The 112,495-nt window shown below is 63.7% G+C and carries 108 protein-coding genes (2 of these 108 cut by a window edge); 50 read left to right on the top strand and 58 right to left on the bottom strand.

Translation table 11 applies throughout. The annotated features are described in order from the left end of the window. On the bottom strand, positions 1-387 hold the beginning of the coding sequence (locus IT775_RS06660; RefSeq protein ID WP_212700307.1) for a LysR family transcriptional regulator. Its footprint begins 498 nt before the window's first position; the window shows 387 of its 885 coding nt (coding positions 1-387); the start codon lies at positions 385-387; the stop codon falls past the left edge of the window. Between the two features lie 93 nt (positions 388-480). Here IT775_RS06660 and IT775_RS06655 point away from each other — a divergent pair, with 93 nt between their 5' ends. Next, on the top strand, positions 481-1,551 hold the full coding sequence (locus IT775_RS06655) for a sodium-dependent bicarbonate transport family permease (protein WP_212700306.1): 1,071 nt from the start codon (positions 481-483) through the stop codon (positions 1,549-1,551). A gap of 141 nt (positions 1,552-1,692) precedes the next feature. On the opposite strand, the gene IT775_RS06650 is transcribed toward IT775_RS06655, so the two are convergent. The 8 genes from IT775_RS06650 to IT775_RS06615 form a co-directional block, all read right to left on the bottom strand. Next, the gene (locus tag IT775_RS06650) at positions 1,693-2,985 is read right to left on the bottom strand and encodes a flavin-dependent oxidoreductase (RefSeq protein WP_212700305.1); all 1,293 of its coding nucleotides are present in this window, start codon (positions 2,983-2,985) and stop codon (positions 1,693-1,695) included. A gap of 75 nt (positions 2,986-3,060) precedes the next feature. Then, positions 3,061-4,461: an FAD-binding oxidoreductase gene (locus IT775_RS06645; RefSeq protein WP_212700304.1), complete on the bottom strand. Its 1,401-nt coding sequence runs from the start codon at positions 4,459-4,461 to the stop codon at positions 3,061-3,063. Positions 4,462-4,522: 61 nt separating this feature from the next. Further along, positions 4,523-5,323: a 2-oxo-hept-4-ene-1,7-dioate hydratase gene (gene hpaH / locus IT775_RS06640; protein WP_212700303.1), complete on the bottom strand. Its 801-nt coding sequence runs from the start codon at positions 5,321-5,323 to the stop codon at positions 4,523-4,525. Continuing rightward, positions 5,320-6,177, bottom strand: a complete 858-nt coding sequence (locus IT775_RS06635) for a fumarylacetoacetate hydrolase family protein (protein ID WP_212700302.1) — start codon at positions 6,175-6,177, stop codon at positions 5,320-5,322. The genes hpaH and IT775_RS06635 overlap by 4 nt, the downstream gene beginning before the upstream one ends. Before the next feature lie 68 nt (positions 6,178-6,245). Next, the gene (gene hpaD, locus IT775_RS06630) at positions 6,246-7,226 is read right to left on the bottom strand and encodes a 3,4-dihydroxyphenylacetate 2,3-dioxygenase (RefSeq protein ID WP_212700301.1); all 981 of its coding nucleotides are present in this window, start codon (positions 7,224-7,226) and stop codon (positions 6,246-6,248) included. A gap of 22 nt (positions 7,227-7,248) precedes the next feature. After that, complete coding sequence (gene hpaD / locus IT775_RS06625; RefSeq protein ID WP_212700300.1) at positions 7,249-8,103, bottom strand: 3,4-dihydroxyphenylacetate 2,3-dioxygenase; 855 nt, start codon at positions 8,101-8,103, stop codon at positions 7,249-7,251. A 52-nt stretch (positions 8,104-8,155) separates the two neighbouring features. Then, positions 8,156-9,667, bottom strand: coding sequence for a 5-carboxymethyl-2-hydroxymuconate semialdehyde dehydrogenase (gene hpaE, locus IT775_RS06620; RefSeq protein WP_212700299.1), 1,512 nt, complete (start codon positions 9,665-9,667; stop codon positions 8,156-8,158). Between the two features lie 3 nt (positions 9,668-9,670). Further along, the gene (locus IT775_RS06615; protein WP_212700298.1) at positions 9,671-10,054 is read right to left on the bottom strand and encodes a 5-carboxymethyl-2-hydroxymuconate Delta-isomerase; all 384 of its coding nucleotides are present in this window, start codon (positions 10,052-10,054) and stop codon (positions 9,671-9,673) included. 98 nt (positions 10,055-10,152) lie between these two features. Between IT775_RS06615 and hpaR the strand changes: the two genes are divergently transcribed. Beyond that, complete coding sequence (hpaR, locus tag IT775_RS06610; RefSeq protein ID WP_212700297.1) at positions 10,153-10,608, top strand: homoprotocatechuate degradation operon regulator HpaR; 456 nt, start codon at positions 10,153-10,155, stop codon at positions 10,606-10,608. Positions 10,609-10,614: 6 nt separating this feature from the next. Here the strand turns inward: hpaR and IT775_RS06605 are convergent, their stop codons facing one another. The 5 genes from IT775_RS06605 to IT775_RS06585 all read right to left on the bottom strand — a co-directional run bounded on the left by IT775_RS06605 (position 10,615) and on the right by IT775_RS06585 (position 16,418). Next, positions 10,615-11,859, bottom strand: coding sequence for a Tm-1-like ATP-binding domain-containing protein (locus IT775_RS06605; protein WP_212700296.1), 1,245 nt, complete (start codon positions 11,857-11,859; stop codon positions 10,615-10,617). Positions 11,860-11,871: 12 nt separating this feature from the next. Then, on the bottom strand, positions 11,872-13,239 hold the full coding sequence (locus IT775_RS06600; protein ID WP_343231115.1) for an aldehyde dehydrogenase: 1,368 nt from the start codon (positions 13,237-13,239) through the stop codon (positions 11,872-11,874). After that, the gene (locus tag IT775_RS06595; RefSeq protein WP_212700295.1) at positions 13,221-14,867 is read right to left on the bottom strand and encodes a tripartite tricarboxylate transporter permease; all 1,647 of its coding nucleotides are present in this window, start codon (positions 14,865-14,867) and stop codon (positions 13,221-13,223) included. Before IT775_RS06595 ends, IT775_RS06600 begins: the two co-directional genes overlap by 19 nt. Before the next feature lie 7 nt (positions 14,868-14,874). Beyond that, complete coding sequence (locus IT775_RS06590; RefSeq protein WP_212700294.1) at positions 14,875-15,405, bottom strand: tripartite tricarboxylate transporter TctB family protein; 531 nt, start codon at positions 15,403-15,405, stop codon at positions 14,875-14,877. A gap of 71 nt (positions 15,406-15,476) precedes the next feature. Continuing rightward, positions 15,477-16,418 carry a tripartite tricarboxylate transporter substrate-binding protein gene (locus IT775_RS06585; protein WP_212700293.1) on the bottom strand — a complete coding sequence of 314 codons (942 nt, stop codon included), beginning with the start codon at positions 16,416-16,418 and terminating at the stop codon, positions 15,477-15,479. 157 nt (positions 16,419-16,575) lie between these two features. On the opposite strand from IT775_RS06585, the gene IT775_RS06580 reads away from it, so the two are divergent. Next, a complete protein-coding gene (locus IT775_RS06580; protein WP_212700292.1) occupies positions 16,576-17,355 on the top strand; it encodes an IclR family transcriptional regulator in 780 nt (259 codons plus the stop codon). A gap of 59 nt (positions 17,356-17,414) precedes the next feature. Then, positions 17,415-18,767, top strand: a complete 1,353-nt coding sequence (locus tag IT775_RS06575) for an aspartate aminotransferase family protein (RefSeq protein WP_212700291.1) — start codon at positions 17,415-17,417, stop codon at positions 18,765-18,767. A 191-nt stretch (positions 18,768-18,958) separates the two neighbouring features. Here the strand turns inward: IT775_RS06575 and IT775_RS06570 are convergent, their stop codons facing one another. The 3 genes from IT775_RS06570 to ubiA form a co-directional block, all read right to left on the bottom strand. Continuing rightward, positions 18,959-19,285, bottom strand: a complete 327-nt coding sequence (locus tag IT775_RS06570) for a hypothetical protein (RefSeq protein ID WP_212700290.1) — start codon at positions 19,283-19,285, stop codon at positions 18,959-18,961. Then, complete coding sequence (locus tag IT775_RS06565; RefSeq protein ID WP_212700289.1) at positions 19,282-21,336, bottom strand: OmpA family protein; 2,055 nt, start codon at positions 21,334-21,336, stop codon at positions 19,282-19,284. Before IT775_RS06565 ends, IT775_RS06570 begins: the two co-directional genes overlap by 4 nt. A gap of 61 nt (positions 21,337-21,397) precedes the next feature. After that, complete coding sequence (ubiA, locus tag IT775_RS06560; RefSeq protein ID WP_246525377.1) at positions 21,398-22,369, bottom strand: 4-hydroxybenzoate octaprenyltransferase; 972 nt, start codon at positions 22,367-22,369, stop codon at positions 21,398-21,400. A gap of 12 nt (positions 22,370-22,381) precedes the next feature. On the opposite strand from ubiA, the gene IT775_RS06555 reads away from it, so the two are divergent. The 4 genes from IT775_RS06555 (at position 22,382) to IT775_RS06540 (ending at position 25,905) form a co-directional block, all read left to right on the top strand. Continuing rightward, positions 22,382-23,104 carry a 16S rRNA (uracil(1498)-N(3))-methyltransferase gene (locus tag IT775_RS06555; RefSeq protein WP_212700287.1) on the top strand — a complete coding sequence of 241 codons (723 nt, stop codon included), beginning with the start codon at positions 22,382-22,384 and terminating at the stop codon, positions 23,102-23,104. Further along, entirely contained in the window at positions 23,101-23,958 is an 858-nt protein-coding gene (locus tag IT775_RS06550) for a GNAT family N-acetyltransferase (RefSeq protein ID WP_212700286.1), read from the top strand. Before IT775_RS06555 ends, IT775_RS06550 begins: the two co-directional genes overlap by 4 nt. Continuing rightward, positions 23,955-24,470: a hypothetical protein gene (locus IT775_RS06545; RefSeq protein WP_212700285.1), complete on the top strand. Its 516-nt coding sequence runs from the start codon at positions 23,955-23,957 to the stop codon at positions 24,468-24,470. Before IT775_RS06550 ends, IT775_RS06545 begins: the two co-directional genes overlap by 4 nt. A gap of 61 nt (positions 24,471-24,531) precedes the next feature. Then, positions 24,532-25,905: a glutamate--cysteine ligase gene (locus tag IT775_RS06540; RefSeq protein WP_212700284.1), complete on the top strand. Its 1,374-nt coding sequence runs from the start codon at positions 24,532-24,534 to the stop codon at positions 25,903-25,905. Positions 25,906-26,016: 111 nt separating this feature from the next. Here the strand turns inward: IT775_RS06540 and IT775_RS06535 are convergent, their stop codons facing one another. The 8 genes from IT775_RS06535 to IT775_RS06500 form a co-directional block, all read right to left on the bottom strand. Further along, positions 26,017-27,573 carry a PhoX family protein gene (locus IT775_RS06535; protein WP_212700283.1) on the bottom strand — a complete coding sequence of 519 codons (1,557 nt, stop codon included), beginning with the start codon at positions 27,571-27,573 and terminating at the stop codon, positions 26,017-26,019. 219 nt (positions 27,574-27,792) lie between these two features. Next, positions 27,793-28,266 (bottom strand): YHS domain-containing (seleno)protein, encoded by a 474-nt coding sequence (locus IT775_RS06530; protein WP_212700282.1) that lies wholly within the window; start codon positions 28,264-28,266, stop codon positions 27,793-27,795. Between the two features lie 364 nt (positions 28,267-28,630). Further along, positions 28,631-29,236, bottom strand: a complete 606-nt coding sequence (plsY, locus tag IT775_RS06525) for a glycerol-3-phosphate 1-O-acyltransferase PlsY (protein WP_212700281.1) — start codon at positions 29,234-29,236, stop codon at positions 28,631-28,633. Further along, positions 29,236-30,516: a dihydroorotase gene (gene pyrC, locus IT775_RS06520; protein ID WP_212700280.1), complete on the bottom strand. Its 1,281-nt coding sequence runs from the start codon at positions 30,514-30,516 to the stop codon at positions 29,236-29,238. The genes plsY and pyrC overlap by 1 nt, the downstream gene beginning before the upstream one ends. A 64-nt stretch (positions 30,517-30,580) precedes the next feature. Next, positions 30,581-31,042 carry an aspartate carbamoyltransferase catalytic subunit gene (locus tag IT775_RS06515; RefSeq protein ID WP_343231114.1) on the bottom strand — a complete coding sequence of 154 codons (462 nt, stop codon included), beginning with the start codon at positions 31,040-31,042 and terminating at the stop codon, positions 30,581-30,583. Positions 31,043-31,106: 64 nt separating this feature from the next. Beyond that, entirely contained in the window at positions 31,107-31,547 is a 441-nt protein-coding gene (locus tag IT775_RS06510) for a hypothetical protein (RefSeq protein WP_212700279.1), read from the bottom strand. Beyond that, positions 31,544-32,116 carry a hypothetical protein gene (locus IT775_RS06505; RefSeq protein ID WP_212700278.1) on the bottom strand — a complete coding sequence of 191 codons (573 nt, stop codon included), beginning with the start codon at positions 32,114-32,116 and terminating at the stop codon, positions 31,544-31,546. The genes IT775_RS06510 and IT775_RS06505 overlap by 4 nt, the downstream gene beginning before the upstream one ends. Further along, positions 32,113-33,069, bottom strand: coding sequence for an aspartate carbamoyltransferase catalytic subunit (locus tag IT775_RS06500; protein WP_212700277.1), 957 nt, complete (start codon positions 33,067-33,069; stop codon positions 32,113-32,115). Before IT775_RS06500 ends, IT775_RS06505 begins: the two co-directional genes overlap by 4 nt. A 166-nt stretch (positions 33,070-33,235) precedes the next feature. Here IT775_RS06500 and IT775_RS06495 point away from each other — a divergent pair, with 166 nt between their 5' ends. The 5 genes from IT775_RS06495 to IT775_RS06475 all read left to right on the top strand — a co-directional run bounded on the left by IT775_RS06495 (position 33,236) and on the right by IT775_RS06475 (position 40,142). Beyond that, positions 33,236-34,021, top strand: coding sequence for a uracil-DNA glycosylase (locus tag IT775_RS06495; protein ID WP_212700276.1), 786 nt, complete (start codon positions 33,236-33,238; stop codon positions 34,019-34,021). Next, a complete protein-coding gene (locus IT775_RS06490) occupies positions 34,021-34,641 on the top strand; it encodes a LysE family translocator (protein ID WP_212700375.1) in 621 nt (206 codons plus the stop codon). The genes IT775_RS06495 and IT775_RS06490 overlap by 1 nt, the downstream gene beginning before the upstream one ends. 5 nt (positions 34,642-34,646) lie before the next feature. Further along, on the top strand, positions 34,647-35,189 hold the full coding sequence (moaB, locus tag IT775_RS06485) for a molybdenum cofactor biosynthesis protein B (RefSeq protein WP_212700275.1): 543 nt from the start codon (positions 34,647-34,649) through the stop codon (positions 35,187-35,189). 96 nt (positions 35,190-35,285) lie between these two features. Next, positions 35,286-36,743 carry an efflux RND transporter periplasmic adaptor subunit gene (locus IT775_RS06480; RefSeq protein WP_212700274.1) on the top strand — a complete coding sequence of 486 codons (1,458 nt, stop codon included), beginning with the start codon at positions 35,286-35,288 and terminating at the stop codon, positions 36,741-36,743. Between the two features lie 3 nt (positions 36,744-36,746). Then, positions 36,747-40,142, top strand: a complete 3,396-nt coding sequence (locus tag IT775_RS06475; protein WP_212700273.1) for an efflux RND transporter permease subunit — start codon at positions 36,747-36,749, stop codon at positions 40,140-40,142. Between the two features lie 10 nt (positions 40,143-40,152). Here the strand turns inward: IT775_RS06475 and IT775_RS06470 are convergent, their stop codons facing one another. Further along, on the bottom strand, positions 40,153-40,962 hold the full coding sequence (locus tag IT775_RS06470; RefSeq protein ID WP_212700272.1) for a protein-disulfide reductase DsbD domain-containing protein: 810 nt from the start codon (positions 40,960-40,962) through the stop codon (positions 40,153-40,155). A gap of 83 nt (positions 40,963-41,045) precedes the next feature. Here IT775_RS06470 and IT775_RS06465 point away from each other — a divergent pair, with 83 nt between their 5' ends. Next, positions 41,046-41,681: a YqgE/AlgH family protein gene (locus IT775_RS06465; RefSeq protein ID WP_212700271.1), complete on the top strand. Its 636-nt coding sequence runs from the start codon at positions 41,046-41,048 to the stop codon at positions 41,679-41,681. 167 nt (positions 41,682-41,848) lie between these two features. Here IT775_RS06465 and IT775_RS06460 read toward each other — a convergent pair whose 3' ends face one another. Beyond that, positions 41,849-42,796 (bottom strand): L-threonylcarbamoyladenylate synthase, encoded by a 948-nt coding sequence (locus IT775_RS06460; RefSeq protein ID WP_212700270.1) that lies wholly within the window; start codon positions 42,794-42,796, stop codon positions 41,849-41,851. A 120-nt stretch (positions 42,797-42,916) separates the two neighbouring features. On the opposite strand from IT775_RS06460, the gene IT775_RS06455 reads away from it, so the two are divergent. From IT775_RS06455 to IT775_RS06435, 5 genes are all read left to right on the top strand, one after another. Next, the gene (locus tag IT775_RS06455) at positions 42,917-44,611 is read left to right on the top strand and encodes an acyl-CoA dehydrogenase (RefSeq protein WP_212700269.1); all 1,695 of its coding nucleotides are present in this window, start codon (positions 42,917-42,919) and stop codon (positions 44,609-44,611) included. Next, positions 44,608-45,663: an MBL fold metallo-hydrolase gene (locus IT775_RS06450; RefSeq protein WP_212700268.1), complete on the top strand. Its 1,056-nt coding sequence runs from the start codon at positions 44,608-44,610 to the stop codon at positions 45,661-45,663. The genes IT775_RS06455 and IT775_RS06450 overlap by 4 nt, the downstream gene beginning before the upstream one ends. After that, positions 45,656-46,108, top strand: coding sequence for a DUF6173 family protein (locus IT775_RS06445; protein WP_212700267.1), 453 nt, complete (start codon positions 45,656-45,658; stop codon positions 46,106-46,108). The genes IT775_RS06450 and IT775_RS06445 overlap by 8 nt, the downstream gene beginning before the upstream one ends. Positions 46,109-46,201: 93 nt before the next feature. Then, the gene (locus IT775_RS06440; protein ID WP_212700266.1) at positions 46,202-46,336 is read left to right on the top strand and encodes an aa3-type cytochrome c oxidase subunit IV; all 135 of its coding nucleotides are present in this window, start codon (positions 46,202-46,204) and stop codon (positions 46,334-46,336) included. A 41-nt stretch (positions 46,337-46,377) separates the two neighbouring features. Beyond that, the gene (locus IT775_RS06435; protein ID WP_212700265.1) at positions 46,378-47,010 is read left to right on the top strand and encodes a hypothetical protein; all 633 of its coding nucleotides are present in this window, start codon (positions 46,378-46,380) and stop codon (positions 47,008-47,010) included. A gap of 3 nt (positions 47,011-47,013) precedes the next feature. Here IT775_RS06435 and IT775_RS06430 read toward each other — a convergent pair whose 3' ends face one another. The 5 genes from IT775_RS06430 to IT775_RS06410 all read right to left on the bottom strand — a co-directional run bounded on the left by IT775_RS06430 (position 47,014) and on the right by IT775_RS06410 (position 50,217). Next, entirely contained in the window at positions 47,014-47,346 is a 333-nt protein-coding gene (locus IT775_RS06430) for an AzlD domain-containing protein (protein WP_212700264.1), read from the bottom strand. Next, positions 47,346-48,062: an AzlC family ABC transporter permease gene (locus IT775_RS06425; RefSeq protein ID WP_212700263.1), complete on the bottom strand. Its 717-nt coding sequence runs from the start codon at positions 48,060-48,062 to the stop codon at positions 47,346-47,348. Before IT775_RS06425 ends, IT775_RS06430 begins: the two co-directional genes overlap by 1 nt. A gap of 87 nt (positions 48,063-48,149) precedes the next feature. Beyond that, a complete protein-coding gene (locus IT775_RS06420; RefSeq protein ID WP_212700262.1) occupies positions 48,150-49,172 on the bottom strand; it encodes a hypothetical protein in 1,023 nt (340 codons plus the stop codon). Between the two features lie 32 nt (positions 49,173-49,204). Further along, a complete protein-coding gene (greA, locus tag IT775_RS06415; protein WP_212700261.1) occupies positions 49,205-49,675 on the bottom strand; it encodes a transcription elongation factor GreA in 471 nt (156 codons plus the stop codon). Positions 49,676-49,833: 158 nt separating this feature from the next. Continuing rightward, positions 49,834-50,217: a VOC family protein gene (locus tag IT775_RS06410; RefSeq protein WP_212700260.1), complete on the bottom strand. Its 384-nt coding sequence runs from the start codon at positions 50,215-50,217 to the stop codon at positions 49,834-49,836. Positions 50,218-50,295: 78 nt separating this feature from the next. Here IT775_RS06410 and soxR point away from each other — a divergent pair, with 78 nt between their 5' ends. The 3 genes from soxR to IT775_RS06395 all read left to right on the top strand — a co-directional run bounded on the left by soxR (position 50,296) and on the right by IT775_RS06395 (position 53,507). Beyond that, on the top strand, positions 50,296-50,781 hold the full coding sequence (gene soxR, locus IT775_RS06405) for a redox-sensitive transcriptional activator SoxR (RefSeq protein WP_212700259.1): 486 nt from the start codon (positions 50,296-50,298) through the stop codon (positions 50,779-50,781). 103 nt (positions 50,782-50,884) lie between these two features. Beyond that, on the top strand, positions 50,885-52,531 hold the full coding sequence (locus IT775_RS06400) for an electron transfer flavoprotein-ubiquinone oxidoreductase (protein ID WP_212700258.1): 1,647 nt from the start codon (positions 50,885-50,887) through the stop codon (positions 52,529-52,531). Positions 52,532-52,694: 163 nt separating this feature from the next. After that, positions 52,695-53,507 (top strand): abortive infection family protein, encoded by an 813-nt coding sequence (locus tag IT775_RS06395; RefSeq protein ID WP_212700257.1) that lies wholly within the window; start codon positions 52,695-52,697, stop codon positions 53,505-53,507. Between the two features lie 10 nt (positions 53,508-53,517). On the opposite strand, the gene IT775_RS06390 is transcribed toward IT775_RS06395, so the two are convergent. After that, positions 53,518-55,197: an IS1 family transposase gene (locus IT775_RS06390; RefSeq protein ID WP_212700256.1), complete on the bottom strand. Its 1,680-nt coding sequence runs from the start codon at positions 55,195-55,197 to the stop codon at positions 53,518-53,520. A 300-nt stretch (positions 55,198-55,497) separates the two neighbouring features. Between IT775_RS06390 and IT775_RS06385 the strand changes: the two genes are divergently transcribed. Next, positions 55,498-57,213, top strand: coding sequence for a tetratricopeptide repeat protein (locus IT775_RS06385; RefSeq protein ID WP_212700255.1), 1,716 nt, complete (start codon positions 55,498-55,500; stop codon positions 57,211-57,213). Further along, on the top strand, positions 57,200-58,018 hold the full coding sequence (locus tag IT775_RS06380) for a 4-(cytidine 5'-diphospho)-2-C-methyl-D-erythritol kinase (RefSeq protein ID WP_212700254.1): 819 nt from the start codon (positions 57,200-57,202) through the stop codon (positions 58,016-58,018). The genes IT775_RS06385 and IT775_RS06380 overlap by 14 nt, the downstream gene beginning before the upstream one ends. On the opposite strand, the gene IT775_RS06375 is transcribed toward IT775_RS06380, so the two are convergent. After that, complete coding sequence (locus IT775_RS06375) at positions 58,011-59,012, bottom strand: polyprenyl synthetase family protein (RefSeq protein ID WP_212700253.1); 1,002 nt, start codon at positions 59,010-59,012, stop codon at positions 58,011-58,013. The two genes, IT775_RS06380 and IT775_RS06375, sit on opposite strands and share 8 nt — an antisense overlap. Before the next feature lie 54 nt (positions 59,013-59,066). On the opposite strand from IT775_RS06375, the gene IT775_RS06370 reads away from it, so the two are divergent. The 3 genes from IT775_RS06370 (at position 59,067) to IT775_RS06360 (ending at position 60,310) form a co-directional block, all read left to right on the top strand. Next, on the top strand, positions 59,067-59,282 hold the full coding sequence (locus IT775_RS06370) for a putative signal transducing protein (RefSeq protein ID WP_212700252.1): 216 nt from the start codon (positions 59,067-59,069) through the stop codon (positions 59,280-59,282). After that, positions 59,275-60,027 (top strand): tRNA1(Val) (adenine(37)-N6)-methyltransferase, encoded by a 753-nt coding sequence (locus IT775_RS06365; RefSeq protein ID WP_212700251.1) that lies wholly within the window; start codon positions 59,275-59,277, stop codon positions 60,025-60,027. The genes IT775_RS06370 and IT775_RS06365 overlap by 8 nt, the downstream gene beginning before the upstream one ends. 109 nt (positions 60,028-60,136) lie before the next feature. Beyond that, positions 60,137-60,310 (top strand): YdcH family protein, encoded by a 174-nt coding sequence (locus IT775_RS06360; protein ID WP_212700250.1) that lies wholly within the window; start codon positions 60,137-60,139, stop codon positions 60,308-60,310. Here IT775_RS06360 and yddG read toward each other — a convergent pair whose 3' ends face one another. Continuing rightward, positions 60,311-61,174, bottom strand: coding sequence for an aromatic amino acid exporter YddG (yddG, locus tag IT775_RS06355; RefSeq protein ID WP_212700249.1), 864 nt, complete (start codon positions 61,172-61,174; stop codon positions 60,311-60,313). Then, positions 61,171-62,118, bottom strand: coding sequence for a transcriptional regulator GcvA (locus IT775_RS06350; RefSeq protein WP_212700248.1), 948 nt, complete (start codon positions 62,116-62,118; stop codon positions 61,171-61,173). Before IT775_RS06350 ends, yddG begins: the two co-directional genes overlap by 4 nt. Positions 62,119-62,226: 108 nt before the next feature. Between IT775_RS06350 and IT775_RS06345 the strand changes: the two genes are divergently transcribed. After that, positions 62,227-62,379 carry a hypothetical protein gene (locus IT775_RS06345; protein WP_212700247.1) on the top strand — a complete coding sequence of 51 codons (153 nt, stop codon included), beginning with the start codon at positions 62,227-62,229 and terminating at the stop codon, positions 62,377-62,379. 73 nt (positions 62,380-62,452) lie between these two features. Here IT775_RS06345 and phbB read toward each other — a convergent pair whose 3' ends face one another. The 4 genes from phbB to IT775_RS06325 form a co-directional block, all read right to left on the bottom strand. Beyond that, entirely contained in the window at positions 62,453-63,175 is a 723-nt protein-coding gene (gene phbB / locus IT775_RS06340; RefSeq protein WP_212700246.1) for an acetoacetyl-CoA reductase, read from the bottom strand. A gap of 208 nt (positions 63,176-63,383) precedes the next feature. After that, entirely contained in the window at positions 63,384-64,559 is a 1,176-nt protein-coding gene (locus tag IT775_RS06335; protein ID WP_212700245.1) for an acetyl-CoA C-acetyltransferase, read from the bottom strand. Positions 64,560-64,732: 173 nt separating this feature from the next. Then, positions 64,733-65,569 carry an EAL domain-containing protein gene (locus tag IT775_RS06330; RefSeq protein WP_212700244.1) on the bottom strand — a complete coding sequence of 279 codons (837 nt, stop codon included), beginning with the start codon at positions 65,567-65,569 and terminating at the stop codon, positions 64,733-64,735. Positions 65,570-65,652: 83 nt separating this feature from the next. Further along, positions 65,653-66,177 (bottom strand): TlpA disulfide reductase family protein, encoded by a 525-nt coding sequence (locus IT775_RS06325; RefSeq protein ID WP_246525373.1) that lies wholly within the window; start codon positions 66,175-66,177, stop codon positions 65,653-65,655. A 60-nt stretch (positions 66,178-66,237) separates the two neighbouring features. Here IT775_RS06325 and argH point away from each other — a divergent pair, with 60 nt between their 5' ends. The 4 genes from argH to IT775_RS06305 all read left to right on the top strand — a co-directional run bounded on the left by argH (position 66,238) and on the right by IT775_RS06305 (position 71,828). Beyond that, positions 66,238-67,629 carry an argininosuccinate lyase gene (gene argH / locus IT775_RS06320; protein WP_212700242.1) on the top strand — a complete coding sequence of 464 codons (1,392 nt, stop codon included), beginning with the start codon at positions 66,238-66,240 and terminating at the stop codon, positions 67,627-67,629. Next, a complete protein-coding gene (locus IT775_RS06315) occupies positions 67,626-67,766 on the top strand; it encodes an argininosuccinate lyase (protein ID WP_212700241.1) in 141 nt (46 codons plus the stop codon). Before argH ends, IT775_RS06315 begins: the two co-directional genes overlap by 4 nt. A 207-nt stretch (positions 67,767-67,973) precedes the next feature. Then, positions 67,974-69,239, top strand: coding sequence for a diaminopimelate decarboxylase (gene lysA / locus IT775_RS06310; RefSeq protein WP_212700240.1), 1,266 nt, complete (start codon positions 67,974-67,976; stop codon positions 69,237-69,239). 33 nt (positions 69,240-69,272) lie between these two features. After that, positions 69,273-71,828, top strand: coding sequence for a TIGR02302 family protein (locus IT775_RS06305; protein ID WP_212700239.1), 2,556 nt, complete (start codon positions 69,273-69,275; stop codon positions 71,826-71,828). Between the two features lie 55 nt (positions 71,829-71,883). Here IT775_RS06305 and IT775_RS06300 read toward each other — a convergent pair whose 3' ends face one another. Together IT775_RS06300 and IT775_RS06295 are read right to left on the bottom strand one after the other, a co-directional pair. Further along, entirely contained in the window at positions 71,884-73,182 is a 1,299-nt protein-coding gene (locus IT775_RS06300; RefSeq protein ID WP_212700238.1) for a sensor histidine kinase, read from the bottom strand. Between the two features lie 197 nt (positions 73,183-73,379). Then, the gene (locus IT775_RS06295) at positions 73,380-74,957 is read right to left on the bottom strand and encodes a 2-isopropylmalate synthase (RefSeq protein ID WP_212700237.1); all 1,578 of its coding nucleotides are present in this window, start codon (positions 74,955-74,957) and stop codon (positions 73,380-73,382) included. A 333-nt stretch (positions 74,958-75,290) separates the two neighbouring features. Here IT775_RS06295 and kynA point away from each other — a divergent pair, with 333 nt between their 5' ends. The 17 genes from kynA to IT775_RS06210 all read left to right on the top strand — a co-directional run bounded on the left by kynA (position 75,291) and on the right by IT775_RS06210 (position 95,255). Next, entirely contained in the window at positions 75,291-76,130 is an 840-nt protein-coding gene (gene kynA / locus IT775_RS06290) for a tryptophan 2,3-dioxygenase (protein ID WP_212700236.1), read from the top strand. Between the two features lie 2 nt (positions 76,131-76,132). Further along, the gene (gene kynU / locus IT775_RS06285) at positions 76,133-77,326 is read left to right on the top strand and encodes a kynureninase (RefSeq protein WP_212700235.1); all 1,194 of its coding nucleotides are present in this window, start codon (positions 76,133-76,135) and stop codon (positions 77,324-77,326) included. A 156-nt stretch (positions 77,327-77,482) separates the two neighbouring features. Then, entirely contained in the window at positions 77,483-78,622 is a 1,140-nt protein-coding gene (locus tag IT775_RS06280; RefSeq protein ID WP_212700234.1) for an ABC transporter substrate-binding protein, read from the top strand. Between the two features lie 56 nt (positions 78,623-78,678). Beyond that, positions 78,679-79,596: a branched-chain amino acid ABC transporter permease gene (locus tag IT775_RS06275; protein ID WP_212700233.1), complete on the top strand. Its 918-nt coding sequence runs from the start codon at positions 78,679-78,681 to the stop codon at positions 79,594-79,596. 1 nt (position 79,597) lies between these two features. Beyond that, entirely contained in the window at positions 79,598-80,581 is a 984-nt protein-coding gene (locus tag IT775_RS06270; protein ID WP_212700232.1) for a branched-chain amino acid ABC transporter permease, read from the top strand. Then, on the top strand, positions 80,574-81,323 hold the full coding sequence (locus IT775_RS06265) for an ABC transporter ATP-binding protein (RefSeq protein ID WP_212700231.1): 750 nt from the start codon (positions 80,574-80,576) through the stop codon (positions 81,321-81,323). Before IT775_RS06270 ends, IT775_RS06265 begins: the two co-directional genes overlap by 8 nt. Next, positions 81,320-82,009: an ABC transporter ATP-binding protein gene (locus IT775_RS06260; RefSeq protein WP_212700230.1), complete on the top strand. Its 690-nt coding sequence runs from the start codon at positions 81,320-81,322 to the stop codon at positions 82,007-82,009. Before IT775_RS06265 ends, IT775_RS06260 begins: the two co-directional genes overlap by 4 nt. A gap of 138 nt (positions 82,010-82,147) precedes the next feature. After that, positions 82,148-84,772, top strand: coding sequence for a cation-translocating P-type ATPase (locus IT775_RS06255; protein ID WP_212700229.1), 2,625 nt, complete (start codon positions 82,148-82,150; stop codon positions 84,770-84,772). Between the two features lie 54 nt (positions 84,773-84,826). Beyond that, on the top strand, positions 84,827-86,575 hold the full coding sequence (acsA, locus tag IT775_RS06250) for an acetate--CoA ligase (RefSeq protein ID WP_212700228.1): 1,749 nt from the start codon (positions 84,827-84,829) through the stop codon (positions 86,573-86,575). Then, positions 86,572-88,569 (top strand): pyruvate dehydrogenase (acetyl-transferring) E1 component subunit alpha, encoded by a 1,998-nt coding sequence (gene pdhA, locus IT775_RS06245; RefSeq protein WP_212700227.1) that lies wholly within the window; start codon positions 86,572-86,574, stop codon positions 88,567-88,569. The genes acsA and pdhA overlap by 4 nt, the downstream gene beginning before the upstream one ends. 3 nt (positions 88,570-88,572) lie before the next feature. Beyond that, positions 88,573-89,730 (top strand): dihydrolipoamide acetyltransferase family protein, encoded by a 1,158-nt coding sequence (locus tag IT775_RS06240; RefSeq protein WP_212700226.1) that lies wholly within the window; start codon positions 88,573-88,575, stop codon positions 89,728-89,730. Beyond that, on the top strand, positions 89,727-89,972 hold the full coding sequence (locus IT775_RS06235) for an acyl carrier protein (RefSeq protein WP_212700225.1): 246 nt from the start codon (positions 89,727-89,729) through the stop codon (positions 89,970-89,972). The genes IT775_RS06240 and IT775_RS06235 overlap by 4 nt, the downstream gene beginning before the upstream one ends. 130 nt (positions 89,973-90,102) lie before the next feature. Further along, the gene (locus IT775_RS06230; protein ID WP_212700224.1) at positions 90,103-91,953 is read left to right on the top strand and encodes an NAD(P)H-dependent oxidoreductase subunit E; all 1,851 of its coding nucleotides are present in this window, start codon (positions 90,103-90,105) and stop codon (positions 91,951-91,953) included. Continuing rightward, positions 91,950-92,663 carry a 2Fe-2S iron-sulfur cluster-binding protein gene (locus IT775_RS06225; RefSeq protein ID WP_212700223.1) on the top strand — a complete coding sequence of 238 codons (714 nt, stop codon included), beginning with the start codon at positions 91,950-91,952 and terminating at the stop codon, positions 92,661-92,663. Before IT775_RS06230 ends, IT775_RS06225 begins: the two co-directional genes overlap by 4 nt. After that, on the top strand, positions 92,656-93,225 hold the full coding sequence (locus IT775_RS06220) for an NADH-quinone oxidoreductase subunit B family protein (RefSeq protein ID WP_343231113.1): 570 nt from the start codon (positions 92,656-92,658) through the stop codon (positions 93,223-93,225). Before IT775_RS06225 ends, IT775_RS06220 begins: the two co-directional genes overlap by 8 nt. Positions 93,226-93,378: 153 nt before the next feature. Then, complete coding sequence (locus tag IT775_RS06215; RefSeq protein WP_212700222.1) at positions 93,379-94,815, top strand: Ni/Fe hydrogenase subunit alpha; 1,437 nt, start codon at positions 93,379-93,381, stop codon at positions 94,813-94,815. Next, positions 94,815-95,255 carry a hydrogenase maturation protease gene (locus tag IT775_RS06210; protein WP_212700221.1) on the top strand — a complete coding sequence of 147 codons (441 nt, stop codon included), beginning with the start codon at positions 94,815-94,817 and terminating at the stop codon, positions 95,253-95,255. Before IT775_RS06215 ends, IT775_RS06210 begins: the two co-directional genes overlap by 1 nt. An 18-nt stretch (positions 95,256-95,273) precedes the next feature. Here IT775_RS06210 and IT775_RS06205 read toward each other — a convergent pair whose 3' ends face one another. From IT775_RS06205 to phnC, 6 genes are all read right to left on the bottom strand, one after another. Continuing rightward, the gene (locus tag IT775_RS06205; RefSeq protein ID WP_212700220.1) at positions 95,274-95,759 is read right to left on the bottom strand and encodes a hypothetical protein; all 486 of its coding nucleotides are present in this window, start codon (positions 95,757-95,759) and stop codon (positions 95,274-95,276) included. Further along, positions 95,756-96,310, bottom strand: a complete 555-nt coding sequence (locus IT775_RS06200; RefSeq protein WP_212700219.1) for a hypothetical protein — start codon at positions 96,308-96,310, stop codon at positions 95,756-95,758. Before IT775_RS06200 ends, IT775_RS06205 begins: the two co-directional genes overlap by 4 nt. Before the next feature lie 283 nt (positions 96,311-96,593). Further along, complete coding sequence (gene phnE / locus IT775_RS06195; protein ID WP_246525387.1) at positions 96,594-97,322, bottom strand: phosphonate ABC transporter, permease protein PhnE; 729 nt, start codon at positions 97,320-97,322, stop codon at positions 96,594-96,596. Between the two features lie 120 nt (positions 97,323-97,442). Further along, positions 97,443-98,387 (bottom strand): phosphonate ABC transporter, permease protein PhnE, encoded by a 945-nt coding sequence (phnE, locus tag IT775_RS06190; RefSeq protein ID WP_212700218.1) that lies wholly within the window; start codon positions 98,385-98,387, stop codon positions 97,443-97,445. Positions 98,388-98,450: 63 nt separating this feature from the next. Further along, positions 98,451-99,371 carry a phosphate/phosphite/phosphonate ABC transporter substrate-binding protein gene (phnD, locus tag IT775_RS06185; RefSeq protein WP_212700217.1) on the bottom strand — a complete coding sequence of 307 codons (921 nt, stop codon included), beginning with the start codon at positions 99,369-99,371 and terminating at the stop codon, positions 98,451-98,453. A 34-nt stretch (positions 99,372-99,405) separates the two neighbouring features. Next, positions 99,406-100,224 (bottom strand): phosphonate ABC transporter ATP-binding protein, encoded by an 819-nt coding sequence (gene phnC, locus IT775_RS06180; protein WP_212700216.1) that lies wholly within the window; start codon positions 100,222-100,224, stop codon positions 99,406-99,408. Between the two features lie 235 nt (positions 100,225-100,459). On the opposite strand from phnC, the gene IT775_RS06175 reads away from it, so the two are divergent. Further along, entirely contained in the window at positions 100,460-101,641 is a 1,182-nt protein-coding gene (locus IT775_RS06175) for an amidohydrolase (protein WP_212700215.1), read from the top strand. 93 nt (positions 101,642-101,734) lie between these two features. Here the strand turns inward: IT775_RS06175 and IT775_RS21255 are convergent, their stop codons facing one another. The 10 genes from IT775_RS21255 to IT775_RS06130 form a co-directional block, all read right to left on the bottom strand. Further along, positions 101,735-102,028 carry an amidohydrolase family protein gene (locus IT775_RS21255; RefSeq protein ID WP_246525371.1) on the bottom strand — a complete coding sequence of 98 codons (294 nt, stop codon included), beginning with the start codon at positions 102,026-102,028 and terminating at the stop codon, positions 101,735-101,737. An 18-nt stretch (positions 102,029-102,046) separates the two neighbouring features. Beyond that, positions 102,047-102,916: an alpha-D-ribose 1-methylphosphonate 5-triphosphate diphosphatase gene (locus IT775_RS06170; RefSeq protein WP_246525369.1), complete on the bottom strand. Its 870-nt coding sequence runs from the start codon at positions 102,914-102,916 to the stop codon at positions 102,047-102,049. Continuing rightward, entirely contained in the window at positions 102,903-103,049 is a 147-nt protein-coding gene (locus tag IT775_RS06165; RefSeq protein WP_212700214.1) for a hypothetical protein, read from the bottom strand. Before IT775_RS06165 ends, IT775_RS06170 begins: the two co-directional genes overlap by 14 nt. Beyond that, the gene (gene phnF / locus IT775_RS06160) at positions 103,049-103,756 is read right to left on the bottom strand and encodes a phosphonate metabolism transcriptional regulator PhnF (protein WP_212700213.1); all 708 of its coding nucleotides are present in this window, start codon (positions 103,754-103,756) and stop codon (positions 103,049-103,051) included. The genes IT775_RS06165 and phnF overlap by 1 nt, the downstream gene beginning before the upstream one ends. Before the next feature lie 189 nt (positions 103,757-103,945). After that, positions 103,946-104,452, bottom strand: coding sequence for an aminomethyltransferase family protein (locus IT775_RS06155; RefSeq protein WP_212700212.1), 507 nt, complete (start codon positions 104,450-104,452; stop codon positions 103,946-103,948). Further along, positions 104,445-107,243, bottom strand: coding sequence for a 2Fe-2S iron-sulfur cluster-binding protein (locus IT775_RS06150; RefSeq protein ID WP_212700211.1), 2,799 nt, complete (start codon positions 107,241-107,243; stop codon positions 104,445-104,447). The genes IT775_RS06155 and IT775_RS06150 overlap by 8 nt, the downstream gene beginning before the upstream one ends. After that, positions 107,240-107,506, bottom strand: a complete 267-nt coding sequence (locus IT775_RS06145) for a sarcosine oxidase subunit delta (RefSeq protein ID WP_212700210.1) — start codon at positions 107,504-107,506, stop codon at positions 107,240-107,242. Before IT775_RS06145 ends, IT775_RS06150 begins: the two co-directional genes overlap by 4 nt. 8 nt (positions 107,507-107,514) lie before the next feature. Further along, the gene (locus IT775_RS06140; protein ID WP_212700209.1) at positions 107,515-108,768 is read right to left on the bottom strand and encodes a sarcosine oxidase subunit beta family protein; all 1,254 of its coding nucleotides are present in this window, start codon (positions 108,766-108,768) and stop codon (positions 107,515-107,517) included. Between the two features lies 1 nt (position 108,769). Next, the gene (locus tag IT775_RS06135) at positions 108,770-110,314 is read right to left on the bottom strand and encodes a trimethylamine methyltransferase family protein (RefSeq protein WP_212700208.1); all 1,545 of its coding nucleotides are present in this window, start codon (positions 110,312-110,314) and stop codon (positions 108,770-108,772) included. After that, positions 110,314-112,495: the 3' portion of a GcvT family protein gene (locus IT775_RS06130; protein WP_212700207.1), read on the bottom strand. 224 nt of this gene lie beyond the right edge of the window; the window shows 2,182 of its 2,406 coding nt (coding positions 225-2,406); its start codon lies off the right edge, out of view; the stop codon is at positions 110,314-110,316. Before IT775_RS06130 ends, IT775_RS06135 begins: the two co-directional genes overlap by 1 nt.

The raw sequence follows: 112,495 nt of genomic DNA, 5'->3' as shown, positions 1-112,495 counted from the left end.
TCCGGACTTCAGCCAGAAGCTGCAACCGCCTTCCAGGAGAAGCGGGCGTAAAAACTGAAGCTGAAAATTGCGCGAAAGGGTCGAAAGCGCACCGATGCGCAGCGGGGGTTCGACGGTGCTGCTTTGTTGCAGCGTTGCCAGCAATTCATCCCCTGCACTGAATATGCGGTCGGCGTGATCCAGCGCTATCCGCCCGGCTTCAGTCAAGACAAGCTTGCGCGCAACGCGATCAAACAGGTTAAACCCGAGACTGTCTTCCAGTTGCTTGATCTGAACAGACAGGGCCGACTGCGCCACATTCAGACGTTCAGCTGCGCGACCCAGATGGCCCTCGGTCGCGACTTCGCGAAAATAGCGCAGATGGTGATAGTTGAGACGAGAATGCATTCTTATTTATAGAACGAAATTTCCTTAAAGATATATTTTTATTTCAAACCCGCGTCCCGTAGATCGTCATGCACATCCAAACGGAGCCGCACTATGGATATTATTCTGACAATCGCCAGCACTGTCCTGGAGCAGTTGCAAAAGCCAACCCTCGCCTTCCTGATCGCCGGCATGATGCTGGCCGCACTGGGCAGCAGGTTTGAGGTCCCGGAACCCGTCTACAAGTTCATCGTGATCCTGCTGCTGCTCAAAGTCGGCATGAGCTCTGGCATTTCCATCAGCAATTCAGAGTTCATTTCACTGCTTGTGCCTGCTGTCGGGGCCGCAATCGTGGGTATCGCCATTGTCCTGCTTGGCAATCGCACACTTGCGCGTTGGCGCGGTGTTTCCGAGGTAGATGGTCTGGCCACGGCTGGCCTGTTTGGCGCGGTCTCGGCATCCACCCTTGCCGCAGGCATGGCGATCCTGGACGACACTGGCGTGCCTTACGAAGGGTTTATCGGCGCGCTTTATCCGTTTATGGACATATCCGCCCTGGTTACCGCGATTGCGATGGCGAAGGTAAGCGCCGCCCGGCGGGCCACGTCGACCGTGATCCTAAGCGGCAATGGAACACTTGCGGCCGGAGCCCCACGCACGGCAGACGCAGTGCCAGATGATGTGGGCGGCTCCGATCTTGTGCGTGGGATCCTGGTCGACACATTCCGGAGCCCAGCTATCTCTGCCCTGGTCGCTGGGCTGGCGCTCGGCGTCCTGTCGGAACCCGACACGGTCTACAAGAGCTTCTATGAACCGCTTTTCCGGGGCCTGTTGTCGATCCTGATGCTCATTATGGGAATGGAGGCCTGGACGCGGTTCGCAGAGCTTCGCAATGTGGCGCATGCCTATGTTCTTTACGGCGTTACCGCGCCGATCATTCATGGCCTCATGGGGTTCGGCGTTGGACTGATTGCACACGAACTGACCGGCTTCTCCGCTGGCGGTGTCATTCTGCTGGCGGTAATGGCCGCATCCAGTTCCGACATCTCGGGGCCACCCACGATACGTGGCGCGCTTCCCGAAGCGAATTCCTCGGCCTATGTCGGCACCTCCACCGGGCTTGGGACGCCAGTTGCCATTTTGAGCATACCCTTCTTCGTCGCTTTGGCCGACATGCTGATCTGACGATGGGGCCGGGGCAGGGCTCGGGGTGCTCTCACGAATTTTGAAAATCAAAACCGGACCTTCAGGAAAAATGTATGAAGGTCCGGTTTATCCACATGGAAGGCGAACGAAGCCATCCATTGCGGGTCCGAACAGCATATTTCAGGCGCCGCTTTCCACCTTTGCCCCTTCCGGGATCGTCCGGTCGGCCTTGTTCAGCTTCTCGATGGCGAAGCCGGCGGCGGCCTTGTACTTGGCCATGAACTCGGCGCGTTCCTCGGCCGGGATCACCTCGTCGATGTCGTCGAATGCGCCGCCGCAACGGTCGTTGACCATGTTCAGCAATCCGAACGGCCCGGCGCCACGGTTGCGCAGGATCAGTTCCGACACCGGGCCGCAGAGCTTGTCGTTGAAGGCTTCCAGCGCCGTTGCATTCACCCCGTGGGTCAACATCGCCGCGCCCAGTTCGCGCGCGTCGATCACCGCCTGGCTGGCGCCGTTCGACCCGGTGGGGTACATCGCGTGCGCCGCGTCCCCCATCAGCGCCACCGCGCCGTCGCGCCAGGTCGGCACCGGGTCGCGGTCGATCATCGGGTTTTCGTAAACCACCTCGGCCCCGCGCAAGAGTTCCGGCACGTTCAGCCAGTCATATTCCCAGCCGTCGAAATGATGCGCGAAATCCGACAGCTCCACCTGCCGGAACCAGCCGGTGGTTTCATGTGCGGAAGGGTCGTCATAGGTGACTTCGGCGATCCAGTTGACCTGCGCCAGCCCGGTTTCCGGATCGGGATGCGAAATCGGGTAGATCACCATCCGGTGCTCGTGTGTGCCCAGCCCCACGAAGGACGACCCGGTGCGGATCGGTTTCGCCATCGTGGTGCCGCGCCACATCACCGCGCCTCCCCAGTGGATCGGGGGCTGGTCGGGATGCATCTGCGCACGCACTGCCGAATGGATGCCGTCGGCGCCGATCAGGATCGTGCCGGTCTCGCGCGTCTTGGTTCCGTCGGCCCGTTCGATGATCGCAGTGACGGAGCCGTCGGCGTTATTTTCATATCCGGTGACACGCTGGCCCAGCCGCAGCGCGTCTTCGCCTGCGCGCTCGACGAATTTGCGATACAGCAGCATGTGGAACTTGCCGCGATGCACCGCGTATTGCGGCCAGTTGTAACCGGCCAGTTCGCCGCGCGGTTCGGAATAGATGTCGTTGCCGTTCAGCCCGACCAGCGCCCATTCCTTGACCGGGACGCCGACCTGGTCCAGATCGTCGGCCCCGATGCCAAGGTCATAAAGCTCGCGCACCGCGTTGGGCTGCAGGTTGATGCCAACCCCCAGCGGGCGCAGTTCCTGCACCGCCTCGAACACCACGCAGGGCACGCCGATCTGTTGCAGCGTCAGCGCCAAAGACAGCCCGCCGATGCCGCCACCGGCAATCATCACAAGGGGGTGCGACATCCGTATTCCTCCCGGTTCCAAACCTGCCGGTTTGTAACAAGACATAACTATCTTCGGAAGGCCAAATTCGCCCGCTCAGGGCAGCAGCTTGCCCGGGTTCAGAATCCCGTTGGGATCGAGCGCCGCCTTGATCGCCTTCATCGCCTGCAACGCGACTGGGTTCTTGCGCCGCCGCATCGAGGGCAGTTTCGACGTGCCGATCCCGTGTTCGGCGGAAAAGCTTCCGCCCATGTCCAGCACCACATCCTCGACCGCTTCCATGATGGCGTCATGGACCTCGGGATCCTGGCTGGCGGGCCAGACGGTGTAATGCACGTTGCCGTCGCCCAGATGCGACACGATGATCGGTTCGGCGCCGGGGTCGACGTCCGGCAGCACGGTTTCCATCCGCGCCAGGAACGGGGCAACCTGATCCAGCGGCACCGCGATGTCGTTGACGATAACGGGGCGGCGCGACAGGGCGATTTCCGCGGCGGCTTCGCGGCGTTCCCACATTTCGCGCCGCTGTGCCTCGTTCTGGGCCACGACGGCATCCAGCAGCATGCCTTCCTCGAACATGCCGGCCAGAACCTCCTCAAGGTAGGCGGCAATAGGCACCTGCCCGTCGGGGCCGGGATCGCAATCGCGCGGCGCGGTGGCGCCGACCTCGACCAGGATATTGACCTCTTGCGGGTCCTCGAAGGGTTCGCGCGCACCGGGGTGGATTTGTCGATGCACCTCGACATGTTTGCGCGGCATGTATTCGAAGGCCTCGACCGCGCCGCCTGTTTCCTGTTGCAGCCGGTTCAGCAGCACCAAAGCATCGGGCAGGGCCGGTACCGCCACCATTGCGGTGGCATAGGCGCGCGGTTTCGGGTGCAGCTTCAGCACGGCGGCGGTGATGATGCCCAGCGTCCCCTCGGCCCCGATCAGCAGGTGCTTGAGGTTGTAACCGGAATTGTCCTTGTGCAGTTCGCTCATGATTTCCATGACTTCGCCGGTGGGCAGCACCGCCTCGATCCCCAGAACAAGATCGCGGGTGTTGCCATAGCGCAGCACATTCGATCCGCCCGCATTGGTCGACAGGCAGCCACCGATCATGGCCGATCCCTTGGCGCCGAAGGTCAGCGGGAAAATAAGGTCCTGCGCCTCGGTTGCGTCATGCAGGTTGGACAGGATCACGCCCGCCTCGACGATGGCGATGCGGGCCTCGGGGCGGATTTCGCGGATCGCGTTCATCCGGTCGAGTGACAGCATCACGGCGCCTTCGGCCTGGGTGCCGCCCGACAGCCCGGTGTTGCCCGACACCGGCACGATGGCGATGCCGGTCCGGTTGGCCCATTTGACGATCTCGGAAACTTCCGCCGTGTTGGCCGGACGCACAACCGCCAGCGGATTGAATTGGTAGGTTCCGGTCCAGTCCTGCGACCATGTGGCCAAGTCGGCCCCGGTCAGTGCGTATGCATCGCCCACGATTGCGCGCAGTTCTTCGATCATCCTCGTCCTCCCTCAAGGTCTTGCCAAATGACGCATAATCGCGGGCAATGGCAAGGGCGCATCAACCGAAGCGGACCGACACCTGCCCGAAGGGGCCGAAATCGGCCTCTACCCGGCAGCCCGACGGCGCCTCGACGGGGCGGATGAAACTGCCCGACAGGATCACCTGTCCTGCCTCGATCTTCTGGCCGTACTGATCCATTCGACGTGCCAGCCAGACGATGCCTTCGATCGGATCGTTCAGCACCCCTGCGCCCAGCCCGGTTTCCTCGACCGCGCCATCGCGGCTGACGACAGCGCCGACCCACCGCAGGTCGAAAGCGTCGATCGCGTGGCGGTCGTGGCCCAGAACCAGCCCGGCATTGGCGGCGTTGTCGGAAATCGTATCGGTGATGATCCTTGTTTTGCCGCTGTCGGGGTCGGCGCGCAGGATGCGGGTGTCGAGGATTTCCAGCGACGGAACCACGTAATCGGTGGCCGCGATCACGTCGTCGCGCGTCACATCCGCACCGGCGAGCGGCGCCTTCATAACGAAGGCAATTTCGGCCTCGACGCGGGGTTGGATGAACCGGCCCTTGGGCACCTCTCCGCCATTGTCGAACAGCATGTCGTCCATCAACACGCCGCTGTCGGGAATGTCGATGTTGAGCGCCTGCTGCATCGCTTTCGAGGTCAGCCCGATCTTCCAGCCGATCACCTCTCGTCCTGCCTCGCGCCGTGCTTCGACCAGCGCGGACTGCACGGCATAGGCATCGTCCATCGTCATGCCCGGATATTGCAGCGACAACAGCCCGATCTGGGTGCCCGTCTGTTCTGCCTGCCACAGGGCGGCGGCGGCTTCCTTATGCTGCTGCGGCGTCACGCCTCGTCCTCCACCGTGTTGCGCAAGGTTCCGATGCCAGTCGCTTCCACCTCGACCACGTCGCCCGGTTTCAGGTAGCGCGGCGGATCGAAGCGGGCGCCGGCGCCGGTCGGGGTGCCGGTGATGATGATGTCGCCGGGCATCAGTGTGGTGAAGGTGCTGATATAGGCTATTTCCTCGCGGATCGGAAACATCATGCGGGACAGGACATCGTCCTGGCGCAGCTCGCCATTCACCCGGGTCTGAATCCGCGCCTCATCGAGCTGCGCGGCGTCGGTGAAGGGCACCAGCCACGGCCCGATCGCGCCGGAATTGTCCCAGTTCTTGCCTTGCGTCACGTTGAACTTGGCGTGCCGCACCCAGTCGCGGATCGTGCCTTCGTTGCAAAGCGTCAGCGCGGCGATGTGATCGTAGGCATCCTCCGCCTTGATCCGCCGTCCGCCCTTGCCGATCACGATGGCGACCTCGCCCTCGTAATCCAGCGTGTGGTTTTCCGGTGGCCGGATCAGCGGGCAATCGTGGCCGGTGAAACTGCGCGGAAAACGCGGGAACAGCGACATGTGCTTGGGCTGCGCCGTGCCGTCCTTGTATTCGGCGTTGCGGTCGGGGAAGTTCACCCCGACGCAGATGATTTTTTCCGGGCCGGGCACCGGGATGTCATAGCGGAACGTGCCGTTCGGATGGGTTGCCGCGCGTCCCGCCGTCGCCACTTCCAGCCGCGACAGACCGTCCGCCGCGATCACCTCGCGCAGGGTTGGCCAGTCGGGAAAATCGGGCGACAGGGCGATGAACCCGTCCTCGACCACCGCGCCGTAGAGCTGCGCCCCGTCCGCGCGCACCGTTGCGAATTTCATCCCCGGTATCCTTTCCTCTGTTCCTCAAATACTGCCGCCGGCGGAGTCCCGCCCCCGGCCACCCGCGCTCATGGCGCGATGATGGGCTGCGCCTTCATCTTCGAGGCCCGAACCTCGACATCCGCGAACGTGCTGCCATGCTCGAACCAGCTTTTCGGCGCCGGTGCGCCCCACAGCGTCTGCCGCTGCGGGTCCTTCAGATCCCACTTGATCGGCTCCAGATCCGGGTCCACGGTCTGGTAATCGGAACAGTAGATTTCGATCCGGTGCCCATCGGGGTCGAGGATGTAGAGGAAAAAGGCGTTGGAAATCCCGTGCCGCCCCGGCCCGCGCTCGATATTGCTCAGATATCCGGTGGTGCTCATCAGATCGAGCAGGTCGATGATATTGAGCGGCGTCGGCACCCAGAAGGCGGTGTGATGCAGCCGCGGGCCTTGGCCATTGGTGAAGGCGATGTCGTGGATGCCGCCTTTGCGGTGCATCCATGCGGCCCACAGGTTCCCGCTTTCCTCGTCCTCAGTGTATTCGGTGACGCGGAAGCCCATTTCGTTATAGAAGGCGACGCTTTCGTCCACGTTCGGGCTGAAGCAGTTGAAGTGGTCGATGCGCAGCGGCTTCACCCCGTGATAAAGCGCGTATTTCTGATGGATCGGTTCCAGCCGGTCCATCTTGAAATAGAACTCCATCGGCGCGCCGAACAGGTCCGTCGTGCGCAACGTGCGGCCCTGATAGGGGCGGGTGACCCACTCCACCGGCAGGCACTTGGCCGCGAACCAGTCCCAAGCCTTGTCGAGGTCTTCTTCGGAATAGAGTTTGTAGGACAGGTAATTGACCTCCGGCGTGTCGCCCTTGCGCAGCACCATGCAGTGATGGCCGCGTTCCTCCATCGCGCGCAGGTAGATCACCTGGTCGTCCTCGTCGGTGACCTGCAGGCCCAGGGTGTCGACGTAAAACGCACGCGACGCGGCCAGGTCGGTCACCATCAGTTCCACATGGCTCAGCCGGACGATGTTGAAGGCCGGGTAGAGGTTCGGGGCGGGAATGGGCATCTCTGCTCTCCTTCGGGGCCGGTTACTGGACCGGGAAGATCACGTTGGTCTGGCCGGTACCGGAACTGGGGAAATAGTCGGTCACGACTTCACATTTGCCGTCATACTGGTCCCAGCCAAGCGCACCGTAAAGCATCGCGGTGTCATGCATCGATCCTTCGCCGCAGCAGAACTGCGCGTAATCGCCCAGCATCTTCAGGAAGGTCGCGTGATCGCCGCGTTTCCACATTTCCAGCATGTGCAGGTCCATCTGCCGGTTGAATTCGGAACTGATGGTGAAGGTGCCGTTATTGGCGGCGTAATCCTTGTTGGCCCAGATCTTGTGGCTCAGGCTGCCGCTGGCGACGAGCAGAACCTTGCTGTCGCTGGCCGCCACCGCTGCGCGGATCGCCTCGCCCACCACGCGGCTTTCGTCGTGACCGTGCACGGTGCACCAGGCGGCGATCGACACCACCTTCATCTCATGCTCGCGGCTCATGAAGCGCATCGGCACCAGCGTGCCATATTCCAGTTCAAGGCTGTCGAGGTGATGCGACAGTGTGTAGGCGCCCCTGTCGCTGGCGGCCTTCGCGATGGCATCGCCCAGTTCCGGGTTGCCGTCATAGCCATAGGGCAGGTCCTGGATGAATTGCGGGAATTCGTTCGAGGTGAACAGGCCCTCGAACCGGCTGTTGGCGTTGATGTGGAAACCCGCGTTGATCACCCAATGGGTGTCGCAGATTACCACCGTGTCGGCGCCGAGCGCCTTGGCGCGCCGCGCGATTTCGCGATGGCCGTCGATGGCGGCCTGCCGCTTGCCCTTGATCGGCCCGTCCTGTTCCGACATCAGCATGGTCGGAACATGGGTCATCTTGGCGGCAAGAACGATTTCTCCCATCTGTCTTCCTCCTCCTCGAAGAAACTTTTCGCGCGTTTCCTTGCAGTGCCGGTCAGGCGCCGAGCCGGGGGATGCGGTGCTGGCCGGTCGCCAGGCCGATATGTTTCTGTTCCATGTAGAACTCGAAGGACCAGTCGCCGCCGTCGCGGCCAATGCCGCTGGCCTTGACCCCGCCGAAGGGGGTGGGCAGGTGGCGGACGTTTTCGCTGTTCACCCAGATCATCCCGGCCTCGAGCTTGTCGGTGAAGCGCAGCGCGCGGGTCAGGTCGTTGGTCCAGACGTATCCGGTCAGCCCGTAGGCGACGCCGTTGGCGATTGTGAGCGCCTCTTCCTCGGTGTCAAAGGGAATCGCGGTCAGGACGGGGCCGAAGATTTCCTCCTGCGCGATGCGCATGTCGTTCGTGGCCCCGGTGAACAGCGTCGGGCGCACGTAATAACCCGGTTGGTCCAGCGCTTCGCCGCCCGCGGCGATGGTGGCGCCGTCGGATTTGGCAATGTCGAAATAGGAACAGACCTTGGCGAAATGGGTCTGGTGGATCAGCGGCCCGATTTCGGTCGTCGGGTCCAGCGGATGGCCGACCCTGATCCGGTTGACCCGCTCGATCAGCTTGGCGGTGAATTCCTCGGCGATGGTGGATTGCACCAGCAGGCGCGACGACGAGGTGCAGCGTTCGCCGTTCAGCGAATAGATCATGAAGATCGCAGCATCGAGCGCGCGGTCCAGATCGGCGTCGTCGAAGACGATCACGGGGTTCTTGCCGCCCAGTTCGAAATGCACCCGTTTCAGCGTGTCGGCGCCCTGTTTCATGATCATTGACCCGGTTTTCGATTCACCGACGAAGGCGATGGCCTTGATGTCGGGATGTTCGGTCAGCGCTTTCCCGGCATCCTCGCCAAATCCGTTGACGAGGTTCCAGACGCCCGGCGGCAATCCGGCTTCCTCGGCGATTTCCATCAGGATACGGGCCGTCACAGGGCTGAATTCGGCCGGTTTGTGCACCACGGTGCAGCCCGCCGCCAGCGCCGGGGCGATTTTCCAGGTCGACAGCATGAAGGGCGTGTTCCACGGCGTGATGACCCCGATCGGGCCGATCGGCACCCGCGTGGTGATGTTCATCAGGGTGGCCGAGGGCAGGTGCTGCCCGTCGCGCGCCGAGGGCGCACGGTCGGCGAAGAAGCGGAAATTGGCCGCGCCGCGCAACGCCGCCTTGGACATGAAGCGCAGCGCCTGCCCGGTGTCCCAGCATTCGCAGAGCGCGATTTCCTCAGCCCGCGCGACGATACCGTCGGCGATCTTGTGCAGGATCTTCTTGCGCTCGTTCGGGTCCATGTCGCGCCAGGCTGGTAAGGCCGCCTTGGCGGCCTGTGCGGCGGCGTCGATATCGGCGGCGCCGGAATTCGCGACGCTGCAGATCCGCGTTTCATCCACCGGCGAGTGGTTTTCGAACGTCGCGCCGCCTTGGGCCGGACGGTCCTCGCCATCGATCCGGTTCAGAACGCCGCTGTCGCGGAACCGGGCCAGGTAGCCCTGCAGCTTGTCGATATTGGCTTGAAGATCGGACATGTGTCAGCCTTTCAGATGATCGCGGATGGTGCCGGTCTTGGGCGCCAGTTCCGGGTCGATGTCGCGCATTTCCATCGACAGGGCGATGGAACGGGTTTGCATCAGCGGTTTGAGGAAGTCTTCGGCGGCGGCGAACAGATCCGCCGTGGCGGATTTGCGCGCCTCCAGCGTGCGGCCGCCGCGCAAACGGACGGAGATGTCGATATAGTCGTGCTTGGGGTCGCCGTCGGCGATGCTGACATGGGTCGCGCGGAATGCCCGCACGCGGATGCCGGCCATCGGGAAGACGCCGGTGTCGATCGCTGTCCGCCGGATCAGGTCGCAGAAGGCAGGCCAGTCCACCACCTCGTCGAGGTTGGCGGAATAGTCGATCATGAAATGAGCCATGCCTTCTCCTCTCTTTGTAATTAACATGTTAATCAAAATGGTTTGCTGCGTCAACCCTATGACTTGCCGTTTTGAAAAAACGAAGGCACATAAGGGGCATGGATAGCCACCGACCGAAACCAACGGAAACGAATCGATCCCTGCCGATCGCCCTGCTGCGTGCGCGGGAAAGGGTGATGGGACCGATCCGCAACATGCTGTCCAAGGCAGGCGTTACCGAGCAACAGTGGCGGGTGTTGCGGGTGCTGGATGAACGCGGCACGCTCGACCCGACCGAAATCGCCGACCGGTCCTGTCTGCTGTTGCCATCGCTGACGCGCATCCTGCAGACGTTGGAAGCCAAGGGCATGGTGGCGCGCGCGCCGCATCCGACGGACCGGCGCAAGCAGCAGATTTCGATCACCGAGACTGGTCGTCAGCTGATCCTCGACAATCTGGAGGAAAGCCAGCAGCTGAACGCTTGGCTGCGGGATGAATTCGGCCAGGAAAAACTGGATGCGCTGCTCGACCTGCTGAACGAACTGGACGCGCTGGAACGCCCTGCGGGACCGTAGGGGGCCTCAACCCTCAGCTTTCGGCACGATTCCGTCCGATACCCACTGATCGAAGATCTCCAACACTTTTTCGCTGAACGCATCGTCGTTGATGTGGCAGTCGAGGTCTTCCAGCGTGACGTTGGCCGGGCAGGCCTCGCGTATCTCGTCACAGAAGGCCGCCAGCCCCTCGGCATCGTGCAGCGGCGCGCCGGGGCGGTCCCATTCGTTGCCACCCTTGTTGGGCAGCAGGAAGGTGGTCGGCCCGGTCGCGGTGGACAGTTTTTCCGCCATCAGCCGGGCGACTTCGCGCCTCTCGTCGGTGCTCAGCAGGACCGAGGTCAGCAACCGGTTATGATCATGCGCCTCGCGCCCCTTCAACCGTTCGGGCAGCGGGTGCCAGCCGATCAGATCTACAAGGTCGTAACAGGCCGGCGCGACCATCTGCGGGATGCCCTTCAGCCCGGCATTGGTCATCCGGTCGGCCCCGGCGGAAATGCCCGATCCCATCATGTGATTACCGACCTCCTGCGTGGCGAAATCCATCACGCAGGCAAAGGCGCCCTGTTCGGCCAGCGCTTCGAACGCCCGTCCGCCCATGCCGGTGGCGTGGAACACCGCGACCTCATACCCGCGGTCTTCCAGCGCGGGTTTCAGCTTGACCATGTAATGCAGGATCGTCTTGCCGAAACTGGTCATGCCGATCAGCGGCCGGTCGCGTTTCGGCGGTTCTGCCGCGCGCGCCGCGCCCAGCACGGCACCCGCTGCCTGGCTCAGCGAGGATTTGCAGACCGAATTCAGCCCGTACAGCCCCCCGGCCCAGAGGATCATCTGGATATCGGCGGCCAGCCGTTCGGGCGGCAGCATGGCGGAAAAGCTGACGGTCGAGACCACGTATTTCGGCACGCCGAGCGGCAGCGCCGCACACAGGTCCAGCGCAAGGTCGGTGCCCATCGTGCCGCCCAACACGATGGCGCCGTCGATCTTCCCTTCGGCATGCAGTTTCGAGGCCAAGGCCGCCGCACCCTTGGCCATGATCTGCATCGCGACGTTTTCGTCGCCGCTGGCGATGGCGGCCTCGATCGAACTGCCGCCCGCCTGTGCCACGTCGTGTTTCGACACGTCCGTCGGCGCCTTGGGGTCGCCCAGCACGCTGACATCCATGGTCAGAACGCCGCCGCCCTGACCCATTATGCAATCGGCCAGATAGGATAATTCATCATCCTTGGTGTCATAGGTTCCGGCGATCAGGATCGTCTTGTCTGCGGTCATCGTCTTCCCCGGTTAGAGCTGAATCCATGCGGTTTTCAGGTCGGTGTATTTATCCAGCGCATGCAGCGATTTGTCATGGCCGTTGCCCGATTGTTTCACCCCGCCGAGCGGTACCGTATTGTCGGCACCGCCATAGGTGTTCACATGCACCACACCCGCCCGGATGTTCCGGACCATGCGATGGGCCCGCGACAGGTTGCCGGTCCAGACGCCCGCGGCCAACCCGTAATCGGTGCCGTTGGCGATCTTCACCGCCTCGTCCTCGCTATCAAAGGGGGTGACGGCCAGAACCGGGCCGAACACCTCCTGCTGCGCCAGCCGGTGATCGGGCTGCACCCCGGTCACGATCGTGGGTTCCATGTAATAGCCGCCCGAACTTTCGAGAATGCGGCTGCCGCCAAGCGCGATTTCGCCGCCTACCTTGATCGCATCCGCGACGAAGCCCAGATTGCCCTGCAGCTGGGTATCGGAATTGACCGCGCCGATCTGGCTGGTGAGGTCCAGCGGATCGCCCACCTTCAGCGCCTCGGCGTGTTTCGCCATCAGCGCGACGAAGTCGTCATGCACCGCGCGTTCCACCAGCAACCGCGATCCGGCGACGCAGACCTGCCCGGAATTGCGGAAAATCCCCATCGCGGAAACCTTCGCCGCCTGGTCCAGATCGGGCGCGTTGGCGAAAACAATGTTGGGCGACTTGCCGCCCAGTTCCAGATAGACCCGCTTCAGGTTCGACCGCGCCGAATATTCCAACAGCCGCCGCCCTGTCGCGCCCGACCCGGTGAAGACCAGAACGTCGACGTCCATCGAAAGCGCCAGCGCCTCGCCTGTGACGCGGCCTTCGCCGGTGACCACGTTCAGCACCCCGTCGGGCAGACCCGCCTCGGCGCAGATTTCCGCCAGCCGCAGCAGCGACAAGGACGCGGTTTCGGCCGGTTTCAGAACCACCGAATTTCCCGCCGCCAGGGCCGGGGCCAGTTTCCACGCCCCGATCATCAGCGGGAAATTCCACGGCACGATGGCGCCCACCACACCCACCGCTTCGCGATGGACCAGACCCAGCACGTTCGGGGCGGTCGGGGCGATTTCGCCATACACCTTGTCGATGGCTTCGGCGTAGTAGCGGAAGGTGCCCGCTGCCGATCCGGCCTCGGCCTTCAGCGCCATGTTGATTTCGGTGCCGTTGTCGCGCACGCCCAGAACGGTCAGTGCCAGCGCCTCGCGTTCGATGATGTCAGCGATCTTGTGCAGCACCTTCTTGCGCGCGGCCGGGGCCATGCGCGACCAGCGGCCGTCCTCGAAGGCGGCGCGCGCCGACGCAACGGCACGGTCCACGTCCGCCTTCGAGGCGTTTCCGATCGTGGTCAGCTTCTGTCCGTCGATCGGGGAGAGAACATCGAGCGTTCCGCCCTCCGCTTCTTGCCACGTTCCGTCAATATGGAGTTTCTGCGGCGCGACAGGTGCGCTCCGATATGTGTCGATGAGTGCTTGGTCGACCATTTGGCCTCCTTCAGTTCCTTGTGATCCAGCCAGACGCGGCGGAAATGCAGGGCAAGAACCGCGATGATCATCAGGAACAGGATCACCGCGATGGGACGCAGCGAGGTATTGTCGCCGCGCCCGTCGAGAAAGAAATCGGGGAAGGCTTTCACCCGCGCCATCCCGGCGCGCAGCTTGACCTCCATGATGCCACCCAGAACCATCCCGAGGATGATCGGCACGATCGGCAGCGACAGGCGTTTCAGGACGAAGCCCAGAACGCCAAACAGGGCGGCGATGACGCAATCGGTGGCCGAGTTGCGCAAGCTGTAGACGCCGACGAAGCTGAGCGTCAGGATCGCAACGCCGAGGAACCGGTTGGGAATCTTCACCACCTTGATCAGATGGTTGGTGGCGAACAGCAGGAACACCAGAACCATCACGTTCAGGATCAGCAGCGCGAGGTACAGCGCGACGACGAAATCCATATGATTCTGGAACAACTGCGGCCCCGGCACCACGTTATGCACGTAGAACACCGACAGCATCATCGCGGTCAGCGCCTCGCCCGGGATGCCAAGGGCCAGAAGCGGCACCATCGCGGCGGCGGGCACCGCGTTGTTGGCGGTTTCGGCGGCGATCAGCCCTTCGGACGATCCGTGGCCGAAATCGTCGGGCCGTTTCGACGTCTTTTGCGCGTAGGTGTAGGACATGAACTGCGCGGTGAATTCGCCTACCCCAGGGATCATGCCCATCAGTACGCCGAAACCGGCCGACACGCCGGCCACGCGCGGGTGGCGGGTGAGTTCGCGCAATCCTTGGAACAATCCGCCCTTCAGCTTGTTGATCCGGGTTTTTTCATCCTCGCCCTGCAGCAGGAAAAATGCCTGGCTCAGCGCGAACAGACCCAGCACCACCACGATCAAGTCGACCCCGCCGGACAGGAAGGATTGGTCGAAGGTGTAGCGCTTTGAATATTTCACCGGTTCCAGCCCGATGGTGTTGATAAAGATTCCGAAACAGGCCAGTGCGGCGGCGATCAGCGTCTGCCGCCGGTGCGCGGTAACGACAAGGATGATGCCCAGCAGTGCGGCGAGGAAAATCTCGCGCGATCCGAACATCGGGGCGACCTTGGCCAGCACGGGCGAAAACAGGATCAGGCAGATCACCGAAAAGATGCCGCCGAAGAAGGACGCCGAATAGGCCAGCGATATGGCCCTTCGCGCTTCGCCCCGGCTGGTCATCGGGAATCCGTCATAGGTGGTCAAGGCGTTAACCGCCGTGCCCGGCGTGTTGATCAGGATCGCCGGGATCGCGCCGCCATACATCGAAGACCCGTAGATGCCCAGAAGCACCGTCAGCCCGACGATCGGGTCCATCGAAAAGGTGGCGGGCAGCAGGATGGCGATGGCAACCGCGGGGCCGACGCCGGGGATGGCGCCGATCAGAACCCCGCCGACCGATCCGGTCAGCAGAGCCAGGACAACGTCCCAGCGGGCAAGGATGTCGAAGCCGGAAAGCAGAAGGTCCATAAGGTCCTCAGAAATTCAGGATGAAGAAACCGCGCAGAGCGCCGGGCAGGTATTCGTAGAGCGCGGCCCCCGGGATCTTCACGTTCAGGAAGGATTTGAACAGCAGCACGATCATCACGCCGGTCGCGGCGCTGATCCACATGAGACGCCGGTCGCGATAGCCCATGCGCCAGACCATCAGCGGCATGAAGGCGACGGTGACCGGCAGGTAGCCAACCAGCGGCACCAGCAGCACATAGGCCATGAACCACAGTGCGTATTCCAGAATCTGGGCCCAGACCAGCACCTCGTCGCGGTCGAACCGGTCGATTTTGCGCCGGGGCAGTCGCCACAGGTGCAGCGCGCCGAACAGGACCATGCCTCCAAGACCCACGGCGGGCCAGAACCGGGGCTGGGCGAAGAACTTGGTCTTCTTCACCCATTTTGTCTGATCGCCGATCTGGCTCAGCAGCAGCGCCGATAGTGCCAGGAAGGCGATGGCAAAGATAATCTGTCCACTGCGCCGGCCGATCTGGCGCGAAAGATCTTCATCGCTCATTAGGGGTGTCCGGGACTAAAGCGGGAAAGGAAGACCGGGCAACAGGCATTGCCCGGTCCATTTCGAATGGATCACTCCAGCAGCTTGCCGATGTGATCCACGGTTTCGATATCCTTGGCCACGCGCGCCGCGGCCTCATCCGCGCCCTGCCAGTAAACCAGCGCGCCGGTTTCCTTGGCAACGGCCTGCGCCCGGTCGCTCATCGCGGTTTTCTTGGCCACGGCGATGATTTTTTCGCGCACGTCCGCGGGGGTGTCCTTGGTCACGAACAGCCCGTTCCACAGCGCGATGTTCAGGCTGTCGTCCAGTTCGCCGATGGTCGGCGCGTCGGGCACCAGCGGGATGCGGCTGTCGGTAATCGCGGTCAGCACCTTCACCTGATCGAGGCAGGGCAGGATCAGCTGCAGCGTGGTGTTGATCACGTCCGCGTCGCCCGAGGCCAGCGTGTTGCAGTCGAGCGCGTCGAAGGCCGCGTCCGACCCCCATTCGAAACCGGCATTCACGGCAAAGGCCTTGGTCACCTGCGTCGGTGTCAGCACGTCGCCGAAATGGCCAAGCGCCACGTCGTTTGATTTCGCGTAGTCCGCCAGTTCCGCCATGCTGGAATAGGGGGCGTCGCCGCTGGTGGCGATGACGAAGGGATAGGTCAGGAAGATGCCCAGCGGATCGAACTTGGCCGGGGTCAGGTCGTCGATGCCGATCTGGTGGCCGACCACCGGAACGCCGATTACGAAGGACCCGATGGTGTAGCCGTCGGCGGGCGCATTGGCGACTTCGATCGCGCCGGGGAAGGGGCCGCCGCCGCCGCCGGGCTTGTTCACCACCGCCGCCGAAACGCCGTATTCGGTCTGGAAATCCTCGGCGATCATCCGGGTCAGCACGTCTTCGAGGTCGCCGGGCGGCCAGGGCACGATGAAACTGACGGGCTTTTCGGGGTATTCGGCGATGGCTGCGCCGGCGGTTGCCGTAAGGGCAAGCGCAAGAGCGCCGCCCAGAACCTTGTTGATGATCATTTCAGTCTCCCTGTCATTATCGGCTCATTATTCGAACCGTTGGTTCTTTTTTAGATTGACAGAGGGGCGGAACTTCTGTCAACAAATTTGTAAACCGGGCCGCCGTTTTGTGCGGTGACTGCCCGGAAAGTGAACTTGAAGGAAGGTGATCCCGGACATGGGAACGGTATCCAAGGCATTGTCATTGTTGGGGCATTTCAACCGGGCGCGGCCACAGATCGGGCTTAGCGACATGACTCGCCTGTCGGGGCTTAACAAGGCCACCGTCCACCGTCTGCTGACCGAACTGGCCGAACAGGGATTCGTCGAACAGGTCGGATCGGGGCGGGAATACCGGCTTGGTCCGGCCTTCCTGCGGCTTGCCGCGTTGCGCGAAGCAGCGGTGCCGATGCGGGAAGTGTCGCTCAAGGTGCTGCACGAACTGAGCGCCGCAACCGGCGAAACCGCGCATCTGTCACTGTTGCAGGGGGATCAGTTGTCGACGCTCGCCTATGCTTACAGCCCGGTCCACGGGACAAGGGTGACGATGGAAGATGCCGAGGTGCTGAACCTGCACGCCACCAGTTCCGGGCTTGCGGTTCTAGCCTTCAGCCCGCCGGATTTCGTCGACAAGGTTCTGAGCGCGCCCTTGGTGGCGAAAACGCCGGACACCATAACCGATCCCGACCAGTTGCGCGCCCGCCTGAGCGCGGTGCGCGAAACCGGAATCGCCGAATATGTCGGCGGCTTCGAAGAAGACGTGCATTCCCACGCGGTGCCGATCTTCGATGCCACGCAATCGGTGATCGGCGCGGTCGCCGTCGCTGCGCCGGTGGCGCGCATGAACGCGGATCTGATCGCCACGATTCGCACCGAGGTAAAACGGTGCGCCTTGGATCTGACACGGTTGCTGGGCGGTTTCCTGCCTGATGGTTTCAACCGGGAAAACGCGGCCTGACAGGGCCTGAACAGATTGACGCCGGCGTTTCGCGGGCATTCAGATAAGGGGGAAGACCCATGAAAGACAGCAATTTCCTGAAAGAGATGAATGCCCGTTCGGTCTGGCACCCGATGGCCCATCCCGCCGACAGCCAGCAGAACCCGCCCACCATCGTCACCGGGGCGCAGGGCGTGCGGATCACCGATGTCGACGGGCACGAGGTGGTCGATGGCGTCGGCGGTCTGTGGAACGTCAACCTCGGATTTTCCTGCGAGCCGGTGAAGGCGGCGATCGCGGCGCAGCTGGACCGGCTGCCCTACTATTCGATCTTCCGCGGCACCACGAACGATTGCGTGATCGAACTGGCCGAGGAATTGCGCGATTTCTTCGCCCCCGACGGTTTGTCGCGCGCGTTTTACACCAGCGGCGGGTCCGACAGCGTGGAAACCGCTTTGCGGCTGGCGCGGCAGTATCACAAGGTCAAGGGCGAACCGGGCCGGATCAAGTACCTGTCGCTGAAGAAAGGCTACCACGGCACCCATACCGGGGGCGCCTCGGTCAACGGCAACGCAAATTTCCGCACCCAGTACGAACCGCTGTTGCCCGGCTGCTATCACATCCCGGCACCCTATACCTATCGCAACCCGTTCAACGAAACCGACCCGGAAAAGCTGGCGCAGCTGTGCCTGCAGGCGCTGGAGGATGAAATCGCCTTCCAGGGCGCGGGCACCATCGCGGCGATGATCATGGAACCGGTGCTGGGCGCGGGCGGAGTGATCCCACCGCATGAAAGTTTCATGCCCGGCGTGCGCGAGATCTGCAGCAAACACGGCATCCTGCTGATCGCGGACGAGGTGATCACCGCCTTCGGCCGCACCGGCAGCTGGACCGGCAGCCGTCACTGGGGCGTGCAGCCCGACCTGATGTGCACCGCCAAGGCGATCACCAACGGATACTTCCCCTTCGGCGCGGTGATGATTTCCGACGCGGTGGCCGAGGTGTTCGAAAAGGACGAAAGCGGCCGCGCCGCGATCGGCCACGGCTACACTTATTCCGGCCACCCGGTAGGGGCGGCGGCGGCCTTGGCCTGCCTGGCGGAAACCAAGCGGTTGAACGTCAAGGACAACGCGGCGGCGCGCGGGGCGGAGCTTCACGAGGGGCTGAAATCGCTGCAGGCCGATTTAGACCTGATCGGCGATGTGCGCGGCGGTCACGGGCTGATGTGTGCGATGGAACTGGTCAGCGACCGCGCCACCAAGGCGCCGATCGACAAGGCGCGGATCAATCAGGTGCAGGAAGTGGCCTATCAGTCCGGCGCGATGGTTCGCGTGTCGGGCCCCAACATCATCCTGTCGCCGCCCCTGGTGCTGACATCGGACGATGCGCAGGTGATCCTGTCGGCGCTTCGTGCCGGGTTCGACAGCCTGTAACGGCGATTAGTGCTAAGCCCGGAACAAGGCCGAAGGCCACCGGGCCAGCGCCAGTTCGCCCCGACGGACTGGCGCTTTGGTGTTGCTTGATTTTCCACTGGTAGGACGCACGGGCTTGGCTGGGATAAAGTGCCATACTCAAAGGTCGCAGCGCCCCCCCGCGGACTGGCGCTGACCCGGCTCGTGTTCGCTCAGCCCGCGTTCTGCCGTTCGATATAGGCGCGCAGTTCTTCCGCCTCGTGCCGGGCTTCACGCAGCCCGTCCATGGTTGCGGAAAGCTCGGCCTCGGTCTGCGACAACTGGTTGGTCAACTCGGCTTCGCGCTGCTGCATGTAGGTGATCGCCTGATCGCGGGCTTCCTCGGCCTCGTGCAGTTCCTGCGCCATGCGCTCCAGTTCGCCGATGTCGGCCTTGGCGACGCGGGTGAACTTGTGGATCAGCCAATAGGCGAACCAGCCAAGGCAGAAGGCCACGAACAGAACGATGGCCGTTGCGATGATGAATTCGGTTCTGTTCATTTGTCTGTTTCCTCCGCGCCGGTTTGCTCGTCCGGTTTTTCTTCTTCAGCCGTGGCTTCGTCGGCCTCATCAGCCGAGGCTTTGTCTTGCTCGTCCGCCGTGGCTTTATCTGCCGCATCCGCCGATACCTTCCCTGCCTCTTCTGCGGCCGAGGCTTCGTCTTCTTCCGCCGGAGAGCCGGCTTCTTCCTCTGCCGGTTGCGTTTCCAGGCTTTCCAGTGCGGTTTCGGTTTCCACCATCGGTTCGGGGCGGATCAGCTTGAATTCGATCCTGCGGTTCGCGTCGCGGCCTTCCTCGGTCTCGTTGCTGGCAACCGGGTTGCTTTCGCCATAGCCCTTTGCCTTGAAGGACGAGGTCAGGATGCGGCGTTCGCGCAGCGCATTCAGCACCGCCTGGGCGCGCGCCTGACTCAGCGCGAGGTTCATGCTTTCGCGCCCCTGGCTGTCGGTATAACCGCCGATTTCCATCTTGATCTCGCCGCATTCCTTGAGGATTTCGGCAATGGCGTCGATGATGTTCTGGGAATTCGCGTCGGGCGTATAGGACCCCGGTTCGAAATTGATCTTGCTGGTCTCGAGGATCTTGCCGATCCGGACTTCGCATTCTTCCGGCGTGGGGATCGCCGCGATCGGGTCCAGCTTTTCCAGGTATTCGACATCGATATCGAAACGGGCGCTTTGACCCAGCTTGGCGACCAGCAGCCGGGCGATGCGGGCGCTGGCATCCTGTTTGCCGGTCTTGCCGAAGATCGAAATCATTTCGGGGGTCACCGTCACTGCGCCGTTGGACAGGTGCGAAAGCGCTTCGATGCCTGCCAGAACCCGCATTGGCCAGTTTTCCGGCAGGGTGTCATCCAGCCGCGCGGCGGTGTGGACCGAGGCCGACCCGAACCGCGCCCTTGCATAGCTTTCCGTGGCCGCGCGGGCCAGTTCATCGCTGAGGCGGCCGCGCATCTGCACCAGGCCTTCGGGTGACAGCGTGGCGACGAATTCCGGTGCCTCGCCATTGGCGTCGTCCTTCGGCCGGGGCAGGGTCGAATGCAGCGAGAAGACTTCGGGCAGGCGGTTTTCCAATTCGCCCACCACCCGGTCGAAAACCGCTTGCTGGGTGCCCTCGGCCGCCAGCAGCGTGATGTCGGCATCGGCAAAGGTCACCGATCCGGCGCCAAGTTCGGCCAACGCGGCGATCGACAGTTCGGCGGCCTCGCCCCAGCGGGGCGAGGGCACGCCAAGCCCGATGATGCAATCGGCATTGTCGCTCAGCCCGGCCTTCCGCGCCGCGGCCAGAATGCGGGTCCGGGATTCTTCGTCATCGGCCGAACAGGCATCGAACCGCGCTTCGCCCTCTTCGATCAGGAACCGCAGGGTGAAGGGGGTGATCACCGGGCGCGGCGCGGAAATGTCCAGCGCCAGCTTCAGGTCATGCCCGGCGGCACGTTCCAGATCCTTTTCCAGGTCGCGCTTGGCCTCGGCGCTGTCGGTCATGGCGCGGATGGTGACGGCCCCCGCTTCGACCGATATTTTCGAACGCGGCAGCTTCTTCAGCGCCTTGATGCCGTATTCGACGCTGTCTTCCCAGTGTTCGGGCGTGTCGTAGTCGGCGGTCTGCAACAGGTCGGAGACCGAAGCGTCACCGGCGATCGACTGCAGGGTCTTGACCAGCTTGGCACGGTCCGTTTCCGCTGGCACCAGCCCAATCAGGGAAATGCCGCTGTCGTTGCGCAGGATTTCAATCGAAAAGCGCGGCGCCTGCATCGAGGCGCTGTCGGCCACCGCCATTTCGTCGATCACCCTTGCGGCATCTACGACGCTGCCCGCGGTGGATACCGCCTTGAAGCGCTGCGCTTCCGACGGGGCGGTCCCCGTCAGCATCACCCGCAGCCCGTCGGCCTGGACTTCGGCCCAGGTCAGCCCGTGATCGTCGAGGCTGCGGCGGATGCCGAGTTCGGAATTGTCTTCGATCACGTCCACGATGCTATTGGCAGCCAGCAATCCGAGGGCGGCGGCGATTGCGAAGGGCGCGGCAGTAATGAGAAGCGATGACAGGCGCATATTTTCCTGCAGGTATTGTCAAGTTGTCCAGATGTTTAGGCGCGCTGGACACATTGTGCAATCACAGGAGTGCCGCACCGGCGAAAAACAGCAAGGGGATCAAGCCGGTGTTGCGGTTGGCGCGGAAAAGGCGAAGGCATATTGCGTGGTCCTCGGTGTCGAGAATGCGCATTTGCCAGACCATATGCGCCCCGAAGGCCCAGGGGCCCAGCAATGCCACCAGCACCGCGAACGGCGATCCGCCACGCCCCGCCATTGCCAGCAGAACCGCCAGCGACATCAGCGAAACGCTGAGCACTAGGAACCGCTTCAGCCATTGCGGCGTGCGTTCGGCGAACAGCCGGGCGGTGGATTTCACCCCGAGCAGCGCGTCGTCTTCCTTGTCCTGATGGGCATAGATCGTGTCGTAGAACAGGGTCCAGGCCATGCCGGCGAAATAAAGCGCGAAGGCGGCCGGGTGCAGCGATCCGGTATGCGCCACCCAGACCAGCAGCGCGCCCCAGTTGAACGCGATACCCAGGAAAACCTGCGGCCACCATGTGAACCGCTTGGCGAAGGGATAGATGGCGACCGGCAGCAACGACAGGATGCCCATCGCGATGGCTGCGGTGTTGAAGGTCAGCAGGATGCCGAAGGCGATCAGCGCCTGCAGTGCCATATAGACGACGGCCTGCTTGACGCTGACCTGTCCCGATGGGATCGGGCGCGACCGGGTGCGCTCGACGCTGCCGTCGATGTCGCGGTCGGTGATGTCGTTCCAGGTGCAGCCCGCCCCGCGCATCAGCCACGCGCCGATGCCGCAGCCGACGAAAATCCACAGGTCGTGCAGCCGCGCCTGCCCGTCATGCAGGATCGCCAGCGCCAGCCCCCACCAGCAGGGCAGCAGAAGAAGCCATGTCCCGATCGGACGGTCGGCGCGCGACAGCCGCAGGTACGGGCGCGACCAGGCTGGGGCAAGGTGATCCACCCAGTTGCCGCGCACGGCGTCGGATACCTGGCCTGCGGGCTCTGGCGTCTGGGAATTCTGCGGCATATGAATATGTCCATGACAATGAAGATCCGCCTCTATGTAGATCATCCGCTGGGGCAGGGGCAATCGGTTCCCCTCGACCGCGATCAAGCGCATTACCTGTTCGGGGTGATGCGGCAGCAGCTTGGCGCGCAGATCGCGCTGTTCAACGGGCGCGACGGCGAATGGCGCGCCGAAGTGGTCGAGGCGGGCAAGCGCGGCGGCACGCTGGAATGCCGCGAGCATACCAAGCCGTTGCAGATGCCGCCCGACCTGTGGCTGATTTTCGCGCCGATCAAGAAGGCGCGGACTGATTTCATCGTCGAAAAGGCCGCCGAGATGGGGGCGGCCAAGATCATCCCTGTGCAGACCGATTTCACCAATTCCGAACGCATCCGGCAGGACCGGTTGCAGGCCCACGCGGTCGAGGCGGCGGAACAGTGCGGCGGCACCTTCGTGCCGGAAGTGACCGGGCTGCAGAAGCTCGACCGGCTGCTGGCCGACTGGCCCGAGGGCCGCAAGCTGATGTTCTGCGACGAGGCGGAAGTCGGCGCCGGCAAGGTGCTGGGCGAGGCGGGGCCGGGCCCCTGGGCGATCCTGATCGGCCCCGAGGGCGGCTTTTCCGAAGCCGAACGCAAGCGGCTGCACGATCTGCCCTTCACCCATGTGGTCAGCCTCGGTCCGCGCATCCTGCGCGCCGACACGGCGGCGGTGGCGGCGCTGACCGTCTGGCAGCAGGCGCTGGGGGATTGGGGATGATCCGGCAGGCGCGGCCCGGCGAAGAGGCGGAGATCGAGGCGTTTTTGGCCGGTCACGCGGACAGTTCGGTGTTCCTGCGTGGCAATCTGGCTGAACATGGGATGGACGAGCGCGACCACCCGCACGGGACTGCCTTTTTCCGCTCCCCGGTGACCGGCCCGGTCAAGGCCATGTTCGGCTGCACCAACAATGGTTTCCTGATGTGTCAGGCCCCGGCGGCGGGGCTCGATCTGTGGCAGGATTTCGCCTTGGCCCTGCAGGGGCAGGAGGTTTGCGGCATGACCGGGGATGACGGTCAGGTTCTGGCGGCGCTCGCCGCGCTTGGCCTGCCCGAAGCGGCGTTCAACGTGAACCATGCCGAACCGCTTTACCGGCTCGACCTTGCCGCCTTGCAGGCGCCGGATGCCGAATTGCGCCGGCCGGTGGCCGATGACGTCGATCTGCTGGCCCTGTGGTTTGCGCAATATATGCGCGACACCGGGCAGGCCGGGGATCAGGCGGACAGCCTGCGCGTCGCGATCACCCGCGCGGTCGAGGCGATTTCGCGCGGCAAGACGCGGTTGTTGATCGAAGACGGGGTGCCGGTGGCGATGACCGGCATCAACGCCGAGGTGGGCGATATGGTGCAGGTAGGCGGCGTCTTTACCCCGCCCGACCGGCGCGGCAGGGGCCATGCCGGCCGCGCGGTCGCTGCGCATCTGGCTGAGGCGCGGGACCGGGGGATCAAGACTGCGATCCTGTTCGCCAACAACGCCGTCGCCGCGCGGGTCTATGAAGCCATGGGCTTCGAACGGGTCGGGGCCTATCGCGTGGCGATCCTGAAAGCGCCCCGGGTGATCGGAGCCGCCGCATGAGTTTCCTGCGTCCCGAAGCCGCCGCCGGTTTGCGCCGCTGGAGCGAAGCCATCGTCGCGTTGGGCCTCAGCCTGCTGGGGCTTTACTGGGCGCTGACCTCTTACGGGCTGCTGCGCTGGCTGGGCTGGGTCATTCTGGCGCTTGGCGTGGTCTGGGTGTTTCTGTCGGTGCGCCGGGCGCGTTTTGCCCGTGGCATGGGCGGGGCCGGCATCGTCGAGGTGGATGAGGGCCGGGTCAGCTATTTCGGGCCGCGCGTTGGCGGGGCGCTGGCGATCCCGATGCTGGTCACGGTGCGGCTCAAGCGGGGGATGGACGGTGAATTGGCCTGGTTCCTGCTGGCGCAAGACACCACGCCCCTTAACATTCCCGTGAACGCAGAAGGCGCCGAGGCACTTTACGATGTCTTCGCGACCCTGCCGGGCCTTGATATGCAGGCGATGCTCCGGGCGTTAAACGACCCGCATTCCGATGACGTGCTGGTCTGGCATTCGGACATGCGCCGGCTGCATTGACTTTGCGGGAAAATGACCTCAATTCTGGCCCGATCTTAGGCAAGACAGAGCGGAGCGAACCATGTCAATTCCCCAATCCGGCGGCGGGCCGATCGAACATCGCGACCAGCTGGCCGAATATCTTGCCTCGGGCTGCAAACCCGATTCCGACAGCTGGCGCATCGGCACCGAGCACGAGAAATTCGGCTATTGCAAGGACACGCTGAAGCCACTGCCCTATGAGGGTGAGCGGTCGGTCCTGGCGGTACTGGAAGGGTTGCGCGACAGCCATGGCTGGGCCCCGGTGGAAGAGGCCGGCAAGCTGATCGGTCTGGAAAAGGACGGCGCCAACGTGTCGCTGGAACCGGGCGGACAACTGGAACTGTCGGGCGCGCCGCTGTGTTCCATCCATCAGACCTGCGACGAGGTGAATACCCACCTGCGCGAGGTCAAGGATATCGCCGACAAGATCGGTGTGGGTTTCATCGGGCTGGGCGCCGCGCCGATCTGGAAGCACGAAGAGATGCCGGTGATGCCCAAGGGGCGTTACAAGCTGATGACCTCCTACATGGACAAGGTCGGCAGCATGGGCAAATCGATGATGTACCGAACCTGCACGGTTCAGGTGAACCTCGATTTCGGATCCGAGGCCGACATGGTGCAGAAATTCCGCGTCGCGCTGGCGTTGCAGCCGGTGGCGACCGCGCTGTTCGCCAATTCGCCCTTCTTCGAGGGCAAGGTGAACGGCCACAAAAGCTGGCGTTCGCGTGTCTGGCGCGATCTCGACCCGGCGCGGACCGGCATGTTGCCCTTCGTTTTCGAGGACGGGTTCGGGTTCGAGCGCTATGTCGATTACGCGCTCGATGTGCCGATGTATTTCGTCTATCGCGACGGCAAGTATATCGACGCCTTGGGCCAGTCGTTCCGCGATTTCCTCGACGGCAAGCTGCCGGCGCTGCCGGGCGAGACGCCCACGCTCAGCGACTGGGCCGACCATCTGACCACGATCTTCCCCGAAGCACGGATCAAGCAATACATGGAAATGCGCGGCGCCGATGGCGGCCCTTGGCGGCGTATCTGCGCCTTGCCGGCGTTCTGGGTCGGGCTGATGTACAATCAGGCATCGCTCGACGCGGCGTGGGATCTGGTGAAGCACTGGGATGCGGAGACCCGCGAAGCCTGGCGGGTCGAGGCCAGCGTGCGTGGACTGCAGGCGATCGTCGGCGGGCGCCGGATGATCGACCTTGCCGCCGAGGTTCTGGACATTTCGCGCGCCGGGCTGAAGGCGCGGGCCCGGCCCGGGCTGGGCGGCATGGTGCAGGATGAACGCCATTTCCTTCACGCGCTGGAAGACAGCATCGAAACCGGCATGACCCCTGCCGACGAACTGCTGGCGCATTACAATGGCGACTGGAACGGCGATCTGAGCCGGATTTACCAGGACTACAGTTACTGAGCGGGGCCAGGGCGCCCTCGGTGGCGTCTGTCCGGACGGAAAGCGGAATGATTGCTTCGGCAATGAAAAAGGGGGGCATCGCCCCCCTTTTGTGCGTTGTGGGATGAAGGATTAACGCTTCCAGATCCAAAGGGCGTTGTTTTCGTGCTTGCCGGTGTCTTCGCCGAACACCACCGACCCATCTGCGCGCACCAGCACGTTGTCGGGGTTCGCGATCGAATCGACCGGGCAGGCGTTCGGCGTGTTCGCCTCGTCATAGCCGTGGCCGGCGACTGCCGGGACCATCTTGCCGACGTTGAAGTTCGCGTCGAGCTTCATTTCGTAGACGACGCCGCACTTGTTTTCGGCCAGATCGATGTCACCCTTGCCGTCCGACATGGTTTTGTCGATCGACGACATCGCGAGGTACATGTAGGGCACCGAACCGTCGGCGGCGCCGGCATAGTTGATGTTCACCCCTTCCATCTTGCGGAATTCGCCGGTTGCGCCCTTGGCGACGGCGGCCTTGCGCGATTCGAGGAAGGCAACGCGGTTGTCGGCGGCGTCGCCGGCGGCCCAGGCGGCGACGTCCGCGTCGGTGATGTAGCTGGTTCCCCCGGCCTTGTAGTCGTCCAGCCCGATACCGTCGAAGTCGCGGATCCAGCCGGCGATTTCAGCGTTCGATCCGTGGGCCAGCTCGATCCAGGAAATCTGCAGCGCGGTGCCGGCGCTCGGCGCTCCGGCCTCGCCCAGTTGGGTGATCTTGGCGGCGTAAAGCGTGCCGGCGCTCAGATCGCCCGCCTTGTCGGCCACGAACTTGTAGAAGACGGTGCCGGTGCCGTCGTCGGACAGGTAGACGGTCTTGTTGTCGGGCATGACAACGGCGTTTTCGTGGCTGAACCGGCCCATCGCGAAATGCTTGACCGGCTTGGCGGTACCAGCGGGATCGGTGATTTCGACGATGTAGCCGTAATCATAGGGGTTCGGATAGGTGCCTTCCAGATACGCGGCCAGGACCTTGTTGTCCTCGATGTACTTGTATTCGGGGTTGTTCCAGTCGGCGGTATTGTCGAAATACAGCTCTTCCGAACTCAGCGGGGTGTTCCAGGGCGACATGGTCCCGAAGCAGTTCACCCAGGTGCCGTTGACCGCGGAGAAGTCCAGCATGGTGACCCTGTTCAAATCGGCCGACCAGTTGCCGTTCACGCCGCGTGTCAGCATCGCGCGCGACATGCCGCCGGGCCGGTTTTCCCAGTTGGTGAACAGGTAGCCCTGGTTGGCGTCGATGGGCAGGAACCCGTTGAAGTCGGGATCGTTTGAGGCCAGCAGATCCTTGCCGCCCTGCGACTTGATCACGCCGACATCGCCTTCCTGCAGCAGTACCTGATAGGTGCCGAGGGTCGACAGAACGGTCGCCTTGGCGGCGGCGTCGGTCGGCACCGCATGTTCCGCGGCCGCCCAGTCCGCGTTCGCGATCACGCCGACGGTGGCGCGGGAAAACTTGTTGCCGAGGTCCTTCTTGGGATGCTGGACGTTGAAGAACAGGTCGTGTCCGTGTTCATAAAGGCCGGTGATTTCAGCTTCCAGCGGCACCGTGGCAACGCGGGTCAAGCTGTTGGCGGCGGCGGTCGAAGCGATGGCGGTGGTGCCGAGAAGGATCATCGCGGCGGCTACGCTACGGGTATTCATGGAGCATCTCCCAAGTGGTGGAAAGCATCCCGGCCGGATGCCGGGACGAAACGCACCCTGTTAAACGCTGCATGGTAACAGTGCCGTGACAAGTGTGTAACGGATATAAAAAACAGCATATGTTTTTCTGGCGAAGACCGGAGAGGCGTGGCACAGCACCGGAAAACGCGAAAACGGCGGCGGTAGAGACCGCCGCCGTTGCGCTGTTCGTGCCGGAGATCACTGCAGCAGGACAGCCGGATCCTTGTCTTCGATCTCGGTCCACTTGGTGTCTGCCTTTTCGACATAACCGGGAATGTCGCCGACCCAGCGTTCCTGAATGTCCGAGGACAGGTTCAGGTAGAGTTCGTCATCGACGATCCGCCAGATCGTCGGGTCGCCGTCGACCTTGACCCCCATCGCGGTTCCGAAGGCGCAGTAGCCGCCGTATTTCGGCAGATAGGCTTCGGGGTCGGCTTCGAACGTGGCTTTGTTGGCTTCGGAGGAGAAGCGGTAGGTGGTGTCTTCATAGACCGAGGTGATCTTGTAGCTGCCCTTGGTCGGGGCGCCTTCGGTGAAATAGGCCACCGGGTCATAGCCCTGCAGCGCCAGCCCGGTCGATGAGGCGTTCACCTCGACCCCGGCGGCCAGCGCCGCACCGGTGAGAGACACGGACAGCGCGAGGCCGCCCAGAAGTGTTTTGATCTTGTTCATGGGAAAGTTCCCTTCCTGAAATTTTTATGGTTCCGGGCCGCAACAATTTCGATCCCGGGCGATTTGATGAACAGGCGGCGTAATCGCGCTGCCGTGGAAGCAACTTGGTGAGGTGCCAGTTCACGTTCAAAGCAACATGTTTTTATTGTGCGTGGCGTGAGGGAGGCTGTGCGGAAATGAATTACCCGGACCGGGAGGGGCGATGCTGCGGCGGGCTTTCCTGGCGCAGCCTGATCCGGTGGCGCGCCCGTGCCGGGCGCTCCTTATGAGCTTCGCTGATGCGAAGCGGCGGGGGCGCTGCCCCCGACGTTGAAAACCGGAGGGTTTTCAACGCCCCCCCGGGGATATTTTTGAAAAGAAGAAGTTACTTCTGGCCGATCTTTGGTTCGGTGCCGGTGCGCAGACGGGCGATGTTGGCGCGGTGGGTCCAGAAGATCAGCAGGGTCAGCGCCGCGCCCAGAACGATCATCGTGCCGTGGCCCAGCACCAGCATCCAGACGGTGCTGAGCGCCGCCGCCAGCAGGGCGGAGAAGGACGAGATGCGGGTGGCCAACGCGGTGACCAGCCAGGTGGCGCAGGACGCCAGCCCCACCGGCCACGCCAGGGCCAGCAACAGCCCGAGGAAGGTGGCCACGCCCTTGCCGCCCTTGAATTTCAGCCAGACCGGGAAGCAATGGCCGATGAAGGCCGCGAGACCGGCCAGCTGCGCCGCGTCCTCGGCCACCAATGCGCGCGCCAGCAGCACCGCGGCGGCGCCCTTGCCGCCATCGAGCAGCAGCGTCAAGGCGGCGGCCAGCTTGTTGCCGGTGCGCAGCACGTTGGTGGCGCCGATATTGCCTGATCCGATCTGGCGCAGGTTGCCCAGTCCCATCGCGCGGGCCAGCAGCAGGCCGAAGGGAATCGCGCCCAGGCCGTACCCGATCAGCGCCCAGAGGATCAGGGCGAGGGGAGAGGAGACCAGATCGGGCATCAGTTTTCTCCGAAGACCTGTTTTCCGCCGACGAAGCTGGCCAGCACCTTGCCCTGCATCCGCTGGCCGTCGAACGGCGTGTTCTTGGATTTCGAGTGCAGCTTGAAACGGTCCAGCACGAAGGGCGCGTCGGGATCGAACAGCACCAGGTCCGCCGGGGCGCCTTCGTTCAGCCGCCCGCAGGGCAGGCCGAGCCGCTTGGCCGGGTTGAGCGACATCGCGCGGAACAGTTGCGGCAGGGTCAGGTCGCCGGAGTGATAGAGCCGCAAGACGGCCGGCAGGAAGGTTTCAAGCCCCACCGCGCCGCTGGCGGCTTCCTCGAAGGGCAGCCGTTTGCTTTCCTCGTCCTGCGGCGTGTGGAAAGAACCGATCACGTCGATCAGCCCGTGGCGCAGCGCCTCGACGATGGCCATCCGGTCGTCCTCGGACCTGAGCGGCGGTTTCACCTTGAAGAAGGTGCGGTAGTCGGCGACGTCGAATTCGTTCAGCGTCAGGTGGTGAATCGAGGTGCCGGCGGTGACGTCGAGCCCGTTCTTGCGGGCCCGTTCCAGCGCCGGCAGGGCGCGGGCGGTGGTGATCTGGTCGAAATGATACTTGGCGCCGGTCATTTCGAGCAGCGCGATTTCGCGGTCGATCCCCATCCGTTCGGCCATCGGCGACACCGCCGGAAGACCCCGCAGCGAGGCGAATTTGCCGCTGGTCACCGAGGCGCCGCCCGACAGGATCGGTTCCTGCGGGTGGCCCATCACCAGCGCATCGAGCGATTTGGCATAGGTCAGCGCGCGCGACAGCACCTTGGTGTCGCGCACCACGTGATCGCAATCGCTGAAGGCGACGGCGCCGGCATCTAGCAGGAACCCGATCTCGGTCATTTCGCGGCCTTCGCGGCCCTTGGTCAGGGCGGCCATCGGCACCACGTTGACGGGGGCGGCTTCGTTGGCGCGGCGGGTGACGAATTCCAGCGTTTCGGGACTGTCGATCGCGGGGGAGGTGTCGGGGCGGGTGACCATTGTGGTGACGCCGCCCGCGGCGGCGGCTTGCCCCGCGGATTTGAAGCTTTCCTTGTGCCGCTCGCCCGGTTCGCAGACCTTCACGCCGATATCGACGATGCCGGGGGCAAGGTATTTGCCGCGCCCGTCGATCACCCGGGCGCCTTCGGGCACTGCCAGTTCCACCCCGTGGCCGGCGATCACGCCGTCCTTGACCAGAAGCGTGCCATGGGTGACCGCGCCCGCCTCGGGGTCGATCATGTGGACATCGGTGAAAAGCAGCGTCGTCATTTGGGCTTTCCTTCAGCGGTATTGCGGCCGGTATAGCCGGGCAGGAGCGAAAAGGGGAGGGTGTTCATGCCTTTTCCTCTTGCCGTTCGGTGCGTTGGATGTCGCGCATCATACGATAGACAGCACGCCCGTCGGCAATGCGTTCGAAACCCAGCCTGACCCGGCGCTGGCCGTTTTTCGTCCGGCGCAGGGTTGCTGCGAAATGGAGCGTGGAAAGCGCGCCTTCCTCGAGGTCGAGCACCGTGTCGGCGGTGATCGGGTAGCTGTGCAGCGACCGCCCCTTGAGCGGCAGGTCGGTGGCGATGAAGGCGCGCCGATTGGTCAGCGTGTACCAGCTGTGGCGGCGCCGGTAGGCGGACCAGAACAGACCGCCGATGCTGATCCCGATCCCGACCGAGAAATGGATCAGCCCGAACATCCAGAAAAAACCGCCAGCCATCGACGCCATGATCATCCAGAACAGGGCGAACCCGGCAAAGGCCAGGCCGAACAGGAACGTCATGACATTGGCCGGTTTGAACACCACGGCGCCATCCGGGCGGCCCTGCCAGATGACCTTTTCCCGGGATCGAGGATATCGTCCCAGCCGGTCATCCCCAGCCCCCCGCGCGGGCCCTTTCGATCCGCGCGATGGTGTCGTCGCGGTCAGCCCGGAATTTCAGCAGGTGCTTGTCTCCAGTGCGGGTGATCAGCTGCACCGCGCTGCCCAGTTTGCGGATTTCCTGGATGTCTGCCAGCCGCAGGTTGCGCCCCTGCGGGCCCAGCAGCCGGGTTTCGGTCATGTCCCAGCGGGCCTTCAATTCGTCCGAGGCGAGGTAGAAGGCGCGAACCGCGATCGCGGCCAGCCCGCCGACCGCGCCGGTCCAGGCATGCGGGTTGCCGATGCCCCAGAGGATCGCCATACCCAGCCCCATCGCGCCCGCCGCCATCCAGGCATGATCGCGCCAGTAGGCGGCGCGGTCCGGGTGGAAGCTGTGCAGGACGGTTTCGCCCTCGTTCAGCGGCGTGGTGGGCGACATCTCGGGGATCATCCGGAAGCCCCTTTCAGGCCCGCTATCAGCGCGGCAATGGCAAGGGCAACGAACAGCACGGCCGCCCAAAACCAGCGCTGCAACGTCGGGGCGGGCGCCGGTTCGGCCTTGGCGTTGCCGATCGCGCCTTTGGCCGATGCGCTGCGCAGGGGGGTGAATTCCATTTCGGGCAGGGCTTCGTCCCAGGCGCCGATCAGGGTGACATGCGCGGCCGGGGCCAGCGTTTCGTGGCGGTCGTGAAAGGCGCGGGAATAGAGGATCATGACGGTGCCTTCCAGCGCTTCGATCCGCGCGCGGTCCGGTTCCAGCGCCGCCTCGGGCAGGCCGTTGGCCTTGATCAGGTAGTTGAACAGGCCAAAGCCGGACAGGTCATCGGTATGGAAAATCTCGATCCGGGTTGCGTCGACGTCCTGCACGCCCAGCAGATCGGCCAGACGCCCCGCCGCCAGCCCCGGTTCGGCGGCGTTCAGGATCGTCTGCAATCGTTCGCGCTCGTCCCGGTCCACGTCGAGCGCGAACAATCGCAGGCCGTTGCCTTCGTCGGGCCGGACCTGCAGCGGGTCGATCATACCATGACCTCTTTGCCGGCGCGTGCCGAGCGCAGGTTGCGCGCCAGCAGGTCCATCGCGGCCATCCGCACCGCGACGCCCATTTCCACCTGTTCCTGGATCACCGAGCGGTTGATGTCATCGGCGATGGTGCCGTCGATTTCGACGCCGCGGTTCATCGGCCCGGGATGCATCACGATCGCATCGGGTTTCGCCACCGCCAGCTTTTCGGCATCGAGCCCGTAGCGGTGGTAATATTCGCGCTCCGACGGGATGAAACCGCCATCCATGCGTTCCTTCTGCAGACGCAGCATCATCACCACGTCGACGTCCTTCAGACCCTCTTCCATGTCGTGGTAAACCTCGACGCCGAACTGGTCGATCTGTGTGGGCATCAGGGTGGGCGGGCCGACCAGCCGCACCCGGTTTTCCATCTTGCCCAAGAGGATCAGGTTCGACCGCGCCACGCGGGAATGGGCGATGTCGCCGCAAATCGCGATGTTCAGCCGGTGCAGCCGCCCCTTGGCGCGCCGGATCGTCAGCGCGTCGAGCAACGCCTGTGTCGGGTGTTCGTGCCGCCCGTCGCCGGCATTAAGCACCGCGCAGTTCACCTTCTGCGCCAGCAGGTCCACCGCGCCGGAATGCGGGTGCCGCACCACCAGCAGGTCGGGATGCATCGCGTTGAGCGTCAGCGCGGTATCGATCAGCGTCTCGCCCTTCTTGATCGAACTGGCCTGCATCGCCATGTTCATCACGTCGGCGCCCAGCCGCTTGCCCGCCAGTTCGAAACTGGCCTGAGTCCGGGTGGAATTTTCAAAGAACATGTTGATCTGGGTCAGTCCGGCCAGAGCGTCGGAATGTTTCACCTCGCTCCGGTTCAGATCGACATACTGATCGGCAAGGTCCAGCACCGCGGTGATTTCCGCCGGATGCAAGGGTTCGATCCCCAGAAGATGCTTCTGCGTGAATGTCATCGATCCCTCCATGCTGGCATTGCCCCGCTTATAAAAACCCCTCCTTCCCCTCGCAAGCCTTCGCGTTTCATCTTGGTGCAAATACCCCCGGCTGAATGCGCGGCAAGGCCGCGCAGAACGGCAGCGCCCCTTCCCCCCGCCGCCGCCAGGCGCTAGCTTGACCGGCATGGAATCGGCACTGGATTTTCACACCGCGAAGGCTCTGCTTGAATGGCAGATCGAACTTGGCGCGGACGAAGCGCTTTGTGAAGCGCCGGTGGACCGCTATGCGCTGGAGGCCGAGAAGCCGAAAGCGAAGCCAAAAGCGCAGGCCCCGCACCCGGCCGCCGTGAAACAGGCCGAGGTCGATCCGGTGTCCGAGGCGCGCGCAGCGGCCCGCAGCGTGCAGGACCTCAAAGCGTTGCGCGCGGCGATGGAAGCCTTCGACCATTGCGAGTTGAAGCGCGGCGCGCGACAGCTGGTGTTTTCCGACGGTAATCCGGCGGCGCGGGTGATGATCATCGGCGAAGCGCCGGGGCGGGACGAGGACCGCGAGGGCCGTCCCTTTGTCGGCCGCGCCGGGCAGCTGCTGGACCGGATGCTGGCCGCGATCGGGCTCGACCGGAAATCGGATCAGGCCGAAAGCGCCGTCTACATCACTAATGTGCTGCCGTGGCGACCGCCGCAGAACCGCGATCCGAAACCGGATGAAATCGCCATGTTGCTCCCGTTCCTGGAACGCCATGTGGCGCTGGCCAATCCCGATTTCCTGATCCTGATGGGCAATATCAGCTGCCAGGCCGCCCTGGGCAAACGCGGCATCACCCGGTTGCGCGGCCAATGGACGGAAGCCTTCGGCAAGCCGGCGATCCCGATGTTCCACCCCGCCTACCTGCTGCGCACCCCGCAGGCCAAGCGCGAAGCCTGGGCCGACCTGCTGGAAATCAAAGCCCGGCTGGAGCAGCCTTCATGATCGTCGATCCGCTGACTCTGCTGGCCTTCGTACCCGCCGCGTTGGCGCTGAACCTCACACCGGGGGCGGACATGATGTTCTGCCTCGGGCAGGGATTGAACTCGGGGCCGAAAGCGGCCGTTGCCGCCAGCGCCGGGATTTCCACGGGGGCTTTCCTGCATGGCGCCGCTGCCGGTCTCGGTCTCAGTGCGCTGATTGCGGCGCTGCCGTGGGCGTTCGATGCGATCCGCTGGCTGGGCGTCGCGTACCTGCTGTGGCTTGCTTTGCAGGCGCTGAAGACCGGCGCCCGCGCCACGGACGTCCCGGCCAAACGCGCCGCGCAGGCGTTTCGCGACGGGTTGCTGGTCAACCTGACCAATCCCAAGGTGATCCTCTTCGTTCTGGCCTTCGTGCCGCAATTCGTCGTTCCGGAAAAGGGGGACGTTCTGGCGCAGTTCCTGATCTTCGGCGCGGTGCTATCCTTGGGTGGCTTCGCCATCAATGCGATGGTGGGGCTGTTTGCCGGCGGCGTCGGCCGTCAATTGACCGGAAACCCGGTCTTTGCCCGCTGGCTGGGCCGGATTAGCGCCGGTATCTTCGCCGGGCTGGCGCTGCGCCTGGCGCTTCTGGAAAAAGGATAAGGCAGATGTCGCGTATCGACGAAAGCAAGGAATTCATCCCGGTCCGCATCGCGGTTCTGACCGTGTCGGATACGCGCGGTCTGGCCGAGGACCGCTCCGGCGACACGCTGGTCGGGCGGATCGAGGGCGCGGGCCATGTCGTCGCCGACCGCAAGATCGTGCAGGACGAGCGGGAACAGATCGCCGATCAACTGCGCGCGTGGATCGCCGACAAGGAGGTCGATGTCATCATTTCCACCGGCGGCACCGGTTTGACCGGGCGCGACGTGACGGTCGAGGCGCATCGCGACGTCTATGAAAAGGAAATCGAGGCCTTCGGCACCGTCTTCACCATCGTTTCGATGAAAAAGATCGGCACCAGCGCGGTGCAAAGCCGCGCCACCGGCGGGGTCGCGGGCGGCACCTACCTGTTCGCGCTGCCCGGCAGCACCGGGGCGTGCAAGGATGCCTGGGACGAAATCCTGCAATACCAACTGGATTACCGCCACCGGCCCTGCAATTTCGTCGAAATCTTTCCCCGGCTGGAAGAACATAAGCGACGGAAATAATATTCCCGGCGTATAATATGTGACTATTGGCTTCGCTTCGGGGCCGACTAGGTAGTGTCGGGACGGCCGGATACGGTCTTTTGCAAGGATCTGAACATGCGTTTTCTGCGTCAGAGCATGACGGGGCTTTTCCTGATGGCGGTCACTCTGGGCCTGATCCTTTTCGCCGGATCGCTGATCCGCGATGCGATCAATGACCGGATGTCGCGCGAAGCGAAAAAACCGCAGGTGCGTGAACGGGTCTTCACCGTGGCGGTTGTCGCGGCCACGCCGCAGACGGTGACGCCGGTGCTGCAGGTCTTCGGTCAGATCGAAAGCCGCAGGTCGCTGCAGATCCGGGCGGCGGTGCCGGGGACTGTGATCGAACTGGCCGACAATTTCGAAGAAGGCGGCGCGGTCGAGGCGGGGCAGGTTCTGGTCCGGATCGATCCGGCCGACGCGCAGGCCGCGCTGGCCCGGGCCGAGGCCAATCTGCTGGATGCACAAGCCGAAATCCGCGATGCCGAGCGTGGGCTGCAACTGGCGCAGGATGAACTGGACGCGGCCACCGAACAGGCCGGGTTGCGCCAGCGCGCGTTCGAACGGCAGAAGGATTTGGCGACCCGCGGCGTGGTCACCGAAACTGCGGTGGAAACCGCCGAACTGGCCGCCGCCTCGGCACGGCAATCGGTGGTCAGTCGCCGCCAGTCGCTGGCCCAGGCCGAGGCGCGGGTGGACAAGGCCGAAACCGCGCTGGCCCGGGCGCGGATCGCCCGAGACGAGGCGCAGCGGCAGCTGGACGATACCGAGGTGCGCGCCGAATTCTCCGGCACGCTCAGCGACGTATCGGCGGTGGCCGGCGGGTTGGTCGGCAGCAATGAAAAGCTGGCCGATCTGGTCGATGGCGACGCATTGGAGGTCGCCTTCCGCGTTTCGACCACGCAATATGCCCGGCTGCTGGACGCCGACGGGACGCTGCGCCCGGCGCCGGTCACCGTGACGTTGGATGTCAGTGGCATCGACTTGAGCACGACCGGCAAGATCAGCCGCGCCAGCGCGGCGGTAGGCGAAGGCCAGACCGGGCGTTTGATCTTTGCCTCGCTGGACAGCCCGCGCGGCATGAAACCGGGCGATTTCGTCACCGTCGAGGTCGAGGAACCCGAACTGGAACAGGTGGTGCGGCTGCCGTCGAAGGCCTTGGCCTCGGACGGTACGGTTCTGGTGCTGGGGGAAGGTGACCGGCTGGAAAAGCTGCCGGTGACGCTGCTGCGGCGGCAGGGCGACGATATTCTGGTGCGCGCGCCGGATCTGGCGGGGCGCCAGGTGGTGCGCGAACGCACGCCGCTTCTGGGCGCCGGGATCAAGGTGCGCCCGTTGCGCCCCGAGGCCGCGCGGCAGGTGCAAGACACCGAGATGGTCGCGCTGAGCGAGGAACGCCGCGCCCGACTGATGAGTTTCGTCAAGGATGACCGGCTCATGGCGGAAGAGGTGAAGACCCGGCTGCTGACCGCGCTGCAGTCGCCGCAGGTTCCGGCGCAGATGGTGCAGCAGCTGGAAACGCGGATGGGGGGCTGATCCATGGTGCGCGCGATCCCCGACGCGGCGGGCGGTATCCTGTCCTATTTCACCCGTCACCGCACGGTGGCCAACCTGCTGCTGATCGTGCTTCTGGTGCTGGGCATGTCGGCGGTGCCGCGGATGCGGGCGCAGTTCTTTCCCGACGTGATCGTCGACAACGTCAACGTTTCGGTCATCTGGGACGGGGCGGGGGCCGAGGATGTCGATGCCGCCATCGTGCAGGTGCTGGAACCGGCGTTGCTGACCGTCGAAGGGGTCGAAAGCAGCGAAAGCACCAGCCGCGAAGGCCGGGCCGGGATTTCGCTGGATTTCGAGCCGGGCTGGGACATGAGCCGCGCCGCCGACGATGTGCAGGCGGCGGTGGACGGCGTCACGACGCTGCCCGAGGATGCCGAGGACCCCAAGGTGACGCGCGGGGCCTGGCGCGACCGGGTCACCGACGTGGTGATCACCGGCCCGGTGGAACCGCGCCAGTTGGGGCTGTTCGCCGATGAATTCGTCACCCGGCTGTTCGCCGCGGGCGTGACCCGGACCACGATCCGCGGCGTCGCGGCATCGGAAACGGTGGTCGAGGTGCCCTCGGTCAACCTGATTTCGAACGACATCACCATCCAGCAGATCGCCGCCGCCATCGCCGGGGAAGTCGCCGCCGATCCGGCGGGGGATGTAACCGGCGCCAATGCCCGCGTCCGCACCGGCGTCGAAAAGCGCAGCCCGGAGCAGATCGAGGCGATCGTGCTGCGCTCGAACGAGGACGGGTCGTCCCTGACCGTGGGCGACGTTGCGAGGGTCGAACGGCTGGGCAGCGACCGCAGCCGCAGCTATTTCGTGGGCGAAAACCCCGCCGTATCGATCCGCATCGACCGGTCCGCCGCCGGCGATGCGATCAAGATCCAGCACCGGGTGGAAGAAATCGCCGAGACCCTGCAGGCGACCCTGCCCGAAGGCGTCAGCATCGACCTGATCCGCACCCGCGCCGAGGCGATCAGCGGCCGTCTGAACATCCTGATCGACAACGGGCTGATGGGGCTGGGGCTGGTGGTGGCGCTGCTGTTTCTGTTCCTCAACGCCCGCACCGCCTTCTGGGTCGCCGCCGGTATCCCGGTGTCGATGCTGGCGGCGATCGCGCTGATGTATGTGGGTGGGCTGACCATCAACATGATCAGCCTGTTCGCGCTGATCATCACGCTGGGCATCGTGGTGGATGACGCCATCGTGGTGGGCGAACATGCCGATGCCCGGTTGCGCCGGTTCGGCGAAGGCCCGGTGCGCGCGGCGGAAAACGCCGCCCGCAAGATGGCGATGCCGGTGTTTTCCGCCACCCTGACCACGATCATCGCCTTTTTCGGGCTGACCGCCATCGGCGGGCGCTTCGGCGACCTGATCGGCGACATTCCCTTCACCGTGATCGCGGTGCTGGCGGCGTCGCTGGTCGAATGCTTCCTGATCTTGCCCAATCACATGTCCCATGCCTTGGCGCACCAGCACCGCGATCACTGGTATGACTGGCCCTCGCGCATGGTCAATCGCGGTTTCCGCTGGGTGCGCGACAACCTGTTCCGGCATCTGATCCGGCTGGTGGTCTGGGCGCGGTATCCGGTTCTGGCGGCGACCGTTCTGATCCTGGCCAGCCAGATCGCGCTGTTCGCGCGCGGCGAAGTCAACTGGCGCTTCTTCAATGCCCCCGAACGCAGCTCGGTGACCGGCAATTTCGCCATGCTGCCCGGCGCCACGCGGGCGGATTCGCTGGCGATGATGCGCGAAATGCAGCGCGCGGTGGCAGAAACCGCGAAGCGATACGAAGACGAGTACGGCCGCAATCCCATCGATTACGTCGTGGCCGAGATCGGCGGCAATTCCGGCCGACCGCTGCCCGGCGCGGACAGCAAGGATCAAGACCTGCTGGGCGGCATCGCGATCGAACTGATCGACGCCGACCTGCGGCCCTATTCCAGCTTCGCCTTCGTCGCCGAATTGCAGGAAACCGTGCGGCAGCATCCTCTGACCGAAATCGTCAGCTTCCGCGGCTGGCGGTCGGGGCCGGGCGGCGATGCGCTGGACGTACAGTTCTACGGCGCCAGCGCCGATGTGCTGAAGCAGGCCAGCGAAAGCCTGAAGTCCGCGCTTAGCCGCTACCCGGAAGTGTCGGCGGTCGAAGACAACCTGTCCTATGACAAAGAAGAGCTGATCCTGGATCTGACGCCGCAGGGCCAGGCGCTCGGGTTTACCATCGACGGGCTGGGGCGGGTGCTGCGGCACCGGCTGAACGGGCTGGAGGCGGCGACCTACCCCGACGGGTCGCGCAGCGCCGCGATCCGGGTGGAACTGCCCGAAGGCGAACTGACCGCCGATTTCCTCGAACGGATGCAGCTGCGCACCGGCACGGGCGATTACGTGCCGCTGGCCGATATCGTGACCGTCACCTCGCGCAGCGGCTTTTCCACCGTGCGGCGCGAAAACGGCATCCGGCTGATTTCCGTCACCGGTGACATTTCCGAAGACGATCCCGCCCGCGCCGCCGAAATCGCGCAGGCGCTGGAAACCGAGATCCTGCCCGAAATCGCCAGCACCTTGCAGGTGGAATGGCGGCTGTCCGGTCTGTCGGAGCAGGAAGACACCTTCCTGTCCGAGGCGCGCACCGGGCTGATCCTGTGCCTGACCGGCATATACCTGGTGCTGGCCTGGGTCTTCGCCAGCTGGACCCGGCCGCTGGTGGTGATGGCGATCATTCCCTTCGGATTGGTCGGCACGATCTGGGGGCACTACATCTGGGGTGTGCCGCTGTCGATGTTCACTGTCGTGGGGCTGCTGGGGATGACCGGGATCATCATCAACGACTCCATCGTCCTGGTCACCACGATCGACGAATATGCCGAGGATCGCGGGCTGATCCCGTCGATCATCGACGGCGCCGCCGACCGCCTGCGCCCGGTCATGCTGACCACGATGACCACGGTTCTGGGGCTGGCGCCGCTGCTCTACGAAAGTTCGCAGCAGGCGCAGTTCCTGCGCCCGACGGTGATCACGCTGGTCTATGGGCTGGGTTTCGGCATGGTGCTGGTGCTGCTGGTGGTGCCGGCGCTGATCGCGGTCCAGCACGACGTCAAAAGACAGGTCATATCGCTGCGCCACGCGTTGCGCAGCCGTGGGTTGAACCTGCCGGTGATCGGGACGGGGGTGGCTTTGCTGGGCTGGCTCGAGATGACACTGGTCTGGCCGATCCTGAACGGTGCGCCGCACCCGGTGCTGGCCAAGGCATTGCCGGCGCTTGTCGGATCCGCACCTGTCGCCATGGGGCTGGGGCTGTTCCTGGCCGGGGCGGCGGTGCTGACGTTCGTTGTCTACACGGCATCGGCCATCGTGATCGGGATCAGGCTGCGCCGCGCGCGCGGTTGATCAGGGGGGATCAGGGGGCGGGGCAGCCCTGGATATCGACCGCTTTGCGGCTGCCCAACACTGTGATCCGGATGCCCGATCGGTCCAGCGCGAAGGCACCTCCCTCGACATGGATCATCTCGGTCCGGACACGCAGTATATTACCGTCGCGGCGGGTTTCGGCCTCGGCGATCCAGACCTCCGGGTCGCGGGTTTCGACTACCGCGTATTCATCGCCCCCGGTCGAGGGCAGCAGGAATTCCGCATTGAGCGCGAGGCCGTCGGGCGTCACCGACACGGTGCATTCGATCCGGCCCAGCCCGGCCTGGCGCCCGTCCACGGGCTGATCTGCCAGCGCCGCGCTGAGCAGCGGATCGGCAAAACCGGGTCCGGCTGGCAACGCCGCGTCGAAAGACAGTTCCGCCGGCACGCAGACGTCCTTGCAGATCCCGATCTGCATCTGGCCGCTCAGCGCGATCGGCGCGCCAGCATCCCGCGGGGTCAGGATCACCGGCAATATCACTTCGTCCAGATACCCGACCGAACGCATGCCGTTTTGCGAAAACACATGCGGGGTGGGCCATGCCGGCGCCATCGCGTGCAGGTTGCTTGATCCGCTCAGGTCGATCAGCGGCGGAATGCCGGCATCGCCGGGCGCGCGCCAATAGGTCTTCCAGCCCGGCTGCAGCTTGATATGCAGCCCCACCACGCGGTTGCCATCGGCCTGTTCCCAGCCGGGCAGCACTTCGATCTGCGCCATTTCTGACGGTGAGGCGGCTGCGAACGAGGGCAGCGACAGGGCAAGGGCCGCGATGAGGCTAGGGAGCAGATGTCTGATCATGCAATTCAAATGGGATAAAAAACGGATTTTGCCAACTCACTTTCCGGCGAGGACCGCGTGCGCGGACGGCTGCGCGCGCGGCAATGTCGGTTTTTATCGTTCAAGTGCTGGACCATGTCCCGGCCAAAACCTATCTTTTGAATAACAGCAGTGCGGAACATGACATGAATTTGACAGGACAGTTATTGATTGCGATGCCGGGGATGGGCGATCCGCGCTTCGACCATTCGGTGGTTCTGGTCTGCGCCCATTCCGACGAAGGGGCGATGGGGCTGATCGTGAACAAGCCGACCGAGGAGGTCGGGCTGAAGGATATGCTGGAACAGTTGGCGATCGATACCGGCCCGCAAACGCCCGAGATCGGGGTGCATTTCGGCGGCCCGGTCGAAACCGGCCGTGGTTTCGTGCTGCACAGCCTGGACTACATTTCTTCGCTCAACACGCTGCGGGTCGACCCCGATCTTGGCTTGACCGCCACGCTCGACGTGCTGGAAGAACTCGCCAAGGGCAAAGGTCCGCAGAAGGTGCTGCTGGCCCTGGGCTATGCCGGATGGGGCCCGGGACAGCTGGAAAGCGAGATCGGGCAGAATGGCTGGCTGACCTGTCCGGCGGGCATAGAGCTGATCTTCGACGCCGCGGACGAAGCGAAATGGGAAGCGGCACTGCAAAGCATCGGTGTCGATTCGCTGCTGCTTTCGGCCGATGCCGGGCGGGCTTGAACCTGCGGTGACCTTTTTGCGTGGGGCCAGGGCGCGCGCTTGATATCTCGCGAAATGCCAGTGCTCGATGCGCTCGATCCGCCCCCGGCGGGCGTGTCTTCACCGGGAAGAACCGCTGTTCTTCTTCTTTTCCCAAATATCCCGGGGGTTTGGGGGCTGGCCCCCAATCAGCGCGGCGCGGCGGCGCGGCGCAAGCGGTCGTTGATGGCGCGGCCCAGCCCGGTTTCCGGGATCGGGGCGACGGCAATGCCCTCGGGCCCCATCGCGTCCAGCGCGTGCAGGTGGTGGAACAGGTTGGCCGCCGCCTCGGTCAGGTCGCCGCTTTCCGACAGGTTCAGCGTCGACTGCATCGGGCCGAAGCCCAGCAGCGCCTCGCCCGGTTCGGCGTGATCGGCGTTCAGCCGGACCTTCGCGCCCGGCGCGTAATGCGATGTCATCTGTCCCGGCGCGACCAGCGGGTCGCCCGCGCCGTGAACGGCCAGCGGCTGGCCCAGAACCTTTTCGATCTCCTCGGCCGCGACGCCGCCGGGGCGCAGCAATGTCGGTTCTCCGGTCAGCCCGACGATGGTCGATTCCACCCCGACCGGGCAGGCGCCGCCGTCGAGCACCGCTTCGATCCGGCCCGACAGCCCGTCCAGCACGTGGCGCGGTTCAGTCGGGCTGATCCGGCCCGAGGGGTTCGCCGAGGGCGCTGCCACCGGGCCGCCGAATTCCTGCAACAGCGCATGGGCCAGCGGGTGCGCCGGCACCCGCACCGCCAGGCTGGGCAGTTCGGCGGTGACCAGCGGCGACAGCCCGTTATCGGGCCGCAGCGGCAGGACCAGGGTCAGCGGCCCGGGCCAGAACGCATCGGCCAGTTTCTGCGCCGAAGCGGACCATTCGACGTAATCGCGCGCCGCGGCCGCATCGGCGAGGTGCACGATCAGCGGATTGAAGCGGGGGCGCCCCTTGGCTTCGAAGATTCGCGCCACGGCGAGGTCGTTGCGCGCGTCGGCTGCCAGCCCGTAAACCGTCTCGGTGGGTATCGCGACCAGCCCTCCTGCGGAAAGTATTTCTGCTGCGCGGGATAATCCGGCGATATCATCGCCAAGCGTTTCGGTTCGGGCTGTGATCATGGCCAATGACGCGGCGTTCCAATTGTGATGGGCGTGCGGTTCACTAGTTTGCACGGGAAAGATCAATTGCATACTCGCGACAAGAAAAGAAGCCAAGCCAGTTGGCTGGAGGAGAAGAACATGACCTACCGCGCGCAAGTTGAAGATATCCGTTTCGTCTTTGACAACGTTGCCGGCTTCGGCCAGCTGCGGGACACCGAAAAGTATGCCGAGACCGGCGAGGACCTGACCGATGCGGTGCTCGAAGGCATGGGCAAGCTGTGCGAAGAGGTGATCTATCCGACGCAGCGCGATGGCGACCTGAACCCGGCGGTTCTGGAAAACGGCGTGGTCCGGACCTCGCCCGGTTTCAAGGAAGCCTTCGCGGCAATCGCCGAGGGCGGCTGGGTCGCGGTGTCGGGGCCGGAAGAGTATGGCGGCATGGGGCTGCCGCTCGCCCTGACCACCGCCTTCAACGAGATGATGACCTCGTCGAACATGGCGCTCGGTCTTTGCCCGCTGCTGACCCAGGGCCAGTGCGAAGCGCTGGAGCATCACGCCAGCGACGAGATCAAGGCGCTTTACCTGCCCAAGCTGATCAGCGGTGAATGGACCGGCACGATGAACCTGACCGAACCGCAGGCCGGGTCGGATGTCGGCGCGCTGAAATCCAAGGCGGTCCCGAATGGCGACGGCACCTATGCGATCACCGGTCAGAAGATCTTCATTACCTGGGGCGATCACGATTTCGGCGGCAACGTCTGCCACCTGGTGCTGGCGCGCCTGCCCGACGGGGTGGCGGGGACCAAGGGGATCAGCCTGTTCATGGTGCCGAAATACATCCCCGACGCCGATGGCAATCCGGGCGTGGCCAACGATCTGAAGGTGGTCAGCCTGGAACACAAGATGGGTATCCATGGCAGCCCGACCGCGGTGATGCAGTTCGACGGCGCCAAGGGTTGGCTGGTGGGCGAACCGCACAAGGGCATGGCGGCGATGTTCACGATGATGAACAATGCCCGCCTGGGGGTTGGCGCGCAGGGCGTCGGCGCCGCCGAGGGCGCGTATCAGAAGGCGCTGGAATATGCCAAGGAGCGGCAGCAGTTCGGCCCCATCGTCAACCATGCCGACGTGCGCCGGATGCTGCTGTCGATGAGGGCCGATACCTTCGCGGCGCGTTCCATCGTGATGTCTTGCGCGGTGGCGCTGGACATGGCCGCGGCGACCGGGGCGGAAAACTGGAAGGCGCGCGCCGCGCTGCTGACGCCGATCGCCAAGGCCTTTGCCACCGATGTCGGCATCGACGTTGCCGAACAGGGCGTGCAGGTGCATGGCGGCATGGGCTTCATCGAGGAAACCGGCGCCGCGCAGTTCAGCCGCGACGTGCGCATCACCGCGATCTACGAGGGTACCAACGGCATTCAGGCGATGGACCTGGTGGGCCGCAAGATGATGGATGGCGGCGAGGCCGCCAACGAGCTGATCGACGAGATCGAGGCGCATGCCGAAACCGCCCGCGCCGCGATGCCGGAACTGGCCGAACCGGTCTGGCAGGCCTGCGAAAGCCTGCGCGAGGCGGTCGAATGGCTGGTGAGCCAGACCGACATGAATACCCGTTTCGCCGGCTCTGTTCCCTTCACCCGCGCCTTTGCCCGGGTTCTGGGCGGCCATTGCCATCTGAAGGCCGCGATGGCCGAAGGTGGCGAAGGCGCACGGTCGAAACTGGCGCGGTTCTATATCCGGCGCCTGCTGCCAGAGCATGAATCGCTGCTGGTGTATGCGATGGCCGGGGCGGACGATCTGTACAGCTTCAGCCTGGACGAGATGGGGGCATGAGCCTCGATACCGCCGGCATACGCTACCCCTGGGCCGAAGCGCCGGAAAACGGCACCGCGATCGAAGTCGCCGAAGGCATCCTGTGGATCAGGATGCCTTTGCCTATGGCGCTGGACCACGTGAACATCTACGCGATCGACGAAGGCGACAGCTGGACGCTGATCGACAGCGGGGTCCATTCGAAGAAATCGGTGGCGATGTGGGAAACGCTGCTGGCGGGCGCCTTGGGCGGCAAACCGGTGGGGCGAGTGATCCTGACCCACCACCATCCCGATCACGTCGGCATGGCCGGGTGGTTCAAGGCGCGGTTCGGTGCGGAAATCGCCACCACCCGCACGGCGTTCCTGATGACGCGGATGCTGATTCTTGATGAGCAGGCCGAACCGACGGCGGAAGCGGTCGATTTCTGGATCGGCGCCGGCATGGCGCCCGAGGTTCTGGAAAAGCGCCGGGCGGAACGACCGTTCAACTTCACCGATATCTGCCATCCGCTGCCGGTGGGGTTCACCCGCATCCAGCAGGGGGACGTGATCCGCGCCGGTGGCCGCGACTGGGACATCCATATCGGCCATGGCCACGCGCCCGAGCACCTGACGATGTGGAGCCGCGACGACAACCTTGTCCTGTCGGGTGATCAGATCCTGCCCTCGATCAGTCCGAACATCGGCGTCCATCCGACCGAACCCGAGGCCGATCCCCTGGGCGAATGGATGGAAAGCTGCGAACGGATGCAGACGCTGGCGCGTGAGGATCACCTGGTGCTGGGCGGGCACAAGCTGCCTTTCACCGGCTTGCCGACGCGGATGCGGCAGTTGATCGACAATCATCACGGCGCGCTGCGGCGGTTGCGCAAGCACCTGCAGGAACCGCGCACCGCTGCGGACTGTTTTCCGCCGCTGTTCAAACGCAAGATCGATGGTGGTACCTATGGTCTGGCCCTGGTCGAAGCGGTCGCGCATCTGAACCACATGCACCAGACCGGCGAGATCCGCCGCGAAAGACGCGGCGACGGGGCCTGGTTGTGGCAGGTGAAGGAGCGGGACGATGGATGACAAGATCGCGACCTCGGCCGAGGTCTATGAAATGGACGCCCTGCCGCGACGTCATGAGGTCCACGCCGATCCCGAAGCGCCGTGCAATACCGAGGTTCCGGTCACCGTCACCGAAACCCCACTGCGCGAAAAGAGCCCGGCGCAATGGGCCTATGAGCGGCTGATCCTCTATATCCAGAATTTCGAACAGACGCTGGACGCCGAACACGAGGTCGCGATGGGATTCGCCGGCGGCGATGCCGGGGTGATCCGGATCGAAGGGCTGGGATATTTCGATCCGGATATCGTCACCTTTTACGGCAGTGACGGGGCGGGTACGAAAACGCAACTGATCCAGCATGTCAGCCAGCTGAGCGTGATTCTGCGGGCGCTGCCGAAGGAACCCGAACAGGTCGAAGCGAAGCGGATCGGTTTCCGGCTGGCCGCCGATCTGGAAAAAAGCTGACGAACCTGTGCCTGCGGCGGTTTTGCCGTGGTGACAGGTTGCGAAAAATCCGCTAATCAATCCCGGAACAGCGACTTTTAAGGAATATGAGAAATGGCTGAACACAAGCATGGCGAAATGGACATTTCGGTTCAGGAAGCAACCTTCGCGGGTTTCGTGAGCTTCACCAAGTGGGCCGTGATTGCCATCATCGCCATCCTGATCTTCATGGCGCTGGTCAACAGCTGACCTCCGGTCACCAGGGCCGGGCTTTATGAGCGGGGTGTATCATGCGTGGGCTTTTACTGGCGATTTGTGCCCTGACCGTCACGGCAGGCTGTACCGTCAAGCACGACCCGCCATTCCCCGACGATGTGATTGCCCGGTCCGTTTACAAACATGACGGCCCGCCCGCGCTGACGCTATACACCATGGTCAGCAACTCGAACGGGTCAGGCGCGCACAGCTCGCTGATGATCAACGGCAGCCAGCGGGTGATTTTTGATCCGGCTGGTTCGTTCCGCAAGCATGGAATCGTGACCCGGAACGACGTGGTCTATAACGTCACGCCGGGACTGGAAGACATTTATACCCGTTTCCATGCCCGCAAGACGTATCACGTCGTGGTGCAGCGCATGGAAGTGCCGGCCGAAACTGCCGAGAAGGCGCTGAACCTAGCGCTGAATTACGGCGAAGTGCCCGACGCGATGTGTGCGCAAAGTACCTCTTCGATCCTGGCGCAACTGCCCGGGCTGAACATCAAGCAGACCTGGTATCCCAACAAGCTGTCCGCTCAGTTCGGCGAAGTTCCGAGGGTCAGCACCAAGCAGCTTTACGAATATGATGACGCGGACCGTTTCAAGGCGCTGGAAGCCTACGATCCCGAACGGGTGCGCCGGCTGAATTCGGACAAATCATCGTAAGACCTATCCCAGCAGGTAAAGAAGGCCGTACAGGCTGGCAGCGCCGCCGATGATGGCGGCCAGAACGTTCCTGGTGAAGTATCCCACCGACAGCGTGGCCAGAGCGGCGATGACGCGGGGCGCGTCGAACTGGCCTCCGGTGCCCGTGGGCCAGATGACCAAAGGGGTGACCAGCGCGGGCAGGACCGCCACCGCGGTATAGCGCAAGTGGCGCAGAAGCCAGGGCGGTAACGGCCGGTCTCCGATCATCCCGGTGAAGACGAAGCGCAACCCGAAACTGCCTAGCCCCAAGAGGATGATCACGGTCCAGAGCGTGGTCTTGTCGATCCCGTCCATCATGCCGCCCCTTTTTTGCGTTCGGTCCACAATTCGACCTGAGCCCCGGTGATCATCGCGCCAAGCCCGGCCACCAGAACGCCCAGGTTATAGGGCAGGAAGCTGAACAGCAGCGACAGAACCACAGCGGCCAGCGCGGCAGCCTGGTGCGCCCGGGTTCTCAGCGACGGGGCGATGATCGCGATGAAGGTGATCGGGATGGCGAAATCCAGCGCCAGTTCGGACGGTATCGCGGTGCCGATCAGGGCGCCGACCAAGGTGGATACGTACCACATCGGACAGACCGGAGTGACCGTCCCCATGAAGTAGGTGACCTTCTGCGACAGGGTCCAGTCGGGATTGTTTTCATAGGCGACGATCGAACAGGCATAGCTTTGATCGACTGTGAAATAGGCGATGAGGGCCCGTTTCCACAGCGGCGCCGCGCCGATATGCGGGGTCAGCGAAGCCGAATACATCGCCATGCGCAGGTTCACCGCCAAGGCCGAGGCCAGCACGATCAGCGTGGGTGCGTTTTCCGTCATCAGTTGCAGCGCGGTGAACTGCGCCGCGCCGGCGATCACCACGACCGAGAATGTCAGCGTTTCGAACAGGTTCAGCCCGGCCTCGGTCGCGACCACGCCGAACAGAAGCCCGAACGGGGTGATGACGAACAGGAAAGGCAATCCTTCACGGAAACCTTGCCAATAGGTGGAGCGGTAAGAACTGGCGGGCATGGGCGGAAACAGTCGTTATCTGAAAAGCATGTCAGCCGTAGCGGTGAATGGCGGGGGATGCAATCGGATGCACCCGGGTTTCTCGGCTCAATCGAAAATTCCCGCCACCCGGCCCAGCAGCATGAAGGCGCGCGCGGTGCGCGTTTCCGACAATTCGGAGATTTCGCTATCCGAAGCTGTCTGTTCGAATTCCTGGAACATCTTGTCGAAGCGGCGCAGGAAATGATGCGCCGCATCGCGGAAGATCGGGTCCTGCTTCATCCGCCCGGCGGTCAGCGCCAGCGAAGACCGGTCGTGGATGCCGCCGATCTTGGCGATGGCGCGGCCGCGCTCACCGGCGGCAAAGCGACGCCAGATATCCGGCCGGGTCAGGTCGGGGCGCAGATCGTCCATGTAGATGCCGTCCTGGCTGAGCAGGGTCAGGATATCCTGGCTGGCCTGGATCAGCTGTGCCGCCTGTCGGTCCTTCAATGCCTTGCGCAGGGCGACGAAGCCTGCTTCATCTTCGGCGGTTTCGGGAAAATTCATCGCCCGAAGGAAATCCGAACGCGCCAGCGGCGGGCCGATTTCCTCGGCCGGGGTGCCCAGCGGCAACGGCGCCTGGTCCCGGGCATTTTCGGCTTCGGCTTTCTGTACCATCGGCCTTATCGTGCCGGTGCCGTGGTCGCGCTTGCTGGAAAAGGTGGCCAGCGCGGTTTCGGTTTTCCGTTGCGCGTCGGCGATTTCCTCCAGCTTGCGGGTGACCGAGGGTTCATTGGCAAGATCGCGGCCCTGCGCCTGTGCCACATAGGCCTGCCGGATAGCATCGATTGCTGCCTGCAGGCGGGCGCTTTCTTCCCGCATGATCCGGCTGGACCGGGCCGCGGTCGCCGCGACCCACACCATCGCCACCGGCATGAAAAGCACCAGTATCGTCATCAAGAACCGCAGGTGGTCGGGGCCATCGGCCCCGGCCGGGGTTTCCAGCGTCATGAAGAACCAGCCCGCCACCAAAAGCCAGGCAAGGCTGAACACAATCGCGATGATTTCGATCATCGTGACCTTCGCCCGGCTGGGCTGGTCATAAATGCCCAACGCGGTGGTCGGGCGACGGTTCTGCCTTTCAGCCATGGTGAACGCTCATGACGGCCTGGGAAATGGGTTCAGATATATTCGATCTTCAAGACTTCATAGGACCGTTCCCCGCCGGGGGTGCGGACTTCGACGCTGTCGCCTTCTTCCTTGCCGATCAACGCGCGCGCGATGGGCGACTTGATGTTCAGCAGACCCTTTTCGATATTGGCCTCGTATTCGCCGACGATCTGCCAGACTTTTTCTTCGTCGGTGTCTTCGTCGACAAGGGTCACGGTGGCACCGAACTTGATGGCGCCGTTCAGCGAGGCCGGATTGATCACGTCGGACAGCGAAATCACCCCTTCGAGTTCCTTGATCCGGCCCTCGATGAAGCTCTGTTTTTCGCGGGCGGAATGGTATTCCGCGTTTTCCGAAAGGTCGCCCAGTTCACGTGCTTCCGCGATCGCCTGGATGATTGCCGGACGTTCCACCGACTTCAGGTGCTTCAGTTCGGTTTCCAGCGCGGCAAACCCGGTTTTGGTCATCGGTATCTTTTCCATGGGCCTCTTTCCATGACAGAACGGCGGGCACGGAGCGCCCGCCGCTTTGGGTTTTTTCATTCGTGTCGAATTACCTGAACCAATGCATGGGTATAATGCAAGGGGGTGGCGCAGGTTGCAGCGCGAAATATCGCCAGAATCTCCGATGGGGCGGATTGCTACGCATAGCTGACAACCTCGAATTCGATGCCGTCACCGTCCAGGAAATAAAACCGCCGCCCCGGTTCGTAATCGGCGTGATTGATCGGGGTGAAGCCGGCCGCCTTCACCCGCGTCTCGATCGCGTCGATGTCGTCGACCACCACGGCGACGTGATTCATCCCGCCGATGGTGCGGTAACGCGATGTGGTCGCCTTTTTCGGAGCGACCGGCGGGGCATAGACCGCGACATAGCTGTCATCCGATCCGACATGGATCGTGTAGCCATCATCTATCGCGGCGCCCTGCCAGCGGATGTGCCAGCCGAAAACATCGCAAAGCCACTTTGCCGTGGCTTTGGGGTCGGTGACGGTGAAATTGGCATGTTCCAGTTGAACGGTCATATGGGAATCCTTTGCGGTTGATTTTCAATCCTGATGCAGGCTAAAATCTAAACCTAACTTTAGGTCAAGGATTTAGAGTTGTCTGAAAACAGGGGCTTAAGGCAGAAGGCCGGGTTGCCCATCGGGGCACTGGCAGAGCGCACGGGATTGGCTGTTTCGGCGATCCGTTACTACGAATCGCAGGGTTTGATAACCGCATGGCGCAATGCGGGCGGTCAGCGCCGTTTCGAACGGGCGGATATAAGGCGGCTGTCTTTCGTGATGATCGCGCAGAAATTCGGCTTCACCATCGCCGAGATCCGCGACCTGCTGAACAGCCTGCCGGATGGCCGCGCCCCGACCCCCGCCGATTGGCGGCGGATTTCCGGGCAGTTCCGGCAGGCGCTGGACCAGCGGATAGCGACTCTGGAAAAACTGCGCGACAACCTGGATGGCTGTATTGGTTGTGGCTGCCTGTCACTGCCCAAATGCGCGTTGTATAACGCGCAGGACCGTGCAGGTGAAAAGGGCGCAGGGCCGCGTTATTTGATGGGAGACAGCCCAGATGACAGCGATAACAATTGAATTCAGGCTGTTTTAACGCTTCGTCCTGATTGACGTACAATGCTGCAGCGCGGTAACCACTTCCGAAATTAAATTACGCGCCGGATCCAGAGGAGGGCCCCCCATGTCGGAAATCGAACGGGAAGCGATGGAATATGACGTAGTGATCGTGGGTGCGGGGCCGGCCGGCCTGTCAGCCGCGATCCGCCTGAAGCAGCTGGATGCCGATCTGGATGTTGTCGTGCTGGAAAAAGGCTCGGAAGTGGGGGCGCATATCCTGTCCGGCGCGGTGCTGGATCCTTGCGGACTCGACGCGCTGATCCCCGACTGGAAGGAAAAGGGCGCGCCGCTGAACGTCCCGGTGAAGGAAGACAATTTCTACATGCTGGGTGAAGCCGGCGAGGTTCGGGTGCCGAATTGGCCGATGCCGCCCTTGATGAACAACCACGGCAACTACATCGTGTCGATGGCCAATGTCTGCCGCTGGATGGCCGAGCAGGCCGAGGAGCTGGGGGTGGAGATTTTCCCCGGCATGGCCTGTTCCGAACTGGTCTATGGCGACAAGGGCACGATCAAGGGCGTGGTTGCCGGCGAATTCGGCAAGAACCCCGACGGCACCCCCGGACCGGGCTATGAGCCAGGGATGGAACTGCACGGCAAATACGTGTTCCTGTCCGAAGGCGTGCGCGGAAGCCTGTCCAAGCAGGTGATCGAACGCTACGGCCTGTCCGACGGCAAGGAGCCGCAGAAATTCGGCCTCGGCATGAAGGAAATCTGGGAAATCGACCCGGCCAAGCACCGCGAAGGCACGGTGACCCACACCATGGGCTGGCCGCTGGGCAGCAATGCAGGCGGCGGATCGTTCATCTATCACCTGGACAATAACCAGGTCTATGTCGGTTTCGTGGTGCACCTGAACTACAAGAACCCGCACCTGTTCCCCTACATGGAATTCCAGCGCTTCAAGCATCACCCGATGGTGGCCGAGCTGCTGAAGGGCGGCAAGCGCGTCGCCTACGGTGCGCGGGCGATTTCCGAAGGCGGGTACCAGTCGATGCCGCAGATGGTGGCGCCCGGCGTGGCGCTGCTGGGCTGTTCGGTCGGCATGGTCAACGTGCCGCGGATCAAGGGCAACCACAACGCCATGCTGTCGGGCAAGGCCGCGGCCGAAGCCGCGCATGCGGCGATCAAGGCGGGCCGCTCGGGCGACGAGCTGCACGATTACGAAGCAGAAGTCCGTAAGGGCGCGATCGGCAAGGACCTGAAGAAGGTCCGCAACGTGAAACCGCTGTGGTCGAAATTCGGCCTCACCGCGTCGCTGGCACTGGGCGGCTTCGACATGTGGACAAACACGCTTGGCTTCTCGCTGTTCGGCACGCTGAAGCATGGCAAGACCGATGCGGCATCGACCGAACCGGCCTCGGTGCACAAGCCGATCGATTATCCGAAGCCGGATGGCACGCTCAGCTTCGACCGGCTGACCAATGTCAGCTTCTCGTTCACCAACCACGAGGAAAGCCAGCCCAGCCATCTGCAGCTGAAGGACCCGACGGTGCCGATTTCCAATAACCTGCCGATGTATGACGAACCGGCGCAGCGCTACTGCCCGGCCGGCGTCTACGAGGTGGTGGAAAAGGACGGCACGAAGGAGTTCGTGGTCAACTTCCAGAACTGCGTCCACTGCAAGACCTGCGACATCAAGGATCCGGCCCAGAACATCAACTGGTGCACGCCGCAGGGCGGTGACGGGCCGAATTATCCGAATATGTGACAAGAAGGGCGGCCAACGGGCCAGCCCTTTACCAAATGTGTTTCACCAAAGAGCGCCTGCTACCAGGCGCTCTTTTTCTTTGAGAAATCACGGATTAGCGCTTCCTTTGCGGGCAAACCGGCCAATATTAGTGCCATAACGAACTGACAGGCTTGATAAAATAATGACACCACATCCCGGCAAACGGCTTACAAAGGTCGATATCCGTAAGCTTGACGATGCCTTCGACATGCATGGGGGATATGTCCTCGATTTCAGTGATGCCACCATGGCTGAGTGGTTCGAAATTGAACTTGGTCTCGATCTGGAGCAGGAGAAATACCGCAGGATTGGTGGATCTAAGGCAAAGAGGTTGCGTGAGTTCATCCTGATCGAGCCTCCGGCATTGGTTGGTCGGGTACTGCGAGCGCTTTGGAAATACCGAGTCGAGGAATCAGAGTGTGCAAAAGGAGACCCTGAGGAAGAGAAACGGGTCGAACGGCGTCTGTTTGAGTTCATTCAGAAGCTCGAGGGGGATGACAGTGCAGCCGCCACAGACGCATTCGAGACCTACGAGAAGTGTGAAACGCTTAGTGAATTGGTCGATGGTATCCGCCGGGATCTTGATGCCGGCCGCCATGCCGCCGGGCTTGACCGACTGCACCTATATTGCATGAAAAGGTTTGCTTACCTTTTGCAATCAAGGGGCGGTGATTATTTGCGGGATGATCCCCTCCACTCTCGCGCCGGGAAATACATCAAGCTGCTTGCACAGGATGTTGAACTGACAGAGATGATCCTGAATATGTTGAGGTCCAACATCAAGATTTTCGAGCGGTTTAATGGGGTGAGGAATGACCGCTCGTTAGCTCACGACAATGTTCTTTTAGCGGAGGCTGAGGCTCGCTATATTTTCGAAAGCGTCGCAGCTGCCCTTCGCTTCTTCAAATCGGTCGATGGGCTGCATTTTGGCGAGGGTGAGGTGGTGACATCCTAAGATCTGCGTTTCATGAAAACAGATCCTTCGCATCGACCTTTCCCCTGGCCAATCCCAACCCCATCGCTGGGGTTTCCTTTGTGGAGCCACCGCCCATCCAATTGTGGGTGAAGCGATAGATATCGACAATCTTAACCATAGTATCGGGGTTGTAGAGGTAGTGCCGGTGCCAAGCGCGGCCGTTGGCGCTTGGTGTATGTGAGGGGCGCTCAGCCAGCCGCAGATTGCTTCGGATTTTGTGGAAATACGTATCCACGCTTCGCAATGTTGCCAAGCGCATGAGGCGCGCGCGGCGGTCAGGGGCCATGCTCTCTCGGTCGGTCAGTATCCGCATGCACCGATGCGGTTCGGACTTCGTGTGGTATGGCCACTCGAAAGGTGCAGTTAAGGGCATGTCTTCGAGCATGCTCTCCACCAGAATGTCCTTGATCTCATCTTTGGTCCCAGGGTGGAAATCATCGAAGATACGGCGGGGCACATTGCTGTCATCTTCCAGCTGCTTGCGCCCTTCGTTCATCAGCATGTTTCTCTGATCGTTGGACTTTTTCTTGTCGAACTCGACAACGATGACATCAGCCCTCTCTTTCCGGATCCATCCGGCGAAAGCCGAGATGAAGGACATGGCCAGTCCCGGATCCGCGTCGAGGACGAACACGAAGCGCTCCGAGCCTTTACCGAGGAACTGCCGCACCTGGAATGCGTGTGCCATCTGCATAACGTCCTGGCGCACCAGGGCGCCGCTGTGAGGCAACTGCAGCCCCAAATCGACCTCTGGGGCCTCATCGGGGTGAATGGCCACATTGTAGGTCATTTTGTCGAGGTAGCCTTTGAACTCGGTTTCAGACCACAGGCGAGCCTGATCCCGAAACGCTCTCGGTAGGCTGAAGTCCCCTGCGGCAACCATTCTCGCCTCGATGTCCGGCAGTTCGACGGCTGGGTCCAGTTGCAGATGGGCTGCCATGATGTAGCCAGAGTTGGCATGCGCGGTGCAGAGATGCTGAACGGCGATTTGCGCCCTGGTCCGCTTGTTCGGCCAGTTCAAATGAAGCGTTTGAGAATCCGAAGCGAAACGGCGGCCGACTTTCTCCCATTGCACGCGCTTGAAATCAGCCTCTCGCCTTGCTGTGAAGTCGATGACGCGGTCGTGGATGAAGTCGATTTTGCGATATACGTCTCGCGGAGAAAGCTCTGTGAAATCGCAGATTTTGGTGATCGGAACGCCATTGGTGATCATCCACAAAACCTCGCGGTTCGTGTGGCTCCGCTTTTGGCGGCCCAGGCGTGTTCCAGTGGAGAATGTCTTCAGGCAGGATTTGCACTTCCAGCGCTGTGTGCCCTTTTTTGTCGTTCCCGATCTCCGATAGAGATCCGGATACTCGGACTGTGGCCTCCCATGGTTGGGACACTCCTCATTGGAGCAGGCGTCCCGAGGAAACTCCGGACGGAATCTGCGCCGAAGGCGGCGATATTCTTCGACGATCGCTTTATTGTTCTTGATGATTGAGGTTTTCCCGCAGCCGCCGCATTGGAAGGTCTTTTCTTCGCCGGATCCAATGACCCGGCCGCGCGGCATGTTCGGCTTGACCTTGTTCCGGTTTTGACCTCTTCTGTCATATGGGTCCGGAGCTTCTGCGAAGAAATCACATTGGGGATTCCGGCAGAAATTGATGTCGACCGCAAAGGAAGGCAAAGGCAAACGCCTACGAGGCCCTGACGAAGTTCTCTTCGTGGCTTTTCCCACACTTATTCTCCCGGTTGTTCCGAGTTTTTCTTATTATTGTGAGAGCATATTGGCCAGAAACTGGCCAACCGAAGTTTTTATTTGCAACACTTATGGTAAAGGGCTGGGCCAACGGGCCGCCCTTTTCACATCACACTTTATTCATCAGGCCGAAACCCGCCCATAAACCCGCCTATCCCGATTGCCTTCGCTGCGTGGCGCGTTACTCTGTTGCGCAAAGAAACAACAACAAAACGGGTCAAGGGTATGATGAAAAGTTGGGTTGCGCGTGCCGTTCTGTCGGTTGCTCTTGGGCTGGGCGGGATCGCGCCGGTACAGGCGCAGGGATTGGCCGGGTCGTATCTGGCGGCGCGGCAGGCCGACATGACCGCCGACTTCAAGGTCGCGGCGGATTTTTACGCCCGCGCGCTGGCGCGTGACCCGTCCAACCCGGTGCTGCTGGAATCGGCGGCGCGGGCGCAGATGTCGCTGGGCCGGATCGAACGCGCCATTCCGATTGCCCGCAAGATGGAAGCGGACGGATTGCGCAGCCAGATCGCGCAAATGGTCCTGATGGCCGACGATGCCGAAAATACCCGTTTCGAAAAGCTGGCCGAAAGGGCGGCGGCGGATAACGGCGTTGGCCCCCTGGTCGACGGTCTGGTCGCGGCCTGGGCGAAGATGGGCGAAGGTCAGGTATCGGCGGCGCTGGAGCTGTTCGACGTGGTGGCCGAAAAGCGCGGGCTGAAGGGGTTCGCACTGTACCACCGGGCCTTGGCGTTGGCCTCGGTCGGGGATTTCGAATCTGCCGAAGCGATCTTTGCCGAACATATCGGCAGCAGCATGCAACTGACCCGCCGCGGCGCCATCGCGCGGGTGGAAATCCTCAGCCAGCTGGAACGCGGTGACGAAGGCGCGGCCCTGATCGAGGAATTGTTCGGCCCCGATCTGGAACCGGTGCTGCGTGACATGCACGCGGCGCTGAACCGGGGCGAAACCCTGCCGTTCTCGATGATCCGCTCCCCCCGGGATGGCGTGGCGGAGGTGTTCTATTCCGTGGCCGCGGCGCTGAGCGGCGAGGCGGGGCAGGATTACACGCTGTTGTATTCCCGCGTCGCCGAATATCTGCGTCCCGATCATACCGACGCGATCCTGATGAGCGCGGCGTTGCTCGACGATCTGCAGCGCTATGACCTGGCGGTGGAAACCTACAAGAAGGTCGACCGGAACAGCCCGGTCTTTCACGCCGCCGAACTTGGCCGGGCCGAGGCGCTGCGCAGCGCCGGCCGGCTGGATGCGGCGGTGGAAGTGCTGGAACAACTGGCCCGAAGCCAGGGCGATCTTGCCATCGTGCATGTCAATCTGGGCGACCTGATGCGCCAGTTGTCCCGTTTCGAGGACGCCGTGGCGGCCTATGACGATGCGCTGGCGATCTATGACGATGCCGACCCGAGCCAATGGTTCATCTACTATGCCCGCGCGATCAGCTATGAACGGTTGGGTAACTGGGACAATGCGGAGAAGGATTTTCGCACCGCGTTGGAGTTGAATCCGGAGCAGCCGCAGGTACTGAACTATCTGGGCTATTCCCTGGTCGAGCAGCAGATCAAGCTGGACGAGGCGCTGGACATGATCGAACGCGCCGTCGCCGTGCGCCCGGACAGCGGCTATATCGTCGATTCGCTCGGTTGGGCCCTATTCCGCCTTGGTCGCTATGACGAAGCGGTGCCGCATATGGAACATGCCGCCGAACTGATGCCGGTCGATCCGGTGGTGAACGACCACCTTGGTGATGTGCTCTGGGCGGTGGGGCGCCAGCGCGAAGCGGAATTCCAGTGGAAACGCGCCTTGTCCTTCGTCGATTACGAAGACGCCTCGGGCGAGGTCGATCCCGACCGCATCCGGCAGAAGCTGGAAATCGGGCTCGATGCGGTTCTCGCCGCCGAAGGGGCTGCGCCGCTGAAGGTTGCCAATGGAGACAATTGAGGCCTTTGCCCCGGCAAAGGTGAACCTGACCCTGCATGTCACCGGGCAGCGGGAAGACGGGTATCACCTGCTTGATTCGCTGGTGATGTTTGCCGATGTGGGCGACAGGATTTCGCTTCGCCGCGCCGATAAATCATCTCTGACCGTGACCGGCCCGATGGGGCAGGGGGTGCCGACGGGCCCTGAGAACCTTGTCCTCAGGGCGGTCGACCTGATGGGAGAAGCTGCCGATATCACGCTGGAAAAGCATTTGCCGGCCGCCGCCGGGATCGGTGGCGGGTCGTCGGATGCCGCCGCGGTTCTGTCGGCTCTGCGCGATCTGACGGGCAAACCGGTGCCGGATCAGGGCCTGTCACTGGGCGCCGATGTGCCGGTCTGCCTAGCGGGCAAGGCGGCGATCATGCGCGGGATCGGTGAGGATGTGGCGCCGGTGGACGGCCTGCCGGAACTGCATTGCGTTCTGGTCAATCCCGGCGTCGCGGTGCCCACCGGCGCGGTGTTCAAGGGATTGGCGCGCAAGGATAACCCGGCGATGGATTCGCTGCCGGCGCAGCCCGATTTCGCGGCGCTGATAACATGGTTGCAGCGGCAAAGGAACGATCTGGAACGGCCCGCCATCGCCGCGCAGCCGGTCATCGGCGAGGTCCTGCAGGAAATCGCGGCGACCGACGGCTGCCGGATGGCGCGGATGTCGGGATCGGGCGCGACGTGTTTCGGGCTCTACGCCACCGAAGCGCAGGCAAAGGCCGCCGCCGGCCGGTTGCAGCGGGATGGCTGGTGGGTCGCGGCGACGCGGCTCAGCTGATCCGCGCGACCACGTAATCGGCCAGGTCGATCAGCAGCTGGCGCAGACTGTGATCAGGCAGTTCCGCCATCGACTGCTTGGCCTTTTCGGCCCAGTCCAGCGCATCGCGGCGGGTGTCTTCCAGCGCGTTGTGCTTGCGCAGGAGCGCCAGCGCATGATCCAGGTCGCCGTCTTCCTGGCGGCCTTTTTCGATGGTCCGGGTCCAGAAGGCACGTTCTTCGTCATCGGCCTTGGCCACCGCCTTGATCACCGGCAGGGTCAGTTTGCGTTCGCGGAAATCGTCGCCCACGTTCTTGCCGGTGGATTTGCTGTCGCCCTGGTAATCCAGCAGGTCGTCGACAATCTGGAACGCGATCCCCAAAGCGTCGCCATAGGCGTGAAGCGCGTTGATTTCGGATTCATGCGCGTCGGCGATCACGCCGCCCACCTCGGTCGCCGCCGAAAACAGCGCCGCCGTCTTGCCGCGCACCACCTGCAGGTAAACCGCTTCATCGGTGCGCAGATCCTGCGCCGCCGTCAGTTGCAGAACCTCGCCCTCGGCGATGGTGGCGGACGCATTGGCGAGGATGTCGAGAACCCGCAGGTTGCCCGGTTCGACCATCAGCTGGAAAGCGCGCGAAAACAGGTAATCGCCGACCAGAACGCTGGACTTGTTGTCCCACAGCAGGTTCGCGGTGGGGCGGCCACGGCGTTGCGCGCTTTCGTCGACCACGTCGTCATGCAGTAGCGTCGCGGTATGGATGAATTCCACGGTCGCGGCTAGGTGCACGTCGAACACGCCCGCGTAGCCGCACAGTTCGGCCGCAGCCAGCGTCAGCATCGGGCGCAGACGCTTGCCGCCCGCATCGACCAGATGCGCGGTCACTTCAGGAATGCGTGGGGCGTGTTTGGACGCCATCCGGTCATGGATCAGAGAATTCACCGCCTTCATTTTCGCGTCGAGATGCGCGGCCAGAAGCTCGTGCGGCTTGGTCGATGCTTGATCCAGGTTCATCACAACCCCGTACATGGCTCGACAAACCGAAGCGCATGCCCTTAATTCCCCAATATGAAACAATTGCTTCGCACAACCGACCCCACCGTGATCGCCTTTGCCAAAGCCCTGCTTCAGGGCGAGGGTATAGACTGCTTTGAAATGGACGTAAATATGAGCGTTCTCGAGGGCAGCATCGGCATTTTGCCGCGCCGTCTGATGGTGCGGGAGGAAGATCACGCCCGCGCCGCACGGGTGTTGCAGGACAACGATATCGCGCTCGATGGATGATCTGACCCATACCGATTTTCTGGGCGGGCGGGTTCAGGCCTGGCAGCCCGCGCGGGGATACCGCGCCGGTGTCGATGCGGTGCTGCTGGCGGCCTCGGTCGATGCGGCGCCGGGGCAAAGCGTGCTCGAACTGGGGTGCGGCGTCGGGGTCGCGTCGCTGTGCCTGCTGTCGCGGGTCGAGGGGCTTCGGGCCTGCGGGCTGGAAATTCAGGATGCCTATGCCGACCTGGCCCGCCGCAATGCGCAAGAAGCGGGGGCGGATTTCGAGGTGGTGACCGGGGATCTGACGGCGATGCCCGCCACCCTGCGCGAACGGCAATTCGATCACGTTTTCGCCAATCCACCCTATTTCAAGCGCGATGCCTCGGTCGCGGCGGCCGATCCGGGGCGGGACATGGCGCTTGGCGGGGATACCCCAATCGAGCTGTGGGTCGAGGCAGCGGCGAAGCGGGTCCGGCCCAAGGGCACGGTCACCTTCATCCAGCGGGTCGAAAGGTTGCCGGAACTTCTCTGCGCCATGCAGGCGCGGCTGGGCAGCCTGCAGTTGATGCCGATCACGCCGCGGCAGGGGCGCGAATCACAACTGTTCCTGATCCGGGGCCGAAAGGGCGGGCGGGCAGGCTTTCGCCTGCACGCCGGTATCCTGATGCATGAGGGCGAGACGCATCAGCGGGATGGAGAAAGCTATACTTCTGAAATCCTTGCCGTACTGAGAGAGGGGGCGGCGCTGCCCTTTCCCGGGTGATAGTGTCGCGGGCTTAAGCGCTTCTTTGCCGTATTCTGCATCGCGGCGTGACAGCGTGAAAAAGTTGTGATGCACTCGTCATATAGTTTTCATAGAGAGGAGAATGCTTATGCCCTTGAGTTCGCATATTGAGGAGCTGAAGAAGAAACACCTTACCCTCTCGCAGCAGGTCGAACAGGCACAGAGATCGCCGGGAACCCCTGATGCGGAAATCTCCGAAATGAAAAAACAGAAGCTGCGGCTTAAGGAAGAAATCGAACGGCTGTCCTCGGAAATGGTCTGATCAGTCCGACAGGCTGGCGCGCGCGGCCAAAGCCGCGCCGCCGGTGATAAGGACCGCCGCCAATCCCAAAGTCCAGCTTGGGGCTGCGATCCCGAACCCCACCAGCGCCAGGGTCGACAACAAAGGCGCCGCATAGGAAGAAACGCCCAAGAGCTGTATATCGCCGCGTTTCACCCCGATATCCCAGACATAGAAGGCAAGGCCGACCGGCCCCAGCCCCAAAGCCAGCGCCGATCCCCAGCCGATCGCGCCCTGCGGCCAGACGGTGTCTTCGATTGCCAGATGCAGCAGCACCGACAAAATGGCCGTCGCGATGCAGAACACCGCGACCGATTCGGTGGGGGCAGTGCCGACCCGGCGCGACAGCACCGAATAGCCCGACCATGTCAGCGCGCAGCCCAGGGCCAGAAGGTATCCCGGCAGCGCCGCCGCGTCGAAACCGCTGCCGCCGCCCTGAATGATCAAGGCCGCGCCGAGAAACCCGATGATGCCGCCAAGAAAGTGCCCCGGCTTCAGCCGTTCACCGGGAAGCAGCCCGGAAAACAGCACAATCAGCAGTGGCCAGAGATAGGCGATCAGCCCGGCCTGCGCCGGCGGGGCCAGCCGCAGCGCGCTGAAATAGAGCGCGTGATAGCCGAACAGACCCAGCGTGCCGAAGGCATAGACCCGCAACGGCACCGACCGCAGCCGCGGCACGCCGCCGCTGGCGATGGTCCAGACCAATCCCAACGCGCCGCCGATGCCGAAACAGATCGCGTTCAGCAGCAGCGGCGGGGTGGGGGCCGTTCCCACGGTGAACAGTGCCAGGAGCGCCCAAAGCAACACGGCGATGAAACCGATGGCGGTGGCGTGCTGGCGTGTCATGCTGCGGGGATATCCTTGACCGGGATGATGGTGAAATCATCCGAGATATGCGCGGTTCTTTCGATCTCGGCAAGGAACCAGTCGCGGAAGGCGGCGATCTGTGGCCGGGTTTCGGCCCCGCGCTGGCACAGGAAGCGGAAACGCGCCTCGGTCTCGATGGCCACCTTGAACGGCGCGACCAGCCGGCCTTCCAGCAGGTCCTTGATGATCATCGGGCGGCGGCCCAAGGCGACGCCGACCCCGGCGCAGGCGGCATCGACGGCGTGATCCGCATTGGAAAAATGTGCGCCGCGTGCCGGGGTGAATTCCACGCCCACAGCACGAAACCAGGTCGGCCAGTTGCAGGGCGGGTCGAGGAAATCGATCGAATCGTCATGGATCAGCGGCGCGTCCGTCAGGCTTTCGGGCGTGGTGTACTTCCGGGCCAGTTCGGGCGTCATGACCGGGGTCAGCCATTCCTTGCGCACCGGTACCGAATACAGCCCCTCGTCGACGCCATAGCCGAAGCGGATCGCCACATCGACCTCATCCCGTTCCAGATCGGCCATCCGCAGGTTGGCGGAAATGCGCAGCTCGATTTCCGGATAGGCGCGGGCGAAATCGTAAAGCCGCGGCGCTAGCCATTTCGCCGTCATTGCGGGCCCCGCGGTTACCGTCAGTGTCGTGTTGTCCTGCAGCCGTTGAGTGGCGCGCCACGCAGCTGTCAGCGTCTGGAAGCCCTCGGAGGTTCCCGGAGCGAGTGTCTTGCCCGCTTCGGTCAGGTCCACCGCCCGGTTCCGCCGGATGAACAGCGTTGTGCCCAGATGCACTTCCAGCGATTTGATCTGAAACGACAGCGCGGCAGGGGTTACGTGCAATTCCTCCGCCGCCTTGGCGAAGGACATGTGGCGCGCGGCGGCCTCGAAGGCGCGCAGGGCCGTCAATGGGGGCAGGCGATCCGTCATTTCAATTAAGTAATACTTAACTGAAGGGCTTAAAAGTCTCGTTTGTCGCTTTTTGTTCAGAGGCGCATATTGATCACAGTTCAGTAACTCTTATCCAAGAGGTCCGCCATGATCGAAACCGCCCATAACGCCCGCTTCGCCCAAGCCTTGGAAGCCGCCCATATCGAACGCGCCAATGCCTTCCGTGCGGTCTTTGCCTGGCTTTTCGCCAGCAATTCCGTTCCGCTGGCCCCGCAGGGCCTTACGGAACCGTGCCGCTGACCCGACCCGGTCTTACGACACGCAAAAGGGCCGGTCGCTGGACCGGCCCTTGGTTTTTTTGGAGTAAAGGGTCTTAGACGAAGAACTGACCGCCGTTGGCCGAGATGGTCGAGCCGTTGATGAAGCCCGCGTCGTCGGAGGCGAGGAACACAACGCAGCGCGCGATTTCTTCCGGTTCGCCCAGTCGACCGGTCGGGATCTGTGCGACGATCGAATCGCGCACCTTTTCCGGCACCGCCATCACCATTTCGGTGGCGATGTAGCCGGGGCAGATCGCGTTGGCGGTGATGCCGGCGCGCGCGCCTTCCTGTGCCAGCGATTTCACGATGCCCAGATCGCCCGCCTTGGTGGCGGCATAGTTGACCTGCGCGAACTGGCCCTTCTGGCCGTTGATCGAGCTGATCACGATAACACGGCCGAATTTGCGTTCCCGCATGCCCGGCCAGATCGGGTGCACGGTGTTGAACACGCCGGTCAGGTTGGTGTCGATCACCTGGTGCCACTGTTCCGGAGTCATCTTGTGGAACGGCGCGTCGCGGGTGATGCCGGCATTGGCGACGACAACGTCGATCGGGCCCAGATCCGCTTCGACCTTGGCGATCCCGGCCTTCGATTCCTCGTAATCGGCCACGTTCCACTTGTAGGTCTTGATCCCGGTTTCCGCGGTGAAAGTCGCGGCTGCCTCATCGTTGCCGGCATAGGTCGCCGCGACCTCGTAGCCTTCGGCTTTCAGCGCCTTGGAAATTGCTGCGCCGATGCCGCGAGATCCGCCGGTGACGAGTGCGATTCGAGCCATGATATCCTCCAGTTTTGCAAATCGTGTTGGTAACACTGTTACTTTGGTGTTGAAGATTGCGCAATATTATTGCGCGTTGAAATCGGGCCTTTCAGGCGTTTTTTTCGCAGTTGCGGCATTGTGTCCAAAAAAGCGGCTGCCTGGTGGCCTTAAAAAAAGGGGCACCGTTGGGTGCCCCTTGATATATCGTTGCGTCCTGCATTTCCGCTTATGGCCGTTCCAGGCACATGGCCACGCCCATGCCGCCGCCGATGCAGAGCGTGGCGAGACCCTTCTTCGCCTCGCGCCGCTTCAGTTCGAACAAAAGCGTGTTCAGGATGCGGCAACCGCTTGCGCCGATCGGGTGGCCGATGGCGATGGCGCCGCCGTTCACGTTGACGATCGACGGATCCCAGCCCATGTCCTTGTTCACTGCGCAGGCCTGCGCCGCGAAGGCTTCGTTGGCTTCGACCAGGTCCAGGTCGCCGACGGCCCAGCCGGCTTTGTCCAGTGCCTTGCGCGACGCGGCGATCGGGCCGACGCCCATGATCGACGGGTCGACGCCTGCGGTGGCGTAGGAGGCGATTCGCGCCAGCGGTTCCAGCCCGCGCTTCTCGGCTTCCTCGGCGGTCATCAGCAGCACGGCAGCGGCGCCGTCGTTGATGCCCGATGCGTTGGCGGCGGTGACGGAGCCGTCCTTGGTGAAGGCCGGGCGCAGTTTCTGCATCGCCTCGATGGTGGCGCCGTGGCGGATGTATTCATCCTTGTCGACGACGATCTCGCCCTTGCGGGTCTTGATGGTGAAGGAGATCACCTCGTCGTCGAATTTGCCCGCGTTCTGGGCCGCTTCGGCCTTGTTTTGCGAGGCAACGGCGAATTCGTCCTGCATGTCGCGGCTGATCTGCCACTTTTCGGCGACGTTTTCCGCGGTCTGGCCCATGTGGTAGCCGTTGAAAGCGTCCCACAACCCATCGCGGATCATCGAATCGATGTATTTCACGTCGCCCATTTTCACGCCCGCGCGCAGATGCGCGACGTGGGGGCTGAGCGACATGCTTTCCTGGCCGCCCGCGGCGACGATGGCCGCATCGCCCAGCTGAATGTGCTGAGCGCCCAGAGCCACGGCGCGCAGGCCGGAACCGCAAACCTGGTTGATGCCCCAGGCGGCGCTTTCGATCGGCAGACCGGCATTGACATGGGCCTGACGGGCCGGGTTCTGGCCCTGACCTGCGGTCAGAACCTGACCAAGGATCGTTTCGGACACTTCGGATTTGTCGATGCCGGCGCGCTCGACGATCGCTTCCAGAACCGCAGTGCCCAGGTCATGGGCCGGGGTGTTCGCAAAAGAGCCGCTGAAAGAGCCGACAGCCGTCCGGGCCGCCGAAACGATTACAACATTGGTCATATCATCCTCCACCAATTTCCGGGTCGAGGAGCGCAGCGGCCGCGCGGTCGTCGCGGGCCCGAGACTCCCCGCCTTGCCTGCCGTCATAGATTATTCGCCGCGCTGCGGCAACCACGCAGCGATACGACGTAGGGACGAAACACGGAAACTTGTTGCGGTGCAGCAATATTTTGTCACCCCACCCGGCGCGCTTCATCCCGCCAACTCTTCTTCAGAGACGGGGCTCCGAACAGATATCCCTGCAGACAATCGATCCCGTGCTGTGCGAACCATTCCGCTTCTTCGGGGGCTTCGATGCCGCTGGCGACGGTCAGCATGTCGAAATGCCCGGCGACCATGTTCAGCGCCGAAATCAGCACCTGGTTGTCGGGATCGCGGTGGACATGGCGGCAGAATTCGCCGCTGATTTTCAGGATGTCGAAGTGGAATTCGCGGAAATAACGAAGCGAGGTCGCGCCGGCTCCGAAGTCGTCCAGCGCGAAGGCGATGTTCTTGTTGCGGACGTGATCCATGAACGGGGTGACCAGTTCCGGCACCATCATCGCCGAGGCTTCGCTGATTTCCAGAATCAGTCTTTCGCCGATGGTCGGATCCCGGGCCAGCCCGCGTTCCAGGCTTTCCATCCAGCGCGGATAACCGGCCGATCGCAGCGACATGTTGATCGACAGCCGGATATCCGGCGCATCGGCCAAAACCTCCAGTCCTTGTTCCAGCGCGACGCAGTCGATCATCCGACCGATTTCGGTGTTTTCCACGTGGTCGATGAAATCCTTGGCAGGGATGATCCGTTCGGTTTCGTCGAAAACGCGCATCAAGCCTTCGTAGAAGGCCACCCGGTCGGGCCTGCCCGCTTCGACGACCGGCTGGAAGGCCAGCGCCGCCTCGTTATGGCGCAGCGCATCCTCGACCATTTTCAGCACGTTGCGGTCCCGCTGCGTCGTGGCATAGTTCAGCGGGTTGTCATGCCCTTCCGGGATGTCAGCGAATTCTCCGAATTTCCTACCCGTCATGTCACCCTCTCTGTCTCGCGAGGGTCAGGGTGGGTCAAATTGGCTAACTGCCTGTTAAATTTAAAATTTGAATGACCTCGTGGCTAGCCGCCTGTCCCGATCAGCGCCTCGATCAAGACATGGGCGTCTGCGCCGTTCCAGTCCGCGTCACCGATCAGCCTGCCGATTTCACGTCCTTCCCGGTCCATCAGCACCGAAAGCGGCAATCCGATCACCCCCATGGCGCGGGCCAGTTGCTGTTTGGGGTCGCGGTGCAGAGGCAGGTTTTCAACGCCGGCATCGGCAAAGAATTTCTTCATCGCCGGAACCGGATTGCGCCCGGCGGCGATGGTGACGACCTCGAAATCCTCGCCGCCATAGGTCCCCTGCAGCGCGTCCAGCGCGGGCATTTCGGCGCGGCAGGGCGCGCACCAGGTGGCCCAGAAATTCACCAGCACGTATTTGCCGCGATAGTCGGCCAGCGTCGCCGTGCCGCCGTCTTCGGTGACGAAGGCGACCGCGGGTTTCTCTTTCGGGGTGCTGTGAAGGATCAGCTTCTTCATGTCGCCCTGGCGAAGGTCGCGCAACGTGTCGGCCTCCGTGGCCAGCGATACATTTGCACCAAGCATCAAGGCCGTATAAAGGACCAGAGAGACGAATTTCCGCATATTACCTCCCAAGGGGCAGACATGAGTGACACTTCCTCGAACCAGATGTGGGGCGGCCGCTTTGCCGCCGGTCCGGACGCGATCATGGAGGCGATCAACGCCTCGATCGGGTATGACCAGCGCATGGCTGCGCAGGATATCGCGGGTTCAAGGGCCCATGCCGCCATGCTGGCCGCGACGGGCATCATTAGTGATAGCGACGCCGAGGTCATTCGGGAAGGTCTGCTCACGGTCTTGTCAGAGATCGAGAAGGGTTCCTTCGAATTTTCAACCGCGCTGGAAGACATCCACATGAATGTCGAGGCGCGGCTGAAGCAGCTGATCGGCGAACCGGCCGGCCGGCTGCACACCGCGCGGTCGCGCAACGACCAGGTGGCGACCGATTTCAAGCTCTGGGTCCGCGATCAGATCGATGCCGCGATCGAAGGCATCGAGGCGCTGATCAAGGCGCTGATCGGCCAGGCCGAGGCTGGGTATGACTGGGTGATGCCCGGATTCACCCATCTGCAGACCGCCCAGCCGGTGACTTGGGGCCATCACATGATGGCCTATGTGGAAATGTTCGGCCGCGACCTGTCGCGCTTCCGCGATGCCCGCAAACGGATGAACGAATGCCCGCTGGGATCGGCGGCGCTGGCGGGGACGTCCTTCCCGATCGACCGGCACATGACCGCCTCGGCGCTCGGCTTCGACCGGCCCACGGCCAATTCGCTCGATGCGGTGGCGGATCGCGATTTCGCGCTGGAATTCCTGTCCTGCGCCTCGCTGACCGCCATGCACCTGTCGCGCTTCGCCGAGGAACTGGTGATCTGGTCATCGGCCCAGTTCCGCTTCGTCACCATGTCGGACAAGTGGTCGACCGGATCCTCGATCATGCCGCAGAAACGCAACCCCGACGCGGCGGAACTTCTGCGCGCCAAGATCGGCCGCATCTTCGGTGCCAACGTGGCGCTGATGACGGTGATGAAGGGGCTGCCCTTGGCCTATTCCAAGGACATGCAGGAAGACAAGGAACAGGTGTTCGACGCGGCCGACAACCTGATGCTGGCGCTGGCCGCGATGACCGGCATGGTTAGCGACATGACCGGCAACAAAGAGGCGCTGGCAGCCGCCGCCGGATCCGGGTTCTCGACCGCCACCGACCTTGCCGACTGGCTGGTGCGCGAACTGAACATGCCGTTCCGCGACGCCCATCACGTCACCGGGTCGCTGGTGGCGTTGGCCGAATCCAAGGACTGTGACCTGCCCGACCTGACGCTGGAGGACATGAAATCGGTACACGGGGCGATCACTGAAGCCGTGTTCGGCGTGTTGGGCGTGGACAATTCGGTGGCCTCGCGCATGTCCTATGGTGGCACCGCGCCGGCGCAGGTGCTTGTGCAGATCGAACGCTGGAAGAAGGTGCTGGAATGAAACGGTTTCTGATCCTGATCGCGCTGCTGGGGCTGGCGGCTTGCGGCGCCGACGGTGAACCGACCGCGCCCGCGCCGAAGGCGTCGAAACCCGGTGTCACGGTGTCGGGCGAAGCCACGATCGGGATCGTTTTCTGATCCGGCCTGCGGTGCCGATTGGGGGCCAGCCCCCAAACCCCCGGGATATTTTCGAAAAGAAGAAGCGGTCTTCTTTTGGGTGCGAATGCTCCCGCCGGAGACGAGATTAGACGGGCATGGGCGCGCCGACGGGCGCTCCTTTTGATGAATTGAATTGCCGCGCGGCTGTGGCTATGACGCAGACAACGCAATGAAGGGGCGAAGAAGATGGATCATTTCCTCTATCGAGACGGGGCGCTTTACGCCGAGGATGTGCCGGTAGCCGAGATCGCGGCCGCGGTCGGCACGCCCTTCTATTGCTATTCCACCGCCACGCTGCTGCGCCATTACCGGCTGTTCGACGAGGCCTTGGCGGGGATGAACCACGTGGTTTGCTATGCGATGAAGGCCGCCAGCAACCAGGCGATCCTGAAAACACTGGCGCAGGCCGGGGCGGGCATGGACGTGGTGTCGGGCGGCGAATATGCCCGCGCCATCGCCGCGGGCGTGCCCGGCGACCGCATCGTGTTTTCCGGCGTCGGCAAGTCGCGCGAGGAAATGCGCGCCGCGCTGGAGGGAGGCATCCGCCAGTTCAACCTCGAGTCCGAACCCGAGATGGAGGTTCTCAACGAGGTGGCTGTCGCGATGGGCGTTCGCGCGCCGGTCACCGTGCGGGTGAACCCCGACGTGGACGCCAAGACCCATGCCAAGATCGCCACCGGCAAGAGCGAGAACAAGTTCGGCATCCCGATCGCAAGGGCGCGCGAGGTCTATGCCCGCGCCGCCGAATTGCCGGGGCTGCAGGTGGTCGGAATCGACGTGCATATCGGCAGCCAGCTGACCGATCTGGAACCGTTCCGCCTGGCCTATCGCAAGGTGGCCGAACTGACGCGGGCATTGCGCGCGGACGGGCATGATATTCACCGGCTCGACCTGGGCGGCGGGTTGGGCATTCCCTATACCCGGTCGAACGAGGCGCCGCCGCTGCCGATCGAATACGGCGCGATGATCCGCGAGGAACTGGGCGATCTGGGCTGCGAGATCGAGATCGAACCGGGCCGGCTGATCGCCGGCAATGCCGGTATCATGGTGTCCAGGGTGGTCTATGTGAAATCGGGTGAGGGGCGGGATTTCCTGATCCTCGACGGGGCGATGAACGATCTGGTGCGCCCGGCCATGTACGAGGCGCATCACGATATCGTGCCGGTGGTCGAGCCCGAGGCCGGGACCGAACAGCGCCCCTATGACATCGTGGGCCCCGTTTGCGAAACCGGCGATACCTTCGCCAAGCAGCGGATGATGCCGCCGCTTGTCGCGGGCGATCTGGTCGCTTTCCGGTCGGCCGGGGCGTATGGCGCGGTGATGTCGAGCGAATACAACACCCGGCCGCTGATCCCCGAGGTTCTGGTGAAGGACGATCAATTTGCGGTTATCCGCGCACGTCCGACCTTTGACGAGATGATAAATCGCGATACCATCCCAGAATGGCTGTAGCGCGATCCCCGCGCTCGGCCCCCGGGACAAGGTATGGCTGAGCCGAGAGACGCGTTCACTTCCAAGGTGCGCTGGCCGCTGCGCCTGACATGGGCCGGCTTGATTGCCGAGCGCGTGGCAGGTGCCTTTTGGCCGTTCTGGAGCGTGGCGATGATCTGCCTCGCCCTGCTGATGATGGGCCTGCATCAGACATTGGCGGTGGAACTGGTCTGGGCGGTGATGATCGTGGCGGTTCTGTCGCTGATCCTGTCGGGCTGGTACGGGCTGTGGAAATTTCGCTGGTCGCGCCGGGCCGAGGCCGTGGCGCGCTTGGATGCAACGATGACGGGACGACCGCTGCAGGCGCTTGGCGATGCGCAAGCGATCGGAGCGGGCGATGCCGCGTCTGAGGCGTTGTGGCGCGAGCACCGCAAACGCATGGCGGCGCGGCTCGACGGTGCGCGCGCGGTACACCCCGATCTGAAACTGGCGCGCCGCGATCCCTTCGCGCTGCGTTACGTGGCGCTGCTGGGTGTCGCGGTGGGATTGATGTTCGGATCTCTGGGCCGGATTGGCGATGTCGGCGACTTGGGGCAGGGCAGTCAGGCCCTGGCCGCGGGGCCGGCCTGGGAAGGCTGGATCGAACCTCCGGCCTATACCGGCCTGCCGGTGCTGTATCTGCCCGATCAGGCCGGGGCGGACCTGAGCATTCCCGAAGGCAGCGACATCATCCTGCGATTTTATGGCGAGGTGGGGAGGCTGACCCTTGCCGAAACGGTGTCGGGACGGATCGGCGAAGTGCCGCCCGCTTCGGATCCGGAGCAGAAATTCGCCGTAGCCAAGGACGGCCGGATCGAAATCAACGGCCCCGGCGGCCGGGCTTGGAACGTGGTGCTGCTGCCCGACGCGGCGCCCGGTGTGGCGGTCGCGGGGCCTGCGGAAACCACCTACGAAGGACAGATGAGCCTGCCGTTCGAGGCGACGGACGATTATGGAATCGTCGCGGGCCGGGCGGTGATCGCGCTGGACCTCGATGCCGTCGACCGCCGCTATGGGTTGGGGCTGAACCCCGAAAAGCGCCCGGTGATCGAACGTGACCTGCCGCTGCCCATCGCGGGCAGCCGGGCGGAATTCACCGAATCCCTGATCGATAATTTTTCCGAGCATCCCTGGGCGCATCTGCCGGTGGTCGTAACGCTGGAGGTGTCCGACGAGGCCGGGCAGTCGGGCGTGGGCGAACCGGTGCGGATGGCGCTGCCGGGACGACGGTTCTTCGACCCGCTTGCGGCGGCGGTGATCGAACAGCGCCGCGACCTGCTGTGGAACCGTGACAACGCGGGCCGCGTGGCGCGGGTGCTGCGTGCCGTGTCGTGGGAACCCGAAGAAAGGCTGTTCCTGTCCGAAGCGGATTACCTGCAGTTCCGGGTGATCCTGCGGCGGCTGGAAACCTATGCCAGCGCAGGCATCACCAAAGAACAGCGCGACGAGATCGCTCAGGCGCTGTGGGATTTGGCGGTGCAAATGGAAGACGGCGATATCGACGACGCGCGCGAACGCATGGAACAGGCGCAGGAACGGCTGAACGAAGCGATGAAGCGCGGTGCCAGCGAAAACGAGATTGCCGAGCTGATGCAGGAATTGCGCGACGCGACGCAGGATTACTTGCGGCAATTGTCGCGGCAGGCGCAGCAGGAACGCGACCAGAACGACGAATTCGACAGCGCAGAGAACCAGAATTTCATGCAGATGGATATGAACGATCTGCAGCGGATGATGGACCGGATCCAGGAACTGATGGAACAGGGCCGCATGGCCGAAGCGCAGCAGGCGCTGGAAGAATTGCAGAAGCTGATGGAAAACATGCGGGTGACCCAGGGCGGCGAAGGGCAGGGATCGCCCGGCCAGCAGGCGATGGACAACCTGGCCGAAACGCTGCGTGATCAGCAGGGGCTGTCGGATCAGGCTTTCCGCGACCTGCAGGAGCAGTTCAATCCGGGCGCCAACCGGGGACAGTCGCAGGGAAATCAGGGCCGCAGCGGTGGCGAAGGGCAGGGGCAAAGCCATGACGGACAGGGCGGCCGGGGCGACGGTGCCGGCGACGGCGGCCAGCCCGGAGAGCGCAGTCTTGCAGAGCGTCAGCGTGACCTGCGCGACGAACTGAACCGCCAGCGCGGCAACCTGCCCGGCGAAGGGACCGAAGGCGGGCAGGCGGCACGCGATACGCTGGAACAGGCCGAGCGGGCCATGCGCGGCGCCGAAGATGCTTTGCGCGAGGACGACCTGGCCGGTGCCATCGACAAGCAGGCCGAGGCGATGGATGCGCTGCGCGAAGGCATCCGCAACCTCGGCGAAGCCATGGCCGAGGCGCAGCGCGAACAACAGGGCGGCCAGGGCCAGGCGATGGGAAATGCCGGATCGCAGCAACGCGATCCGCTCGGGCGCAAACCGGGGTCGCGTGGCGTTTTGGGGGGCGATGACAGCCTGCTTCAGGGCGAGGACGTTTATCGCCGGGCACGTGAGCTGCTGGACGAAATTCGCCGTCGTTCGGGCGAAGGTGACCGCTCACAGGATGAACTGGATTACCTCAGGCGCCTGCTGGAACGGTTCTGATCGGCTCAGCCGCCGGGGCGCGGTCGGCCCGGTCACGCGAGAGCGGCGGGATTGGCTATGTTTTGCCGCCGGGGGCGCGGGGCAATTCCACCCAGACATGCGTACCGCCACCGGGGGCCGAAGCGATGCCGATATCGCCGCCCATCGCCTCGACATAGGTTCTGGCGATCGTCAATCCGATCCCGCCGCCTGATTTCGTGCCCAGCGACTGGTCCAGCCGTTCGAAGGGCTGGAAGACCTGTTCGTGCTTTTCGGCCGGAATGCCGGGGCCGTTGTCCTCGACCGATATGCGCAGCTTGTCATCCGCACCGTTGGCCACGATCAGGCGTATCGTGCCCTTTTCGGGAAGGTATTTGCCCGCATTGTCGATCAGCTGGCCCAGAACCTTGGACAGCAGGCTGGCATCGGCCATCACCAGATCGGAACAGTCCTGCCGGGTTTCCACAGTGATGCCCTTCGACCGCAGCACCGCATCGAACGGCGCCAGTTCGGCCCGGACCAGCGCCATCGGAGCCTCGGGGCGCAACGTGACCTCAATCGGGGCGCTGATCAGCGTGGTGTAGGTCAGGCATTTTTCCGTCATCGACAGAATGTCCTGCCCGGCGCGATCGATGTAATCGGCTAGTCTGCGGATATCCGGGGTTGCCTGCGGATGCGCGTGCAACAGATCGGACCCGCCGAGGATAGCGTTCAGCGGCGTGCGGATTTCATGGTTGATCGATGCCAGGAACGCCGACTTGGCCCGGCTGGCCTGTTCTTCAGCGGCAAGCGATTTGCGTAGGGCCTGGGAATACTTATGGGTGACATAGTCGAAATAGGCGAATTCCGCCGCGACGAAGAAGAACACGAGCGCGGCGTGCCAGTAGCCGAAGCCCCTGGAGGTTTCTTCGTCGATCTCGATATATTTCAGGTCGCCGTAATTGGTGAAGACCAGAATGTTCCACAGCAGCAACGGCAGCGCCGACATCGCGGCCACGAGAACCCGGTTCTCGCGCCAGGAAAAGACGATGAAGGGAAGACCCACGAAGGCCAGCAGGACCAGAGGGATGTTGCTGCTGGGATGTTCGAAAAACCCGTCTGCGAACAGCAGCAGATTGGCCGTCAGCAGCATTTGCACGCGTGCCGCGGTATGCCAGCGGGCGCGATGCATGAAAGCCGTCATGGCAAAACTGATCAGTGCGGCAAAGGACAGGGCAGTGGGCGTGCTGGCCTGCAACAGGACGTTTGCGGTGGCGGCATAGGTGGTGAGAGCAATCAGAATCAGCAGGACGACATAGGACGTCCTGATCTGCCGCTCGAACTGGGACGGGGCAGGGAAAAAACCTTTATATATGCATTTGAAGCGCCGGATCACCGCTTTTCCAACTTTACTTGTACCACAGGAACTGGCGCGCCCCGGATTTCGGCATTCGATCCGATTCAGCAGCCATAACTACACAACGGTTGGACCCTTACCTCAGATCGGGATGTTGGGGCGCGCGCCCCTACCAATGCGTAAAAAAAATGCCCCGAGGCTAATCGGGGCATTCTTTTGGATACACACGACCCGGGTTAGTGCAGGTCCTTGTAATTGATTTCCTTGCGATCCTCGCCGGGGGCAACCTTTTCCCGCCGCACGATCAGGCGGTTGATCGCATGGATATAGGCCTTGACGCTGGCCACCACCGTATCGGTGTCGGCGGATTGACCGGTGGCGATCCGGCCGTCTTCCTCGATTCGGACCGTCACGGTGGCTTGCGCATCGGTGCCTTCGGTGACCGCGTGCACCTGGTACAGCTGCAGTTTGGCCTTGTGCGGATACAGCATCTTCACCGCGTTGAAGGCCGCGTCGACGGGGCCGTCGCCGGTGGCGTCGATGGTTTTTTCCTCGCCTTCGACGATCATCGTCAGATCGGCCTCCTGCGGGCCTTCGGTACCGCAGACCACCCGCAGCCGTTTCAGCTGCAGCGTGTCGGCTTCGCCCTGTCCGACCTCGTCCTGCACCAGCGCGATCAGGTCGTCGTCGAAGACTTCCTTCTTGCGGTCGGCCAGTTCCTTGAATCGCACGAAGATGTCGTTGAGCTGGTTGTCGGCCATGTCATAGCCGAGCTCGTTCATCTTCGAGCGCAGCGCGGCGCGGCCCGAATGCTTGCCCAGCGGCAGCGAGGTGCCGGCGATGCCGACGTCCTCGGGTCGCATGATTTCGAAGGTCTCGGCGTTCTTCAACATGCCGTCCTGGTGGATGCCGCTTTCATGGGCGAAGGCGTTCTTGCCAACGATCGCCTTGTTGAACTGCACCGGGAAACCCGACACGGTCGCGACCCGGCGCGACAGATGCATGATCTTCCGGGTGTCGATATGGGTCTGGTAGGGCAGGATGTCGTTGCGCACTTTCATCGCCATCACCACTTCTTCCAGCGCGGTGTTGCCGGCGCGTTCGCCCAGCCCGTTGATGGTGCATTCGATCTGCCGCGCGCCCGCTTCGACCGCGGCCAGCGCGTTGGCAGTCGCCATGCCAAGGTCGTTGTGGCAATGGGTGGCGAAGATTACCTCGTCGGCGCCGGGCACGCGTTCCAGCAGCATTTTGATGATATCGGCGCTTTCGCGCGGGATGGTATAGCCCACCGTGTCGGGAATGTTGATCGTGGTGGCCCCGGCCTTGATCGCGATTTCGACCACCCGGCAAAGGTAATCGTGTTCGGTGCGCAGCGCGTCCATCGGCGACCACTGCACGTTGTCGCACAGGTTGCGGGCATGAGTCACCGTGTCATGGATCTTGTCGGCCATTTCATCCATCGACAGGTTCGGGATCGCACGGTGCAACGGCGAGGTGCCGATGAAGGTGTGGATGCGCGGTTTCGCGGCATGCTTCACCGCTTCCCAGCAGCGGTCGATATCCTTGAAATTGGCGCGGGCCAGACCGCAGATCACGGAAGCCTTCGACCGTTCGGCGATCTGTTTGACCGCCTGGAAATCGCCCTCGGATGCGATCGGGAAACCGGCCTCGATGATGTCGACACCCATGTCATCCAGCAGCTCGGCGATTTCGAGCTTTTCATCATGGGTCATGGTTGCGCCGGGGCTTTGTTCGCCGTCGCGCAGGGTGGTGTCAAAGATCAGTACCTGATCTTGTTTCGCAATATCGGTCATGTCGGGTCTCATTATCTAAACTTGCTGAAGCTCGTGGCGCGAAAAGGCACATCCTCTGAGCGGTCGCGCCGAGATGGCACGCTCAGAGGCGGCTTAGCAGTAGCAGGGCAGCAAGCGACAGCACGCCGTCGGTGCGGCGTTTTGCGGTCGAGATATGGCCCTTGGTCATCATGGGGCTGATTTATAGCCGCTGAATTGCGAAAGAAAACCCTCAATCGGCAGAAACTGTCATTGCGCCGGAATTGACGGCACTGTCGGCTATGACCGGGCTAGGTTTCCGCAACCCGCTTTGCTACAGAATCCCGAGCAACATGCCAAACGAGGGAGGGGCGGATGAGCGATCAGGCCTATGATCCGGGCGCCGAGGGCGCAAAAATGAGCTTTAGGGACGCGATGTCCTATGGCGATTATCTGCATCTTGACGCTCTGCTGGCACAGCAGCATCCGCAAAGCGACGCGCATGACGAAATGCTGTTCGTCATCCAGCACCAGACCAGCGAGTTGTGGATGAAGCTGGCGATCCACGAACTGGCCGCGGCGCGCGAGGCGCTGAATTCGGGCGACATGGCGCAGATGTTCAAGATGCTGGCACGGGTCAGCCGGATCTTCGAACAGCTCAACAGCGCCTGGGACGTGCTGCGCACCATGACGCCCGCGGATTACACCACCTTCCGCGAAGCGCTTGGCCCGTCCTCGGGGTTCCAGTCCTATCAGTACCGGATGATCGAATACGTGCTGGGCAACCGTAATCCGAACATGCTCAAGCCGCATGAACACATGCCCGAGGTGCAAAAGATGCTCTCGGATGAACTGGACCGGCCCAGCTTCTACGACGATGTGATCCGGCTTCTTTTCACCACCATCGACGGATCCGACGCGCAACTGCCCGAACCGCAGTTGCGCAGCCCGCATCGCGCCGTGCCCGAGGTGCAGGCGAAATGGAAACAGGTCTACGAGGACGTGCAAACCTACTGGACCCTTTACGAACTGGGCGAAAAGCTGGTCGATCTCGAAGATTATTTCCGCCGCTGGCGGTTCAACCACGTCACCACGGTCGAACGGGTGATCGGGTTCAAACGCGGCACCGGCGGGACGTCCGGTGTGGAGTATCTGAAAAAAATGCTCAGTGTCGAGTTGTTTCCCGAGCTGTGGCACGTACGGGGGGAACTGTAATTATGACTGTGAAACTGCCACGCAAGGACATGTTCGACCTGCCCGAAGGGGTGATCTATCTCGACGGCAATTCGCTGGGACCGCTGCCAAGCGGCGCGGCTGAACGCACCGCCGAAGTGCTGCGCGACGAATGGGGCGGGCAACTGATCAAGGCGTGGAACACCGCCGACTGGATGGCGCTGCCCAAGAAGGTGGGCGACCGGATCGCCGGTCTGATCGGCGCCCCCGAAGGATCGGTGGCGACCGGCGACACCCTGTCGATCAAGGTCTATCAGGCGCTGGCGGCGGCGTTGAAAATGAACCCCGACCGCCGGGTGATCCTGTCGGATAACGGCAACTTCCCTTCCGACCTCTATATGGCGCAGGGGCTGATCGGCACGATCGACAAGGGGTACGAGCTGCGCACCCCGGCGCCCGAGGACGTGGCCGACGCGATCACCGAGGACGTCGCGGTGGTGATGCTGACCCAGGTCGATTACCGGTCGGGCCGGATGCATGACATGGTGGAAATCACCCGCAAGGCCCACGCCGTGGGCGCGGTGATGATTTGGGATCTGGCGCACAGCGCGGGCGCGGTACCGCTGGACCTGGCCGGATCGAATGCCGAATTCGCAGTGGGCTGCAGCTACAAGTACCTCAACGGCGGCCCCGGCGCGCCGGCCTTCATCTATGTCCGTCCCGATCTGGCGACAACGGTGCAACCGGCGCTGGCCGGTTGGCTGGGACACGAGGCGCCCTTCGCCATGGATCCGGAATACCGCCCGGCGATGTCGACCGAACGGATGCGCGTTGGCACCCCGCCGATCGTGCAGCTGTCGATCCTCGATCACGCGCTGAACGTCTGGGACGGGGTCGACATGAACGATCTGCGCGCCGCCTCCGTCGCGCTGTCGGAACGGTTCATCAAAGAGGTCGAGGCGCGCTGCCCGCAGCTGACGCTGGCCTCGCCGCGCGACGCGAAAGTGCGCGGATCGCAGGTGTCCTTTGCGTTCGAGAACGGATACGCGGCGATGCAGGCCTGCATCGACCGGGGCGTGATCGGCGATTTCCGCGCGCCCGACATCATGCGCTTCGGGTTCACGCCGCTTTACCTCGACGAGGCGGATGTGGTGCGGGCGGCCGAGATCATCGAAGAGGTGATTTCGAAAGAGCTGTGGCGTGATCCCAAATACCAGACCGTGTCGAAAGTGACCTGATCCCCGACCGTGTCCAAGCCGCAGTTTCAAAGAAAATCGCCCGTGCCTCTAGGCAACGGGCGGTTCCTTCGCTTTAGTGCCTTCTAGACGTTCCGGTCAAAAGTCCGGGACGGACAACAAGACCTGATAAGGCATGAAGAAGGAACAGGGGGTCATATGAAACTGAAATCTCTTATCGTGGGCGCATCGCTGGCGGTTCTGGCCGCGGGAAGCGGCTGGGCCGAAGGCGTCAAGGTCGGCATGATCACCACGCTGTCGGGCGGTGGCGCGGGGCTTGGCATCGATGTGCGCGACGGCTTCATGCTGGCGATCAAGCAATCGGGCCGCAGCGACATCGAAGTGGTGATCGAGGACGATCAGCGCAAACCCGATATCGCGGTGCAGCTTTCCGACAAGATGATCCAGTCCGAAAAGGTCGATGTGCTGACCGGCATCATCTGGTCCAACCTCGCGATGGCGGTGGTGCCGGGCGCGGTGGCACAGGGCAAATTCTACCTGTCGCCCAACGCGGGGCCGTCGGCGCTGGCCGGCAAGGGCTGCAACAAGAACTACTTCAACGTCGCATGGCAAAACGACAACCTGCATGAAGCCGCGGGCGCCTATGCGACCGAAGCGGGTTACAAGAATGCTTTCATCCTCGCGCCGAACTATCCGGCGGGCAAGGATGCGCTGACCGGGTTCAAGCGGTTCTTCAAGGGCGACCTGGCGGGCGAGGTTTATACCAAGCTGGGGCAAACCGATTACGCCGCCGAAATCGCGCAGATCCGCGCGAGCGGAGCCGATACGGTGTTCTTCTTCCTGCCCGGCGGGATGGGGATTTCCTTCCTCAAGCAATATGCCGATTCCGGTGTCGGCCTGCCGGTCGTGGGGCCGGCGTTCAGTTTCGACCAGGGTATCCTGCAGGCGGTTGGCGACGCCGCCTTGGGTGTGCGCAACACCTCGCAATGGTCGAAGGATATCGACAATGCGGCCAACAAGGCCTTCGTCGAGAGCTTCCAGGCCGAATATGGCCGGCTGCCGTCGCTGTATGCCAGCCAGGGCTTCGACACCGCCAACCTGCTGATCAGCGCGGTCGAAAAGGCGGATGTTTCGGATGCCGATGCGTTCCGTGCCGCGCTGGAAGCGGCCGATTTCGCCTCGACCCGTGGTGATTTCAAATTCGGTCCGAACCACCACCCGGTGCAGGACATCTATGTCCGTGAAGTGATCAAGGAAGGCGACGTCTACACCAACAAGATCGTCGCTACCGGCCTTGAGGATCATGCCGACGCCTACGCGGGCGAATGCAAGATGTGATGACACGCCGCCGCCCCGGATCGGTCCGAGGCGGCGGCCCATTCGGCAGACCGTAAATGTCCATCCTCCTTCTGATCGAGCAGGCCCTGAACGGGCTGCAATTCGGTGTCATGCTGTTTTTGATGGCGGCCGGGCTGACGCTGATTTTCGGCGTCATGGGATTGATCAACCTTGCGCATGGATCGCTTTACATGATCGGCGCCTTCGCGGCGGCGGGTGTGTCGGCCCTGACCGGATCTTTCCTGCTGGCGCTGATCGCGTCGCTGGCGGCGGCGGCGATGGCCGGGGTGTTCATCGAAATGACGGTGATCCGCCGGCTGTATGACCGCGACCACCTTGACCAGGTGCTGGCGACTTTCGCGCTGATCCTGATCTTTTCCGAAGGCACCCGCTATCTGTTCGGGTCCTTCCCGCTGTTCCTGGACAAGCCGGAGTGGCTGTCGGGCACGGTGATGTTGCCGCTGGGCATCGAATATTCGCTGTATCGCCTGACGCTGATCGTGGTCGGGCTGGCAGTAGCGGCCGGCCTGTTCTGGATGATCGCGCGCACCCGCGTGGGCATCCGCATCCGGGCGGGCGAAAACGACCGCGAAATGATCGGCGCCTTGGGCGTCAATATCTCGCGCCTCTATACCCAGGTCTTCGCGCTTGGCGCGGCGCTGGCCGGACTTGCCGGGGCGCTGATCGGGGCAATCCAGGCGGTGCAGATCGGGATGGGCGAACCGGTGCTGATCCTTGCCTTCGTGGTGATCGTGATCGGCGGCATCGGGTCGATCAAGGGCGCCTTCATCGGTGCCATTCTTGTCGGGCTGACCGACACGCTGGGCCGGTTCCTGCTGCCGCAGGTCTTCGCCCTTTTCATGGACCCGTCCGAGGCGACATCGGTCGGGTCCTCGCTGGCCTCGATGTCGATCTATCTGCTGATGGCGGGCGTGTTGCTGTTCCGGCCCAAGGGCCTGTTCGGAGAAGCATGAGATGAAGCGCGAAACCATCCTGAATGCCGTGATCCTTCTGGCGCTGCTGATGCTGCCTGTCTGGGCGCTGTTTGCCGACGAACCCTTCCTGATCACCCTGACCACCCGCGCGGTGATCCTTGCCATCGCCGGGATCGGGCTGAACTTCGCGCTTGGCTTCGGCGGGCTGGTCAGCCTGGGCCACGCGGCGTTTTTCGGGCTGGGCGGGTACGCGATGGGCATCCTTGCCTATCACGCCCAGAATTACACGCCGATGATGGAATGGCCGCTGCTGATCGAGGGCACGAAATCGATGCCGCTGATCTGGCTGGTGGCGATTGTGACCGGCGCGCTGGCCGCGCTGGTCATCGGCGCGCTGTCGCTGCGCACCACGGGCGTTTATTTCATCATGATCACGCTCGCCTTCGGGCAGATGTTTTATTATTTCGCGATCTCCTGGCCCGCCTATGGAGGCGAGGACGGGTTGTCGATCTATGTGCGCAACGGGTTTCCGGGGCTGAACACGATGGACCCGATCCAGTTCTTCGCGATCTGTTACGTGCTGTTGCTGATCGTGCTGTTCGGCACCTGGCGCGCGGCACGCTCGCCCTTCGGGCTGATGCTGGGCGCGGCGCGGCAGAACCCGGACCGGGTGCAGGCGGTGGGCCAGGTGCCGTACCGGCTCTACCTCACCGCCTTCACCATTTCGGGCGCGATCACCGGGTTGGCCGGGGCGCTGTTCGCCGATCTCAACCGCTTCGTCAGCCCGGCGATGCTGTCCTGGCAGACTTCGGGCGAAATCATGGTCTTCGTCATCCTCGGCGGGGTCGGGCGGGTGTTCGGCCCGGTGGCGGGCGCGGCGCTGTTCATCCTGCTGGAACACAGCCTCGGCGGGCTTTCCGAATTCTGGCATATCTATCTGGGCGCGATCCTGCTGGGCGTCGTGCTGTTCGCCCGTGGCGGGCTCTACGGCCTGATCGTTGGGCGCGAGGTGGCGCATGACTGACCCGGTTCTCGATATCCGCGGCGTCAGCAAGAGCTTCGGCGGGCTGAAGGCAAGCGACCAGATCGACCTCGACCTGCGTTCTGGCGAAATCCACGCGCTGATCGGCCCGAACGGCGCGGGTAAATCGACGCTAATCGCCCAGATTGCCGGCGCGCTTGCCCCAGACAGTGGCGAGGTCCGTTTCGGCGGGCGTGACGTGACCGCGTTGACGACCGCCGCGCGGGCGCGGCTGGGGCTGGCGCGAACCTTCCAGATTTCGTGCCTGGCGATGGACTGCACGGTGTTGCAGAACGCGATGCTGGGCGCGCTTGGCCATCGCGGTGACGTGTTCCGGTTCTTCCGTCCGGTCATGCGCGACAAGGATCTTGTCGCCCGCGCCGAAACGGCGCTGGAACAGGTCGGTCTGCAGGATTTCCGCCGTTTCCGCACCGCCGAGCTGTCGCATGGGCAGCGGCGTCAGTTGGAGGTCGCAGTGGCGCTGACGCTCGCCCCGAAAGCCTTCGTGATGGATGAGCCGATGGCCGGTCTGGGGGCCGAAGGGTCGCGGCAGTTGATGACCGTTCTGGACCGGTTGCGGCAGCAGGCGCCGATCCTGCTGGTCGAACATGACATGGACGCGGTGTTCGCTTTGGCCGACCGGATCAGCGTGTTGGTCTATGGCCGGATCATCGCAACCGGTTCGGTCGCGGAAATCCGCAACGACCCGGCGGTGCGCAGTGCCTATCTGGGGGACGAGGCATGAGTTTCCTGAAGCTTTCCCACGTCTCGGCCTTCTACGGCCCCTCTCAGGCGTTGTTCGACGTCGATCTGGCCGTGGGCGAGGGCGAGGTCCTGGCGCTGATGGGGCGCAACGGGATGGGCAAGTCGACCACGCTCAAGGTGATCTGCCGGTTGCTGAAGCACCGCGGCGGATCGGTCCTGTTCGATGACCGCGACCTGTCGCGGCTGAAACCGCATCAGGCGGCGCGGGCCGGGATCGGGCTGGTCCCCGAGGGGCGACGCTGTTTCACAAACCTGACGGTGCACGAAAACCTGATCGCCGCCGCCCGCCCCGGCGCGTGGGACTTCGCCGCCGTGTCAGACCTGTTCCCGCGGCTGGCCGAACGCCGCGATCAGCTGGCCGGGTCGCTGTCGGGCGGCGAACAGCAGATGCTGGCCATCGGCCGGGCTCTGATGACCAATCCGCGGCTGCTGATCCTGGACGAGGCGACCGAGGGGCTGGCCCCGGTGGTGCGCCTCGAAATCTGGGCTGCCATCGCCCGGCTCAAGGCCGAAACGGGCTTGGCGATCATCGTGGTCGACAAGTCGCTGAAGGAACTGGCCAGCGTCGCCGACAGCGCGGTGATCCTTGAAAAGGGGCGCTCGGTCTGGGCCGGGGCCTTCGCGGATCTGACCCCGGACATCACCGATCGCCATCTCGGGATCTGACCGCGCCCGCGTTGGCGCTTTGACCGATCAGCGGTAGAACAAATGCGCAGCATTTTGCGGGCCGGTTGATCTGTCTCAAGGCCCCCGGCATGGTGGCGGTCAATCATGGCGCCGCGCGATACAGGGGGCCGAAGACGCATGCAGTTCGACAACACGCCAATCCCCGTCAGTGGCTTGACCAGCGCCGAGGCGGCGAAGCGGTTGCAAATCCATGGCCGCAACGTCGTCGGCGAGGTCCGCGTCACCCCGGCCTGGAAAATCTTCCTGCGCCAGTTCACCGGGCTTCTGGTGCTGCTGCTGATCGGCGCGGCGCTGGTGGCGCTGGTCCTGGGCGAATGGATCGACAGCGCCGCGATTGGCATGGTCGTGGTGCTGAACGGGGTTCTGGGCTTCGTGCAGGAATGGCGGGCGGAAACCGCGCTGGCGGCACTGCGCGAAATGCTGGTGGGCCATGCGCGGGTTATCCGCGACGGCCACCCGGTTGAAATCGACAGCCGCGATATCGTGCCGGGTGATCTGGTGCTGCTGGACGCCGGTGACCAGGTGCCCGCCGACGCGCGGCTGGTGTCGGCGCTGGAGCTCAGGATCGATGAAAGCGTGCTGACGGGGGAATCGATCCCGGTTTCGAAACAGCCGGGCGGCGAAGGTGAAACCGGAGCGGTGATGATGGGCACGCTGGCGGTGGCGGGACGGGCCGAAGCGGTGGTTAGTGCCACCGGGGCCAGCACCGCCTTCGGCAAGATCGCCCAGCTGACCGGATCGGTGGGCGAAAAGGAAACCAACCTGTCGCGGCAACTTGGACGGCTTGGCGGGCAGCTGGGCATTGCCGCGTTGGGGCTTGGCGCGGCGATCGCGATCACCGGTATACTGGCCGGGCGCAACGTGATTGAAATGGTGATGACCGGGTTGTCGATGGCAGTTGCCATCGTGCCCGAGGGCCTGCCCGCCGTGGTCACCATCAGCCTGGCGCTCGGCGCCGCGGCGATGGTACGGCAGAAGGCGCTGGCGCGGCGGTTGCAGGCGATGGAAACACTGGGGTCGGCCTCGGTCATCTGCACCGACAAGACCGGTACGCTGACCGAAAACATGATGACCGGCGAAATCCTGTGGATCGGCGGGCGCGACTACCAGGCGGTGGGGACGGGCTATGATCCGGCCGGGCGCATTCTGCTGGACGGACAACCGTTGCGGCATGGCGACGACCCCGACCTGACCGATGCGCTCCAGGTGATGGTCGGCTGCACTCATGCCAGCCTTTATCACGAGGAATCGGCCTGGCACATGGTGGGGGATCCGACCGAGGGCGCGCTGGTGACGTTTGCCTACAAGGGCTGGACGCCGGTGCCGCCCGCCGGGCCGCTGGCCGAGATCCCGTTTACCTCGGAACGCAAGCGGATGAGCATGGTGCGCTGGCAGGATGACCGGCTGGTGCAGTTGGCCAAGGGCGCGCCGGAACACCTGCTGGAGGTGTGCAGCCATTGGCGCGGTCCCGACGGCACCGCGCCGCTGACCGGTGCCGTGCGCGACGAAATCCATTCGGTTTATGCCAAGATGGCCGACAAGGGGCTGCGGGTGATCGCGCTGGCCCGGCGCGACGTGACCGAGGCGGAAGCCCCCGAGGCGGATCTTGAATTCATCGGGCTGGTCGGGATGATCGACCCGCCCCGCCCCGAGGTGAAACAGGCGATCAGTGCCTGCCGCAGCGCCGGTATCCGGGTCATCATGATCACCGGAGACGGCCCGCGCACTGCCCGCGCCATCGCCGATGCCCTGAGCCTGCCGATCGACAGGGCCATTACCGGCGCTGAACTGGAAGCGATGGACGACACCGAGCTTAGGGCGGTGCTGAGCGAGCAAGTTCTGTTCGCCCGCACCGCGCCGGAACACAAGATGCGGCTGGTCGAACTGCTGCAATCCGAGGGTCTGATCGTGGCGATGACCGGCGATGGGGTGAACGACGCACCGGCGCTGAAACGCGCCGATGTCGGCGTCGCCATGGGGATCAGGGGCACCGACGTGTCCAAGGATGCAGCGGACCTGGTGCTGCTTGACGACAACTTCGCCACGCTGGAACGGGCCATTCGCGAGGGTCGCCGGCAATTCGCCAATATCCGCCGTTTCGTGCGTTACCTGCTGTCTTCGAACGCGGGCGAGGTCATCGCGATCCTGGCCAATCTGGCGCTTGGCGGGCCGTTGATTTACCTGCCGACGCAGATCCTGTGGATGAACCTTGTCACCGACGGGGTGACGGCGCTGGCGCTTGGGCTGGAACCCGGCACACCCGACCAGATGACCGAACCGCCGCGCCCGGCGAAACAGGGGATCATGGACTGGACGGCGGTTGGCCTGATCCTGAGTTTCGGGATCTATACCGGATCGGCCAGCCTGTACCTGTTCTATGCCTTCATGGTCGAGGGCGATGCGTTGGCGCGCACCGCCGCCTTCACCGGCATGGTGCTGTTCGAAAAGATGAGCGTTTTCGCCTTCCGGTCCTTTTCACAGCCGTGCTGGCGGCTGGGATGGCTATCCAATCCCAAGCTGATCCTCGCGCTGATCCTGATGGTCGGTGCCCAGATCGCCGCCGTCTACTGGCCGCCTCTGCAATTGTTGCTTCGCACAGCGCCGCTGGGCTGGAACCACTGGCAGCAGATCTGGCTTCTGTGCCTGCCGCTGGTACTGGTGCCCGAGGCGATAAAATCTCTGCGGCTGCTGCGCAGCCGGCATCGGGGGGAAGGCGCCGCCCCGAACGCCACCTTGACTTGAATCATGGTCGCGCTGTCGGGAACGCGCCTACCGTGAGGTCGGGAGGATATGTGGATGACGTGGGAAACCATTGCGAAAACCGATGCCGAACGGGCCTTCGCGGCCCTGACCGATCCCGATGCCGGGCGTGCGGCGTTCGATTGGGATCAGGCGGCTGAAATGCTCGACGGGTTGCCGGGCGGCGGGCTGAACATTGCGTACGAAGCGCTGGACCGCCATGTCGCTCATGGCAATGGCGACCGGTTGGCATTGCGCTGGTTCGGCAAGGATGGCGACGCCCGCGATTTCACCTATGCCGACCTGGCCCGGGCAACTGCGCGGTTCGCCAATGTGCTGCGGCACAATGGGCTTCAAGCGGGCGACCGGCTTTATTCGCTGATGGGCCGCAAGCCCGAACTCTACATCGCGGCGCTTGGCACGCTGAAGGCGGGGCTGGTGTTTTCGCCGTTGTTTTCCGCCTTCGGCCCGGAACCGATCCGCACGAGAATGGAAATCGGCGAGGCCAACGCGGTGGTGACCACAGAATCGATCTACCGGCGCAAGATCGCCAAGTGGCGCGACGAGATACCGTCGCTGAAGACCGTTTTCCTCGTCGATGTCGATGACGCGCCCGAAGGCTGCGTCGCGCTCGGCCCGGCGCTGGCGGCCGCGTCCGAGGAATTCGAGGTGGCGGCGACGCAACCCGAGGACATGGCGCTCATCCACTTCACCTCCGGCACCACCGGCCGTCCCAAGGGCGCGGTGCATGTGCATCAGGCGGTCTACGCCCATGTCGCTACCGGGCGCTTCGCGTTGAACCTGCGTCCCGGTGCGATCTACTGGTGCACCGCCGATCCCGGCTGGGTGACGGGCACGTCCTACGGCATCATCTCGCCCTTGGTGAACGGTGCGACCATGCTGGTGGACGAAGCGGAATTCGACCTGGATCGCTGGTACGGCATGCTGGAACGCGAAAAGGTCGAGATCTGGTACACCGCTCCCACCGCGATCCGCATGATGATGCGGGCCGGGGCGGAAGCGGCGGCGCCTTACGATTTCTCCAACCTGCAATTCCTTGCCAGCGTCGGAGAGCCTTTGAACCCCGAGGGCGTGGTCTGGGGCAAGGAAGTGTTCGGCCACCCGTTCCACGACAATTGGTGGCAGACCGAAACCGGCGGCATCATGATCGCCAACCTGGCGGCGATGGACATCAAGCCCGGATCGATGGGCAAACCGTTGCCGGGGATCGAAGCCGGGGTGGTGGACAGCGGAAGCGATCCATTGCGCGAATGCGCGACGGGTGAAATCGGCGAACTGGCGCTGCGCCCGGGCTGGCCGTCGATGATGCGCACCTATCTGCATGAACAGGCGCGCTACGACAAAACCTTCCGCGACGGCTGGTACCTGTCGGGCGACCTGGCGATGAAGGACGAGGACGGCTATTTCTGGTTCGTGGGCCGCGCCGACGACCTGATCAAATCCTCGGGCCACCTGATCGGCCCGTTCGAAGTGGAAAGCGCGCTCATCGAACACGAAGCGGTGGCCGAGGCCGGGGTGATCGGCCTGCCGGACGAAACGGCGGGCGAGGTGGTGAAGGCCTATGTGTCGCTCAATCCCGGATATGAACCGTCCGAGGAACTGGAACGCGACATTCGCGGCCATGCCCGCAAGAAACTGGGCCCCGCTGTCGCCCCACGCGAAGTGGTGTTCCGCAACACCCTGCCGAAAACCCGGTCGGGCAAGATCATGCGTCGACTGCTGAAGGCGCGCGAACTGGGCCTGCCCGAGGGCGATATTTCCACGTTGGAGACGGATGAATCATGACCGATGCCAAGATCCGCCTGTCGCGCGATCACGTTCTCGACCTGCTGGGCAAGATGATGCGCGTCCGCAAGTTCGAAGACAAATGCGCCGAGCTTTACACGCAGGAAAAAATCCGCGGCTTCCTGCATCTCTATGACGGCGAGGAAGCGATCGCGGCGGGCGTCATCCCGCATTTGGCGCCGCAGGATCGCATCGTCGCAACCTACCGCGAACACGGTCACGCGCTGATCCGGGGCGTGCCGATGAACACGGTGATGGCCGAAATGTACGGCAAGGCAACCGGCGTTTCCGGCGGCCGCGGCGGGTCGATGCACCTGTTCGACGCAGAACGGAATTTCTATGGCGGCAATGCCATCGTCGGCGGCGGGCTGCCCCTGGCGGGCGGGCTGGCTTTGGGCGACGGGATGCAGGATACCGGCTCGGTCACCGCCTGTTTCTTTGGCGAAGGCGCGGTGGCCGAGGGCGAGTTTCACGAAACCATGAACCTGGCGCAGCTGTGGCATGTGCCGGCGCTTTTCGTCTGCGAAAACAACGGGTATGCGATGGGGACCGCGCTGGCCCGGTCGGAATCGCAAACCGACATCCATCAGAAGGCTGCCAGTTACGGCATCCCCTCCGAGGTGGTCGACGGCAACGACGTAGTCGCGGTCGAGGCGGCGGCGCGCCGGGCCCTGGCGGCGATCCGCGAAACCGCGCGGCCCTATTTCCTGGAATGCCGCACCTACCGGTTCCGCGCCCATTCGATGTTCGACGCCCAGCTTTACCGCGACAAGGCCGAGGTCGAGGACTGGCGCACGCGCGGGCCGATCGTGCGGTTCCAGTCCTGGGCGTTGGGCGCCGGGCTGATCCACGACAAGGACGTGGCCGATCTGGAGGCGCGGATCGACGCGGAAATCGCCGAGGCGGTGGAATTCGCGGAAAAATCTGGCTGGGAACCGCTGGAGGACCTGACCCGCCATGTGACGGCGGAGGAAAGGCCCGAACCGCCCACGCCCGCAAAGCCTTCGGGCGAGACGGTCGAGATGACCTATCGCGAGGCGGTCAAGCAGGGCATCCGCGACGCGATGACCCGCGACGGGAACGTGTTCCTGATGGGCGAAGACGTGGGCGCCTATGGCGGCTGCTATGCGGTGTCCAAGGGGTTGATGGCGGAATTCGGCGAGGACCGGATCCGCGACACGCCGCTGTCGGAATCGGGCTTCACCGGATTCGGCATCGGCGCGGCGGCGATGGGGATGCGGCCCATCGTGGAACTGATGACGGTGAATTTCAGCCTGCTGGCGCTGGACCAGATCATGAATACCGCCGCCACCATCCGGCACATGTCGGGCGGTCAATTCGGCGTTCCGCTGGTGATCCGCATGGCCACCGGCGCAGGCAAGCAACTGGCGGCGCAGCATTCGCATTCGCTGGAAGGCTGGTACGCGCATATTCCGGGCTTGCGGGTGCTGACGCCCGCGACCTTGGAGGATGCGCGCGGCATGCTCTGGACCGCGCTCTCGGACCCCGATCCGGTGCTGATCTTCGAGAACGTGATGCTCTATAACCGGACCGGGGAAATCGACAGCAATGCCGGGCCCGTCGATATCGACAAGGCGGCGGTGCGACGGCCGGGCAAGGATGTGAGCCTGATCACCTATGGCGGATCGCTCCATAAGACATTGGAGGCGGCGGAGGAGCTGGCCAAGGATGGCATCGAGGCCGAGGTGATCGACCTGCGGGTGCTGCGGCCCCTGGACGACGCGACCATCATGGCCTCGGTCGCGCGCACCCGGCGGGCCGTGATCGTGGACGAGGGCTGGAGGTCGGGATCGCTTTCGGCGGAAATCGCCGCGCGCATCCACGAACAGGCGTTCTGGCGGATGGATGCACCGGTGGGGCGGGTGTGTTCGGCGGAGGTGCCGATCCCTTATCCGAAGCATCTGGAAGACGCGTCGATCCCGCAGGTGCCCGCCATCGTCGCCGCCGCCAAAGCCGCGCTTGGGAAGGGGTGAGCCATGGGCGTGTTCAAGATGCCCTCGCTCGGCGCCGACATGGAGGAAGGCAAGCTGGTCGAATGGCTGGTGGGCCCGGGCGATACGGTCAAGCGTGGCGACGTGGTGGCGGTGGTCGAAACCCAGAAGGGCGCGATCGAGATCGAGATTTTCGAAGACGGCGTGGTGGACAGGATCGACGCCGCGCTGGGCACCTCCCTGCCGGTCGGCGCGCCGCTGGCGGTGATCCGTGGCGATGGCGAGGCGGCCGCGCCCGCAATGGCGCCGGAACCCGAATCCGTGCCGGCAGCTCAACTGGTGAAACCCATACCTGCGCCGCCGCCGGTGGCGGCGGAAGCCGGTGAAACCCCGGCCTCGCCCGCTGCAAGGGCGCGGGCGGCGGAGCTCGGGGTTGATCTGTCGGGAGTGACCGGCAGCGGCCCGGGTGGGGCCATCGTGCTGGCCGATGTGGAAAGCGCGGGCAAGGGCAGGCGCAAGCCGGCCAAGCAGGGGCTGGACATGGACGCCATGCGCGCGGCCATCGCGGCGGCGATGACCCGGTCCAAGCACGAAATCCCGCATTACTACCTCGAACACGAAATCGACCTGCAGGCGGCCGATGACTGGCTGCGCGCCCGCAACGCCGATTGCGCGCCTGGCGATCGCATCCTGATGGGTACGCTTTTCGTCAAGGCGACGGCGCTGGCCGCCGCGAACGTGAAGGGGATGAACGGGCAATATGTGGATGGTGCCTTCCAGCCGTCGAAACCCGTCAATGCGGGCGTCGCCGTGGCTCTGCGCGGCGGCGGGCTGATCGCGCCGGCGATCATGGATGCGGCTTCCCAGCCGCTCGATCAGCTGATGGCGTCGATGCGCGATCTGGTGGCGCGGGCGCGGTCGGGGCGGCTCAGGGGGTCGGAAATGACCGACGGCACCATCACCATATCCAGCCTCGGCGAAAACGGTGTCGATGGCATGACCGCCGTGATCTATCCGCCGCAGGTGGCCATCGTCGCTTTCGGCACACCGCGCCCTGCGCCACGCGTGGTGGATGGCGCGGTGACGGCGCGTATGTGCGTCCACGTCACCCTTGCCGCGGATCACCGCGTCAGCGACGGTCGGCGCGGGGCAAAATTCCTGAAAGAAATAGACACGCTGCTGCAAAACCCGGAGGATTTATGACCAAAGACGACATCAAGGCCGCATTCCTGAAAGAACTGACCTCGGTCGCGCCCGATATCGATGCGGCGGATGTCGGGGGGGATGACCAGTTGCAGGATGATCTGGAGCTCGATTCGATGGATATCCTGAACCTAGTGACGGCGCTACACGAACGCTTGGGCGTCAATATCCCGGAAGAGGATTACCGCAGGATCGAAACGCTGAACAAGGCGGTGGTCTATCTGGCCGAGCGGCTGGGCTGAACAGGGCCGGAAAAGCCGGAACGATTGGGTGGCGGTTCGCCAAACTGATACGGCACGGCTTTCCATAGGACCGATAATGTGTTCCGCTGGTGTCGAGTTGACCGGTTGCCGGAACCGAAGGGACCCGACCATGGATGCAGCAACAGACCGGGAATTGCGGCGCGAGGATGCCGAGCGGATCGCGGCGATCTGTGCCGATGTTGGTGACGATCCGCACCGGATGATGGACATCCTGCGCGCGGTGCAGGACGATTTGCGCTGGATTTCCCCTCCTGTGATGCAGCTGATCGCCGATCGCGCCGGGCTAAGCCGGATCGCGGTCGAAGGGGTGGTGAGCTTCTATGCCTTCCTGTCGCAGGTGCCGAAGGGGCGGATCACGATCCGGCTCTGCGACGATATCATCGACCGCTTCGCGGGAATGCCCGCGGTCGCGGCAGCGTTCGAGGCGGCGCTTGGCATCAAGGTCGGCGAAACCTCCGCCGACGGGGCGGTGTCGCTGGAATACACCCCCTGTATCGGCCTGTGCGATCAGGCTCCGGCGGCGATGGTCAACGACATCGTTCTGACCCAGCTGACGCCGGACCGGGTGGCCGAGGTCGCCGCGGCGCTGCGCGGGGGGCAGCGCCCCGAAGACCTGATTTCGCATGAATTCGACGATCTGTCCCCGCATGACCGCGCCACGCGCCAGGTGAAAAACAATATCCGCCATGCCGGGGCGTCGCTGCTGTGCCCGGTGCCGGACGGGGCCGGGCTGCAAAGGGCGCTCGACATGACGCCCGGCCGGATCATCGAGGAGATCGAGGCCAGCGGTCTGCGCGGCTGCGGCGGCGCGGGATTCGCCACGGGCCGCAAATGGCGCTTTGCCGCCGCGGCGGAGGCCGAGCGCCGCGTCATCATCTGCAACGCCGACGAGGGCGAACCGGGGACCTTCAAGGACCGCGTGCTGCTGACCGAACGCCCGCACCTGCTGATCGAGGGCATGACCATTGCTGCCCGTGCCGTCGGCGCAACCGATGGCATCCTCTATCTGCGCGGCGAATATGTCTATCTGCGCGAACTGATCGAGGAGGTCCTGCAGGACCGGCGCGACCGGGGCCTGCTGGGGCAGGGGATCGGGGGGGCGGAGTTCGATTTCGACATCCGGCTGCAACTGGGCGCGGGGGCCTATATCTGCGGCGAGGAAGGGGCGCTGATTTCGTCCTGCGAAGGATTGCCGGGCGAACCCAAGACGCGGCCGCCCTTCCCGGTGACGCAGGGCTACCTGGGTCTGCCGACCGTGGTGAACAATGTCGAAACCTTTTGCCACGCCGCCCGCATCCTGGACAAGGGCGCGCAGTGGTTCTTCGACATGGGCCACGAGGGCAGCCATGGCACCAAGCTGTTCAGCGTGTCGGGCGATTGCCTGAACCCCGGCATCTACGAATTGCCTTACGGCCTGTCGGTGCGGGACCTGTTGGCGATGGCGGGGGGCGAGGATGCGGCCGCCGTGGCGGTCGGCGGGGCCTCGGGCACGATGATCGCGCGCGACCAGTTCGACCGAACACTCAGCTTCGATGACCTGTCCACGGCCGGCGCGGTGGTGATCTTCAACGGCAGCCGTAATATCCTGGAAATCGTCGAATACTACATGTCGTTTTTCGTGCACGAAAGCTGCGGCTACTGCACTCCCTGCCGGGTCGGCAACGTGTTCCTGCAAAAAGCCATCGGCAAGTTCCGCGACGGTTTGGCCAACCCCGAAGATATCGATTACCTAAAGGACCTTTCCGGCACCATCATCGAAACCAGCCGCTGCGGGCTGGGCACGACGTCGCCCAACCCGATCCTGACGACGCTGGAAAATTTCCCGCTGATATATGCCGCGACGGTGAAGCCGTCCAAGGATCGCATCCGCGCCAGTTTCGACATCCAATCGGCCATCGACAGCGCCCGCCACCTGGCCAAGCGCCGGTCGACCATATTCGACGAGGATTTCAGCAAATGACCGGGTTCACCTTCACCATCGACGGGGTCGAGGTCGCGGCGAAGGACGGCCAGACCATCATGGAAGCCGCCGACGCGGCGGGCATCTATATCCCGCGGCTGTGCGATCACGAAGGGCTGCGCCATCAGGGATCGTGCCGGGTCTGCACTGTCAAGGCGGGCGGGCGCAGCGTGGCCGCCTGCACCCAGCCCGCGCAGGCGGGGCAGGCGGTGGAAAACGAAACGCCGCATATCACCAAGCTGCGCCGCGATCTGGTCGAGATGCTGTTTCACGAGGGCAACCACCTGTGCCCTATCTGCGAAGCGTCCGGCAATTGCGAATTGCAGGCGATGGCCTACCGGCTCGACATGACGCAGCCGACCAAGTTTCCCTATCTCGATCCGTGCCGGGCGCTGGATGCCAGCCATCCCGATATCGCGCTCGATACCAACCGCTGCATCACCTGCGGCCGCTGTATCCGCGCCAGCCAGGAAATCGATGGCAAGGGCGTGTTCGGCTATGTCGGTCGCGGCATCAACCGCCGCGTCGCGGTGAACGGGGCGGACCTGTCCGATACCGATGCCGAGGTCACCGATTTCGCCATCTCGAAAGAGGTCTGTCCCGTGGGGTGCATCATCCGCAAGGGCGAAGGATTTTCGATCCCGATCGGTGAACGCGAATTCGACAAGAGCCTGATCGGCCACAAAATCGAGGGGAAGAAACGTGACTGAGCTGCGCAAGGCCCGGATCGCCACCGCCTCGCTCGCGGGCTGTTTCGGCTGCCACATGGCGATCTTAGATATCGATGAACGGCTGATCGAACTGATGAAGCTCGTGGAGGTCGACCGATCGCCGCTGACCGATATCAAGCAGTTCACCCGGCGCTGCGATATCGGCATCATCGAGGGCGGCTGCTGCAACGAGGAAAACGTCCATGTGCTGCGCGATTTCCGGCGCAACTGCGATGTTCTGATCGCCATCGGGCAATGCGCGATCATGGGCGGGTTGCCGGCGATGCGCAACGCCATCATGCATTCCGACGCGCCGCTGCGCGAATGCCTGGAAGAGGCCTACATCACCGGACGCTACATCCGCAACACCACCCATCAGGTGCCCAACGACCCGGCGCTGCCGCTGTTGCTGGACGAGGTCTATCCCTGTTCCGAGGTGGTCGAGATCGATTACAATATCCCCGGCTGTGCGCCGTCGGGTGACATCATCTATGAAACCCTTGCGGGGCTGCTGGCGGGCAAGTTCAGCGGGTTCGAACGGGAACAGATCAGGTTTGATTAGGGCGATGCAGCAGGAAACAAATATCGTCGCGTTGCAGAGCGAAGGGCAGACCCCGGTCGCGGGTGGGGGTGAAGCCCCCGCCCATGGGGGCTGTCGGGGGCTGCCCGGCCTGAAGCCGGGCGGGGACTTTCCTTCGCACGGGGGGCTGAATCCATGACGGAACCCAGACTGATCGAAATCTCGCCACTGACCCGGGTCGAGGGCCACGGCAAGGTGACCATTCACCTCGATGCCGAGGGGCAGGTCGACGAGGCGCGGTTGCATATCGTCGAATTCCGCGGGTTTGAACGTTTCATCCGCGGCCGCCTGCTGTGGGAAGTGCCGGTGATCGTGCAGCGGCTTTGCGGTATCTGCCCGGTCAGCCATCATTTGGCGGCGGCCAAGGCGATGGACATGATCTGCGGCGTCGATCAATTGCCGCCGACGGCGGAAAAAATGCGCCGGCTGATGCATTACGGCCAGGTGATGCAAAGCCACGTTCTGCATTTCTTCCACCTCGCCGCGCCCGATTTGCTGTTCGGTTTCGGAGCGCCAGCGGAAAAACGCAATATCTTCGAGGTTCTGAAGGATCAGCCCGAACTGGGCCGCCGGGCCATCATGATGCGCAAGTTCGGACAGGACATCATCGAGGCCACGGCGGGCAAGAAAATCCACGGCACCGGCGCCATTCCCGGCGGCATCAACAAGAACCTGTCGATTGAAACCCGTGATGCGCTGCTGGCGCAGCTCACGGACATGGAAACATGGGCACAGGACGCGCTGGCGCTGGCGCGGAACTACACGCTGGACAATGCCGAGATGGTACGCGGCTTCGCCGCCTTCCCTTCGCATTACCTGTCGCTGGTGCGCGGTGGCGATGGGGCGCTGGACCTCTACGATGGCAATTTGCGCGCCTTGTCCGCCGATGGCGACATGATCTTCGACCAGCTCGATACGCGCCGCTATCACGAGGCGCTGGTCGAGGATGTGCGGTCGTGGTCCTACATGAAATTCCCGTTCTTCAAGGCCCTCGGGCCGGAGGAGGGATGGTATCGTGTCGGGCCTTTGGCGCGGATGAACACCGCCAGCTTCATCGACACCCCCCAGGCCGACGCAGCGCGCACCGAATTGATGGAAACCAACCACGGATTGCCGCAGCATGCCGTTCTGGCCAATCACTGGGCGCGGATGATCGAGGTGCTGCATTGCATCGAAAAGATCCGCGACCTGCTACACGATCCCGACTTGCAGGGCACCGACCTGCGCGGCACCGGCGAGAGGCGGCAGGAAGGCATCGGCGTGTTAGAGGCGCCGCGCGGCAACCTGATCCACCATTACCAGGTCGATGAGAACGATCAGGTGACCTATTGCAACCTGATCGTGTCGACGACCCACAATAACGAGGGGCTGAACCGGGCCGTGCGGGACGTCGCGGAAAAACACATCTCGGGCCAGAGCCAGATCACCGAAGGCATGCTGAACCATGTCGAGGTGGCGATCCGCGCCTATGACCCCTGCCTGAGCTGCGCCACCCACGCGTTGGGGCAGATGCCGCTGCAGGTCGAACTGTTCGATGCGGCGGGCGCTTTGCTGGACCGCAAGGCCAACTGATGCTGCTGATCGGCTACGGCAATCCGGGGCGCGGCGATGACGGGCTGGGCCCGGCCTTCGCGGAGCGGATCGAACGGGCCGGGCCGCCCGGCGTCGCGGTGCTGAGCGATTACCAGCTCACCGTCGAACACGCGTTCGACGTGGCCGGTGCCGATTGCGTGGTGTTCGCCGATGCGCTGATCGGCGGCGACGGTGCGTTCCGTTTTACCGGGGCGCAAAGCGACACCGCCGCCGATATCGGCAGTCACAGCCTGTCGCCCGAGGCCGTGCTGACGCTGGCCGCAACGCTTTATGGCGCAAGGCCGGCGGCCCATGTCATGGCGATCAGTGGCGTGGAGTTCGGCGAGGTCAAGGAAGGGCTGAGCCCGCGGGCGCAGCGCAATCTCGACCGGGCCTGTGATTTTTTCTTCGCTTGGCTGGCCGGGTACGGCAACGTTTAGCGGCATTTCGGCGGCGCGTCAGTAAAACAGCATCCCCACCGCTGCCACGACCAGCGGCACCGGCCAGCTGACCGCGAACCGGGCGATGACCTCGTGCCGCCCCATCAGCGGCAATTCATACGCCAGGATCTTGGTCAGGGAAAACAGCGACCACGATGTGACATAGGCCAGCGCGGCGACCGGCGACGCCCCGGTCTTCAGCGCCGCCGCCGCGATGGCGAAACTGACGAAAGGGCCGCCAGGTGTCAGCGGCCCCATCGCCGTGGCCAGCAACAGCCCGGTCATCCCTGCCGCGTCGCCGAACATCGTCTCAACCTGGTTTTCGGGCAGCAGTTCGGCGAAGAACCCTGCGCCCAGCAGCGCGGCCACCATGCGGGGCAGCATGAATTTCAGCATCTGCACCGAGGCCACCATCGAGGCGCGCCGCCATTCCGCGTTGGGCAATTGCAGCAACAGCCAGACCGCCATGCCGCAGATCAGCGCCGAACCGATGAGTATGTTCATGCGCGTACCCTCCAAGGTAGCAGCCGCACCGCGAACCCCAGCAGCACCGGCAGCGGCAGGCTTACGATCCAGCGCAGCGCCACCATGTCATGCGGCAGGAAGGAAAACTCCCAGATCAATGTGCGGTTGAGGCTCAAAAGGCTCCACCCCGACACGAAGGCGATGATCGCGCCCAGATCGGCGCCGGCGGCGGCAAATCCGGCGGCAAGCGGGAAGGTCATCGCTGGCCCGCCGGGGATCACCATGCCCGCCAGCATCGCGATGCTCAGCCCGCGCAAGCCGCTGTTGCGCCCGATCCAGGCGGCGACACGGTCGCGGGGCAGGATCAACGGCAGGGTGGCGGCGATGAAGACGCCGGCGGCGATCTTTGGGCTGAGCACCGCGATGAAGCCCAGCGTCTCGACCGCGATTTCGCCGACCCGGCCGATACCGGATTTCACCATCACGCCGATACCACCGGCGACGGTAAAGGCCAGAAGTACCAGGAAACCGTTGTCGATCACCTTGCGGCGGCGCGGTGCGGGGGGCGGGTCGGCAGTGATGTTTTTCAATCTAGGGATCCACGCTCAGCGTCCGGATATCGGGAGCGTCGCGGCGTATCTTCCCGCGGCCAGTCCCACCAGGCCATGTTGTGCAGCGCCTAGGCCCGCGCTTCGGAGAAGCGCCGCTTGATGAAGCGGGCCGGAACGCCCCGCGCACTACCGTATAAGGCGCCACGGCCCTCGTCACAACCGCCGCCGCGACGATCCACGAACCGGTGCCGATATGGTCACAATTCACCACCTACGCCACTGGGGGAAGCCGCGCGGGGCCGGCAACCGGCCGCTGTCCGGTTCATTTCGCGGCTTCCCATGTGCCGATGATCCGCTTGCGGAGGATGCCGCTGAGGTAATCGATGACATAGACCATGATGATGATCAGGAAGATGATCGACCAGGCTTCGTCCCATTTATAGGCGCTGATCCGGTCGGACAGCAGGAACCCAATGCCGCCCGCCCCGACGATCCCGAGGATGGTGCCGGATCGGACGTTGGATTCGAAATTGTAGAGCAGCACAGACAGGATCACCGGGTTGACCTGCGGCAACAGGCCGAAACGGATCTGTTGCAACCGTGATCCGCCCGAGGCCCTGAAGCCCTCGATCGGTTTTTCCGACGTGTTCTCGATCGCTTCGGAAAACAGCTTGGCGAAGGTGCCGATCTCGCTGACCGCGATGGCGAGGATACCGGGCAGCGGGCCCAGCCCGAAGGCGCGGATGAAGATCAGCGCCAATATCAGCGTTTCAAATGCGCGGATGAAATCGTAACCCCGCCGGACCCCGAGGCGCAGGATATTCAGCCGGTTGATGTTCCTTGCGCCTAGGAAGGACAGCGGCAAGGCGATGGCCGCGCCCAGAAGCGTGCCGAGGAAGGCCATCGACAGGGTTTCGCCCAGGCCCTTGGCGATCTCGGAAAACTCCGCCCAGCTTTGCCAGATATCGGGCGGCAACATGAAGCCCAGCACATCGCCGAAGCGCGAAATGCCCTCCCAGATGCGCGCGGGCGAGAAGTTGAAGGCCCACAGGCAATAGCCGAACAGCGCTGCGAAAAGCGCCCACAGCGCGGCGCAGCCGCACCGGCAGCGGTTCGCGGAAGGCCAGCGGCATCGCTTCGCGGGCCTTGGTGATCTGCTGCGGGGTCACGTTCATGCCCGTTCTCCAAGTCCGATGATGCGGTGGCGAAGCTTTTCCGAACCAAAGTCGATCAGTCCCACCATGGCGAAGATGATCAGGAACAGCGCCGACAGGTCGGTATATTCCTGGAAACTCATCGCCGTCCTGACTTCCTGGCCCAGTCCGCCTGCGCCGACATAGCCGATGATCGACGACGACCGGACGTTGATTTCGAAGCGCAGCAGCGTGTAGCTGATGATGTTCGGCAGCACTTGCGGCACCGCGCCATAGCGGATCTGGTCGAACCAACTACCGCCCGCCGCCTTGACGCCCTCAAGCGGGCGCATGTCGATGTTTTCGTTAACTTCCGAATACAGTTTGCCAAGCGCGCCGCAGGCATGCAGCCCGATGGCCATAACGCCCGCCATCGGGCCGACCGAGAAGCAGAAAACGAATATAAGTGCCCAGACCAGTTCCGGCACGGTGCGGGCGATTTCCAGATAGCGGCGGCTGACCCACAGCACCCACTTGTTGGGCGACAGGTTGCGCGCCGCCGGGAAGGACAGAAGAAAGCCGCCGATCACCCCGAAGGCGGTCGCCATGAAGGCGATCAGGATGGTTTCGATCAGCAGTTTGACCCAGACCTTCCAGCGCAAGAACCATTCGGCCAGATCGGCGCCGAACGTGTCCCAACGCAGCACCGGCAGCGTCTTTTCAACATATTCGCCCAGCCGCGGTAGCCCCGCACCGATGATCCAGCGCCATTCGCGCGATCCGTCGGGCAGCGACACCTGCGTCACCTTGAAGAAATCGCCCAGCCAGGCGGTGGCCATGAACAGGAACAGGAATAGCGCCGACGCAATGGTCCAGTTGATCCGCGCTCTGCGGCGCTGAATCGCGAAGTCGCGTTCGAAGGCGGCGATGGCACCCGGGCCGTTCAGGGCGGGGGTAGCGGAAAAAGCGGCGGTATGGGGCATGAATTCCGGTCCGTTTGGACAGAAGAAGGGCGGGTCCTGATGACCCGCCCCCGCTTGCGTTGATTACGAACCGGCACGGCGCTGGCGCTTCATCCACTGGCGCATGTCGACGATCCACTGGTAACGTTCGTGGTCGACGCGGGCAAAGCCGGTGGTGGGGTTGCTGTCTTCGGGATCGAAGGAGGAATAGAGCTTCCAGCCTGCTTCGTCGGCGCTCGGGAATTGCTCGATCGCGGCGGTGATGTCCTCGATCATGTCGGCCGGCAGGTTCTTGCGGAAGGTCCAGGGCCCCGAGGTGATTTCCGGGCTTTCCCAGATCTTGCAGACGACGCCGGATTCGATCATGCCCTTGGCTTCCATCCGCTGCGGGATGCCGTTGGCGTCATTGTTCTGCCAGGTCGAGGCGGTGTCGAACGTGCCGTTGACGACGCCCTGAACGCCGGCTTCGTGCGAGCCGGAGAACGGGGTGGCGGCGAAATGTTCCTCGGGAACGAAGCCGAGCCGTTCCTTCATGTTGAAATAGGGAACCGCATAGCCCGAGGTCGAGTCGGGTTCGGCGAAGGCATGGACCTTGCCCTTGGCGTCGGCCAGCGATTTGATGCCGCTGTCGCAACGGCTCACCACGATCGAATGATAGCCGGTGTTGCCGTCCTTCTTCTGCGCGGTCAGGGTCGGCACCACGCCGCCATCGGTGGCGGTGTAGACGGCGGCATAGGAGGACGAACCGAAGCGGGCGACCTCGATCTGGTCGGCGGCGATGGCCTGGATCACGCCGTCATAGTTGCCGGCGGTGAAAATCTCGACCTTCACGTCCAGCTTCTTTTCCAGAAACGCGCGCAGGGGTTCGTTGCGCTGCAGCCGGTCCTTTTCGTTTTCGCCCGACAGGATGCCGAACTTGACGACCTGGTAGTCGTCTTTCCAGCCTTCGGCGACGGCCGGGGCAGCGATAAGCGCCACGAGGGCGGCGGTGGTCAGCAGTTTCATGGTCTTTCTCCGTGGATTGCAGAGTGGTGGGGGATCAGGCGGGAATGGGTGCGGGATGCGCCCCGGCCTTGATCGAGGTCGAGGTGACGGCTTCGTTGAATTCGGCCAATCCGTCCGATCCGTAGATGTCGCGCACCACATCGTCGGTCAGCTGGGCGGCGGTGCCGTCGAACATCACCCGGCCGAAGCGCATGGCGACGATCCGGTCGCAATAGGCCCGCGCGGTGTCGAGCGTGTGCAGGTTGACCAGAACGGTCAGCCCGTCCTCGGAATTGATGCTGCGCAGCGCCTCCATCACTCGGGTCGCATTGCCCGGATCGAGCGAGGCGATGGGTTCGTCGGCCAGCATGATGCGCAGTTTCTGCACCAGGGCGCGGGCGATGGCGACGCGCTGCTGCTGGCCGCCCGACAGGGTGCCGGCGCGCTGCAGCGCCTTGGGCGCCATGTCCAGCCGGTCCAGCGCCTGGATCGCCATTGTGCGTTCCGCGTCGGAAAACCGCATCGCCATGGAACTGGCAAAGCCATGTTCGGCCAACCGCCCGATCAGCACGTTGGTCAGCACGTCGAGCCGGTCGACGAGGTTGAACTGCTGGAAGATCATTGCGCAATCGCGGCGCCAGTCGCGCAGCGCCTTGCCTTTCAGCGCGGTAATGTCGGTCGCGCCGAAGGAAATCGACCCCGCGGTGGGATCGATCAGCCGGTTGATCAGCCGCAGCATGGTGGATTTGCCGGCGCCCGAACGCCCGATGACTCCGACGAACTGACCCGGCTGGATGGACAGCGAGACACTGTCGACGGCCTTGGTGTTGCCGAAATGGCGGGAAACGGCGTTCAGGATCAGTGCAGCGGTCATGGCGATTCATCCGAATGATTCCTGTGCCCGTTGTAAGAATCGCCGGTAACATCCCCGTCTCGTCGGAATGACAAATCCGTCTCTCGATAATGACAAAACGGTTACGGGGCAGGGGCGGGCCCCGAGCCGGTGAACGTTGGTCGCGAACGCGCCGGCCCTGCCGCTTTCCCCGGTTGCGGTTGGACGCATGACCTGTATTGAATGCCTGAACGTCGAATAGCGCGATGGAGACGGTATGCCCCCGAAGGATAATGCTTTCGCTCCCGGTTTTCCGAGCAACGCCGATATTGCGGCTCTGACGGAATGGCGGCGTGATCTTCATCGTCATCCCGAACTTTCCGGCGAAGAGGCCGAAACCGCCAAACGGGTTGTCGAGATGCTGTCGCCGACGAAACCCGACCGTGTCCTTGCCGGGCTGGGCGGTCATGGGATCGCTGCCGTCTATGAGGCGGCCGAGGACGGTCCGTCGATCCTTCTGCGCTGCGAACTCGATGCGTTGCCGATCGAGGAACTGGGCGACGTGCCCTATCGGTCCGAGGTTCAGGGCAAGGCCCATCTGTGCGGTCATGACGGGCATATGGCCATTCTGGCTGGCGTCGCCCGCTGGCTTGGGGCCAACCGGCCGGTCCGGGGGCGGGCCATATTGCTGTTCCAGCCCGCCGAAGAAGACGGCGCGGGCGCGGCCAAGGTCATCGCCGATCCGAGGTTCGCCGAGATCACGCCGGACTACGCATTGTCGTTGCACAACATGCCGGGCCTTCGTTTCGGCCACGCGGCGCTGGAACCGGGCGCGATGGCCTGTGCGTCGCGCGGGATGAAGATCACCCTGACCGGCCGGACCGCGCATGCGTCCCAGCCCGAAACCGGACTGTCACCGGTTCCGGCCATGTCACGGCTGATGCCCTTGCTGACGGGGCTGGGGACGGGGGGCGTGCCATCGGACCCCGATTTTTCCCTGGTGACCGTGACCCATGCGCGGGTCGGCGAACCCGCCTTCGGCGTCGCGCCGGGGCAGGCGGAGCTTTGGGTCACGCTTCGCACCCAGAACGATGCGGGTATGGATGCGCTTGTGGCGCGGGCCGAAGCCGCCGTGGGTGCGGCCGCGATCGAGGCCGGGCTGCAGCACGCGATCAGCTATCACGACGTGTTCCGCCACTGCGACAATGATGCCGAGGCAACGCAATTGCTGGCAAGCGCGCTGGAGGCCGAGAACATTCCGACGGAACCGGGCAAATTGCCGATGCGCGCATCGGAAGATTTCGGACGCTTCGGCGATGTGTCGAAATCGGCCATGATGCTGCTTGGGTCGGGAACCGACTGTGCCGCACTGCATAATCCCGACTATGATTTCCCCGATAGCCTGATCGCGATCGGCGCCCGCGTGTTTGTCCAGTGTTTGCGACAGCGCCTGTTCTGATTGTTATCCAGCGCGCCAATCGGCGGGCCCCGAAACCGGCCCTGCACTGGGTAGCGGGTTTGCGGTCCTGACGCCGCAATCCGGTTTCCGGGCTCAGGCCACCGCCTGAACGCGCTCGGCCAGACCGGGCAGCGATCCGTTGGAAAAAATCACCTCGCCGCGCGAAAAACTGGCGATCACCCGCCCCATGCCGGCGGGATCGACCACGGCAAGATCGGCGCGCAGCCCCGGCTGCAACCGGCCACGATCATCCAGCCCAAGCGCCTTGGCCGGGTTTGCCGTCGCCAGCACCGCCGCCCCCGCCAGCCCCTTGGGATCGGTCCCGGCAAGGACCTGGAACGCAGGCAGGATCGCGCCGGGGTGATAATCGGCGGCAAGGATATGCAATAAACCTTCTGCGTGGGCCTACCGGGCTGACAGGTTACCGGAATAGCTTTGTCCGCGCAGCGCGTTGGGCGCGCCCATCGCGTTCATCATGCCCCGGTCGGCGGTGGCCCTTGCCGCTTCAAGGGTGACTGGGAATTCACCGATGGCAGCCCCCAGTTCGGCCATCAGATGGGCCTTTTCCTCGGTGTCGTCATCATGGCTTGCCAACGGCACGCCATGGCCCCGGCATAGCTCGGACACCTGGCGCATATTGTCCAGCAGGACCTGCTGTGGCCGGCTGCGTTCGGCGATCCTGGTGGTCACGATCTGCCGCGCTTCGGTCTGGCTAACGCCACGATGGGCGGCGACATGTGCGATGTGGCGTTCGATGTCGCGATACTGCCCCTGACCCGGCGTGTGATCCATCAGCGACACCAGGTCGACGGTGCCCGCCGCGATCAGATCGGCAATCACAGCGACCGCATTGTCGAAGGTGATGTCGAACCGGGCATGGATGCGGTGATCCACCCGGCAGTCGCCGCGCAGCGCGTGCAGGGTGCGGATGGTTCCGCTGGTATGCTCGAAGAAGCGCCGTTCGCCATCCCGCGTCCCGCGCGAAAAGCTGACGGCGGCATAGGCGGTGGTCACGCCCGAGGCCGTCAGTCGGGCATCGAGATGCGGCAGCGCCACCTGCATCGGGAAATCGACCTTCAGCCGCGGTTCCATCTCGACCTCGATCATGTCGCCATGCATGTCGATGAAGCCGGGAAAAATCTGCAGCCCGCGGCCTTGCAGCCCGCCGGGCACCGGGGTTTCCGCGATGTCGGCGATCAGGCCGTTTTCGATGCGGATCGAACCGTGATCGACCACACGGTCGGGCAGGATGAGGGTGAAATCAGACAGCCACATCTTCGCGCTCCTCTGGCTGGGGGACATCCTTGGTCGGGCCGATGACGCTGTCGATCAGACGTGCGTCCAAGGCGGTGCGGAACAGGGGGCTGGGCAGTGCCTCGTGCGGGGTATCGGGAAGGGATTGGATCATCACTGGACACCGTCGGTTTCGAAGGTGAATTTCACCCGCGTGGCGGACCAGATCACTTCGCTGAAGCTCAGCGGCGTGCCGTCCATCATCGTGTCGACGGCGCGAATGACCATCACCGGCAGGTCGGGGTGCTGTTTCAGCAGACGCGCTTCCTCGGGACGGGCAAGCCTGCCATGGATGGAGGTTTCGCCGCGCAGGTAGTCGGCGATGCCATAGGATTTCCAGGTTTCGGTGGCCGACCCCAGCAGGTCCATGCGCTCGACGAAATCGGGGAAGCGTTCGGCCGAGCGATAGGCGCGGCCGAACGCGATCGGTACCTTGTTGGCGCGGGTCAGGCGGCGGCTTTCGATCACCGGCGCCCCCGGTTCCAGCCACAGCGCATGCTGCACCCGGCCGCTGGCCGCGATCCGTTCGGCGCCCAGCAATTCGCCGCTGACATCAATGCCCTGCGCATGCAGCCTCGTGCGCCTGCCGATGGCATAGGCGATCGTGGGCGCGGTTTCCACGAAGGTGCCGCGGCCCTGTTCGACGCGCAGCTTGCCGGTCTTGGCCAGTTCCGCGATCGCCTTGCGGACCGAATGGCGCCCGGCCTGATGCCGTTCGGCCAGTTGCGGTTCGGTGGGCAGCCGTTCACCCGGTTGCAACTGCCCCGAGGCGATATCGTCCTCGATCGCGTCCCGGATGGATTTCCATTTGTCTCTGCTCATCGTCGTCCCGATTCATTCGGATGAATCGGTTCTGGGCGCGCCATGTCACAGGGCGATGACGGTTTCGCGAAGCTTTTCCGGCACGGGGTCGCCGGTCCGGGGAACGGATCGGCAAGAAACCCAGCACCAATTTGGGCCGGGGCTTTGCGCAGGCTGCAGATGCCTGCACGCAACCGCCCGGCGTCGGGGTCAGAGCCGGACCGCCTGTCGGGTCAGGGTCTGCCAGGCGGGGTGCGCCTGGGCGCGGGGGACATGTAGCCGATACCCGTCCTCGGCCCCGTAGCGGTAAAGAAACACGCCAAAACCGAACAGATTCCGCGCGACCGAGCGCGATGGTTTCTGCAAGCTGAGTTCCGCACCATGTTTCAGCAGGTCCAGCGCTTTCGGGCCCGACAGGTCGAAGACGGTATAGGCGTCGCTTGCGTCTGACACCGCCTGTTCTTGTTCCTGGTTCCAGCCGTCCGGCATCTCCAGCCCGTTCACCCGCAGAATCCGGTCGCGCCGCAGGCAGAGTGAATAGCTGTCATCGGTCGCGATGTCCGGCCATTCGATTGCGCCGGGATAATGCGACAGGATGGAAGGACCCGAAATCAGCGTCTGGCGCTCCGGTTCGGTAGTTGCAAGGGAAATGCCCTGGGCATCGAACCGGGGCCATCGGCCGTCATGAGCGGCCCATCTGTGGCGGTCGTCACGCATGCAGGCGCTCTCCTTCCGCATCGAAAAAACAGGGGGCGCAGATCGTCGCGGTGAATCGCTGTCCCTGGTGCCAGGCGGTGACGCGTTCGCCGATCCGGTCGGCCCCGCGTTCCAGCAGGCCAAGTGCGATGGGGTGACCCAGCGTCGTGCTGTCATGGCTGGTGGTGACATAGCCTTGCGAGCGGGGCCGTTCCCCTTCGCCGACCAGATGCGCGCCAACGGGCAGGGCCGGGGCGCCCGGTTCCACGCTGAACCCGACCAGCTGCTTGCGGTCGTCGCGGTTGGCGCCCTCCATGTGCAGGCTGCGGTCGCCGACAAAGGCGGCCCTTTTCTTCTGTCGCGGGATGCCGAAGCCAAGGTCATGCGGCATGGTTTCGCCCTCGGTATCCTTGCCGATCAGGATGTATCCCTTTTCGGCGCGCAGCACTGACAGCGCCTCGATCCCGACCGGGCATGCCCCCAGCTTTTCGCCTGCAGCGGCAAGCGCCTGCCACAGGTCCGCGGCACGGCTGCTGCGGATCGAGATCTCGTAACTCAGATCGCCAGTGAAACTGACCCGCGCGATGCGCACCGGGGTGCCGTCGAAGCTGCTGTAGTGCAGTGTCATATGAGGAAAAGCCCCTGCGGACAGGTCCAGCGGTATGTCCAGCGCCGCCACGATGTCGCGCGCCTTGGGGCCTGTCACGGTGACGGTTGACCAGGCTTGCGTCAGGTCGTGGATGAAAATCCGGTCGGGGTCGTTGCCGTCCTGCCGCCAGGTTTCGAGATGCGCTCGAACGTGATCGGTATGGGAGGAGGAGCAGGAAATCAGGAACCGGTTCCGGTCCAGCCGCGCGATGACCCCGTCATCCATGATATGGCCCCGTTCCGTCAGCATGAAACCATAGCGGATTTGACCCGGCTTCAGGGTGGAGACGGTGTTGTAGTAGATGAAATCGACGAACCTTTCGGCATCCGGCCCTATCACCTCGATCTTGCCCAACGGCGAGGCGTCGAGGATGCCCGCCACCTTGCGCGCTGTCACAACCTCGTCGCGGATATGGAATTTCGGATCGCCCGACCCGTACCAGCCGGGGCGCAGCCAGCCGCCATATTCACCCAGGGCCGCATTCGCCGCGCGGTGCTGCGCTTCCAGCGTCAGCCGTTTCAGCGGATGATAAAGCTGCCCGGCATGGGGGCCGGAATAAAGCGCGATGGGCTGCGGCACGAAGGGCGGGCGGAAAGTGGTGGTGCCGACCTCGGGAATCGCCCGGCCCTGTATCGCCGCCATCGCCGCTAGCCCCGCCATATTCGAGGTTTTGCCCTGATCCGGCGCCATGCCCAGCGTGGTGTAGCGTTTCAGATGCTCGACCGAGACATAGTTTTCACGCGCCGCCAGTTCGATATCCTTCAGCGTCACGTCATGCTGGAAATCGATCCATTGCCGCCCTTTTGACCCCGGTTTCGGCCAGAGCGGGGTAAGCCGGTAGGTGCCCGTCCCGTCAGGGCGGGGTTCATGCCGGGCCACCGCGCGGGCTTCGGCCAGCGCATGATCCAGGTCGAAGCTGCCGTTGGCCGCCCCGATAGCCGCCATGCCTTCTGGTGTCGCGCCGGGCAGGAAAGCCTGTCGCTGCTCGCACCAGTCCAGCTTGCCGCCGGCATGGCGCCACAGGTGCACCAGCGGGGTCATGCCGCCCGACACCAGAACGGTGTCGGCGGGGTGGCGTTTGCCCGCCACTTCGACCCCTTTCAGGCGCTTGCCGCCCAAGGCGCGGATCGCGCCGTCGGTTGGGTCGATTTCGGTGACATTGGCCCCGGCCCGCGCCAGCATCCGCACGGCGGGGGCGGCAAAGCTGTTGTTGGACAACACCGCGATGTCCCGCCCGGCCAACACGCCATACCGCGCCAGCCATTCGCAGGCCGCGTCCAACGACATCACGCCGGGCCGGTCATTGTCGGCGAAGGTGATGGGGCGGTCGATCGCACCGCTGGCCAGAACGATCCGGTCCGCCCGTATCCGCCACAGCCGCGGCGCGGTGCCGAACGCGCCCTGCTGCGCTAGCCCCACCAAGCGGTGGTCGAAGACGCCGAAGGCGGTGGTCGCGGTCATCACCCGGCCGCCTGCGGCTTCGATCGCCGCCAGTTGATCGTCGACCCAATCGCGCGGCGTTTGTCCTTCGACGCTGTCGAGCTGATAGAGCCTGCCGCCCGCGACGTCGTGGTCGTCGACCAGAACCACGTCCTGACCGGCCTCCGCTGCCGCGCGTGCGACCGCCAGCCCTGCTGCACCGCCGCCGACGATCAGAACCTCGCAATGATCGTGCAACTGGTCCGAGGCATAGCCGTCGATAAGGTCGGTGTTAAGTTCGCCAAGCCCGGCCATGCGGCGGATCATCGGTTCGAACAGGTGCCAGTCGGGCCAGATGAAGGTCTTGTAATAAAATCCCGCGCCAAGCCAGCGATGCAAAAGGTCCAGCCCGCCCTTCAGATCGAACCGGGCCGAGGGAAAGGCGTTCACAGACCGCGCTTCCATGCCCGTTTCCAGCATCGTCGCGGCGCCCAGGCAGTTGGGGAGTTCAGCACCATCCAGGGTCACGTTGAAGACCGCGTTCGGATCTTCGATCCACGCCCCCCACGGTCCACGCGGGCGGTGATATTTGAAACTGCGCCCCATGACCCGCACGCCGTTGGCCAAGAGCGCCGACACCAGTGTGTCGCCTTTGAAACCCTGATACGACTTGCCGTCGAAGCTGAATTGCAGCGGGCGCGACCGGTCGATCAGACCGCCCTCGGCGGTGCGGCGGGAAGTCATTGCGCATCCTCCCGCAACGGGGCGGACGACAGAACCTCCATCGTCACGCTGTCGCGTTCCATCGCGAAAAGCTCGGAACAGGTCAGGTGCATCCAGACCTCGCGCACGCGGCCTTTTTCGTTGCGCTGATCGTTCAGGTAATGCGCCCAGCCCTCCGGGCTGACGGTGCGTGTGGTGTCGGGGCGCGCCTTGCCGGCCTCCCCGGCGAAATGGAATTCGTGTTCGTCGCGCGGGCCGCAGAAAGGGCAGGGGAAAAGCTGCATGAAACCTCCTAATGCGCGATGCCGGACGCTGCGCCTTCGTCGATCAAGCGCCCGGTGGTGAAGCGGTTTTGATCGAACGGGCGGCTGATGTCGTGATGGCTGCCGGTTGCAAGGATATGGGCGAACAGATAGCCGCCGGCGGGGATCGCCTTGAACCCGCCGGTGCCCCAGCCGAAGTTGAAATAGAGCCCCTGCAGCGCCGAGGGGCCTAGGATCGGGGAACTGTCCGGGGTCACATCGACGATCCCGGCCCAGTGGCGCACGATCTTGACCTTGGACAGCATCGGCAGCATTTCGGTCAGCCCCGCCATCACGGCTTCCTGCACCGGCAGGTTGCCGCGCTGGCCATAGGACGGCACCCGGTCCAGCGCGCCGCCGATCACCAATCCGCCCTTGTCTGACTGGCTGACATAGGTGCCGGTGATCGGGGAAATCAGTACCGTGTCCAGCACCGGTTTCAGCGGTTCCGACACGAAAGCCTGCAGCGCGTAGGAATTGATCGGCAACCCGACGCCTGCCTTTTCCGCCAGCACCGAGGAATGCCCGGCCACCGCCGCGCCGACGCGACCGGCGTGGATATCGCCCCGGTTGGTCGACACGCCGACACAGCGCCCGCCTTCGGTCAGGAAATCCAAGACTTCGCAATTCTGGATGATGTCGACCCCGGCGGCATCGGCGGCGCGGGCAAAGCCCCAGGCCACCGCGTCGTGCCGCCCGGTCCCGCCGCGCGGCTGCAACACGGCGCCGTGGATCGGCAGGCGGGCATCGGGGCGGATGTTCAGCGCGGGGATGAATTTGCGCAGCTGATCGGCGTCCAGCAATTCGGCGTCGGTGCCATTGAGGCGCATGGCGTTGACCAGCCGCGCGGCCATTTCCATTTCCGGTTCGGAATGGCACAGGTTGGTGACGCCGCGCTGGGAAAACATCACGTTGTAATTCAGATCCCGCGACAGTCCCTCGTAGAGCCGCACCGACAGGTCATAAAGCGCGACGCTTTCGGGATAGAAGTAGTTCGACCGGATCACCGTGGTGTTGCGGCCCGTGTTGCCGCCGCCCAGCCATCCCTTTTCCAGCACCGCCACATTGGTGATGCCGTGTTTCTTCGCGAGGTAGTAAGCGGTGGCCAATCCGTGCCCACCGCCGCCGATGACGATCACGTCATAGCGTTTCTTCGGCTCGGGCGAACGCCAGGCCTGGCCCCAGCCCTTGTGGCCGCGCATCCCCTGAAGAAAGAGGTTCCATGCGGAATAGCGTTTCGCCATGTCAGCTCTCCGGTGGGGCGCCGCCGGCGGCGGTTCGCTTGGCGATGAAGGTCTGCATCGCCTCGAACCGGTCGCCATCGACCGGGGGGCGGGCATCCTCGGACAGGATGTTCTGCCAGATATCGCTGGCCCGCTCGCTGGCGCTGCGTTCACCCTTTTCGGTCCATGTGCCGAAGTTGGACCAGTCCGCGACCAGCGGGTCATAGAACTCGGTCTGGTAGCGTTCCAACGTGTGGGCAGCGCCGAAGAAATGGCCGGCAGGTTCCACTTCGGCCAGCGCGTCGAAGGCGATGTCGCTGTCTTCGGCCGCCGCCGCGACGCACATTTCCGCCACCATCTGAAGCACTTCCATATCGGTGATCATCTTTTCATACGATAGGGTCAACCCGCCCTCCAGCCAACCGGCGGAATGCAGGATCACGGTCGCCCCCGCCATCAGGCTGCCCCAGAGCGCGAACTGGGTTTCGTTGGCCGCCTGCGCATCGTTGAGATTGGCTGCCGATCCGCCGGCGCAACGCCACGGCAGCCCGATCAGCCGCGCCAGTTGCCCCGCCGCCAGCGAGGCCTTGAAATGTTCCGGTGTGCCGAAGGCGGGCGCCCCCGATTTCATGTCCACGTTCGAGGTGAACGTGCCATAGAGCACCGGCGCACCGGGTTTCGCCAGCTGGGTCAGGGTGATCGCCGCCAGCGCTTCGGCATGCGACAGCATCACCGCGCCGGCCACGGTGATCGGCGCCATCGCCCCCATCAGCGTGAACGGGGTGACGATCGACACCTGCCCGAACCGGGCGAAATCGATCAGCCCCTGCGCCATCGGGATATCCAGAACGCGCGGCGAATTTGTGTTGATGATGGTGAAGCAGTGGGGGGCGGCCCGAAATTCGGCGTCCGACAGGCCGCGGAAATCGTGCAGCATTTCAAAACTGTCTTCGACCTGCGGGGTACCGCGGGCGTAGACAAAGGGCAGCTTGTCGCTGAGCGTCAACTGCGCCTCCATGGTGAACAGATGGCGCGTCTGGGTCGGGATGTCCTGCGGTTCGACCATCGGCGGCAGCATGTGCATGACGTCGAAATGCTGGGCGATCTGCACCAGTTCGCGGAAATCCCGCCCGGTGCCGGGGCGGCGGCCACGTTTCAGGTCAGTGGCATGCGGCGTGCCCGATCCCGGCAGGAAGGTCAGTGCACCGGGATCCAGCAACACGTCGCGGTCGCGCGTCCCGGCGCGGCACAGGATCGAACGCGGCGCGGAGGCGAGCGCCGCCTCGACGATATCGCGGCCGACGAACACCATCCCGGACGCCTCGTCGACCCGCGCCCCGGCCTGCCGGAACAGTGCCCGCGCCTGCGGCAGCAACACCTTCATCCCCTGTTCTTCCAGCACCCGCAGGGCGGTGTGGTGGATCGCGGCGATGCGGTCTTCGGAAAAGGCGGGCATCGGCGGGAAGGGATTGCGCAGCTGGCGGTAATTCACCTGCCGCTGCGGGGTCGCCTTGGCGCCGCGGTCGCGGCCACGGCGGCGAGGCCGGGAGTTTGCCTGCTGATCCATCACGCCCTCATCGCTTTGCCGCTGGGGTCATAGGGCGACGGCGCGATCACCGTCGCGGGGCGTTCGACGCCGACCACATGTACCGTCAGTTCGGTCCCTTCGGCCGCCTTGTCGCGATCGATCATCGCCATGGCCAGCGATTTTCCGATCGAATGACCATAGCCGCCCGAGGTGACGAAGCCGACACGTTCGCCGCCTTGCCAGACGGGTTCGTAGCCGCTGCAATCGGCGTCAACCGCGCCGACCTCGAGCGTCGCCAGAACCTGCGCCGGGCCCGGTCCGCCGCGTTCTGTCAGGGCCGCATCGCGTCCGATGAAATCGCCCTTGTCCCAGGCGATCCAGCGGTCCAGCCCGGTTTGTCCCGCCGTATAGCCTTGGGTGAATTCCGCCGACCAGATGCCGAAGCTTTTTTCCAGCCGCATCGACAGCACCGCGTTGAAGCCGACCTCGCGCAACCCGTGATCGGCCCCGGCCCGCAACAGCGCCCGGCGCAAGGCGATGTGATCGGCGGCCGAGCAGTGGATTTCATACCCCCTTTCGCCGGTCACCGACAGCCGTCCCACACGCGCCCGGGTCAGCCCGATATCGAAGGTCCCGCAGCCCATCAGTGGCAACTCGGCGATGGGTCCGTCGGTCAGGCTTTGGAGGATGGCAAGGCTTTTCGGCCCGGCGATGGAAAACCCGACGGTGCCGTCGCCGATATCGCGCACGGTAATCCCGTCGACCATGTGATCGGTGAACCAGCGCATGTGCCATTCACGCAGGTAATAGGATCCCATCAGCCACCACGTCCCGTCGCCCCAGTTGAACACGGTCAGGTCGCCTTTCAGCTTGCCTTCGGGGGACAGCATCGGGGCCAGTTTGGCGCGGCCCGCCGGTGGCAGTTTGCAGGCCAGCAGGTGATCGAGCCAGGCTTCGGCATTCGGTCCGCAGATTTCGAACCGGGAATAGCCCGAGATGTCGATCAGCCCGGCCGCGTCGCGCGTGGCCCTGCATTCCGCGCCCACGATGTCGAAGGCGTTCGACCGTTTCAGCGTCGGGGCTTCCTCGAAGCCTTGCGGGGCGAAGTAGAGCGGCACTTCCAGCCCGTAGCTGACGCCCCATCTGCAACCCGCCGCCGTCATGTCGGAATAGCTCGGCGCCATACGCGCTGGCCGTCCCGCGGGAAGCTGTTCGTTGGGATAGGACATCACGAAGCGGCGGGAATAGAATTGCCCGGTGGTTCCCTTGATGTACCGCTTGTTCTGGGCGTAATCGCCGTAGCGCGCCACGTCCATGCCGAAGATATCGGCCTCGGGTTCGCCGTGGATGATCCATTCGGCCAGCGATTTGCCGACCCCGCCGCCTTGCAGGAATCCGGCCATCACGGCGCAGGCGCACCAGTAATTGCGCTTGCCGCGCACCGGCCCGACCAAGGGGTTGCCGTCGGGCGAGAAGGTGAAGGCGCCGTTGACCCATGTCTTGATCCCGACGTCGTTCAGGCAGGGGTAGCGTTCGAATCCCTTCAGCAATTCGTTTTCGATCCGGCCGATATCTTCCTGCTGCAATTCGAACCCGTAATCCCACGGCGCGCCGTCCATCATCCAGTGGTCGTGATCGGCCTCGTAGATGCCCAGCAGCATCCCTTTCTGGTCCTGCCGCATATAGGTGAAGCCTTCGGGGTCCATGATCATCGGCAGTTCTTCGTCCAATGCCGCGACCTCGGGGATGGTATCGGTGATCAGGTAGTGGTGGTTCAAGGGCGACACCGGCAATTCGATCCCGGCCATGCGCCCGACCTGCTTGGCCCAGAGCCCGGCGGCATTGACCACGTGTTCGCATGTGATGATGCCCTTTTCGGTCACCACCTGCCAGCCGTCGGGAAATTCGTGGAGCTCCAGCACCCGGTTGTTTTCGATCACCGTCGCGCCGCGTTTCTTGGCCGCCCCGGCATAGGCGTGCACGGTGCCGGTGGTGTCGACATAGCCTTCGCGGTCGGCCCAGAGCGCGCCTTGCACCCCTTCTGGGTTCATCAGCGGGTTCAGCGCGGCGGCTTCCTCGGCGCTGATCAGGCGGCAATCCTCGATGCCGATGGTCTGGAACACGCGATAGGCCGATTGCAGCCATTCCCAACGCTCCGGCGTGGAGGCCAGCGTCATGCCGCCGGTCATGTGCATGCCGATCGATTGGCCCGATTCCTTT

The organism is Thalassovita aquimarina, assembly GCF_018219815.1.
Classification (GTDB): domain Bacteria; phylum Pseudomonadota; class Alphaproteobacteria; order Rhodobacterales; family Rhodobacteraceae; genus Thalassobius; species Thalassobius aquimarinus.
The sequence above is the reverse complement of the archived record's forward strand: the minus strand, read 5'-3'. Positions and strand labels throughout refer to the sequence as shown.

What these genes read in the sequence shown, in the direction of transcription:
- IT775_RS06145 (WP_212700210.1), bottom strand. Translation starts at nt 107,506, where the DNA reads ATGCAGCTTTTCCCCTGCCCTTTCTGCGGCCCGCGCGACGAACACGAA.
- IT775_RS06255 (WP_212700229.1), top strand. Translation starts at nt 82,148, where the DNA reads ATGCAGTTCGACAACACGCCAATCCCCGTCAGTGGCTTGACCAGCGCC.
- IT775_RS06650 (WP_212700305.1), bottom strand. Translation starts at nt 2,985, where the DNA reads ATGTCGCACCCCCTTGTGATGATTGCCGGTGGCGGCATCGGCGGGCTG.
- IT775_RS06330 (WP_212700244.1), bottom strand. Translation starts at nt 65,569, where the DNA reads ATGACGGGTAGGAAATTCGGAGAATTCGCTGACATCCCGGAAGGGCAT.
- kynA (WP_212700236.1), top strand. Translation starts at nt 75,291, where the DNA reads ATGAGCGATCAGGCCTATGATCCGGGCGCCGAGGGCGCAAAAATGAGC.
- IT775_RS06165 (WP_212700214.1), bottom strand. Translation starts at nt 103,049, where the DNA reads ATGATCCAATCCCTTCCCGATACCCCGCACGAGGCACTGCCCAGCCCC.
- IT775_RS06265 (WP_212700231.1), top strand. Translation starts at nt 80,574, where the DNA reads ATGACTGACCCGGTTCTCGATATCCGCGGCGTCAGCAAGAGCTTCGGC.
- IT775_RS06280 (WP_212700234.1), top strand. Translation starts at nt 77,483, where the DNA reads ATGAAACTGAAATCTCTTATCGTGGGCGCATCGCTGGCGGTTCTGGCC.
- IT775_RS06530 (WP_212700282.1), bottom strand. Translation starts at nt 28,266, where the DNA reads ATGAACAAGATCAAAACACTTCTGGGCGGCCTCGCGCTGTCCGTGTCT.
- phnE (WP_212700218.1), bottom strand. Translation starts at nt 98,387, where the DNA reads ATGCCCCATACCGCCGCTTTTTCCGCTACCCCCGCCCTGAACGGCCCG.
- IT775_RS06210 (WP_212700221.1), top strand. Translation starts at nt 94,815, where the DNA reads ATGCTGCTGATCGGCTACGGCAATCCGGGGCGCGGCGATGACGGGCTG.
- IT775_RS06425 (WP_212700263.1), bottom strand. Translation starts at nt 48,062, where the DNA reads ATGCCCGCCAGTTCTTACCGCTCCACCTATTGGCAAGGTTTCCGTGAA.
- IT775_RS06235 (WP_212700225.1), top strand. Translation starts at nt 89,727, where the DNA reads ATGACCAAAGACGACATCAAGGCCGCATTCCTGAAAGAACTGACCTCG.
- phnC (WP_212700216.1), bottom strand. Translation starts at nt 100,224, where the DNA reads ATGACCGCTGCACTGATCCTGAACGCCGTTTCCCGCCATTTCGGCAAC.
- acsA (WP_212700228.1), top strand. Translation starts at nt 84,827, where the DNA reads ATGACGTGGGAAACCATTGCGAAAACCGATGCCGAACGGGCCTTCGCG.
- plsY (WP_212700281.1), bottom strand. Translation starts at nt 29,236, where the DNA reads ATGCCCGATCTGGTCTCCTCTCCCCTCGCCCTGATCCTCTGGGCGCTG.
- IT775_RS06400 (WP_212700258.1), top strand. Translation starts at nt 50,885, where the DNA reads ATGTCGGAAATCGAACGGGAAGCGATGGAATATGACGTAGTGATCGTG.
- ubiA (WP_246525377.1), bottom strand. Translation starts at nt 22,369, where the DNA reads ATGCCGCAGAATTCCCAGACGCCAGAGCCCGCAGGCCAGGTATCCGAC.
- IT775_RS06555 (WP_212700287.1), top strand. Translation starts at nt 22,382, where the DNA reads ATGACAATGAAGATCCGCCTCTATGTAGATCATCCGCTGGGGCAGGGG.
- IT775_RS06595 (WP_212700295.1), bottom strand. Translation starts at nt 14,867, where the DNA reads ATGGACCTTCTGCTTTCCGGCTTCGACATCCTTGCCCGCTGGGACGTT.
- IT775_RS06570 (WP_212700290.1), bottom strand. Translation starts at nt 19,285, where the DNA reads ATGAACAGAACCGAATTCATCATCGCAACGGCCATCGTTCTGTTCGTG.
- IT775_RS06435 (WP_212700265.1), top strand. Translation starts at nt 46,378, where the DNA reads ATGCGTGGGCTTTTACTGGCGATTTGTGCCCTGACCGTCACGGCAGGC.
- IT775_RS06430 (WP_212700264.1), bottom strand. Translation starts at nt 47,346, where the DNA reads ATGGACGGGATCGACAAGACCACGCTCTGGACCGTGATCATCCTCTTG.
- IT775_RS06410 (WP_212700260.1), bottom strand. Translation starts at nt 50,217, where the DNA reads ATGACCGTTCAACTGGAACATGCCAATTTCACCGTCACCGACCCCAAA.
- IT775_RS06420 (WP_212700262.1), bottom strand. Translation starts at nt 49,172, where the DNA reads ATGGCTGAAAGGCAGAACCGTCGCCCGACCACCGCGTTGGGCATTTAT.
- IT775_RS06230 (WP_212700224.1), top strand. Translation starts at nt 90,103, where the DNA reads ATGGATGCAGCAACAGACCGGGAATTGCGGCGCGAGGATGCCGAGCGG.
- IT775_RS06510 (WP_212700279.1), bottom strand. Translation starts at nt 31,547, where the DNA reads ATGATCCCCGAGATGTCGCCCACCACGCCGCTGAACGAGGGCGAAACC.
- hpaD (WP_212700300.1), bottom strand. Translation starts at nt 8,103, where the DNA reads ATGGGAGAAATCGTTCTTGCCGCCAAGATGACCCATGTTCCGACCATG.
- IT775_RS06505 (WP_212700278.1), bottom strand. Translation starts at nt 32,116, where the DNA reads ATGATCGACCCGCTGCAGGTCCGGCCCGACGAAGGCAACGGCCTGCGA.
- IT775_RS06580 (WP_212700292.1), top strand. Translation starts at nt 16,576, where the DNA reads ATGGGAACGGTATCCAAGGCATTGTCATTGTTGGGGCATTTCAACCGG.
- IT775_RS06205 (WP_212700220.1), bottom strand. Translation starts at nt 95,759, where the DNA reads ATGAACATACTCATCGGTTCGGCGCTGATCTGCGGCATGGCGGTCTGG.
- IT775_RS06540 (WP_212700284.1), top strand. Translation starts at nt 24,532, where the DNA reads ATGTCAATTCCCCAATCCGGCGGCGGGCCGATCGAACATCGCGACCAG.
- IT775_RS06155 (WP_212700212.1), bottom strand. Translation starts at nt 104,452, where the DNA reads ATGCGTGACGACCGCCACAGATGGGCCGCTCATGACGGCCGATGGCCC.
- IT775_RS06550 (WP_212700286.1), top strand. Translation starts at nt 23,101, where the DNA reads ATGATCCGGCAGGCGCGGCCCGGCGAAGAGGCGGAGATCGAGGCGTTT.
- IT775_RS06305 (WP_212700239.1), top strand. Translation starts at nt 69,273, where the DNA reads ATGGCTGAGCCGAGAGACGCGTTCACTTCCAAGGTGCGCTGGCCGCTG.
- IT775_RS06275 (WP_212700233.1), top strand. Translation starts at nt 78,679, where the DNA reads ATGTCCATCCTCCTTCTGATCGAGCAGGCCCTGAACGGGCTGCAATTC.
- IT775_RS06325 (WP_246525373.1), bottom strand. Translation starts at nt 66,177, where the DNA reads ATGCTTGGTGCAAATGTATCGCTGGCCACGGAGGCCGACACGTTGCGC.
- IT775_RS06385 (WP_212700255.1), top strand. Translation starts at nt 55,498, where the DNA reads ATGAAAAGTTGGGTTGCGCGTGCCGTTCTGTCGGTTGCTCTTGGGCTG.
- IT775_RS06270 (WP_212700232.1), top strand. Translation starts at nt 79,598, where the DNA reads ATGAAGCGCGAAACCATCCTGAATGCCGTGATCCTTCTGGCGCTGCTG.
- IT775_RS06545 (WP_212700285.1), top strand. Translation starts at nt 23,955, where the DNA reads ATGAGTTTCCTGCGTCCCGAAGCCGCCGCCGGTTTGCGCCGCTGGAGC.
- IT775_RS06460 (WP_212700270.1), bottom strand. Translation starts at nt 42,796, where the DNA reads ATGATCACAGCCCGAACCGAAACGCTTGGCGATGATATCGCCGGATTA.
- IT775_RS06470 (WP_212700272.1), bottom strand. Translation starts at nt 40,962, where the DNA reads ATGATCAGACATCTGCTCCCTAGCCTCATCGCGGCCCTTGCCCTGTCG.
- IT775_RS06575 (WP_212700291.1), top strand. Translation starts at nt 17,415, where the DNA reads ATGAAAGACAGCAATTTCCTGAAAGAGATGAATGCCCGTTCGGTCTGG.
- IT775_RS06645 (WP_212700304.1), bottom strand. Translation starts at nt 4,461, where the DNA reads ATGATCGAAGAACTGCGCGCAATCGTGGGCGATGCATACGCACTGACC.
- IT775_RS06565 (WP_212700289.1), bottom strand. Translation starts at nt 21,336, where the DNA reads ATGCGCCTGTCATCGCTTCTCATTACTGCCGCGCCCTTCGCAATCGCC.
- moaB (WP_212700275.1), top strand. Translation starts at nt 34,647, where the DNA reads ATGTCGCGTATCGACGAAAGCAAGGAATTCATCCCGGTCCGCATCGCG.
- IT775_RS06380 (WP_212700254.1), top strand. Translation starts at nt 57,200, where the DNA reads ATGGAGACAATTGAGGCCTTTGCCCCGGCAAAGGTGAACCTGACCCTG.
- IT775_RS06345 (WP_212700247.1), top strand. Translation starts at nt 62,227, where the DNA reads ATGATCGAAACCGCCCATAACGCCCGCTTCGCCCAAGCCTTGGAAGCC.
- IT775_RS06465 (WP_212700271.1), top strand. Translation starts at nt 41,046, where the DNA reads ATGTCGGTTTTTATCGTTCAAGTGCTGGACCATGTCCCGGCCAAAACC.
- phnF (WP_212700213.1), bottom strand. Translation starts at nt 103,756, where the DNA reads ATGAGCAGAGACAAATGGAAATCCATCCGGGACGCGATCGAGGACGAT.
- IT775_RS06260 (WP_212700230.1), top strand. Translation starts at nt 81,320, where the DNA reads ATGAGTTTCCTGAAGCTTTCCCACGTCTCGGCCTTCTACGGCCCCTCT.
- IT775_RS06295 (WP_212700237.1), bottom strand. Translation starts at nt 74,957, where the DNA reads ATGACCGATATTGCGAAACAAGATCAGGTACTGATCTTTGACACCACC.
- IT775_RS06375 (WP_212700253.1), bottom strand. Translation starts at nt 59,012, where the DNA reads ATGAACCTGGATCAAGCATCGACCAAGCCGCACGAGCTTCTGGCCGCG.
- IT775_RS06500 (WP_212700277.1), bottom strand. Translation starts at nt 33,069, where the DNA reads ATGACATTCACGCAGAAGCATCTTCTGGGGATCGAACCCTTGCATCCG.
- IT775_RS06495 (WP_212700276.1), top strand. Translation starts at nt 33,236, where the DNA reads ATGGAATCGGCACTGGATTTTCACACCGCGAAGGCTCTGCTTGAATGG.
- pyrC (WP_212700280.1), bottom strand. Translation starts at nt 30,516, where the DNA reads ATGACGACGCTGCTTTTCACCGATGTCCACATGATCGACCCCGAGGCG.
- IT775_RS06535 (WP_212700283.1), bottom strand. Translation starts at nt 27,573, where the DNA reads ATGAATACCCGTAGCGTAGCCGCCGCGATGATCCTTCTCGGCACCACC.
- lysA (WP_212700240.1), top strand. Translation starts at nt 67,974, where the DNA reads ATGGATCATTTCCTCTATCGAGACGGGGCGCTTTACGCCGAGGATGTG.
- IT775_RS06590 (WP_212700294.1), bottom strand. Translation starts at nt 15,405, where the DNA reads ATGAGCGATGAAGATCTTTCGCGCCAGATCGGCCGGCGCAGTGGACAG.
- IT775_RS06140 (WP_212700209.1), bottom strand. Translation starts at nt 108,768, where the DNA reads ATGGCGAAACGCTATTCCGCATGGAACCTCTTTCTTCAGGGGATGCGC.
- IT775_RS06585 (WP_212700293.1), bottom strand. Translation starts at nt 16,418, where the DNA reads ATGATCATCAACAAGGTTCTGGGCGGCGCTCTTGCGCTTGCCCTTACG.
- IT775_RS06240 (WP_212700226.1), top strand. Translation starts at nt 88,573, where the DNA reads ATGGGCGTGTTCAAGATGCCCTCGCTCGGCGCCGACATGGAGGAAGGC.
- IT775_RS06455 (WP_212700269.1), top strand. Translation starts at nt 42,917, where the DNA reads ATGACCTACCGCGCGCAAGTTGAAGATATCCGTTTCGTCTTTGACAAC.
- IT775_RS06615 (WP_212700298.1), bottom strand. Translation starts at nt 10,054, where the DNA reads ATGGCTCATTTCATGATCGACTATTCCGCCAACCTCGACGAGGTGGTG.
- greA (WP_212700261.1), bottom strand. Translation starts at nt 49,675, where the DNA reads ATGGAAAAGATACCGATGACCAAAACCGGGTTTGCCGCGCTGGAAACC.
- IT775_RS06335 (WP_212700245.1), bottom strand. Translation starts at nt 64,559, where the DNA reads ATGACCAATGTTGTAATCGTTTCGGCGGCCCGGACGGCTGTCGGCTCT.
- phbB (WP_212700246.1), bottom strand. Translation starts at nt 63,175, where the DNA reads ATGGCTCGAATCGCACTCGTCACCGGCGGATCTCGCGGCATCGGCGCA.
- IT775_RS06635 (WP_212700302.1), bottom strand. Translation starts at nt 6,177, where the DNA reads ATGAAATTCGCAACGGTGCGCGCGGACGGGGCGCAGCTCTACGGCGCG.
- IT775_RS06445 (WP_212700267.1), top strand. Translation starts at nt 45,656, where the DNA reads ATGGATGACAAGATCGCGACCTCGGCCGAGGTCTATGAAATGGACGCC.
- IT775_RS06175 (WP_212700215.1), top strand. Translation starts at nt 100,460, where the DNA reads ATGCCCCCGAAGGATAATGCTTTCGCTCCCGGTTTTCCGAGCAACGCC.
- hpaR (WP_212700297.1), top strand. Translation starts at nt 10,153, where the DNA reads ATGGATAGCCACCGACCGAAACCAACGGAAACGAATCGATCCCTGCCG.
- IT775_RS06215 (WP_212700222.1), top strand. Translation starts at nt 93,379, where the DNA reads ATGACGGAACCCAGACTGATCGAAATCTCGCCACTGACCCGGGTCGAG.
- pdhA (WP_212700227.1), top strand. Translation starts at nt 86,572, where the DNA reads ATGACCGATGCCAAGATCCGCCTGTCGCGCGATCACGTTCTCGACCTG.
- IT775_RS06150 (WP_212700211.1), bottom strand. Translation starts at nt 107,243, where the DNA reads ATGACTTCCCGCCGCACCGCCGAGGGCGGTCTGATCGACCGGTCGCGC.
- kynU (WP_212700235.1), top strand. Translation starts at nt 76,133, where the DNA reads ATGACTGTGAAACTGCCACGCAAGGACATGTTCGACCTGCCCGAAGGG.
- IT775_RS06480 (WP_212700274.1), top strand. Translation starts at nt 35,286, where the DNA reads ATGCGTTTTCTGCGTCAGAGCATGACGGGGCTTTTCCTGATGGCGGTC.
- yddG (WP_212700249.1), bottom strand. Translation starts at nt 61,174, where the DNA reads ATGACACGCCAGCACGCCACCGCCATCGGTTTCATCGCCGTGTTGCTT.
- IT775_RS06365 (WP_212700251.1), top strand. Translation starts at nt 59,275, where the DNA reads ATGGATGATCTGACCCATACCGATTTTCTGGGCGGGCGGGTTCAGGCC.
- phnD (WP_212700217.1), bottom strand. Translation starts at nt 99,371, where the DNA reads ATGAAACTGCTGACCACCGCCGCCCTCGTGGCGCTTATCGCTGCCCCG.
- argH (WP_212700242.1), top strand. Translation starts at nt 66,238, where the DNA reads ATGAGTGACACTTCCTCGAACCAGATGTGGGGCGGCCGCTTTGCCGCC.
- hpaE (WP_212700299.1), bottom strand. Translation starts at nt 9,667, where the DNA reads ATGTCCGATCTTCAAGCCAATATCGACAAGCTGCAGGGCTACCTGGCC.
- IT775_RS06605 (WP_212700296.1), bottom strand. Translation starts at nt 11,859, where the DNA reads ATGACCGCAGACAAGACGATCCTGATCGCCGGAACCTATGACACCAAG.
- IT775_RS06450 (WP_212700268.1), top strand. Translation starts at nt 44,608, where the DNA reads ATGAGCCTCGATACCGCCGGCATACGCTACCCCTGGGCCGAAGCGCCG.
- IT775_RS06370 (WP_212700252.1), top strand. Translation starts at nt 59,067, where the DNA reads ATGAAACAATTGCTTCGCACAACCGACCCCACCGTGATCGCCTTTGCC.
- IT775_RS06350 (WP_212700248.1), bottom strand. Translation starts at nt 62,118, where the DNA reads ATGACGGATCGCCTGCCCCCATTGACGGCCCTGCGCGCCTTCGAGGCC.
- IT775_RS06225 (WP_212700223.1), top strand. Translation starts at nt 91,950, where the DNA reads ATGACCGGGTTCACCTTCACCATCGACGGGGTCGAGGTCGCGGCGAAG.
- IT775_RS06315 (WP_212700241.1), top strand. Translation starts at nt 67,626, where the DNA reads ATGAAACGGTTTCTGATCCTGATCGCGCTGCTGGGGCTGGCGGCTTGC.
- hpaD (WP_212700301.1), bottom strand. Translation starts at nt 7,226, where the DNA reads ATGCCCATTCCCGCCCCGAACCTCTACCCGGCCTTCAACATCGTCCGG.
- IT775_RS06135 (WP_212700208.1), bottom strand. Translation starts at nt 110,314, where the DNA reads ATGGATCAGCAGGCAAACTCCCGGCCTCGCCGCCGTGGCCGCGACCGC.
- IT775_RS06170 (WP_246525369.1), bottom strand. Translation starts at nt 102,916, where the DNA reads ATGTGGCTGTCTGATTTCACCCTCATCCTGCCCGACCGTGTGGTCGAT.
- IT775_RS06395 (WP_212700257.1), top strand. Translation starts at nt 52,695, where the DNA reads ATGACACCACATCCCGGCAAACGGCTTACAAAGGTCGATATCCGTAAG.
- IT775_RS06360 (WP_212700250.1), top strand. Translation starts at nt 60,137, where the DNA reads ATGCCCTTGAGTTCGCATATTGAGGAGCTGAAGAAGAAACACCTTACC.
- IT775_RS06440 (WP_212700266.1), top strand. Translation starts at nt 46,202, where the DNA reads ATGGCTGAACACAAGCATGGCGAAATGGACATTTCGGTTCAGGAAGCA.
- IT775_RS06475 (WP_212700273.1), top strand. Translation starts at nt 36,747, where the DNA reads ATGGTGCGCGCGATCCCCGACGCGGCGGGCGGTATCCTGTCCTATTTC.
- IT775_RS06655 (WP_212700306.1), top strand. Translation starts at nt 481, where the DNA reads ATGGATATTATTCTGACAATCGCCAGCACTGTCCTGGAGCAGTTGCAA.